The sequence below is a fragment of the Streptomyces sp. NPDC055749 genome (genome assembly GCF_053617235.1).
Genome location: NZ_JBSHFH010000020.1, coordinates 1 through 110,831, shown reverse-complemented (window position 1 = coordinate 110,831; position 110,831 = coordinate 1). Strand labels below are relative to the sequence as shown.

106 protein-coding genes and 17 pseudogenes (1 of these 123 running past the window's edge) are annotated in these 110,831 nt (G+C 68.8%); 72 read left to right on the top strand and 51 right to left on the bottom strand.

The window, feature by feature from the left end; genetic code table 11:
* From ACWGO0_RS17715 to ACWGO0_RS17705, 3 genes are all read right to left on the bottom strand, one after another.
* Nucleotides 1–446, bottom strand: partial view of a glycosyl hydrolase gene (locus ACWGO0_RS17715; protein ID WP_453535064.1) — the beginning only. Its footprint begins 2,341 nt before the window's first position; 446 of the gene's 2,787 nt are visible here — the first part of the coding sequence; its start codon is at nt 444–446; its stop codon lies off the left edge, out of view.
* A gap of 223 nt (nt 447–669) precedes the next feature.
* A complete protein-coding gene (locus tag ACWGO0_RS17710) occupies nt 670–1,239 on the bottom strand; it encodes an HD domain-containing protein (protein WP_453535061.1) in 570 nt (189 codons plus the stop codon).
* Between the two features lie 101 nt (nt 1,240–1,340).
* Nucleotides 1,341–1,838 (bottom strand): hypothetical protein, encoded by a 498-nt coding sequence (locus tag ACWGO0_RS17705; protein WP_453535058.1) that lies wholly within the window; start codon nt 1,836–1,838, stop codon nt 1,341–1,343.
* Between the two features lie 85 nt (nt 1,839–1,923).
* Between ACWGO0_RS17705 and ACWGO0_RS17700 the strand changes: the two genes are divergently transcribed.
* From ACWGO0_RS17700 to ACWGO0_RS17690, 3 genes are all read left to right on the top strand, one after another.
* A complete protein-coding gene (locus ACWGO0_RS17700; RefSeq protein WP_453535055.1) occupies nt 1,924–2,265 on the top strand; it encodes a PadR family transcriptional regulator in 342 nt (113 codons plus the stop codon).
* Nucleotides 2,262–2,933 (top strand): permease prefix domain 1-containing protein, encoded by a 672-nt coding sequence (locus ACWGO0_RS17695; RefSeq protein WP_453535052.1) that lies wholly within the window; start codon nt 2,262–2,264, stop codon nt 2,931–2,933. The genes ACWGO0_RS17700 and ACWGO0_RS17695 overlap by 4 nt, the downstream gene beginning before the upstream one ends.
* Before the next feature lie 293 nt (nt 2,934–3,226).
* A complete protein-coding gene (locus ACWGO0_RS17690; RefSeq protein ID WP_453535049.1) occupies nt 3,227–4,417 on the top strand; it encodes a Cmx/CmrA family chloramphenicol efflux MFS transporter in 1,191 nt (396 codons plus the stop codon).
* A 3-nt stretch (nt 4,418–4,420) separates the two neighbouring features.
* Here ACWGO0_RS17690 and ACWGO0_RS17685 read toward each other — a convergent pair whose 3' ends face one another.
* Entirely contained in the window at nt 4,421–4,825 is a 405-nt protein-coding gene (locus ACWGO0_RS17685; protein WP_453535046.1) for a hypothetical protein, read from the bottom strand.
* Nucleotides 4,826–4,976: 151 nt separating this feature from the next.
* On the opposite strand from ACWGO0_RS17685, the gene sigJ reads away from it, so the two are divergent.
* The 9 genes and pseudogenes from sigJ (at nt 4,977) to ACWGO0_RS17640 (ending at nt 14,401) form a co-directional block, all read left to right on the top strand.
* On the top strand, nt 4,977–5,927 hold the full coding sequence (gene sigJ, locus ACWGO0_RS17680) for an RNA polymerase sigma factor SigJ (RefSeq protein ID WP_453535044.1): 951 nt from the start codon (nt 4,977–4,979) through the stop codon (nt 5,925–5,927).
* A 74-nt stretch (nt 5,928–6,001) separates the two neighbouring features.
* Nucleotides 6,002–6,562, top strand: a complete 561-nt coding sequence (locus ACWGO0_RS17675; protein WP_453535041.1) for a DinB family protein — start codon at nt 6,002–6,004, stop codon at nt 6,560–6,562.
* A 490-nt stretch (nt 6,563–7,052) separates the two neighbouring features.
* Nucleotides 7,053–7,904: pseudogene (locus tag ACWGO0_RS17670) on the top strand (chitosanase); the annotation flags it as partial.
* A complete protein-coding gene (locus tag ACWGO0_RS17665) occupies nt 7,902–9,182 on the top strand; it encodes a discoidin domain-containing protein (protein WP_453535125.1) in 1,281 nt (426 codons plus the stop codon). The pseudogene ACWGO0_RS17670 and the gene ACWGO0_RS17665, both read left to right, overlap by 3 nt.
* Before the next feature lie 126 nt (nt 9,183–9,308).
* On the top strand, nt 9,309–10,604 hold the full coding sequence (locus ACWGO0_RS17660) for an MFS transporter (RefSeq protein WP_453535038.1): 1,296 nt from the start codon (nt 9,309–9,311) through the stop codon (nt 10,602–10,604).
* Nucleotides 10,604–11,644 (top strand): TolB family protein, encoded by a 1,041-nt coding sequence (locus ACWGO0_RS17655; protein ID WP_453535035.1) that lies wholly within the window; start codon nt 10,604–10,606, stop codon nt 11,642–11,644. The genes ACWGO0_RS17660 and ACWGO0_RS17655 overlap by 1 nt, the downstream gene beginning before the upstream one ends.
* A 171-nt stretch (nt 11,645–11,815) precedes the next feature.
* Nucleotides 11,816–12,478 carry a DedA family protein gene (locus tag ACWGO0_RS17650; RefSeq protein ID WP_453535033.1) on the top strand — a complete coding sequence of 221 codons (663 nt, stop codon included), beginning with the start codon at nt 11,816–11,818 and terminating at the stop codon, nt 12,476–12,478.
* 19 nt (nt 12,479–12,497) lie between these two features.
* Nucleotides 12,498–13,673 (top strand): annotated as a pseudogene (locus ACWGO0_RS17645) (sensor histidine kinase); the annotation flags it as partial.
* 84 nt (nt 13,674–13,757) lie between these two features.
* Nucleotides 13,758–14,401: pseudogene (locus ACWGO0_RS17640) on the top strand (response regulator transcription factor).
* A 106-nt stretch (nt 14,402–14,507) separates the two neighbouring features.
* On the opposite strand, the gene ACWGO0_RS17635 reads toward ACWGO0_RS17640, so the two are convergent.
* Nucleotides 14,508–15,491, bottom strand: coding sequence for a helix-turn-helix transcriptional regulator (locus ACWGO0_RS17635; RefSeq protein ID WP_453535030.1), 984 nt, complete (start codon nt 15,489–15,491; stop codon nt 14,508–14,510).
* A 217-nt stretch (nt 15,492–15,708) separates the two neighbouring features.
* On the opposite strand from ACWGO0_RS17635, the gene ACWGO0_RS17630 reads away from it, so the two are divergent.
* Nucleotides 15,709–17,121: an aminopeptidase P family protein gene (locus tag ACWGO0_RS17630; RefSeq protein ID WP_453535027.1), complete on the top strand. Its 1,413-nt coding sequence runs from the start codon at nt 15,709–15,711 to the stop codon at nt 17,119–17,121.
* A gap of 309 nt (nt 17,122–17,430) precedes the next feature.
* A complete protein-coding gene (locus ACWGO0_RS17625) occupies nt 17,431–18,225 on the top strand; it encodes an SDR family NAD(P)-dependent oxidoreductase (RefSeq protein ID WP_453535024.1) in 795 nt (264 codons plus the stop codon).
* On the opposite strand, the gene ACWGO0_RS17620 is transcribed toward ACWGO0_RS17625, so the two are convergent.
* The 3 genes from ACWGO0_RS17620 to ACWGO0_RS17610 all read right to left on the bottom strand — a co-directional run bounded on the left by ACWGO0_RS17620 (nt 18,201) and on the right by ACWGO0_RS17610 (nt 20,870).
* A complete protein-coding gene (locus ACWGO0_RS17620) occupies nt 18,201–18,893 on the bottom strand; it encodes an HAD family hydrolase (RefSeq protein WP_453535021.1) in 693 nt (230 codons plus the stop codon). The genes ACWGO0_RS17625 and ACWGO0_RS17620 overlap by 25 nt on opposite strands.
* Nucleotides 18,894–18,938: 45 nt before the next feature.
* A complete protein-coding gene (locus ACWGO0_RS17615; RefSeq protein ID WP_453535018.1) occupies nt 18,939–19,967 on the bottom strand; it encodes an aminoglycoside phosphotransferase family protein in 1,029 nt (342 codons plus the stop codon).
* Between the two features lie 276 nt (nt 19,968–20,243).
* Entirely contained in the window at nt 20,244–20,870 is a 627-nt protein-coding gene (locus ACWGO0_RS17610) for a TetR/AcrR family transcriptional regulator (protein ID WP_453535015.1), read from the bottom strand.
* A gap of 91 nt (nt 20,871–20,961) precedes the next feature.
* On the opposite strand from ACWGO0_RS17610, the gene ACWGO0_RS17605 reads away from it, so the two are divergent.
* The 3 genes and pseudogenes from ACWGO0_RS17605 to ACWGO0_RS17595 form a co-directional block, all read left to right on the top strand.
* Nucleotides 20,962–21,375 (top strand): nuclear transport factor 2 family protein, encoded by a 414-nt coding sequence (locus tag ACWGO0_RS17605; protein WP_453535012.1) that lies wholly within the window; start codon nt 20,962–20,964, stop codon nt 21,373–21,375.
* The gene (locus ACWGO0_RS17600; protein WP_453535009.1) at nt 21,372–21,893 is read left to right on the top strand and encodes an anthrone oxygenase family protein; all 522 of its coding nucleotides are present in this window, start codon (nt 21,372–21,374) and stop codon (nt 21,891–21,893) included. Before ACWGO0_RS17605 ends, ACWGO0_RS17600 begins: the two co-directional genes overlap by 4 nt.
* Nucleotides 21,848–22,149 (top strand): annotated as a pseudogene (locus ACWGO0_RS17595) (ATP-binding cassette domain-containing protein); the annotation flags it as partial. The gene ACWGO0_RS17600 and the pseudogene ACWGO0_RS17595, both read left to right, overlap by 46 nt.
* 87 nt (nt 22,150–22,236) lie before the next feature.
* Here ACWGO0_RS17595 and ACWGO0_RS17590 read toward each other — a convergent pair.
* Nucleotides 22,237–22,929 carry an HAD family hydrolase gene (locus ACWGO0_RS17590; RefSeq protein ID WP_453535007.1) on the bottom strand — a complete coding sequence of 231 codons (693 nt, stop codon included), beginning with the start codon at nt 22,927–22,929 and terminating at the stop codon, nt 22,237–22,239.
* Between the two features lie 39 nt (nt 22,930–22,968).
* The gene (locus ACWGO0_RS17585) at nt 22,969–23,901 is read right to left on the bottom strand and encodes an AraC family transcriptional regulator (RefSeq protein ID WP_453535004.1); all 933 of its coding nucleotides are present in this window, start codon (nt 23,899–23,901) and stop codon (nt 22,969–22,971) included.
* Nucleotides 23,902–24,004: 103 nt separating this feature from the next.
* On the opposite strand from ACWGO0_RS17585, the gene ACWGO0_RS17580 reads away from it, so the two are divergent.
* Nucleotides 24,005–24,934, top strand: coding sequence for an NADP-dependent oxidoreductase (locus ACWGO0_RS17580; RefSeq protein WP_453535001.1), 930 nt, complete (start codon nt 24,005–24,007; stop codon nt 24,932–24,934).
* A 125-nt stretch (nt 24,935–25,059) separates the two neighbouring features.
* Here the strand turns inward: ACWGO0_RS17580 and ACWGO0_RS17575 are convergent, their stop codons facing one another.
* Nucleotides 25,060–25,848, bottom strand: a complete 789-nt coding sequence (locus ACWGO0_RS17575; protein ID WP_453534998.1) for an MBL fold metallo-hydrolase — start codon at nt 25,846–25,848, stop codon at nt 25,060–25,062.
* Between the two features lie 90 nt (nt 25,849–25,938).
* Between ACWGO0_RS17575 and ACWGO0_RS17570 the strand changes: the two genes are divergently transcribed.
* The gene (locus ACWGO0_RS17570) at nt 25,939–26,538 is read left to right on the top strand and encodes an ABATE domain-containing protein (protein WP_453534995.1); all 600 of its coding nucleotides are present in this window, start codon (nt 25,939–25,941) and stop codon (nt 26,536–26,538) included.
* A 176-nt stretch (nt 26,539–26,714) separates the two neighbouring features.
* On the top strand, nt 26,715–27,578 hold the full coding sequence (locus tag ACWGO0_RS17565; protein WP_453534992.1) for an alpha/beta hydrolase: 864 nt from the start codon (nt 26,715–26,717) through the stop codon (nt 27,576–27,578).
* 122 nt (nt 27,579–27,700) lie between these two features.
* On the opposite strand, the gene ACWGO0_RS17560 is transcribed toward ACWGO0_RS17565, so the two are convergent.
* Both ACWGO0_RS17560 and ACWGO0_RS17555 read right to left on the bottom strand, forming a co-directional pair.
* A complete protein-coding gene (locus ACWGO0_RS17560) occupies nt 27,701–28,627 on the bottom strand; it encodes a hypothetical protein (RefSeq protein WP_453534989.1) in 927 nt (308 codons plus the stop codon).
* A 31-nt stretch (nt 28,628–28,658) separates the two neighbouring features.
* Nucleotides 28,659–29,051, bottom strand: a complete 393-nt coding sequence (locus ACWGO0_RS17555) for a hypothetical protein (RefSeq protein ID WP_453534986.1) — start codon at nt 29,049–29,051, stop codon at nt 28,659–28,661.
* Nucleotides 29,052–29,131: 80 nt separating this feature from the next.
* Between ACWGO0_RS17555 and ACWGO0_RS17550 the strand changes: the two genes are divergently transcribed.
* Nucleotides 29,132–32,950 carry a CHAT domain-containing protein gene (locus ACWGO0_RS17550; RefSeq protein WP_453534984.1) on the top strand — a complete coding sequence of 1,273 codons (3,819 nt, stop codon included), beginning with the start codon at nt 29,132–29,134 and terminating at the stop codon, nt 32,948–32,950.
* Between the two features lie 68 nt (nt 32,951–33,018).
* Here the strand turns inward: ACWGO0_RS17550 and ACWGO0_RS17545 are convergent, their stop codons facing one another.
* Genes ACWGO0_RS17545 through ACWGO0_RS17535 form a run of 3 tightly spaced genes read right to left on the bottom strand, consistent with a single transcriptional unit; the run spans nt 33,019 to nt 36,867 of the window.
* Nucleotides 33,019–35,085, bottom strand: coding sequence for an iron ABC transporter permease (locus ACWGO0_RS17545; RefSeq protein ID WP_453534981.1), 2,067 nt, complete (start codon nt 35,083–35,085; stop codon nt 33,019–33,021).
* A gap of 4 nt (nt 35,086–35,089) precedes the next feature.
* Entirely contained in the window at nt 35,090–36,070 is a 981-nt protein-coding gene (locus ACWGO0_RS17540; protein ID WP_453534978.1) for an iron-siderophore ABC transporter substrate-binding protein, read from the bottom strand.
* On the bottom strand, nt 36,067–36,867 hold the full coding sequence (locus ACWGO0_RS17535) for an ABC transporter ATP-binding protein (protein ID WP_453535122.1): 801 nt from the start codon (nt 36,865–36,867) through the stop codon (nt 36,067–36,069). Before ACWGO0_RS17535 ends, ACWGO0_RS17540 begins: the two co-directional genes overlap by 4 nt.
* Nucleotides 36,868–37,081: 214 nt before the next feature.
* Between ACWGO0_RS17535 and ACWGO0_RS17530 the strand changes: the two are divergent.
* Nucleotides 37,082–37,705, top strand: a pseudogene (locus ACWGO0_RS17530) (hypothetical protein); the annotation flags it as partial.
* A gap of 32 nt (nt 37,706–37,737) precedes the next feature.
* On the opposite strand, the gene ACWGO0_RS17525 reads toward ACWGO0_RS17530, so the two are convergent.
* On the bottom strand, nt 37,738–38,178 hold the full coding sequence (locus ACWGO0_RS17525; protein ID WP_453534976.1) for a MarR family winged helix-turn-helix transcriptional regulator: 441 nt from the start codon (nt 38,176–38,178) through the stop codon (nt 37,738–37,740).
* Between the two features lie 89 nt (nt 38,179–38,267).
* On the opposite strand from ACWGO0_RS17525, the gene ACWGO0_RS17520 reads away from it, so the two are divergent.
* Nucleotides 38,268–38,681: a nuclear transport factor 2 family protein gene (locus tag ACWGO0_RS17520; RefSeq protein ID WP_453534973.1), complete on the top strand. Its 414-nt coding sequence runs from the start codon at nt 38,268–38,270 to the stop codon at nt 38,679–38,681.
* A 34-nt stretch (nt 38,682–38,715) separates the two neighbouring features.
* Here ACWGO0_RS17520 and ACWGO0_RS17515 read toward each other — a convergent pair whose 3' ends face one another.
* Nucleotides 38,716–39,780, bottom strand: coding sequence for a protein kinase family protein (locus ACWGO0_RS17515; RefSeq protein WP_453534970.1), 1,065 nt, complete (start codon nt 39,778–39,780; stop codon nt 38,716–38,718).
* A 99-nt stretch (nt 39,781–39,879) separates the two neighbouring features.
* On the opposite strand from ACWGO0_RS17515, the gene hemC reads away from it, so the two are divergent.
* From hemC to ACWGO0_RS17500, 3 genes are all read left to right on the top strand, one after another.
* The gene (hemC, locus tag ACWGO0_RS17510) at nt 39,880–40,812 is read left to right on the top strand and encodes a hydroxymethylbilane synthase (RefSeq protein WP_453534967.1); all 933 of its coding nucleotides are present in this window, start codon (nt 39,880–39,882) and stop codon (nt 40,810–40,812) included.
* Nucleotides 40,813–40,912: 100 nt separating this feature from the next.
* Nucleotides 40,913–41,068 (top strand): hypothetical protein, encoded by a 156-nt coding sequence (locus tag ACWGO0_RS17505; protein ID WP_453534965.1) that lies wholly within the window; start codon nt 40,913–40,915, stop codon nt 41,066–41,068.
* A gap of 227 nt (nt 41,069–41,295) precedes the next feature.
* Nucleotides 41,296–42,378 carry a zinc-binding dehydrogenase gene (locus ACWGO0_RS17500; RefSeq protein WP_453534962.1) on the top strand — a complete coding sequence of 361 codons (1,083 nt, stop codon included), beginning with the start codon at nt 41,296–41,298 and terminating at the stop codon, nt 42,376–42,378.
* Nucleotides 42,379–42,463: 85 nt separating this feature from the next.
* Here ACWGO0_RS17500 and ACWGO0_RS17495 read toward each other — a convergent pair whose 3' ends face one another.
* Nucleotides 42,464–43,192, bottom strand: a complete 729-nt coding sequence (locus ACWGO0_RS17495) for a GntR family transcriptional regulator (protein ID WP_453534959.1) — start codon at nt 43,190–43,192, stop codon at nt 42,464–42,466.
* A gap of 147 nt (nt 43,193–43,339) precedes the next feature.
* On the opposite strand from ACWGO0_RS17495, the gene ACWGO0_RS17490 reads away from it, so the two are divergent.
* The 5 genes from ACWGO0_RS17490 (at nt 43,340) to ACWGO0_RS17470 (ending at nt 48,356) form a co-directional block, all read left to right on the top strand.
* A complete protein-coding gene (locus ACWGO0_RS17490) occupies nt 43,340–45,397 on the top strand; it encodes an alkaline phosphatase D family protein (protein WP_453534956.1) in 2,058 nt (685 codons plus the stop codon).
* Nucleotides 45,398–45,578: 181 nt separating this feature from the next.
* On the top strand, nt 45,579–46,481 hold the full coding sequence (locus ACWGO0_RS17485; RefSeq protein WP_453534953.1) for a phosphate/phosphite/phosphonate ABC transporter substrate-binding protein: 903 nt from the start codon (nt 45,579–45,581) through the stop codon (nt 46,479–46,481).
* Complete coding sequence (locus ACWGO0_RS17480) at nt 46,481–47,200, top strand: phosphonate ABC transporter ATP-binding protein (RefSeq protein ID WP_453534950.1); 720 nt, start codon at nt 46,481–46,483, stop codon at nt 47,198–47,200. The genes ACWGO0_RS17485 and ACWGO0_RS17480 overlap by 1 nt, the downstream gene beginning before the upstream one ends.
* Nucleotides 47,197–48,030 (top strand): phosphonate ABC transporter, permease protein PhnE, encoded by an 834-nt coding sequence (phnE, locus tag ACWGO0_RS17475; protein ID WP_453534948.1) that lies wholly within the window; start codon nt 47,197–47,199, stop codon nt 48,028–48,030. Before ACWGO0_RS17480 ends, phnE begins: the two co-directional genes overlap by 4 nt.
* Nucleotides 48,031–48,185: 155 nt before the next feature.
* Nucleotides 48,186–48,356, top strand: coding sequence for a hypothetical protein (locus tag ACWGO0_RS17470; RefSeq protein ID WP_453534945.1), 171 nt, complete (start codon nt 48,186–48,188; stop codon nt 48,354–48,356).
* A gap of 132 nt (nt 48,357–48,488) precedes the next feature.
* On the opposite strand, the gene ACWGO0_RS17465 is transcribed toward ACWGO0_RS17470, so the two are convergent.
* Nucleotides 48,489–49,148: a lysophospholipid acyltransferase family protein gene (locus ACWGO0_RS17465; protein ID WP_453534942.1), complete on the bottom strand. Its 660-nt coding sequence runs from the start codon at nt 49,146–49,148 to the stop codon at nt 48,489–48,491.
* Between the two features lie 317 nt (nt 49,149–49,465).
* On the opposite strand from ACWGO0_RS17465, the gene ACWGO0_RS17460 reads away from it, so the two are divergent.
* The 3 genes from ACWGO0_RS17460 to ACWGO0_RS17450 all read left to right on the top strand — a co-directional run bounded on the left by ACWGO0_RS17460 (nt 49,466) and on the right by ACWGO0_RS17450 (nt 53,212).
* A complete protein-coding gene (locus ACWGO0_RS17460; RefSeq protein ID WP_453534939.1) occupies nt 49,466–50,347 on the top strand; it encodes a S1 family peptidase in 882 nt (293 codons plus the stop codon).
* 354 nt (nt 50,348–50,701) lie between these two features.
* Entirely contained in the window at nt 50,702–51,538 is an 837-nt protein-coding gene (locus tag ACWGO0_RS17455; protein WP_453534936.1) for an SDR family oxidoreductase, read from the top strand.
* A gap of 1,206 nt (nt 51,539–52,744) precedes the next feature.
* Nucleotides 52,745–53,212: a hypothetical protein gene (locus ACWGO0_RS17450; RefSeq protein ID WP_453534933.1), complete on the top strand. Its 468-nt coding sequence runs from the start codon at nt 52,745–52,747 to the stop codon at nt 53,210–53,212.
* Nucleotides 53,213–53,536: 324 nt separating this feature from the next.
* Here ACWGO0_RS17450 and ACWGO0_RS17445 read toward each other — a convergent pair whose 3' ends face one another.
* Complete coding sequence (locus ACWGO0_RS17445; protein WP_453534931.1) at nt 53,537–53,692, bottom strand: hypothetical protein; 156 nt, start codon at nt 53,690–53,692, stop codon at nt 53,537–53,539.
* A 210-nt stretch (nt 53,693–53,902) separates the two neighbouring features.
* Here ACWGO0_RS17445 and ACWGO0_RS17440 point away from each other — a divergent pair, with 210 nt between their 5' ends.
* On the top strand, nt 53,903–54,604 hold the full coding sequence (locus ACWGO0_RS17440) for a hypothetical protein (RefSeq protein ID WP_453534928.1): 702 nt from the start codon (nt 53,903–53,905) through the stop codon (nt 54,602–54,604).
* 287 nt (nt 54,605–54,891) lie between these two features.
* Here the strand turns inward: ACWGO0_RS17440 and ACWGO0_RS17435 are convergent, their stop codons facing one another.
* Together ACWGO0_RS17435 and ACWGO0_RS17430 are read right to left on the bottom strand one after the other, a co-directional pair.
* A complete protein-coding gene (locus tag ACWGO0_RS17435) occupies nt 54,892–55,116 on the bottom strand; it encodes a hypothetical protein (protein WP_267047436.1) in 225 nt (74 codons plus the stop codon).
* 221 nt (nt 55,117–55,337) lie between these two features.
* Nucleotides 55,338–55,784, bottom strand: a pseudogene (locus tag ACWGO0_RS17430) (S1 RNA-binding domain-containing protein); the annotation flags it as partial.
* A 488-nt stretch (nt 55,785–56,272) separates the two neighbouring features.
* Between ACWGO0_RS17430 and ACWGO0_RS17425 the strand changes: the two are divergent.
* The 5 genes and pseudogenes from ACWGO0_RS17425 to ACWGO0_RS17405 form a co-directional block, all read left to right on the top strand.
* Nucleotides 56,273–56,963: pseudogene (locus tag ACWGO0_RS17425) on the top strand (alpha/beta fold hydrolase).
* Nucleotides 56,960–57,151: a hypothetical protein gene (locus ACWGO0_RS17420; RefSeq protein ID WP_453534925.1), complete on the top strand. Its 192-nt coding sequence runs from the start codon at nt 56,960–56,962 to the stop codon at nt 57,149–57,151. Before ACWGO0_RS17425 ends, ACWGO0_RS17420 begins: the two are co-directional and overlap by 4 nt.
* Nucleotides 57,148–57,804: an alpha/beta fold hydrolase gene (locus ACWGO0_RS17415; RefSeq protein WP_453534922.1), complete on the top strand. Its 657-nt coding sequence runs from the start codon at nt 57,148–57,150 to the stop codon at nt 57,802–57,804. The genes ACWGO0_RS17420 and ACWGO0_RS17415 overlap by 4 nt, the downstream gene beginning before the upstream one ends.
* Before the next feature lie 77 nt (nt 57,805–57,881).
* A complete protein-coding gene (locus ACWGO0_RS17410) occupies nt 57,882–59,309 on the top strand; it encodes a carotenoid oxygenase family protein (RefSeq protein WP_453534919.1) in 1,428 nt (475 codons plus the stop codon).
* Between the two features lie 66 nt (nt 59,310–59,375).
* Nucleotides 59,376–59,885 (top strand): annotated as a pseudogene (locus ACWGO0_RS17405) (RNA polymerase sigma factor); the annotation flags it as partial.
* Here the strand turns inward: ACWGO0_RS17405 and ACWGO0_RS17400 are convergent.
* Nucleotides 59,858–60,139 carry a hypothetical protein gene (locus ACWGO0_RS17400; protein WP_453534916.1) on the bottom strand — a complete coding sequence of 94 codons (282 nt, stop codon included), beginning with the start codon at nt 60,137–60,139 and terminating at the stop codon, nt 59,858–59,860. The pseudogene ACWGO0_RS17405 and the gene ACWGO0_RS17400 sit on opposite strands and share 28 nt — an antisense overlap.
* Before the next feature lie 520 nt (nt 60,140–60,659).
* Nucleotides 60,660–61,700: a PP2C family protein-serine/threonine phosphatase gene (locus ACWGO0_RS17395; protein ID WP_453535119.1), complete on the bottom strand. Its 1,041-nt coding sequence runs from the start codon at nt 61,698–61,700 to the stop codon at nt 60,660–60,662.
* Nucleotides 61,701–62,129: 429 nt separating this feature from the next.
* Between ACWGO0_RS17395 and ACWGO0_RS17390 the strand changes: the two genes are divergently transcribed.
* From ACWGO0_RS17390 to ACWGO0_RS17380, 3 genes are all read left to right on the top strand, one after another.
* Nucleotides 62,130–63,965 carry a glycoside hydrolase family 15 protein gene (locus tag ACWGO0_RS17390; RefSeq protein WP_453534913.1) on the top strand — a complete coding sequence of 612 codons (1,836 nt, stop codon included), beginning with the start codon at nt 62,130–62,132 and terminating at the stop codon, nt 63,963–63,965.
* Between the two features lie 347 nt (nt 63,966–64,312).
* On the top strand, nt 64,313–64,768 hold the full coding sequence (locus ACWGO0_RS17385; RefSeq protein ID WP_453534910.1) for a group II truncated hemoglobin: 456 nt from the start codon (nt 64,313–64,315) through the stop codon (nt 64,766–64,768).
* Nucleotides 64,769–64,876: 108 nt separating this feature from the next.
* Nucleotides 64,877–65,395 (top strand): hypothetical protein, encoded by a 519-nt coding sequence (locus ACWGO0_RS17380; protein ID WP_453534907.1) that lies wholly within the window; start codon nt 64,877–64,879, stop codon nt 65,393–65,395.
* A 72-nt stretch (nt 65,396–65,467) separates the two neighbouring features.
* Here the strand turns inward: ACWGO0_RS17380 and ACWGO0_RS17375 are convergent, their stop codons facing one another.
* Nucleotides 65,468–65,998 carry a MarR family winged helix-turn-helix transcriptional regulator gene (locus ACWGO0_RS17375; RefSeq protein ID WP_453534904.1) on the bottom strand — a complete coding sequence of 177 codons (531 nt, stop codon included), beginning with the start codon at nt 65,996–65,998 and terminating at the stop codon, nt 65,468–65,470.
* Between the two features lie 112 nt (nt 65,999–66,110).
* Between ACWGO0_RS17375 and ACWGO0_RS17370 the strand changes: the two genes are divergently transcribed.
* The 7 genes and pseudogenes from ACWGO0_RS17370 to ACWGO0_RS17340 form a co-directional block, all read left to right on the top strand.
* Complete coding sequence (locus ACWGO0_RS17370) at nt 66,111–66,686, top strand: NADPH-dependent FMN reductase (protein ID WP_453534901.1); 576 nt, start codon at nt 66,111–66,113, stop codon at nt 66,684–66,686.
* Between the two features lie 227 nt (nt 66,687–66,913).
* Entirely contained in the window at nt 66,914–67,342 is a 429-nt protein-coding gene (locus tag ACWGO0_RS17365) for a nitroreductase family deazaflavin-dependent oxidoreductase (protein WP_453534898.1), read from the top strand.
* 1,481 nt (nt 67,343–68,823) lie between these two features.
* Complete coding sequence (locus tag ACWGO0_RS17360) at nt 68,824–69,129, top strand: DUF6247 family protein (RefSeq protein ID WP_453534895.1); 306 nt, start codon at nt 68,824–68,826, stop codon at nt 69,127–69,129.
* Entirely contained in the window at nt 69,126–69,386 is a 261-nt protein-coding gene (locus tag ACWGO0_RS17355; protein ID WP_453534892.1) for a hypothetical protein, read from the top strand. The genes ACWGO0_RS17360 and ACWGO0_RS17355 overlap by 4 nt, the downstream gene beginning before the upstream one ends.
* A 277-nt stretch (nt 69,387–69,663) precedes the next feature.
* Entirely contained in the window at nt 69,664–69,894 is a 231-nt protein-coding gene (locus tag ACWGO0_RS17350) for a hypothetical protein (protein ID WP_453534889.1), read from the top strand.
* A gap of 41 nt (nt 69,895–69,935) precedes the next feature.
* Nucleotides 69,936–70,157: a hypothetical protein gene (locus ACWGO0_RS17345; RefSeq protein WP_453534887.1), complete on the top strand. Its 222-nt coding sequence runs from the start codon at nt 69,936–69,938 to the stop codon at nt 70,155–70,157.
* A gap of 227 nt (nt 70,158–70,384) precedes the next feature.
* Nucleotides 70,385–70,660: pseudogene (locus ACWGO0_RS17340) on the top strand (transposase); the annotation flags it as partial.
* Between the two features lie 62 nt (nt 70,661–70,722).
* On the opposite strand, the gene ACWGO0_RS17335 reads toward ACWGO0_RS17340, so the two are convergent.
* Nucleotides 70,723–71,940, bottom strand: coding sequence for a CoA transferase (locus ACWGO0_RS17335; protein WP_453535116.1), 1,218 nt, complete (start codon nt 71,938–71,940; stop codon nt 70,723–70,725).
* A gap of 650 nt (nt 71,941–72,590) precedes the next feature.
* On the opposite strand from ACWGO0_RS17335, the gene ACWGO0_RS17330 reads away from it, so the two are divergent.
* A complete protein-coding gene (locus tag ACWGO0_RS17330; protein WP_453534884.1) occupies nt 72,591–72,992 on the top strand; it encodes a hypothetical protein in 402 nt (133 codons plus the stop codon).
* A gap of 280 nt (nt 72,993–73,272) precedes the next feature.
* Entirely contained in the window at nt 73,273–73,926 is a 654-nt protein-coding gene (locus tag ACWGO0_RS17325; protein ID WP_453534881.1) for a hypothetical protein, read from the top strand.
* A gap of 179 nt (nt 73,927–74,105) precedes the next feature.
* On the opposite strand, the pseudogene ACWGO0_RS17320 reads toward ACWGO0_RS17325, so the two are convergent.
* Nucleotides 74,106–74,378: pseudogene (locus ACWGO0_RS17320) on the bottom strand (MMPL family transporter); the annotation flags it as partial.
* Nucleotides 74,379–74,826: 448 nt separating this feature from the next.
* Complete coding sequence (locus ACWGO0_RS17315) at nt 74,827–75,255, bottom strand: ester cyclase (protein ID WP_453534878.1); 429 nt, start codon at nt 75,253–75,255, stop codon at nt 74,827–74,829.
* Nucleotides 75,256–75,456: 201 nt separating this feature from the next.
* On the opposite strand from ACWGO0_RS17315, the gene ACWGO0_RS17310 reads away from it, so the two are divergent.
* The 5 genes from ACWGO0_RS17310 (at nt 75,457) to ACWGO0_RS17290 (ending at nt 78,459) form a co-directional block, all read left to right on the top strand.
* Complete coding sequence (locus ACWGO0_RS17310; RefSeq protein ID WP_453534875.1) at nt 75,457–75,876, top strand: MerR family transcriptional regulator; 420 nt, start codon at nt 75,457–75,459, stop codon at nt 75,874–75,876.
* Nucleotides 75,877–75,938: 62 nt separating this feature from the next.
* Nucleotides 75,939–76,208 (top strand): hypothetical protein, encoded by a 270-nt coding sequence (locus ACWGO0_RS17305; protein WP_453534872.1) that lies wholly within the window; start codon nt 75,939–75,941, stop codon nt 76,206–76,208.
* Nucleotides 76,205–76,852 (top strand): hypothetical protein, encoded by a 648-nt coding sequence (locus tag ACWGO0_RS17300; protein WP_453534869.1) that lies wholly within the window; start codon nt 76,205–76,207, stop codon nt 76,850–76,852. The genes ACWGO0_RS17305 and ACWGO0_RS17300 overlap by 4 nt, the downstream gene beginning before the upstream one ends.
* A 42-nt stretch (nt 76,853–76,894) precedes the next feature.
* Nucleotides 76,895–77,428 (top strand): Imm21 family immunity protein, encoded by a 534-nt coding sequence (locus tag ACWGO0_RS17295; protein WP_453534866.1) that lies wholly within the window; start codon nt 76,895–76,897, stop codon nt 77,426–77,428.
* A 326-nt stretch (nt 77,429–77,754) separates the two neighbouring features.
* On the top strand, nt 77,755–78,459 hold the full coding sequence (locus ACWGO0_RS17290; protein ID WP_453534863.1) for a hypothetical protein: 705 nt from the start codon (nt 77,755–77,757) through the stop codon (nt 78,457–78,459).
* A 77-nt stretch (nt 78,460–78,536) separates the two neighbouring features.
* Here the strand turns inward: ACWGO0_RS17290 and istB are convergent.
* Nucleotides 78,537–79,336: pseudogene (gene istB, locus ACWGO0_RS17285) on the bottom strand (IS21-like element helper ATPase IstB).
* A gap of 595 nt (nt 79,337–79,931) precedes the next feature.
* On the opposite strand from istB, the gene ACWGO0_RS17280 reads away from it, so the two are divergent.
* Nucleotides 79,932–80,312, top strand: coding sequence for an FKBP-type peptidyl-prolyl cis-trans isomerase (locus tag ACWGO0_RS17280; RefSeq protein ID WP_453534860.1), 381 nt, complete (start codon nt 79,932–79,934; stop codon nt 80,310–80,312).
* Nucleotides 80,313–80,690: 378 nt separating this feature from the next.
* Here the strand turns inward: ACWGO0_RS17280 and ACWGO0_RS17275 are convergent, their stop codons facing one another.
* Nucleotides 80,691–81,305 (bottom strand): GNAT family N-acetyltransferase, encoded by a 615-nt coding sequence (locus ACWGO0_RS17275; RefSeq protein ID WP_453534857.1) that lies wholly within the window; start codon nt 81,303–81,305, stop codon nt 80,691–80,693.
* Between the two features lie 208 nt (nt 81,306–81,513).
* The gene (locus tag ACWGO0_RS17270; RefSeq protein WP_453534854.1) at nt 81,514–82,488 is read right to left on the bottom strand and encodes a DMT family transporter; all 975 of its coding nucleotides are present in this window, start codon (nt 82,486–82,488) and stop codon (nt 81,514–81,516) included.
* Nucleotides 82,489–82,634: 146 nt separating this feature from the next.
* On the opposite strand from ACWGO0_RS17270, the gene ACWGO0_RS17265 reads away from it, so the two are divergent.
* On the top strand, nt 82,635–83,426 hold the full coding sequence (locus ACWGO0_RS17265; RefSeq protein ID WP_453534851.1) for an AraC family transcriptional regulator: 792 nt from the start codon (nt 82,635–82,637) through the stop codon (nt 83,424–83,426).
* Here the strand turns inward: ACWGO0_RS17265 and ACWGO0_RS17260 are convergent.
* Both ACWGO0_RS17260 and ACWGO0_RS17255 read right to left on the bottom strand, forming a co-directional pair.
* Nucleotides 83,414–83,527, bottom strand: a pseudogene (locus ACWGO0_RS17260) (IS5/IS1182 family transposase); the annotation flags it as partial. The gene ACWGO0_RS17265 and the pseudogene ACWGO0_RS17260 overlap by 13 nt on opposite strands.
* Before the next feature lie 102 nt (nt 83,528–83,629).
* Nucleotides 83,630–83,806: pseudogene (locus ACWGO0_RS17255) on the bottom strand (IS5/IS1182 family transposase); the annotation flags it as partial.
* Nucleotides 83,807–84,730: 924 nt separating this feature from the next.
* Here ACWGO0_RS17255 and ACWGO0_RS17250 point away from each other — a divergent pair.
* Nucleotides 84,731–85,609 carry an NAD(P)H-binding protein gene (locus ACWGO0_RS17250; RefSeq protein WP_453534848.1) on the top strand — a complete coding sequence of 293 codons (879 nt, stop codon included), beginning with the start codon at nt 84,731–84,733 and terminating at the stop codon, nt 85,607–85,609.
* Between the two features lie 489 nt (nt 85,610–86,098).
* Here the strand turns inward: ACWGO0_RS17250 and ACWGO0_RS17245 are convergent, their stop codons facing one another.
* The 11 genes from ACWGO0_RS17245 to ACWGO0_RS17195 form a co-directional block, all read right to left on the bottom strand.
* Entirely contained in the window at nt 86,099–86,815 is a 717-nt protein-coding gene (locus ACWGO0_RS17245) for a class I SAM-dependent methyltransferase (protein WP_453534845.1), read from the bottom strand.
* A 571-nt stretch (nt 86,816–87,386) separates the two neighbouring features.
* Nucleotides 87,387–87,896: a VOC family protein gene (locus ACWGO0_RS17240; RefSeq protein ID WP_453534842.1), complete on the bottom strand. Its 510-nt coding sequence runs from the start codon at nt 87,894–87,896 to the stop codon at nt 87,387–87,389.
* Nucleotides 87,893–88,252 (bottom strand): PadR family transcriptional regulator, encoded by a 360-nt coding sequence (locus tag ACWGO0_RS17235; RefSeq protein WP_453534839.1) that lies wholly within the window; start codon nt 88,250–88,252, stop codon nt 87,893–87,895. Before ACWGO0_RS17235 ends, ACWGO0_RS17240 begins: the two co-directional genes overlap by 4 nt.
* 78 nt (nt 88,253–88,330) lie before the next feature.
* On the bottom strand, nt 88,331–88,702 hold the full coding sequence (locus tag ACWGO0_RS17230) for a VOC family protein (RefSeq protein ID WP_453534836.1): 372 nt from the start codon (nt 88,700–88,702) through the stop codon (nt 88,331–88,333).
* Nucleotides 88,703–88,879: 177 nt separating this feature from the next.
* Nucleotides 88,880–89,332, bottom strand: coding sequence for an SRPBCC family protein (locus ACWGO0_RS17225; RefSeq protein ID WP_453534833.1), 453 nt, complete (start codon nt 89,330–89,332; stop codon nt 88,880–88,882).
* Nucleotides 89,329–89,670 (bottom strand): ArsR/SmtB family transcription factor, encoded by a 342-nt coding sequence (locus tag ACWGO0_RS17220; protein WP_453534830.1) that lies wholly within the window; start codon nt 89,668–89,670, stop codon nt 89,329–89,331. The genes ACWGO0_RS17225 and ACWGO0_RS17220 overlap by 4 nt, the downstream gene beginning before the upstream one ends.
* A gap of 6 nt (nt 89,671–89,676) precedes the next feature.
* Nucleotides 89,677–90,057 (bottom strand): VOC family protein, encoded by a 381-nt coding sequence (locus tag ACWGO0_RS17215; RefSeq protein ID WP_453534827.1) that lies wholly within the window; start codon nt 90,055–90,057, stop codon nt 89,677–89,679.
* Between the two features lie 37 nt (nt 90,058–90,094).
* On the bottom strand, nt 90,095–90,937 hold the full coding sequence (locus ACWGO0_RS17210) for an IS5 family transposase (RefSeq protein WP_453534824.1): 843 nt from the start codon (nt 90,935–90,937) through the stop codon (nt 90,095–90,097).
* 33 nt (nt 90,938–90,970) lie between these two features.
* Nucleotides 90,971–91,384, bottom strand: coding sequence for a hypothetical protein (locus ACWGO0_RS17205; protein ID WP_453534822.1), 414 nt, complete (start codon nt 91,382–91,384; stop codon nt 90,971–90,973).
* Nucleotides 91,385–91,388: 4 nt separating this feature from the next.
* The gene (locus ACWGO0_RS17200) at nt 91,389–92,387 is read right to left on the bottom strand and encodes a DUF6192 family protein (protein WP_453534819.1); all 999 of its coding nucleotides are present in this window, start codon (nt 92,385–92,387) and stop codon (nt 91,389–91,391) included.
* Between the two features lie 1,238 nt (nt 92,388–93,625).
* A complete protein-coding gene (locus ACWGO0_RS17195) occupies nt 93,626–94,561 on the bottom strand; it encodes an SDR family NAD(P)-dependent oxidoreductase (protein ID WP_453534816.1) in 936 nt (311 codons plus the stop codon).
* Nucleotides 94,562–94,716: 155 nt separating this feature from the next.
* Between ACWGO0_RS17195 and ACWGO0_RS17190 the strand changes: the two genes are divergently transcribed.
* From ACWGO0_RS17190 to ACWGO0_RS17180, 3 genes and pseudogenes are all read left to right on the top strand, one after another.
* Nucleotides 94,717–95,910 carry a sensor histidine kinase gene (locus tag ACWGO0_RS17190; RefSeq protein ID WP_453534813.1) on the top strand — a complete coding sequence of 398 codons (1,194 nt, stop codon included), beginning with the start codon at nt 94,717–94,719 and terminating at the stop codon, nt 95,908–95,910.
* A complete protein-coding gene (locus ACWGO0_RS17185) occupies nt 95,907–96,560 on the top strand; it encodes a response regulator transcription factor (RefSeq protein ID WP_453534810.1) in 654 nt (217 codons plus the stop codon). The genes ACWGO0_RS17190 and ACWGO0_RS17185 overlap by 4 nt, the downstream gene beginning before the upstream one ends.
* Nucleotides 96,561–96,850: 290 nt before the next feature.
* Nucleotides 96,851–97,102: pseudogene (locus tag ACWGO0_RS17180) on the top strand (transposase); the annotation flags it as partial.
* Nucleotides 97,103–97,303: 201 nt separating this feature from the next.
* Here ACWGO0_RS17180 and ACWGO0_RS17175 read toward each other — a convergent pair.
* The 3 genes and pseudogenes from ACWGO0_RS17175 to ACWGO0_RS17165 all read right to left on the bottom strand — a co-directional run bounded on the left by ACWGO0_RS17175 (nt 97,304) and on the right by ACWGO0_RS17165 (nt 98,684).
* On the bottom strand, nt 97,304–97,717 hold the full coding sequence (locus tag ACWGO0_RS17175) for a hypothetical protein (RefSeq protein ID WP_453535131.1): 414 nt from the start codon (nt 97,715–97,717) through the stop codon (nt 97,304–97,306).
* A pseudogene (locus ACWGO0_RS17170) lies at nt 97,653–98,150 on the bottom strand (transposase); the annotation flags it as partial. The pseudogene ACWGO0_RS17170 and the gene ACWGO0_RS17175, both read right to left, overlap by 65 nt.
* Nucleotides 98,151–98,210: 60 nt before the next feature.
* Nucleotides 98,211–98,684, bottom strand: coding sequence for a MarR family winged helix-turn-helix transcriptional regulator (locus ACWGO0_RS17165; protein WP_453534807.1), 474 nt, complete (start codon nt 98,682–98,684; stop codon nt 98,211–98,213).
* A gap of 252 nt (nt 98,685–98,936) precedes the next feature.
* Between ACWGO0_RS17165 and ACWGO0_RS17160 the strand changes: the two genes are divergently transcribed.
* Together ACWGO0_RS17160 and ACWGO0_RS17155 are read left to right on the top strand one after the other, a co-directional pair.
* Nucleotides 98,937–99,710: a DODA-type extradiol aromatic ring-opening family dioxygenase gene (locus tag ACWGO0_RS17160; RefSeq protein WP_453535113.1), complete on the top strand. Its 774-nt coding sequence runs from the start codon at nt 98,937–98,939 to the stop codon at nt 99,708–99,710.
* An 80-nt stretch (nt 99,711–99,790) separates the two neighbouring features.
* On the top strand, nt 99,791–100,726 hold the full coding sequence (locus ACWGO0_RS17155; protein WP_453534804.1) for an NADP-dependent oxidoreductase: 936 nt from the start codon (nt 99,791–99,793) through the stop codon (nt 100,724–100,726).
* Nucleotides 100,727–100,810: 84 nt separating this feature from the next.
* Here the strand turns inward: ACWGO0_RS17155 and ACWGO0_RS17150 are convergent, their stop codons facing one another.
* Nucleotides 100,811–101,287 (bottom strand): TetR family transcriptional regulator, encoded by a 477-nt coding sequence (locus ACWGO0_RS17150; RefSeq protein WP_453534801.1) that lies wholly within the window; start codon nt 101,285–101,287, stop codon nt 100,811–100,813.
* Nucleotides 101,288–101,844: 557 nt separating this feature from the next.
* Between ACWGO0_RS17150 and ACWGO0_RS17145 the strand changes: the two genes are divergently transcribed.
* Together ACWGO0_RS17145 and ACWGO0_RS17140 are read left to right on the top strand one after the other, a co-directional pair.
* Nucleotides 101,845–102,615 carry an SDR family NAD(P)-dependent oxidoreductase gene (locus tag ACWGO0_RS17145; protein ID WP_453534799.1) on the top strand — a complete coding sequence of 257 codons (771 nt, stop codon included), beginning with the start codon at nt 101,845–101,847 and terminating at the stop codon, nt 102,613–102,615.
* 161 nt (nt 102,616–102,776) lie between these two features.
* The gene (locus ACWGO0_RS17140; RefSeq protein WP_453534796.1) at nt 102,777–103,211 is read left to right on the top strand and encodes a hypothetical protein; all 435 of its coding nucleotides are present in this window, start codon (nt 102,777–102,779) and stop codon (nt 103,209–103,211) included.
* A gap of 4 nt (nt 103,212–103,215) precedes the next feature.
* Here the strand turns inward: ACWGO0_RS17140 and ACWGO0_RS17135 are convergent.
* A pseudogene (locus ACWGO0_RS17135) lies at nt 103,216–104,170 on the bottom strand (IS5 family transposase).
* A gap of 849 nt (nt 104,171–105,019) precedes the next feature.
* On the opposite strand from ACWGO0_RS17135, the gene ACWGO0_RS17130 reads away from it, so the two are divergent.
* The gene (locus tag ACWGO0_RS17130; protein WP_453534793.1) at nt 105,020–105,601 is read left to right on the top strand and encodes a GNAT family N-acetyltransferase; all 582 of its coding nucleotides are present in this window, start codon (nt 105,020–105,022) and stop codon (nt 105,599–105,601) included.
* A 182-nt stretch (nt 105,602–105,783) separates the two neighbouring features.
* Nucleotides 105,784–106,281: pseudogene (locus tag ACWGO0_RS17125) on the top strand (Tn3 family transposase).
* A 41-nt stretch (nt 106,282–106,322) separates the two neighbouring features.
* Here the strand turns inward: ACWGO0_RS17125 and ACWGO0_RS17120 are convergent.
* On the bottom strand, nt 106,323–107,561 hold the full coding sequence (locus tag ACWGO0_RS17120; protein WP_453534790.1) for a serine hydrolase domain-containing protein: 1,239 nt from the start codon (nt 107,559–107,561) through the stop codon (nt 106,323–106,325).
* Between the two features lie 155 nt (nt 107,562–107,716).
* On the opposite strand from ACWGO0_RS17120, the gene ACWGO0_RS17115 reads away from it, so the two are divergent.
* From ACWGO0_RS17115 to ACWGO0_RS17105, 3 genes are all read left to right on the top strand, one after another.
* On the top strand, nt 107,717–108,886 hold the full coding sequence (locus tag ACWGO0_RS17115; protein WP_453534787.1) for a sensor histidine kinase: 1,170 nt from the start codon (nt 107,717–107,719) through the stop codon (nt 108,884–108,886).
* Entirely contained in the window at nt 108,877–109,542 is a 666-nt protein-coding gene (locus ACWGO0_RS17110; protein WP_453534785.1) for a response regulator transcription factor, read from the top strand. Before ACWGO0_RS17115 ends, ACWGO0_RS17110 begins: the two co-directional genes overlap by 10 nt.
* A gap of 282 nt (nt 109,543–109,824) precedes the next feature.
* Nucleotides 109,825–110,382, top strand: coding sequence for a recombinase family protein (locus ACWGO0_RS17105; protein ID WP_453534782.1), 558 nt, complete (start codon nt 109,825–109,827; stop codon nt 110,380–110,382).
* Nucleotides 110,383–110,831: the final 449 nt, after the last annotated feature.

Genomic DNA, 110,831 nt, shown 5'->3' with positions numbered 1-110,831 from the left:
TTGGTGTCGGGGGAGTTGAGGCCGTTGAGTCCGACGGTGAGGTCGGCCTTGTGGGCGTACTCGTACTGGCGGCCGTCCCCGACGACCGCGGGCGTGGTCGGGTAGCCGACCTCCAGCCCGCCGGAGGTGGCCTGGTAGGTGAGCGGGTGGCCGTACATGGGGGTGGAGTACGGGTTGTCGCCGTAGCGCTGGTAGGCGAGCGAGGTCCACCAGTCGTTGGTGGGAACCGGCTTGTCGCGGGCCGCCGCGGTGAGTTTGGGTGTGACGGGGGCGCCGGTGTTCGTGGTGGGTCCGGAGGTTCCGGCGGGGCGGGTGTCGGTGTAACTGCCCGCGCCGGCAGGGACGGTGGCGGCTGCCGCCGGGCTTGCGGCAGGGCCCAGACCCAGGGTGGCCAGGGCGATGGCCAGCACCGTCGCCGCGGCAGGTCTGGAGAAGGAGGCTTGCATGAGCAGCACCTCGAAGTCGTGGGAGGAGGACGGAGGGCACACGTGAGAGCGCTCTCAGATGTCAAGGAACGTAAAACTCCTGAAACGCAGTGTCAATAGATTGCGCATCAGGGGCAGTTGGCGATTACGAACCGTCGCGATGTGTTCGAGTCTTGACGGCGAGGGTGTCGCGGGGCACGATCGGGACGCATCTGCTGAGAGCGCTCTCAAGCGCACTGTCTGCTCAGGTTCTCGACTCGTAGCCGTCGTAGTCGTTCCAAGAGGGCGGCTGCGTCATCAGCTGTTCCCAAGTGGGCCAGGTTTCAAGGGTTTTCTGGCGGACGAGTTCGCCCGGCATGCTGAAGGGCGGGGCCTTGTGAGGTTTGTCGAGGGCTTGGCCGACGATCGTGTCGTACAGCACGGGCGCGGCGTGGAGGCGAGGCAGCACGGCGTGGATGCGCTCGACGTATCCGGCCGGGAGTGTATGCGGCCCTTCCGGGCCGAGGTCGTAACCGGCACCGGCCGTCACCAGCGCGATCTCCGGACGCTTACGGACGGCGATCGCGTAGTGCAGGTGAAGAGTGATCGCATCCCAGACGATGTCGATCTTCTCCGGCGACAGCCCCTGCTCGGTGAGGAAGCGTGCGGCCAGGTCGGCGCCGTCGATATCGAAGGGCTGATCACCGTTGCCGTCGGCGCTGAGCCCGGCGTCGTGCAGCAGGCACCCGAGGAACAGCAACTCGTCGTCGTAGTCACGGTCGGGTCGCAGGCCTTGCCGCTCGCCGATTAAGCGTCCGTAGAGGTAGCTGCGCATGCTGTGGTTGAAGATCGCGGGGCTCTCGATGCTCCTCACGTAACGCAAGGCTTTCCATGCCAGGTCGGTACGGGGGAAGGGGAGTTGCTCGTACACCGGTATCACGCGCCCGTGGTGGAGCCGGGGCGGACGATCATCAGGACGACGACGACCGCCCAGAGGACGTTGAAGATGCCGGTGAGCATGGTCAGGCGGCTCGCAGTGGTGCGCGCCGCTTCGGGCGCGGACGCTTCCCGCGCGGGCGCCTCGGCCAGGGCGAGCAGGCGCTTCTGGCCGGGAAGGATCGCCATCGCGAGGATGGCCGCAGCGATCGTGGTCAGGGCGAGCGAGGCGATCAGCCAGGCGTCGGTGAGGACGCCGAGCTGGGCGCCGGTGGCAATTCCGAAGACCGGCACGGCGAGGCCCGCGAGCGCGTAGGCGCGGCAGACGCGGTGCAGGAGTGCGGCGATCCCGGTGGATCGGCCCTCCTTCTCCCCGTCGAACTCCCCGTCGCCGAAGGCGTGCAGCGCATAGCGGGGGAACATCGAGGCGGCCACGGTGATCGACCCGACCGCCAGGATCGCCGCCAGGACGTGTACGGACAACAGCAGCTTGGTCACTGCGAGTGCCTCCAAGTCGGAGCACGGATATGTTGGCTGCCAATACATACACTGCCTACGGCAATTTTGGGTAGGCTGCCTACCTATGAAGGCGGACGCGGTGCGAGGGCACCTCGATGGACTGTTGCTGGCCGTGCTCGAACAGGGCCCGCTGCACGGGTACGCGATCATTGCCGCGGTTCAACAACGCAGCGGCGGCGTACTCGAACTGCGCACGGGCACGATCTACCCGGCGCTGAACCGGCTGGAGCGGATCGGGCTGCTCAGCAGCAGCTGGCAATCCGCGGGTGAACGGCGCCGGCGATGCTACGAACTCACCGAAGCAGGACGGAGCACACTGGCTAACGAGCGCACGGCGTGGAGCGAGTTCACCACCGCGATCGGCTCGGTCCTCAACCCCGCCACCCCGCCCGGCCTCGCCACATGAACGCCACCGGTCGGCACACCGACCCCATCCAGCAGCACGTGGCGGCCCTGACAGCCGCCCTCCACGGACCGGCCAAGGCCAAGGCCCGGATGATCGGGGAGATACACGACGGCCTGACGGACACGGCTGAGGCGCACACCGCCGAAGACGTGCCCTATGAGCGCGCCGCTCACCGGGCAGTGACGGAGTTCGGGACGATCGACGAACTCGTACCGAGCTGCCAACAGGAACTGACCATCGCCCAGGCCAGGCACACCGCCCGGGCCGTCGCGCTCACAGCCCCGTTCCTGATCGCCTGCTGGTACCTGGCCCGGACCGCCGGCCACGAACAGACATGGCAGTTGTCGCGCACGGCCCAACTGCTGGCCGTTCATCTGGCCGGTGTCGCGACCGTCGCCGCCCTGCTCGCCGCAGCGACGCTGGCCGCAACCGGCACGCTCGCCCGCCGGTTGCCGACACCGCACCGGCTGCCGATCCTGGTCGCCTGGGCCGGTACGACCGCCAGCACCGCCATGGCGGTCACGACCCTCGCGCTCGCCATCGCATCGGCCCTGGCCACGAACTGGCCACTGCTCGCCTTCGCCGGCACACTCGCAGCCGCCTCGCATGCCGCGGTGGCAGCCTCGGCCCGCGCCTGCCGACGCTGCGCACGTCTGTCCGTCGGGTAACCGGGCAATCGCGCGAGTGGTTCGGTCGCCTCACAGGCACACGCGCGTGAAACGGACGTGCGAGGACGGGCATTGGCGGCGTAACGTGGTGGCCATGTCGAGCCCCGAGGCATCCAAGGTGGGGGCTTTCGGTCACGCCGTCAGCCCCCTGAACCACTGAGGTCACAGAGCCCGCAGCTCTGTCGTTCCGCCGCGTTCTGCTGCGTTCCGCGGCCGGACGCGTGCGCCCTCGGGGTGCTGACCGCGGTGACGAGACGTCTGTTCTCGTACTTCTCTCACCTCGGAGCCACTCGATGCCTCTCCCGCTGTATCTGCTTGCCCTGGCGGTCTTCGCCATGGGCACCTCGGAATTCATGCTCGCCGGCCTCCTGCCGGACATCGCCTCCGACCTCGACGTAACCGTCGGGACAGCAGGCTCGCTCACCTCTGCCTTCGCGATCGGGATGGTCGTCGGAGCACCGCTCATGGCCGGGCTCGCCCGCAACTGGCCGGGACGGCTCAGCCTCCTCGGGTTCGTCCTCGTGTTCCTGACAGCCCACGTCGTAGGCGCGGCGACCTCAAGCTTCCAGGTCCTGATGGTGACCCGGGTGATTGCGGCGCTCGCGAACGCGGGGTTCCTCGCCGTAGCACTGACGACCGCCGCCAGGCTGGTCTCTCCCGACATGAAGGGACGTGCGCTCGCCGTGCTGCTGTCAGGTACGACGGTGGCCACGATCGCCGGGGTCCCGGGAGGATCGGCACTCGGCACGCTGCTCGGGTGGCGTGCCACGTTCTGGGCCGTCGCCGCTCTCTGTCTGCCCGCAGCCATCGGCATCCTCAAAGGAATTCCGGCCCGCCCCGCGCAGGAGGACCAGGGCGACGGTCCGGCCCTGCGAGCGGAGCTCGGGCAGCTCAGGAGCCCGCGACTGATCCTGGTCATGGTGCTCGGTGCGCTGGTGAACGCGGCGACGTTCGCGAGCTTCACCTTTCTCGCGCCTGTCGTGACCGACGCTGCCGGACTGGGCGAGCTGTGGATCTCCGTGGCCCTGGTGCTCTTCGGCGCCGGTTCCCTCGTCGGTGTCACCATCGCCGGACGGCTGTCCGACCAGCGCCCCTGCCTGGTCATCGCGGTGGGCGGTCCGCTGCTGCTCATCGGCTGGCCGGCCCTGGCTCTGCTGGCCGAAAGGCCGGCCGCGCTGCTCGTCCTCGTGTTCGTGCAGGGCACGCTGTCGTTCGCGCTGGGCAGCACGCTGATCACGCGGGTGCTCTACGAGTCCGCAGGAGCGCCCACGCTGGCCGGTTCGTACGCGATCGCGGCACTCAATGTCGGCGCCGCCGTCGGACCGCTCATCGCCGCGCCCACCCTCGGGACCACGGCAAGGGACCTCGGGCCGCTCTGGACGAGCGGGCTCCTCGTCGCGATCGCACTGCTCGTCGCGTACCCCCTCCGCACGATGATCGCGGGGGCCGGAGCGACGAAGTGCCCCGATGACGCACATGCGTAGCGGCTACGACCGGTTGGCGGAGCGCTCCGACACGCGGGTGGACAGTACCTGGCCCAGCGCCAGCACGCTCAGGCCGAACATCAGGACACCCAGGGGGACATGGAGCGACGGCATGTGCGCTATGCCAAGTACCACCTGCACCGAAGCGAGTACGAGGAAGACGGACGCGTACACGATGGGGCGAGGTGACCCGCCGCCCGGCCGCCACGCCAGGATCGCGGCGAGCACGTACAGCATCGACGCGCCGTACATCACGCGCGATCCGACGTCGTGCAGTACCTCGCCGTGGGACGAGGACAGAAGCATTCCTGCGGTGACGGCCTGGAAGAAGAGGGACAAGGTCTGCAGGGCGAGCGCGACCTGCACGAATGTCGGTCTGCCCGGTACTGCCGTCGTCTGTGTGGCCATGACGTGGTCCCCTCTGCTGCCTCGCGGCGGTGGATCGGTAGTGTCTCGGTAGTCCGACGACGCGGGCCCACGAAATGTGAGGCGAAGCGCCGACCTCATGGTCAGGTCCGGTGCGGATGCGGACGAGATGAACCAGGGAGCGGTCGCGAACATGAGTACCCCGTCCGATTCAGGGGGCCGGTCCGGGCCTGGCCCGAGCGTGGTAGCCGGCGAGCGGCGACAGCTGATCAATGTCGCCTACCGGCTGCTCGGTTCGCTGACCGAGGCCGAGGACGCCGTGCAGGAGACCTACGCCCGTTGGTACGCGCTGTCGCGGGAACGGCAGGAGGCCATCGAGTCGCCCGGCGCATGGCTGACGACCGTGACCGGCCGCATCTGCCTGGACGTGCTCGGCTCGGCGAGGGTCCGGCGCGAGCGTTACGTCGGCGAATGGATCCCCGAGCCGCTGCCCGACCGTACGGAGTGGCTGACCGGACGGGCAGGCGGCGGCGGGTCGGAACCTGCCGACCCCGCCGATCTGGTTACCCGGGACGAGTCGGTGACCATGGCCTTCCTCGTCGTACTGGAGTCGATGACGCCGGCCGAACGCGTGGCGTTCATCCTGCACGATGTCTTCCGGTACCCCTTCGCCGAGGTCGCCGCGATCGTCGGCCGGACGCCCGCGGCCTGCCGGCAGCTGGCGACCTCGGCCCGCCGACGTGTTCGCGCCGCGCAGGCTCCGGCGGTTCCGGCGGCCGGGCAGGCCGGTCTGGTGCGGCACTTCAAGGAGGCGTGGGAGGCCAAGGACATCGAGGCCCTCGTCGACCTCCTCGACCCCGAGGCCACGATGATGTCCGACGGCGGTGGCCTCGTCGGAACCGTCCTCCGCCCGGTCGAGGGCAGCGAGCGCATCGCCGAGTACCTGATCCACATCGCCGACATCGCCCCTGGGCTGACGCTCCTGGAGCGGACGGTCAACGGCCGGCCCGGCCTGGTCGCGCAGCACACCGGCGTCACCGTGACCGTGGCGGCGTTCAGCCTCACCGGCGGCTGTATCACCCGCATCTGGGCGGTCCGGAACCCGGAGAAGCTCCGTTCGTGGACCGAGAAAGGCCGGAGCTGACTCGGCGCCGCACCCAAGCATGCCAACCGTAAAAAAGTAGCGGGGCCAGGCCCTCGCGGACGACCATGGAACGCATGAGTGACGAACCTGCACGATGGAGCCGGGCAACCATCTACCCCGACATGTGGGCTGACCCGGACGACGACCCCCGTAACAACACGGGAGTCAGTCCGGACGGTGAGCTTGCCACGCTGCAGGACTTCCTGACGAGCTACCGCATGACCCTGCGGATGAAGTGCGAGGGCCTGGACGCGGAGCAGCTGGCCCGTCGGTCGGTTCCGCCGTCGACGATGTCGCTGCTCGGCCTGCTCCGGCACCTTGCCGAGGTGGAGCGGGACTGGCGCAACTGGATCACCGACGGTGATCCGCTGCCGAAGCTGTACGGCAAGCGCGATGCGGACTTCGACGGAGCCGTCGCCGAGCAGACCGTGGTCGAATCCGCGTACTCCGATCTGGAACGTGAGCAGGCGACGACCGATGCCGCGCTGGCCGAACACCCGGATCTGAGCGAGCGTGTGGGGAAGGACGGAATCGCGGTCCGGGAGCTGATGGTGCACAGGATCGAGGAGTACGCCCGCCACTGCGGGCAGGCCGACCTGTTGCGCGAATGCATCGACGGACGGGTGGGCCAGTAACAAGGCCCGGGGGCGCGTCAGCCGCCCGAACTACCTGAAGCGAGGGGGCCCAGGCCCCCTCGCGGCGTTCCCGGGGTATCCGACCTCATGGGGGATACCTGACCTCGCGGGGATCCGCGCTTGACGCGAACTCGCCATTTCTCGGCATCTCGCCACCGCCTGCACCGGCTGCACCGCCTCCTCGGACGCCGGACTCGTCGCCATGCGATCGCTCCCGTACGAGCAGAAATGCGCCGTGTGGTACTGCCGTGACCGGCCACTCCTCACCCGGTGCGAACCGGCCAACGCCCGTACCCCGGCTACGGATTGCTGGTGCCAGGGCCCTTGCGGGCAACGGAGCCGCACGCTCCAATGGACGCGCCCAATGGAAAGGAAACTTTCCTAACAGAGCTTTGGCTCCACTCCCTGGCTGAGCTGTGCCCGCGCCCCTCCATGCCCTCTGTGCGATCGGCGTCCGGCATGTCGCAAGAGATCGGAGAACCACATGCGTATGCGTATTCCCCGCCGCACTCCTGGGCGCGTTCCCCGTCAGGAACGGCCGTCCCGGCCCACGCACCGCCGTCGCCGCACCGGCGTGCGGATCGGCCTGGCGATGGCACTGGCCGCGATTCCCGCCGTGGTCGTCCTCGGTACCGGGCAGGCGGCCGAGGTATCGGGCCTCGACGATCCGGTGAAGAAGGAAATCGCCATGCAGATCGTCTCCACCGCCGAGAACTCGTCGCTCGAGTGGCGTGAACAGTTCGACTACATCGAGGACATCGATGACTTCCGCGGCTACACGGCCGGCATCATCGGCTTCTGCTCCGGCACGCACGACATGCTCGAACTCGTCGAGTTCTACACGGATCAGGTGCCCGACAACCCGCTGGCCGAGTACCTCCCCGCGCTCCGCGCGGTCGACGGGAGCGACTCGCACGAGGGCCTCGACCCCGGCTTCCCGGCCGCCTGGGAGGAAGCCGCGGCCACCGAGGAGTTCCGTGCGGCTCAGGAACACGAGCGCGACCGGGTCTACTTCGGCCCGTCGGTCGCACAGGCCAAGAGTGACGGACTGCGGGTGCTCGGCCAGTTCGCCTACTACGACGCCATCGTCATGCACGGTCGGTCCGGCTTCGAAAGCATCCGCGACGAGGCCATGAACGAGGCGGCTCCGCCTGCCGACGGTGGTGACGAGACCGAGTACCTCGACGCCTTCCTCGACGCCCGTGTCGTGGAGATGAAGAAGGAGGCGGCGCACGAGGACACCAGCCGCGTCGACACAGCCCAGCGGGTTTTCCTGAGAAACGGCAACCTCGACCTCAACACCCCCCTGGCCTGGGCCGTCTACGGTGAGGACTTCCGTATCGACAGCGACCCGAAGCCCGGCCCCGGACCGGGGCCGACGGACCCACCCGCCGGAGAGGCGCTGATCTCGCGGGGCAAGCCGGCCACCGCCTCCTCCTCCGAGGACTCTTCCCTGGCCCCGGGCAAGGGCGTCGACGGGGTCGCGTCCACCCGCTGGGCCAGTGCGGAAGGGGTTGACCCCCAGTGGCTCCGTATCGACCTCGGCGAAGGTGCTGCGGTCTCCAGGGTCGAGCTGAAGTGGGAGGCCGCCTACGCGCGGGCCTACCGGCTGGAAGTCTCGGCGAACGGCACCGACTGGACCCGCCTTGCCGTGGAGGCCGCGGGCAACGGCGGCACCGACACCTGGTCGGGTCTGACGGGCAAGGGCCGCTACCTGCGTATGTACGGCACCGCGCGCGGCACCGAATGGGGCTACTCGCTGTGGGAGATCGAGGTCTACGGCAGCGCCGGAGGCACCCCGCCCGCCAACGGCGCGTTCACCGTGGTCGGGGCCGGTGACATCGCCGACCAGTGCAACCGGAGCGACCCCGGGTGCCAGCACTTCAAGACCGCCGCCCGCGCGATGGCGATCGACCCGGCGTTCTACATCACCATGGGCGACAACCAGTACGACGACGCCCACATCGAGGACTTCCGCAACTACTACGACAAGTCATGGGGCCAGTTCAAGGACAAGACCCACCCCGTGCCCGGTAACCACGAGGCGTACGACGACTGGGACAACCAGGACGAGGCCGCCTACCGGGAGTACTTCGGTGACCGCGCCACCCCTCAGGGCAAGATGTGGTACAGCTACGACTACGGGAACTGGCACTTCATCGCCCTGAACTCCAACAGGTTCGACGAGCGGGAACAGCTCGACTGGCTGAAGGCCGATCTCGCGTCGAACAGCAAGAAGTGTGTGGCCGCGTACTTCCACCACCCGCTGTTCAGCTCCGGAAGCCACGGCAACGACCCCGTCGGCAAGCCGGTCTGGTCGATGCTGCGGCAAGCCGGCACCGAGCTGGTGCTGAGCGGTCACGACCACCACTACGAACGGTTCGCCCCGCAGAACCCGGACGGCGCGGCAGACCCCAACGGCATCGTCGAGGTCCTCGGCGGCATGGGCGGCAAGGACCTCTACGGCCAGGGCGACACCGTGCAGGCCAACAGCCAGAAGCGCATCTGGGACAAGTTCGGCGTGATGCAGCTCGACTTCACCGACACGAGCTTCACGTCGAAGTTCGTCGGTACCGACGGCACGGTCCTGGACACCGGCCCGACGTACAGCTGTCACTGACCCCTGCCTTCGACTCCCGCGTCCGTCCGCCGAGTTGCGTCGGCCGGCCGCTCGCCGGGCGAACGAAGCAGCCCGGAGCACCGGTTGAGCACCCGGAGCTCCGGGCACCGCGTACCAGGAGCGTGTATGTACCTCGCCGTCGGCAGAGGCCGTCCATCAGTCGGCCCCGACCCCAACCCGACCTCCCCACCTGCCGGCCGAAGACACCTCGCCGGTACGGTCGTCGCACTCGGCGCAGTCAGCCTCGTCACCGACATCTCGTCCGAGATGGTGACCGCCGTCCTGCCCCTCTATCTCGTCCTCGGTCTGGGGCTCAGCCCACTCCAGTTCGGCTTCCTCGACGGTCTGTACAACGGTGTCACCGCGTTCGTGAGGCTGGCCGGCGGGCACGCCGCCGACCGCTGGCAGCGGCACAGACTCGTCGCCGGATCCGGCTACGCGCTCTCCGCAGTCTGCAAACTCGGCCTGTTGCTGGCGGGCGGCTCCGCTCCCGCACTCTCCGCGGCCCTCGCGGCGGACCGGGTCGGCAAGGGCGTGCGAACCGCGCCGCGCGACGCTCTGATCTCGTTGAACTGCGACGAGAGGGACCTCGGCCGCGCCTTCGGCGTGCACCGGGCCATGGACACCACGGGCGCGATGCTCGGACCGCTCGTCGCCTTCGCCATCCTGTGGGCGACCGTCGACGCCTACGACGCCGTCTTCGTCGTCAGTTTCTGCTTCGGGCTGCTGGGCGTACTGATCCTGTTCGCGTTCGTCCCCGGCCGCACCGCCCCGCCGGTACGAGACCCCGGTACGGCCGCGACCACGCTCAGGGACACCCTGCGCCTGTTCCGCGTCCCCGCCTTCCGCCGGATCCTCATCGCGGCCACGCTCCTCGGCATGGCAGGCGTGGGCGACGGATTCCTCTATCTGGTCCTGCAGAAGCGTCTCGGGCTCGCCGTGGAGTACTTTCCCCTGCTGCCGCTCGGCAGTGCCGCCGTCTACCTCCTGCTCGCCGTGCCGTGCGGCCGGGCCGCCGACCGATCGGGCCGCCGTGTCCCGTACCTGCTGGGGCATGTCGCGCTGCTCGGCGTGTACGTGGCGCTGTTCTCACCGGTGGCGGGGTGGCCGCTGACCGTGCTGGTGCTCGTACTGCACGGCGCGTTCTACGCGGCGACGGACGGAGTCTTGATGGCCCTCGGCGGACCGGTCGTGCCCGCGGACCGGCGCGCGGGCGGCATGGCACTCCTGCAGACCGGCCAGGGAGTGGGACGCCTGCTGGCGTCCGTGCTGTTCGGAGCCGCGTGGACGGTATGGGGCATGGCCACCGCCCTCGTCCTGGCCGCCACGGCCCTGGGCGCCGTCCTGCTCGCCGCCTGCGTGCTGCTGCCTGCCGCACCCGCGCCCACCGACCCGACACCCACCACCGTCCCGGAGCCCTGATGACTCTCTGCCCGCTCTCCTTGCGTGCCCGGATCGCCGCGCTCACGGCGGCGACCGCCGTACTGGCGGCCGTCGCCGTCGGCTACACGGTCGAGGCCGCCGACGGCCAGGACCGGACATCGGCGTCTTCCGGCGCTCCGGGCGTCACACTCGACAACTCGCCGGGTGTGTACCACCGTTCGCGGAGCGGAAGCGTGCTCTCGACGCCGCACCGCACCTCTGCCACAGGGCCGGCCAAGCGTGTGAGGAGCAGGGACACCGGTCTGTCCTGCCACCGCTTCCACGCGAGCGGGCGCACGGCCGTCTGTCTCGCGACGGCCCCGGGCATCCCGCGGAAGACGAAGGTGACCGTCCTCGACCGCGACCTGGACAGCCGCCGTACCGTCGTGGTCGGCGGCATCCCCAACCGGGCGCGGGTATCCCCCTCGGGCCGGATGGTCGCGTGGACGCTGTTCGTCAGCGGCGACTCGTACGCCTCTTCGTCGTTCTCGACGAGGAGCGGCATCCTCGACACGCGGACCGGCTATCTGATCAAGAACGTGGAGACCCTTCAGCTGTACCTCGACGGCCGGCGCTACCACGCACCGGACGTGAACTACTGGGGCATCACCTTCGCGGACGACGACAACCGCTTCTACGCGACGGTGTCCACCAAGGGGAAGACCTACCTCGTCGAGGGCGACATGAAGGCGTGGAAGGCCCGTACGCTCCGGCAGAACGTCGAATGCCCCTCCTTGTCGCCCGACGGCACCCGGATCGCCTTCAAGAAGCGTGTCCGCGAGGGCATCAGGGACCCGTGGCGGCTCCACGTCCTGGACCTGAGGACGATGCGGGAGACACCGCTGGCCGAGACCCGCAGCGTCGACGACCAGGCGGCGTGGCTGGACGAGTCGACACTCGCGTACGCCCTCCCCGGCCGGGCCAAGGGCGTATCGGACGTCTGGACCGTCCCCGCAGACGGCTCACACACCGAACCCGGCCTGCTCCTCAGCGATGCCTCGTCGCCCTCCATGGTCCCCGGATCCGCCGGCAAGGGGTAGACGGGCCGCCTCGATGCGGGGGACTGTGCGGTTTTCCGCAGGGTGAGTACTGCGCAAAGCACCTCCAGGCCGGACGGCCATCCTCATACCGCCTGTGGTCTGCGGTTTCTAGCGTGAAGGGGCAACGGGGCGCCGGCCCCGGGCAACCGACCCGCCCGCTTGGAGACTCACATGCACCTCACACCCTTGGCACTGCCCCAGGAACCCGCGGACGGCATCGCGGGCTGGGCCGCCGATCTCGTCGACACCATGGGCGGCCCGGGCGCCGGCCTGGCCATCGCGCTGGAGAACCTCTTCCCGCCCCTGCCCAGCGAGGTGATCCTGCCGCTGACCGGGTTCGCCGCCGCGCAGGGAGTGCTCACCTTGGCCTCGGCGCTGTTCTGGACCACGCTCGGCTCGGTCGTGGGAGCCGTGGCCCTCTACTGGATCGGCATGCTCTTCGGCCGTGAACGCATGCACGCGATCTGGGCGAAGCTGCCGCTGGTGAAGACCTCCGACCTGGAGCGTACGGAGGAGTGGTTCGCGAAGCACGGCACCAAGGCGGTCTTCCTCGGCCGCATGGTGCCCATCTTCCGCAGCCTCATCTCCGTTCCCGCGGGGGTGGAGCGCATGCCCCTGCCCGTCTTTGTCATGCTGACCACGCTCGGCAGCCTGATCTGGAACTCCGTTCTGGTGCTGGCCGGTTACTGGCTGGGCGGCCGGTGGGACGAGGTGGAGACCTACGTCGGGATCCTGTCCAAGGCAGTCCTGGCCCTGGCCGTCATCGCCTTTGCGGCATACCTGGCCGTACGGCTGCGCGGCCGGAACCGTGCCCAGCACCGCCGCACTTCATGACCCGCCCACGCACCAGCCCATGCACCCGCCCACGCACCCACGCACGGCAGACCCACCTCCCGCACGGCCTGAGCGATCTTGCTCCGGCTGTGCGGCGGCACTAGGGTCGGTCCCCGTGCAGGAAGACTTCGAAGCGGACCGTGCAGCGGCGGTACGGACACCTTCCTGGCCGCGCAGAAGCCTCGGTGTGCTCCTCGGCTGCGCAACGGCTCTGCTCGGCTTCCTCTACTTCCTCCTGGTCGGTACCGCGCTCGGCCCTTTCCTGCTGTGGCCACTCACACGGGCCGACGCCCTCGGCGTCCTCATGGCCGGAGCGCGTCGGCTGACAGCCCTCGAACGGATCCGCAGGTCCGTCTTTTTCGGCGACCGCTTCCCCGAGCGCTATACGTCCTCCGGTCCCAGGATCCTGCGCTATCTGGCGGTCCGCAGCTACACGGGGCTGCTGTGTGGCGTCGTGATCGGCCTGCTGGGTTTCGGCATGGTTCTGGCGGGGCTGCTGCTGAGGGGGATGGTCCAGGGAACACTGCGCTGGGACGAGCTGCTGATGCAGCTCCTCCTCGGCAGCGTGCTGCTCTTCCTCGACCTTCAAGGGCTCCACTCGCTCTCCGCCCTCGACGCACGGATCGCCCGCGAGTGTTTCGGCCCCTCCGAGCAGGAACTGCTCCAGCGGCGCATCGACGAACTGGCCACCAGCCGGGCTGCGGTCGTTCAGGCAGTGGACGCCGAACGCAGGCGCGTGGAGCGGGATCTGCACGACGGAGTCCAGCAACGCCTGGTGGCCCTCGCCATGTTGCTCGGCCGAGCCCGCAGGCAAAGCGACCCCGAGCGGGCGGACGCCCTGCTGCTCCAGGCGCACCAGGAGTCGCAGGACGTCCTCACAGAGCTGCGCGAAGTGGCCTGGCAGGTCTATCCCTCGGCACTGGACAGCCTGGGGCTCGAAGAGGCGCTGGGCGGAGTGTCCGAGCGGTGCGCCATCCCCATCCGTACGGAATTCGAGGTGGGCGGAACACTGCCGCAGCCCGTGGAGACCGCCGCGTACTTCGTGGTGTCGGAGTCCGTGACCAACGCTGCCAAGCACTCCGGCGCCACGGCCCTTTCCGTACGGGTTGCGCTCCGCGGCAGGGCGCTGGCGGTGCGGATCCAGGACAACGGCAAGGGTGGCGCGAATCCCACGGGCAGCGGGTTGAGCGGACTGCGCAGCCGGGTGGAGGCGCTCGACGGCGCTCTGCACATCGACAGCCCCCCGGGGGGGACCGACCACCATAACCGCGGAGCTTCCATGCGCGTGATGATCGCCGAGGACTCGACCCTGTTGCGGGAGGGCCTGGTCCGGCTGCTTGTCGAAGAGGGGCACGAGGTCCCGGCCGCGTTCGGCGACGCGGACGCTCTGCTGAAGGAGATGGAGTCGCGGCGACCGGACATCGTCGTCCTGGACATCCGGATGCCTCCCACGCACACCAACGAGGGACTGCGTGCGGCGCTGGAGATACGGGAGCGCTGGCCGGAGATCGGCGTCTTGGTGCTGTCCCAGCACATCGAGCGCAACTACAGGCCCAACTGCTGGCCGCAGGCGCGGAACGGGTGGGATATCTCCTCAAGGACCGCGTCGCGCAGGTTGAGGAGTTCCTGGACGCGTTGGAACGCGTCCAGGCGGGTGGGGCCGCCCTCGACCCCGAGGTGGTGCGGCAACTGGTCATCCGTACCACGCACGCGGATCCGCTGGCCCGCCTCACCCCTCGCGAACGCACCGTCCTGGAGACCTTGGCGCAGGGGCACACCAACACGGCCATCGCGCAGAAACTGCATATCTCGCAGAGCGCGGTGGAGAAGAACCTCAACAGCATCTTCGACAAGCTGGAGCTGTCACACACCACCGGCTACAACCGGCGGATCCTGGCAGTCCTGAGATATCTGGAGTCCTAGGGTCTGTCGACGCTCATCGCTCACGGCGAACCGGATCGGCTGTCCCCAGGCCGACGAGCCCCTCCACATCTCCCTCCCTCTGCGGCTGTCCGAGACGGAGCGCCGGTCACAGCCATCCGTTGCGCTGCGCCTGCAAGGCCATCTGGAACCGGTTCGCGGCGCCCAGCCTGGCCATCAGGATCTGCAGGTGGCGGAACAGTGTACGGCGGCTGATTCCCATCTCACGGGCGATGACCTCGTCGCTCGCTCCGCCCGCGAGGAGCCACAGGAGGCGGCGGTCGGCGGGTGGCAGGCCGCCCGGGGCGGTGGTGCGGCCGTGGAGCGGCAGCGCGTTCTGCCAGGACTGTTCGAACAGGGCCATGAGCGCGGAGAGCAGGCCGCACGGCTGCACCACCAGCATGGTGTTGTGCACGTCGGCCTCTTTGATCGACAACGACACGAGCGCGTACGCCTCGTCGATGATCACGAGTTTGACCGGCACCGACGGCAGCACCCTGGCCTGCTCGCCCGCCTTGACGCACGGCTCGATGACGTCCTTCAGACGGCCCGGCTGCTCCAGCGACTCCCGCGAGTACACGACACGCTGCGTCACACCGCGGGCAAGCGTGGCCAGCGCGTCGTCCGTGGCCCCGGGGAGGGGGAAGTACGGCGGTGACTCCAACTGCCGAATCTGATCGCGGGCGCTCGCCCACGCGTGCCGGACCCTGGGGCCGATGGCCTCGCCGGTGACGACCTCGACGAGATTGTCGTTGTACGAGGCGAGCCGCTGACGCCGGAACGACTCGAAGGCGCCGCCGACGGCGATACGCGACTCCTCGACCTCGGCCGCCCGGTGCCGGGCGAGGATCTCCAGGCCCGCGGTGGGCGGCACCGGGGCCACCACCTCTCCACCCACCTCGGCGGCACTCGCCAGGCCCGCGTCCACCAGCGCGCCGTACGCCGTGGCGAGCTCCGCATCGTCCAGACCGGCAGCCGTGCCGATCGTACTCAGCGGCGCAGGGGCCAGCTCCAGCAGTGCCAGATAGACCTGGCCCGCCGCATGATCGATCCCCAGGAGCCGGAGGGCATCGACGAGTTTCGCGTTCGTCATACGCCCTATTATCGGCGGCTTCCACCGACGGCGGTGTCCGATCAGTGCCAGTGGCACTGACGGGCACCAAGCGCACACGGGGAGGGATACCGTCCAGGAGCCGCCGGCTATCGGCGGCGGCGAGGGCGCCCGGGCCGTACCGGGAGGAAGCTCGGCCCGTTCGAGTGCTTCCCCAGCCCCTCGCCGGTGAGGAACCCACCAGAGGAAGGTGTACGTCGTGGCGAAAGGCCGCAAGAACGGTCTCTACTCAGGGATCTCCGAGGAACTGTCCGCACTGATGCGGACGGGCTGGGCGGACACCGAGCAGCACGACCTGCGGCTCGGCGAGCAGGCTCCGTACGCGGCCCACCGCCGCGCCGCGCTCTCCGCGCTCTTCCCCGGCGAACGCCTCGTGATCCCCTCCGGAAATCTCAAGGTCCGCTCGAACGACGACACGTACTCCTTCCGCCCCTACACGGGCTACGTGCACATGACCGGAGACCAGGCCCGGGACGGCGCCCTCGTCCTCGAACCCCGTGCGGACGGCGGCCACGACGCCTACTGCTACCAGCTGCCGCGGGACAGCAGGGACAACGACGAGTTCTGGACCGGTCCCACGGCGGAGCTGTGGATGGGCAGGCGCCGCTCCCTCGCCGAGTCGGAGCTCGTGCTCGGCCTGCCCTGCCGCGACGTCCGCACGGCGGCCGGCGACCTGGCAGCCGCCTCCGCCGCGCCGACCCGGATCGTCCGTGGTGTCGACCCGTCCCTGGAGGCGGCCGTCACCACCGACGAGGAGCGCGACGCCGATCTGGAAGGGGCGCTCAGCGATCTCCGCCTCGTCAAGGACGACTGGGAACTGACCGAACTCCGCAAGGCCGTGGACTCCACCGTGCGCGGATTCACCGACGTGATCGCTGAGCTCTCCAGGGCGGTCGCCTCGTCCGAGCGATGGATCGAGGGCACGTTCTTCCGCCGCGCCCGCCTCGAGGGCAACTCCGTCGGCTACGGCTCGATCTGCGCCGCGGGCGAGCACGCCACGATCATGCACTGGACGGACAACGACGGTCCGGTGCGCCCCGGCGACCTGCTCCTGCTCGACGCCGGCGTGGAGACGCACACCCTCTACACCGCCGACGTCACGCGCACGCTCCCCATCAGCGGGACCTTCACGCCCCTGCAGCGCAAGGTCTACGACGCGGTGTACGAGGCCCAGGAGGCCGGCATGGCCACCGTCAAGCCGGGCGCCGCGTACCGCGACTTCCACGAGGCGGCCCAGCGCCACCTGGCCACCCGGCTGGTCGAGTGGGGCTTCATCGAGGGCCCGGCCGACCGCGCGTACGAACTCGGCCTCCAGCGCCGCTTCACCATGGCCGGCACCGGTCACATGCTCGGTCTGGACGTCCACGACTGCGCACAGGCACGGAACGAGGCGTACGTCGACGGCGTACTGGAGCCCGGCATGGCACTCACCGTCGAGCCCGGCCTGTACTTCCAGCCGGACGATCTCACCGTGCCCGAGGAGTGGCGCGGCATCGGCGTCCGGATCGAGGACGACCTGATCGTCACCGAGGACGGTCACGAGAACCTGTCATCGGGCCTGCCTCGATCGGCGGACGACGTCGAGGCGTGGATGGCCCGGTTCGCGGGTTGAGTGCGTAGAAGCGGGGAGCTTGGTGTCGGACCCCTGACAGAAGGGGTCCGACACCGGCATCCGCCTACGGTCCACCGGATGCCCCTTCCCTGGAGCGCACTTCGATGACATCGCCGGCCTGGGACGCCATGGAGCAGATGCGATCAGCGCCGCGCCAGCACCCCCGGCCTCCGACGGGATCGGCGCGGCAGTTGCCAGGATGGCGACTCCAGGCTGCGTTGCCGCCTCCGGCGCAGCGCCGGAGGGTCGCGCAGCGCCGAGTGACGCGCGTCTTCTCGCAGTCGCGCTTCATCAGGAAGGACCGTCACGGTGTTGATCGACCTCGCCGGGAGAACCGCCCTGGTAACCGGATCGACCCAGGGCATCGGGGCAGCCATCGCGACAGGACTCGCCCGGGCCGGAGCGCGCGTCGCCATCAACGGCCGTACGGAGAGCTCTGTCGGCGAGGCTGTGGAGCGGCTGAGCCATGAGCTCCCCAGGGCCGTGTTCCTCGCGGCTCCGGGCGATATTTCCACGGACGAGGGCGTCGAGCGGGTCGTCCAAGACGTGCCGCAAGTGGACATTCTCATCAACAACCTGGGCATCTTCGGAGCCGAGGACGCTCTCGATATCAGCGATGACGAGTGGCGACGGTACTTCGAGGTGAACGTCCTGTCTGCGGTCCGGATGATCCGCAGCTACCTGCCGGGCATGAAGGAACGTGCCTGGGGGCGGGTCCAGAACATCGCGAGCGACTCCGCCGTCGTCATCCCCGCCGAAATGATCCACTACGGGATGTCGAAGACGGCGCTGCTCGCGGTGTCGCGCGGCTTCGCCAAGGAAGCGGCGGGAACGGGAGTCACGGTCAATTCGGTGATCGCGGGCCCGACGCGTACCGGAGGCATCGAAGACTTCGTCTACGAGTTGGTGGACCGGGAGGTGCCCTGGGAAGAGGCGCAGCGCACATTCATGCGCGAGCACCGTCCTCAATCCCTCATTCAACGGCTGATCGAGCCCGAGGAGATCGCCAACCTGGTTGTGTACCTCAGTTCGTCCTTCGCCTCCGCCACGACAGGCGGCGCGGTCAGGGTGGACGGTGGCTACGTGGACTCGATCCTCCCGTAATTGCCCAGACCTCCGGCTGTGACCAAGCGGCTCAATGCGGGGATTACGCCTCGGAGGTCGCCGCCGTCCACCGTCACGGTCGCTGCCGCCCGTGCTCTTGCCGAGGCATTGAACGCCACACTCAGCGCAACGGAAGCGAACAGGGACAGGTCGGAGCGACTGTCTCCGATCGCCCCGCACGACCGCGTAGCCAACTTCAGCTCCCGGGCTTGCGCGAGTGCGAAATCTCGCTTGTCGTACTCGTCGAAGTGGCAGGCGACGCGGCCCGTGAACCGGCTGCCGGTGGTCTCCAGCCGAGGCCCGCTGAACGCGTGGAACCCGAAGCGGTCGGTCAGGTAGCTGCCGACCGGCGACCAGGCGAGAGTTGCCAGCACGGGTACCAGTCCGCTCCGCCGGCACCAGCCCACGGTCTCCGTGATGCCCGAGACCAAGGGAAGACCTTCGAGCCAGCCGGAGACTTGTTCCTCGGACACACCCGCCCAGCCCTTGGCATCCAGCTCGGAGACTTGCCGATTGTCCAGGTCACCGGAGGCATAGGCGTCCTCGGCCTTGGCCAACTCGTCGCGATGGCCGAGGAAGCCGGCCAGAAAGACCGACGAACTCGTGCCTGGGACGAGGGTGCCATCGACATCGAAGAACACGGCGCCCACATGATCGGATGAGAACATCGGCCAAGGATGTCACCGCCACGCGAGACACCGGACCGAGGCTGCCTAGGGCCGCTTCGTCGGTACGGGTTGCAGTGTCGGCCAGCGAGTGAGCATGCGTCGGCGCATGCCGGCGGTGAGGCTGCTCACGCCGCCGAGAGAGGCATGGCCGGCCGTCATCCGGCTGACGACCCCGAGCCGGTGGACGAGCCGCTGCCGGGCCGTCACGGTGCCCCACTTCCAGTCCCGGTGCGGAATCCGGGCCAGGTGATCAGTGCCCTCGCGGCGTGCACGCTCAACCAGTGCGTCGCCGCGGATCAGCCAGCCGACGCACGCGTCGGTGAGGTCGTCCTGGGGTTCGGCGCCGGTCGCCGTCCGCCAGGCCGTGCGGTAGGCGCTCTCCGCGCGTTCCAACAGCGGCTCCGACGCCGAAGTGACACACCAGCAGGTCGGGAAGCCGATGGGCAGGTAGGCGAGCTCCATCATGCCGCTGCCCAGGGAGGCCTGTTCGAAGTCGATGAATCTGATCCCCGCGGCGGTGTGGAGATCGTTACCAGGGCACGGATCCCCGTGAAGCAGGGCGTGCCCCGATGCCTGGCCGAGCCGGTCCACGAGGTCATCGAGTTCGCCGGACACACCAGACGTGACAGGAACCTCCAGAGCCCCGGCCAGCCGCAGGAAAGATGCGGTATCGGCCTGGTTCGGGCCCTGCCAGCGGGGGAGTACCCCAACGTCCTCCGGACGGGCGGTGGCATGCAGCCGTGCCAGCGCGGCTGCGTAGTCGACGATCCAGTCACCGGCCGGGCGACGGTGATCCAGATGCTCCAGGACGAGGACCCGCTCGCCGGGATCGGTTGCCAGCAACGTCGGCACCACGGGAGATTCAGCTCGGGCGGCGAGCCGCAGGGCGGTCACCTCGCGAAGGTATCGATCTTCGGCATCAGGACCGTCGACGAACTGCTTCACCACCGCCGTTGCCTTCGCCAACTCGACACGCCACACACGCGAGCGAGGGCTGCTGCCCAGTCTGCGAGAACGCCTCGGCGATCCCAGCTCGGCCCGTAGCTCATCCCCGAACGGCAGTCGCAACCACATGTGCTCATCTTTTCACGCGTCCGGGGAGCCTGGAGTTACGGGCTCCGAAGTCACAGCGGTGCGGTGATGCGGTACGGCGGGTTCTACGGGCCGGGCGTCACGGACGACCAACTCGTGCTCGTACGCAAGAGGCAGTTCCCGCTCGTCGGACACGGCACCGGCTACGCCTCGTGGGCGGCGAGCGAGTGGCTGCCCCACACCTGGCCGCGTGCGCGAAGCCGCCGACGCGGGTCCCAGTGTGCTTCCGCAGTCGTCAAAAGGGTCCGCGCGAACCGCCTAGGGCACCGAGTTCCGGAACGTGACCCCCAGGAGGGCGAGTGTGGTGGTCCGTAGCCACGTTGCCGCCTCTTCCACGGACATGCGGTGCGCCCCGACTTCGTCGCCCGCTGCGTGGCCGAGAGCGGTGACTGCGGCCACCAGCCAGGTGGCCGGTGGCGCGGGGTCGAACTCACCCGACGCCTGGCCCCGCTCGATCAGCCGGGTGAGCCGGGCTGCGACGGGCTCATGCCGAGCATGGTCGGCGGCGGTGGCGCCGGCGCGGGTGCTGCCGAGCTGGAGGAGCACCGGGTTACGTTCGAACAGCTGCCAGCCGATGTCCTGGAGCTGCAACAGCTGGTCCAGCGCGGGACCGCCGTTCGCTTCCGCCTCGTCCATCGCGGACATGGCCTGGACCGTGATCCGGTCGGCGACAGCGTCCAGCAGCGTGTCGCGGGTGCCGAAGTGCGCGTACACGGTTTGGCGGGTCACGCCGGCCGCGGCGGCGATGGCGGCCATCCCGGCATCAGGCCGCTCGGCCAGCAGCCTGACGGCGGCGTCCAGTACCGCGACCCTGCTGCGCTCGGCGTCGGCGCGACGGCGAGGCGCCGTCCGTGACGCGCCGCCCGGCGTCTCGAATGCAGTCAACTCTTACACCCTTGTCAGAAATAGATCGCTAGCTATATCTTACAGGCACGTAAGAGATTGCTGCGGGATGCAGCCCGCACATGGCAGGAGCATGGTGAACCCTCTCCACACGAAACCGCCCGAGCAGTTCATCGGCGACTTCTTCACGACCTTCACCGAAGCCGTGGTCCATGGCTCGGAAGACGCCGCTGACCTGATGTCCAGGTACTACACCCGCGATGTCGTTCAAGTCGCCGACGGAATACGACTCGACTGGGACCGCCTCGTCGCTCACCTCCGCCCGGTACGCAAGAACCTGCGCGAGTTCCGGTTCGAGGTGCACGAGGCGTTCGAGGACGGCGGGCGGATCGCGACCCGCTTCACGATCCACGCCCGGATGCGCAAGGGCGGACCGTTGTCCACGCGAGTCCACATGTTCGCGGAGTTCACCCCCGACGGTCTGCTGCGACGAGCCGAGCAGCTCACGCGGTCCCTCGCCCCCGCCGAACCGGAGGCGGGGAGGTGATCCGTACGCGCATCCGGCTCGTCCTGGGCCTTGCCCTGCTGTCCACCGGCACCCTCGCCGGCGCGTTCGGCTACGGGGCGGCCAACCTCGTCCCCACGTTCAACGCCGTACCGCTCGACATGAGGTTGTCCTTCCACGCCCAGTTGATGCAGATGAACGGCATCACCATGCAGGGAGCCATGGGCCTGTCGGCCCTCAGTGCCCTCGCGCTTGCAGTCATGACACGTGGAGTCCCACGCCGGCTGGCCGGAGGAGCCGCGCTCCTCGCCGTGGCGTCCTTCCTGATCACCCGCCTCGGCAACGTCCCCATCAACGGCCGTATCAAACAGTGGGCGGCCACCTCGGCACCCGCCGATCACGCCGAGATCCTGGCTCGCTGGGAGGCATTCAACTACGCACGCACGGGCGCCGCGTTCGCTGCCTTCGCGCTGCTGATATTTCTCTGCCTGCGCCGAAGCCACTCGGCGCAGGATCCGATGGTGAGCGCCAGCGCGTCTCGATCGCGCGAGCGCTGCTGAAGAACACGCCCATCGTGCTTCTGGACGAGGTGGCCTCCGCACTGGACCCGGTGAAACGAGGCGGCCGTCCACGAGGGGATCGAGCGGCTGATGACGGGCCGGACGGTAGTGATGGTCGCGCACCGGATCGCGGACCGTACGACGCGCCGATCGCGTCGTCTTTCTGCACGGTGGCCGGATCGTCGAGGAAGGCAGCCACGACGAGGTGCTGTGCCGCGGCGGTCGCTACGCCGATTTCTGGAACCTGTCCCTGACCAGGGAAGTGGTGAGTGAGTGGGCCAGTGCGTCGTCCGGCACTGGAGGCATGGCCGGAGCGGACGCGGATGGAGCCGGGGGCCACCGATCAGCCGAGCAGATCCAGGATGGGTGCGAGACCGGCCGGGCGCTGGTCCACCGGCAGGTGGTCGACGAAGTGCACGGGGCAACCCAGCGCTTCCGCACCGCCGTCCGCGACGCGGTCGTCACCGACCATGAGCACGTCGGAGGGTGTCAGGCCGAGCCGGTCGCAGGCGGCGTGGAAGATCGCAGGATCGGGCTTCTGCGCGCCCAGCTCGAAGGAGAGCAGGCAGGCGTCGACCAGTTCGTCCAGCCCATGTGCCCGCAGGACCGGCCGGAGGTCCCAGCCGATATTGCTGACCACGGCCACCCGGATCCCGCGTCGTCGCAGTTCCCGCAACGTTGATTCGGTGTCGGGGTAGGGCCGCCAGGCGGCGGGCCTCATGTGGCGGTCGTACAGTGCCTGCGCCAGCTCCGCACGCGGCAGCCCGGCCTCCAAGGCCAACCCGGTGAAGGCCGCGCGATGCTGATGAGCACTCAGATCCCGTTCGTGCCAGAGCCCTTCGAGGTGTGCGGGAACGCGCAGGGGTGCAGATCCGCCGGGCTGCGCTCCGTACTCCGTCAGTTGCCGTACCCAATCGGTGAACTCCTCGCCTGACGCAGGGACGGAAGCCTCCGTCAGGACAGCGCTGAGCCACTCCTTCGTCGACTCGATACGCAGCAGCGTGCCGGAGAAGTCGAACATCACCCCTTTGACCATGCCCGTGATCGTAGGCCGCCGGCACCGGCAGCGCCGGGTTCAGCTCCTGCGTCTGTACGTGCCAGGTGCTGTCCCGTGCGTGCGCTTGAACGCGGTGGCGAAGGCGAACTCGGAGGCGTAGCCCACCTGGGCCGCGATGGATCTCAGTGGTGCGTCCGAGGTCCGCAGGGCACGTGCTGCCGTGGTCATCCGCCACCAGGTCAGGTAGCCGAGGGGTGGCTGTCCGGTCAGGGAGGCGAATCGTCTGGCGAACGTTGCCCGGGAGAGCCCCGCCTCCGCAGCGAGTTTCGCCACGGTCCACGGCGCCGCGGGTTCCCGGTGGATGGCGTGGAGGGCGGCGGTGACCGGCGGGTCGTTGAGTGCCGAGGCCCAGCCGGCCGGGCTGTCCTGGGCCGGCTGTTCGTCGAACCACGTGCGCAGGATGTACAGCAGCAGCGTGTCCAGGAGGGCAGGCACCACCGCGTCAGACCCCAGGCGCGGGTTCTCCACCTCGGCAGCCAGCAGCGCCACGGCCGAGCGCAACTTCGTTCGGCGGCCCGCGTGTTCCGGCAGGTGGATCAGGTCCGGCAGTGTGCGCAACAGCGGATGCGTACGGGACGGGTCGAGCTCGTACGCCCCGCAGAGCACCACGGTGACCGGGCCACCGTCTCCGCTCCGGTCGACACTGTCCGACGCGCAGGAATCGGACAGCCGGGGATCGGTGGGACCGCAGGCGGGTGCCGTCGCCGTTTCGGGGCTGTCGGCCAGAGCGAGCCCCGTGCCGTGAGGCAGGAACACGATGTCGCCCTCGCCCAACGGGACCGGCTCCGTGTCTGCGGGCAGCAGCCAGCAGGAGCCCCGCAGGATCACCTGGAAGCCGGCCGACCCCGGGACGGGGGCGAACTCCTGCCCCCACGGGGCATGCCACCGGACGTGCGCCGACCGGGGCCGGCCGGTCCTAGTCACCGCGATCACGTCACTCAGTACATCCATGAGGGGAGAGTATCCGCGTGAGGCGTCAGCCGTGAGACGTACGCGTATGAAATCGGCAGTTTGGAGCATGGATCGTCTCCATGGCCGGTCGTAGGTTCGGTGCATGACGATGAAGACCGCACGAATCCATGAATACGGCGATGCCTCCGTGATCCGCTACGAAAGCGTTCCGCGGCCGAACCCCGCGCCTGGTGAGGTGCTTGTCCGTGTCGCCGCCACCTCGTTCAATCCCACCGAGGCCGCGCTGCGTGCCGGGCTGCTGCAGACATTCCTCCCCGTGGACCTGCCCTACACGTTCGGATGGGATGTCGCCGGTACGGTCGCCGAGGTCGGCGCGGGCGTGGAGGAGTATGCCGTCGGCGACCGTGTCATCGGGTGGCTCGACAGCGCGGGTGCGGCTGCGGAGTACGTACGGGCGCCCGTCGCCGCGCTGGTCGCGGCGCCGGAATCCGTACCTCTCGCGCACTCGGCGGCCCTTCCCCTTGCCGGTCTGACGGCGTGGCAGGCGGTGTTCGAGCACGGGAAGGCAGCCGCAGGGCAGCGGATTCTGATCAACGGTGCGGGCGGGGGTATCGGCGGCTTCGTGACGCAACTCGCCAAGTACGCCGGGGCCGAGGTGATCGCCACGGCCAGTGCTCGAAGCGCCGAGACCGTCCGGCGGCAAGGGGCGGACTTTGTGATCGACTACACGGCCACGCCGGTCGGTGACGTGCTCGACAGCCCGGTGGACACGTTGCTGAATCTGGTCCCGCTGAGCCCACCGGCCGTCGCGGCTCTCCCGTCGCTGGTGCGGCCGGGCGGGCGGATCGTCTCGATCGCGACCCCGCTCCGGTCTCCTGTCGACGCCGGGGTGACTGCGATGCACATGGTCGTCCGGAACGATGTGGCGCAATTGACGGCTCTTGTGGAACTCGTCGACGCTGGTTTGGTCACCATCGACGTCAGCGAGTCGCACCCGCTGGCCGCCCTCTCGGATGTCCACCGCCTCAGTGAAGCCGGCCGGACCCGGGGCAAGGTCGTCATCATTCCTTGAGGGATGTGACGGGACGGGATGGGGCAGGGCAGGACGGGACAGGGGCGGTCGGGTGATGCCAAGGGCACTCAACAGCCTGCTCCCGCGCCCGAATCGGTGGTCCGTGGTGCCCCCGTCCTGACGGCTCAGGCGCGCTGTCCCCAGTCCAGGCGATCGGCCAGGCCCGCAGCGGTGAAGGCGGCTGTCAGCTCGTCGCGGCCCTCGGTGAAGTGGGCCCAGCTGTCGTAGTGGACGGGTACCACACGGCGCGCGTCGAGGAGTTGGGCTGCCTGGGCGGCCTGAACGCTGTCCAGGACGATCAGCGCGCCGTCGAAGAGTATGGGGAAGCGGGGGGCTCCGGCGAAGAGGAGGGCGGTGTCGATGGTGGCGAAGCGTTCGGCGATCTCCTTGACCGCGTCGAGCGAGGCGTTGTCGCCGCTGATGTAGACGGTGGGCAGGCCGTCCCCGGTCAGGACGAATCCGACGACCTGGCCGGAGATCGGCTCGATCTCCTCGTGGGTGCCGGGGCCGTGGATCGCGGGTACGCCGGTGACGGTGACCGTGCCGCCGTCGGGGCGGTTCAGGTCGACGGACTCCCAGTCGGCCAGCCCCGTGGCCTTGTCCCCGAGGCGCTGAGCGGCGCTGGGGGTGGTGAGGGTCAGCGGGATGTCGGCGAGCAGGGCGCGGCCGGAGTGGTCGAGGTTGTCGGCGTGCTCGTCGTGCGAGAGCAGGACTGCGTCGATGGGGCCGAGGTCGGCCGGGCCGGTGGCCGAGGGGTGGGTCTTGGTCAGGGTCGGGCCGGCCGAGGGGTAGTCGCCGGGGCCGTCGAAGGTGGGGTCGGTCAGGAAGCGCAGGCCGCCGTACTCGAAGAGAGCGGTCGGGCCGCCGAAAACGTGGATCGGGAACTGGTCGGCCGTTACGGGGAGCGAAGACACGGAGAAGCACCTCACGGATAGCTTGCGGATGAACCGTGAGGTGACTGTAGCCATTTCTCACGGTTGCAGGCAAGCCGTACCATGAGGACTATGAAGGAGTCCGTGACGGAAGAACCCGCAGTGCCGCCCGTGCAGGGCGAGGACGAGCACCCCTCCCTTGCTCTCGCCAACAGCTCCGTATCGCTGCCCGGCGGGCATACGGTGGATCTCCTCGGCACCCCTGCGCAGGCGAACCAATGGCTGACGCGACGTGGCCTCGCCCCGGTCGACGCCGGCATGCAGGAAATGTGTGCGTCGCAGCTGCGCTCGCTGCGCGAACAGATCAGGTCGCTGCTCGCGTCCCGCGCCGCAGGGCTTCCCGCCCTCCCGGCTGCCGTCGCCGCCGTCAATGACGCGATGACCCGGGTTTCCACGGCTCCGCTCCTGCAGTGGGACCCGGTGAACGGCCCCTACCGCGCGACCCCTCACCCCACCACCGCGATCGTCGACCATGCCCTCGCGACGCTCGCCGCCGACGCCGCCGACCTCCTCACGGGCGCTGACGCGGAGCGCCTCACCGCCTGCGGTTCGGCCCCCTGCAACCGCTACCTGCTTCGCCACGGCCGTCGGCACTGGTGCTCGATCCGCTGCGGAGACCGCGCCCGGGCCGCCCGCGCCTACGCCCGGCGCACGCAATCCGGGACGGAATGACGACTCGGCCCGGGGCAACCAAGGGCGTGGCATCCGGTATTGTGATCATCATGTATTCCGTCATCCATAACTGGCAGGCCATCCGCACCCGGTCGACGCACTGACCGTGGTGTCAGCCGTTGCCGGCACCTGGTCCTACGTCCACCGTTCGCTTCTGGATGACGAGGATCTTCACCATGCGCGCAATCTCGCGCCCCACTTTCGTATTCGTTCACGGCGGTTCCAGCAACGCCCGGGCCTGGGGCCCGTTGCAGAACGAGCTGGCTCTGCTCGGGTACGGCTCGCACGCCGTTGACCTGCCCGGCCACGGCGACCGTGCCGCAGCCCCAGCCGCCTACTACAGGCAGCCCCAGGACCTCGCGGCGCTGGCCGCCGCCCCCTCTCCGCTGCGCGATGTCACATTGCAGGACAACGTGCGCCATGTGGTCGACACCCTGCGCCGGCTCGCCGGACGGGGTCCGGTCGTCCTGGTCGGCAACAGCCTCGGCGGGCTGACGATCAGTGCCGTCGCCAACGCCGCACCGGAACTGCTCGACCGCGTGGTCTACCTCTCCGCGCTCTGCCTCAGCGACCCGGCCATGCTCACCGAGCCGTGGGACGTGGTCGACGACAACCTGCTGGACGCCGCGGCGGCGCGGATCACCGTGCCGGACGTGCCCGATCCCGGTGTCGCCCGGCTGAACTGGCGCAGTGCCCACGCCGATCCGGCGCTGTTCGCGCAGTTGAAGGCCGCCATCATGGCCGACTCCACCGACCACCAGTTCCGGCTGCTGCTGGACTCCATGGACCCGGACGAGAACTACTCGGTGCTGGAACCGGGAGCGTTGGTCCGGGCCGACGGTTGGGGACGTGTCCCGCACACCTACGTCCGTCTCTCGGATGACCGCGGCCTCACCCCGGCCGTGCAGGACTACATGATCCGCAAAGCGGACGTGCTGACCCCGCACAATCCCTTCGACGTGCACACCCTGGCCGCCTCACACGTCGGCTACTTCAGTCGGCCGCAGCTCTTCGCGGAGCTGTTGACCGACATCGTCTAAGGCATACCCGGCGCCCCGGGCGTCCCCCCAGCCGGCTTCGGCGACGGGGCCGCCCGGGGAGTTGCCGACTATTGCGTTGCCCGGTGGGCGCCGTCGCGATGACCGGGATCCTTCGCCGTTCTTCAGTCGGTCTTCCTGAACACCTCGGACATCCCGTCTCCCGTGTCACGGGACAGCAGTCCCGCCGTGTCCGGTGCGATCAGGCCGACGCGCGTGGCCAGTTCCCGGCCGTGTACGTCCACGGCCGCCTCGATGAGGCCCGCGAGCGCGCCGAGCGCGCTGCGGGCACGTGAACGGGACACCACCGCGCAGCCGATGGCGACCAGCGCGGCCGGCCACCACCAGCAGGCGAGCAGGGCGTAGCCCACCGCCCAGGCGGCGAGGCGGGCCGCGGCGGTGAAGGAGTCACGGGCCGACTGGATCTGACCTATGGCGGGTTCGGGGAGGATCAGCCACAGGCGCGGCCACAGGGCGGCGAGGTCCACGCCGTAGGCGGCGTCGACGCGGTCCGCCGTCGCCTGCATGCGGTCGCCGTACCAGGTGGGGCGGGTCGGCCTGCCCAGCGCGATGCGGTCGCGAGCCTCGGTCAGGGCTTGGATCCGTTCCCATGTGCCTCGCGGAATCGTCACCGCGCCGTTCACTGCCACGCCGGTCGGGCCGGCGTGCGCGATCGTGTCCTCGACCCTCGCATCTCTTTCCTTCCATCGGCGCTCACGCCGTGCGGTGAGGGCACGCGAGAGCGGGTCCCGGCCGAACCGTAGCCAGTGCTGCTCGATCGCACTGCCGAGGAACTGCGCGGTGAGCGACGCCGCTGCCGCGGTGAGCAGCACGAGCGCCACCAGGAGCGCGGCCGTGCCGGTCCTGTCCACGGCGGGGCGCGCGGCCAGATCGTCCAGGGTGGTGCGCAGCCGGTCGACGTCGTGCCAGTGGCGGTGCCCGAGCGTGGTGCCGACGGCCGCCACGGCGAGGAACAGGGCGCCGGGCAGCACCAGCAGATTCAGCCAGCGCTCGGTCAGCTTGCCGCCCAGGGTGGCGAGAAGTGGGTTCATGGGGTCGCGCTGCCGGGGGTGGTCGGGGTGGTCACTGCTCGGGGTCCAGTCGGACCTTGTGCATGCGCGCGTCGTTGATGGCGCAGTGCGCGGGGGGCAGTCGGAAGCGGACCACTTCGAGCCGGCTGCAGCGTGCCGGTCCCGGGCATCCGGCCACCTTGGTGTGGGCCGCGAGGCCGGGTGCCGTCGCGCCTCGCCCGTACCCTGCCAGCCCGCGAGCTTCTCCGGCCAGGCGCAATGCGTGGTCGAGTTCGTCGTAGCAGGCCGCGAGTTCATCGGCGCCCGCCCCCGACCGCAGCAGGTCCCTGGTGCGCTCGGCCGCCTCCTGGACCCCGGGCAGGCGCATGTCCCTGGGCAAGCTGAACAGCTCGCACAACGCGGCCGTCTTGCGGGTGAGTTCGGGGATGCCGGGCGATACGGTCATGCTCCAATTGTGCCGTACAACGACCACAGTTGAGGGTGAGTCGGCCCGCAACTGCCGCCGACAGCAGGGGGAGCGACGAGGTGAAGGACGAACGGGACCGGTTCGTAAAGGCGATACGGGCACGCGTCGCACGAGCGATGACCGCGGAGGGGAGTGTGCCCGCGGATGTGGTGTTCGCCCCCGACGCGGATGCCGAACTCCGGACACTTCTGCGGGCCGCCGATACCAGGACCGACATGGAGGCCCGCCATGTCGCCGGCTGGCTCTGCCTCGCCCGCGCGGCGGCCTCCACCGGCTGGCAGAGCACCATCCACGGAAGCATGGCCGGCACTCTGCTCTTCCCGGTGTGGGTGGCCGATCCCGGCCTCGTACCCACGCAGTTGGCGGACGGCTATGCGGCGACCGACCCGTCCATCCACCCCGACCCGGCGGACGCCGACCATGCCGCCGAGTGGCAGGCCGAGTGTGTCGCGGCCATGATCGCGGCCGAGGGGGAGCAGCACAGCCCGCCCCCGGACACCTCCGAAGACGACCTCCGCCTCTACGAGCTGGCCGTACGGCTGGAAACCATGGCTCCCACACGTGAGGCGCAGCTCGTCCTGGCGATCGCGATGGGCAGCCTCGCCGTCCTCGCGACGCCGGAGCACGACCCCGCCTACGCGACCCGGATCGCCGGTCTGCAACACGCGCTGTCCCTTTCGAGCGGGGAGGGATCCGGCGCCGACGGGGACACCGATGCGGCGATCCTTCTCACGCACCGCACCCTCAAGCGCATACCGGCCGGCTCGCCCGACCGGCTACTCACCCTCAGCAACCTGAGCATCCAGTTCCTGGACCGCTACTGGTTGTCGTACGACCCGGACTACCTGTACGAAGCGGTCGGCTTCGCACGTGACGTACTGGCCCAACTGCCCGCACACAGCCCGCACCTCGCCCAATGCCTCAGCACCCTGGGCAGCGCGCTGATGGCTCTCCGGCAGCGGGAGGGAGGCACCCGCGAGGAGTACGACGAGGTCGTGGAGCTGTTCCGCCGGGCCGCGCCCGACGATCCGGAGGGTCCCTCGGCGGCAGGGCGCAACCTGGGCCTCGCGCTCGTCCTGCGGTGCCAGCGCACCGGCCGGACGCAGGATCTGCAGGAGGCGGTCGACGTACTGACCCGGGCACTGAGCGTGTCCCAGGACCGGGAGCAGACCCTCCTCGTACGCAGCGCCCTGGGCAACGCGCTGCGCGCTCGCTTCACACTGGGCGGCGACCGGACCGATCTGGATGCGGCGATCACGCATCTGTCCGCCGTGGTCACCGGGACCGGGGAGATGACGAGGCGCACGGCGCCACGGCTGCTCGCCCCCGCGATGGCCCTGCACACCCGGTACTTCCTGGATCCGCAGCGATACAGCACGGACCTGGCCGAAGCCTTGCGGTTCCTGCGGACGGCCGTGGCGCTCCTGCCGCGGAACCATCCGGAGCTGCCCGTCGCGCTCAGCGATCTGGGCATGGTGCTGAGCAGGAGCTACCAGAGTTTCGGAAAGGCGGAGGACATCAACGAGGCGGTCCAGGCATGCCGGGAGGCGGTGGCGCTGACCCCCGAGGGGCACGAGATTCTGGGCGTGCGGCTGCTCAACCTCGGCATGGTTCTGGGCCTGCGCCACCAGCTCATCGGGGACGGTGAGGATCTGCGGCAGGCCCAGGAATCCCGACGGAAGGCAGCGGAGCTGCCCGGCCTCGGCCCGGCGCACCGCGCGACGCTGCTCGGCTCCACGGCGATCAGCCTGATGACCGGTTTCAGGCGTGCCGCCGACCCGGCCGCCCAGCTCGACGAAGCGATCAGGCTCTTCCGGGAGGCACTCGCCCTCACCCCGGCGGGCGACCCCCTGCTGCCCCGCCGGCGCCACAACCTGGCCATGGCCCTGATGACCCGTTGCCAGGTGGCGAACCGGCCCAGTGACGCACGGGAGGCCCGCGATCTGGCCGACGCGGTGATCGCGGCGCTGCCCGCGGACTCGCCCGACCTGCCCGGTGCCCTTGAGGTGGCCGCCGGTGCCCGGATGTCGAGCCTGCGCGCCATGGTCTCCTCCGCAGTCAGGGACGAGGCGGTGGCGCTGTACCGCCGTGCCGTCGACATCACCCCTCCCGGCCACGCGAGGCGCACGCTGCGCCTGATGAACCTCGCCAGCGTCCTGTGGGCAAGGGCCATCGGTCGCGGCCGTCGCACCGATGCCGCCGGCGCGGCGGAGGCGGCCGACGTGTTCCGGGCTGCGGCACTGGAGCAGCAGTGTCCGCCCTCCGAGCGCCTGTACGCCGCCAGGTCCTGGGGCGATGTCTGGGCCGGACTCGGCGTCTGGGACCGTGCTCTGGACGGTTATGTGACGGCGGTCGACCTGCTGCACCTCGTCGCCCCCCGCCATATCGTCCGCGACGACCAGGAGTTCCTGCTGAGCCGGACCGTCGGACTGGGCGCCGCCGCGGCCGCCTGCGCGGTGCGCTGCGGCCGGTCCGAGCTGGCCGTGGGCCTCCTCGAACAGGCCAGGGGCGTACTGCTGTCCCACGCCTTCGACGCCGACAGCGATCTGACCCGGCTCCGGGAGACCTCCCCGCACCTCGCCGACCGCTTCGAGGAACTCCGCGACGCCCTCGACACGGCGACCGACAGCGGGGCCGGGCCGAGCGAGGAGCCACGCGGCGAAGGCACCTCGGGCATGTCCGACACCCACGCCGACCGCCGCCAGCAACTGGCCACCGAATGGCGGGACCTCACGAGGCGGATCCGCGCCGAGCACCCCGAGCTCGGCCTGCTGCGTCCGGTACGGGAGTGGGAGGGGAGCGAACTGCGCGCGACGGCCACGGCGGGACCGGTGGTCCTCGTCAACGTCTCCCCGTACGGCAGCGACGCACTGGTCGTCACCGGGCGCTCCATCGACGCCGTACCGCTGCCGGGGCTCGATCCACGGACAACGGCGGCGCGCCGGCAGACCTTCGAGGACGCGTTGGTTTGCATCGAGGCGCCCAGCACCTCCCGCAAACAGTCGCAGCGCGCCCAGCAGGTCGTCCGGGACACGCTCGCCTGGCTGTGGGAGGCGGTCACCGGACCCGTCCTCGACCACCTGGGCGTCCAGCCCGCACCCGCCGGACCTCTGCCCCGCGTGTGGCTGTCGCCCGGCGGCGCACTGGGCACACTGCCGCTGCACGCGGCGGCCCCCGCCGACGGCGCGCCCGGCGCGCTCGACCGGGTGGTCTCCTCGTACACACCCACGCTGCGCGCCCTGCACCACGCCCGGCAGCGCGTCGCCCGCCCAGCGGGCACCGGAACGCTCGTCGTCAGCGTCGCGCAGGCCGCCGGACAGGCCCCGTTGCCCGGCGCCCGCCGCGAGGCGGAGCACCTCGCCCGGCTGCTGCCCGGCGCCGCGGAGCTGGCGGACACCGCCGCCACGCACGCCGCGGTCGTCTCCGCCCTGCCCCGCCACGCCTACGTGCACTTCGCCTGCCACGCACTCGGCGACCTCGAACGCCCGTCAGGCAGCCGGCTCGTCCTGCACGATCACGACGAACGCCCGCTGACAGTCCGCGACCTCGCCCGGCTCAGGCTGCCGTCGGCCCGGCTCGCGTACCTCTCCGCCTGCGACACCCTGAAGACCAGCCCCGAACTCGCCGACGAGGCCGTCCACATCGTCAGCGCACTCCAGATCGCGGGCTTCCCCCATGTCGTCGGCTCGCTGTGGCACGTCGACGACACGATCGGAGCGCGGGTCGCCCAGGGCGTGTACGAGACCCTGAGCGCGGGCGACGGAGCGCTGGACGTGGACCGGGCGGCCGAGGCCCTGCACTCCACCGTGCGCGCGCTGCGCGACACGTACCCCAAGACCCCGAGCCTGTGGGCCTGTCAGGTGCACGCGGGTCCCTAGTGCGCCAGGAAGCCGGAGAGCCCGCTCGGGCTCCCGGCTTCCTCGGCGTCAGGGACGGCGTACACGCCCTACCGGCGGCCTCGCATCAGCAGATGGAGGAAGTACGGCGTACCGATCACCGCGGTCATCAGCCCGGCGCCCAGCTGGGACGGCGCGATCACCGTTCGGCCCAACAGGTCCGCGGTGCAGACGAGTACGGCGCCCAGGAGCACCGCGACGGGCACCACCCGGGCGTGCCGGCGGCCCACCAGGGCCCGCGCCGCGTGCGGTGCCACGAGCCCCACGAAGCCGATCGTGCCCGCGGCTGCCACCGCGGTGGCGCTGAGCAGGACGCTCAGCACGAGGAAGCCCAGGCGTCCCCGCACCAGGTCGAGGCCCAGGAGCCTCGGGGTGTCCTCGTCGAGCGATACGAGGTCGAGCTCGGTACGACGCAGCACCGCGACGAACACGCCCGCGGTGAGCACGGCCGCGAGCGGCACCACGTCCGGCAGGGCCCTCCCGTAGGTGGAGCCCGACAGCCAGGTCAGCGCCTTCGTCGCGTTGAACGGGTCCGTGAGGACGATCAGCAGGCTGATCAGCGCGGCGGTCCCGGTGGCGACGCCGAACCCGACGAGAACGAGCCGGTTCTGCTGGAACCCCCCTCTCGCGGCGAGTCCGAACACGACGAGGGAACTGATCGCGGCGCCCGCGAACGCGGCACCGGCCACACCCCACGACCCGGCCGCAGGCACCGTCGTCACGAGGAGTACGGCGCCGAGCGCGGCCCCGCCGGAGACGCCCAGGATGCCGGGCTCCGCCAGCGGGTTGCGGGTCACGGCCTGGACGAGCGTCCCGGCCAGCGCGAGAGCGCCGCCCGCGAGGAGCGCCGCGAGGACCCGGGGCACCCGGGTGTCGAGGATGAAGCCGACCGTCCGTCCCGCCCTGCCCTGGGCCCAGTTCATCACGTCGCCCAGCAGCAGTTTGCTGTCGCCCAGCAGCACGGCGGCGATGGTGACGCCGACGAGCACGGCCACCAGGACCGCTGTGGTGGTGAGGAAGACGGTCCTGCTCCTGATGCGCAGCCGGTCGGCCGCGGGTGCCTCCGAGCCGTCCCGGACCCGCGTGGCCATGACGATCAGGAACACCGCGCCGACGAGGCTGGTGGCGACGCCCGTCGGCACGGCGACAGCGACGTCCGGCGGCACGATGGCGCGCAGGAGCACGTCCGAGCCGAGCACCAGCCCGGCGCCGATCAGGCCCGCGACCGGAAGGCTCGCACGCGCCCGGTTGAAGGCGCGTACCCGGTGGGCGAGGGCGCGCACGAGGGCGGGGGCGCACAGGCCGACGAAGCCGATCGGTCCGGCGAGTGTGACGGCCGCCGCGGAGAGCAGCGCCGCCAGCACCACCCCTGTGATCCTGGTGGAACGGACCGGGACGCCGAGGCCGCGGGCGGCGTCCTCGCCGAGCGCCAGGGCGTCCATCCGGCGGGCCAGGAGGAGCAGCCCGACGAGAGCGGCGACGCCGATCGGCGCCATCTGCAGCACACCGTCGAACCCGTTCTGGGAGATGCTGCCCTGGTTCCACCGGTAGAGGCCCTCCGTCTGCTCGGGGAACAGCAGAAGAAGTCCCTCGGTGACGGCGGTGAGTCCGAGGGTGAGGGCGCTGCCGGCGAGGACGAGCCGGACGGTCGCCGTGCCCAGGCCCGACAGGCCGAGTACGACGGCCGCCGCCGCGAGGCCGCCGGCGAAGGCGATGCCGGAGGAGGCGAGCAGCGGGAGCGAGACGCCGGTGACGGTGGCCAGCCCGAGGGCCAGGTAGGAACCGGCGTTCACCGCGAGGGTGTCGGGGGAGGCCAGTACGTTGCGGCTGACCGCCTGCAGGGCGGCGCCCGCCATCGCGAGCACGGCCCCGACGAGCAGCCCCGCGGCCATCCTCGGCAGCCGGGAGGCGATGATGACGGACGCGTCGTCGGGGTCGGCCCGGCCGGTGAGCGCCTTCCACACCTCGGGCGCGCCGACAGCGGCGGTGCCCTGGGTGATGTCGACGAGCGCGAGGCCCGCGACGAGGAGGACAAGAGCGGCCGTCACCGCGGCCGCGCCCGTCCGGGACGTGGCCGCCGATGGACGGGTGGCGGTAGTTGTTGCGGTGACGGCCATGGTGTTACTTCGTCAGCGCCTCGACGACGGAGTCGATGTACGCGCTCATCGACCCGGGTCCGCCGAACATCCAGATGCCGTCGGGCAGCCGGTGGACGTTGCCCTTCTTCACGAACGGCAGCGACTTCCACACGGAGTCCTTCGCCAGGGCGCCTGCGAACGGCGTGCTGTTCTTGTCGCCGTCGCTGCCGATGTAGGCGAACTCCACATCGCCGAGCTTGGTGAGTCCCTCGACGTCGGTGGAGGCGAGCCCGTAGCTCTCGTCGCCCTTGACCGTCCAGGCGTTCTTCAGACCGATCTTCTCGTTGACCGCCCCGATGAGCGAACCGCTGGTGTACGGCCGGATCGAGACCTGGTTGGAGACGACATAGCCGTCGGCGAAGGCGTACTTCGTACCGGCGAGACCGGCGTCGGCGAGGGCCTTCCTGCCCTCGGCGACCTTCGCCTCGAACTGCTCCTTGAGCTTCTCGCCCTGCTCCGTGGTGCCGGTGGCCTTCCCTATGAGGTCGAGGGTCTCGTTCATGTGCCCGATCGGGTCGGCGGCGTCGGCCGCCCGTACCTCCAGGACCGGGGCGACCTTGCGCAGCTGCTTCACGGCGGCCGGCGGCAGATCGGTGGTGGCGACGATCAGGTCCGGCGACAGGGCGGCGATGGTGTCCATGCTCGGCTCGCCGCGCGTGCCGATGTCCTTGGGCTCGTTCTTGAGCGGGACCGCGGTGTCCCAGGTCTGGTACCCCTTGACGTCGGATACGCCGACCGGGTCGACGCCCAGGGAGATCAGGCTCTCGACGACGTTCCACTCGGTTCCGACGACCTTCTTGGCGGGCCCGTCGAGCTGCACCTTCGCGCCGGATGCGTCGGTGAGCGTGATGCGCTCGGCCGTCTTCTTCTTCGCGTCGTCGGCGACGGGCTCGGTCGTCCCGCAGGCGGTCAGGGTGAGCGCCGCCGCGGTGGCGGCTGCGGCGGTGAGGATGAGGCGTCTCATGAGGTGGTCTTGAGCCTTTCGCTGCGCGTGTGGTGCCGGCCGATCGCGCGGGTGCGCAGCCGGCCTGTGAGGGGGTCGGTGTCGACTTCGATGCGAATGCCGTACGTGTCGGTCAGCCGCTCAGGTGTCAGTACGTCCTCGGGGAGGCCGTCGGCGGTGATCCGTCCCGCGTTGAGCAGCACGATCCGGTTGGCGACGGCCGCGGCCTGGTCGAGGTCGTGCAGGACGGCACCGACGGCGATCCCGTGGTCGTCCGCGAGGTCGCGTACGAGGTCGAGGAGTTCGACCTGGTACCGCAGGTCGAGGTAGGTGGTCGGCTCGTCGAGGAGCAGTACGCCGGTCTCCTGGGCGAGGCAGCCGGCGAGCCACACCCGCTGAAGCTGCCCTCCGGAGAGGTGCTCGGCACCGCGGTCGGCGAGTTCCTCGACGCCTGTCATGGCGAGCGCACGGTCCACGGCGGCCCGGCCCCCCGGGTCCGTCCTGCCCCAGCGGCCCCGGTACGGGTAGCGGCCGAACTCGACGACGTCCCGCACGGTCAGCCCGCTGGGCGTGGGGCGCCCCTGTGTCAGCAGGGCCACGTGCCGTGAGAACTCACGTGGGGTCAGCGCGAGGCCGTCGGTGTCGCCGTCGATGACGAGCGTGGCGCACCTGGGACGCTGCAGACGGGCCACGGTGCGTAGCAGCGTCGACTTCCCGCTGCCGTTCGGCCCCACCAGGACGGTCACTTCGCCGGCCCGCAGCGTCAACGACGCTTCGTGTACGACGTCGACGCCGTCGTACGCCACGGTGACACCCATGGCCGACAGTTCATGACCGCGGGGACGTCTGTCCGCGGAGATCTCTTCACCAACATTCACACCGTAAGGTTAGCCTAACCTTACGGCGGACTGAAGGGGTGCCCAGCTAATCGAGCACAAGGCGATTTTTCGCCACACTCGATCCCCCCGTGCTGCTTGGGCTGGGCACGCGGTTGTGAAAACCTGCCTGGGGTGTGAGTGATGGGGGGCACAAGTGAGTAAGCGGCATGCGCGGAAGATGCTGCGGCAGATGGCGAGCGGGGAGCCCGTTCACGTCACCAGTGCGATGGCGTCCATGAAGAAGCTCGCCCGACTCGCCTTCGTCGCCCAGCAGTTCGGGTACGAGTACGCGGACGTCCGGCAGGGCGGCGGGCCGCAGGGTCACGGGCTCGTGATGCTGATCGTGCCTGATCCCGGGCCGCAGGCCCAGGCGCGCGCCACGCAGAACCGGGCACGGTATCCGAACGCGAGTGACGGGGTCTCGCTGCCGCCCCTCGTGTCCGACGACGTCGAGCTTCTCAGGGCTCGTATCAACTTCGACCTCGCCACCAAGAACACCGAGAAGCAGCTGATAGGGCTCACGGGCTTCGGCCTCACCGCGTTCGCCGTGGGCCTCGGCTTCAAGCTCGGTGCGGACCTCGCCGCCGTCGTCATCGCCGGCATCGCATGGGCCGTTCTCATGGCCCTCGTTCCCGTCGGGGTCGTCGTCAACCGACGCTACGGAGCCAGGTGCGCCGCCCGGCTGCTCGCCGCCGGGTTCACACCGGTGACCGACCGGAGTGGGCGGCTGCGGTATGTGCCGCCGGGTGGTCAGCTCCCCGGGCACGGCAATCCGTTCGCCCGGGGGTTGTAGCGCATCCGGCCCGGAGCCTAGGTCCCTTGGTGGTGAGTGAGCAGTCGAGTGAGCAGGCGGGTCAAGGTCTGCCTCTCCTCGGCCGAAAGCGGTTCCAGCAGGTCGTCCTGCACGCTGTCGAGCGCTCGGTCCATGCGTCGCAGTTGCCGATGGCCCGCCGTGGTGAGGGTCACCCTGTTACGCCTTCGGTCATCCGGGTCCGGCGTCCGCTCGACGCACCCCTGCTCGGCCAGTTCGTTGATCGCCGCCACGACGTCGCTGCGGTCCATGCTGCACCGTCGGCCGAGCTCGGCCTGGCTGGCCATCCCGAACTCCTCCAGCGCGGCCAGGATCCGGTAGTGGTATCCGCGCGCACCCACCTCGGCGAAGCCGTCGGACGCCAACCGGTGGGCGTGCACCGCCACTTGGGTCAGCAGCCAGCTCGGCTTCGCGGTCAGGTGTGCGGGGGTCTCTTTCACGCCAGTCACGATACATCGTTGGCGCGGCCAATGAATCTCTGTATGGTTGGCGACGCCAATGTTGGACTCACCAACGAAATGGAAATATCATGCCCACGAGCACCCTGATCGCCGACCGTATCGAGATCGCCGACCTGTTCGCCCGCTTCGCGCTTCTGCTGGACGAGAAGCGGTGGGGGGACGCAGGCACCGTCTTCACCGACGATGTGGTGGGGCACTCGCCGCGCTCGGGCGAGATCCACGGCCTCGACAAGCTCGTCGGCTTCATGCGACAGGCCGAGGTCGAGGGGGAGTACACCCAGCACGTGACCACTGACCTGCTGGTGGACGTCAACGGCGACCAGGCGGCCGCCTCGGGGAACTCGCTCGTGTACTTCTACCGCGACGGCCAGGCGCCCCACCTGACAAGCGGCCTGCGCCTGGCCTGCACCGCAGTGCGGACACCGGCGGGCTGGCGACTCCGCGAGACGCGGACCACGGTGGCCTGGATGGACAAGAGGTGACGGCCGAAGCCCACTTTCAAACAGGCCTTCCAGCTCAGTTGCGGCGTTGCGCGAGTATCCGGCGGATCGTCCCGAGTGGGTACGGGGTACTCCGGTTCTCGTCCTGCAGCTTGCCGTAGAAGTCCGTCACGACTGCCGCGAGCGGTGCGTGACGGGTGAGGATCGCCATGGCCTCCGGAGGCCCCGCCGGAGGGCGCTTCCCCTCGGCGCATGCGCGTATCAGCGCCTCGCGCTCCGCCCGCTCGTACCCGTACAGGCCGGTGATCAGCCAGTTCACCAAGTAGCTGAGCGTGTAAGCGCGGTCGTAGGTGCTGTGTCTCTCGAAGAAGTCGGCCTCGGAGGGCGACAGGTCGAAACTCGATGAAAGGGCCAGACCGTAGTCGGTGAAGTAGAGGCGCCGGCCGTCGGTCAGGATGTTCTGGAAATGGGCATCGAAGTGGAGGAGACCTCGTTCATTCATGAAGGAGGTACCGGCCTCCAGTTCCTTCTCCACCAGAGAACAGGCCCGGCCGGCAATGTCGTCACTGGCTCGCACCTGCTGGGTGAGCCACTCGTGCAGCGTCTGAGGGATGTACTCCAGGAACAGCACGAGGCTCGCCGAAGACCGCTGAAGCGCCTCGATACGACGACGCACCTCGGGAGCGCCTTCCCAGTAGGCGACGGCCCGTTCCACATCGGCCAGCTCCTCCGGAAGGGCCGGGGCCGTGTCCGGCAGGACGCGCCAGTGGTACATCAGGGGGAACCCCTGGTACTGCCCTGCGAGCACCCAGTTCGTGGTCATGGTGTGAGCGGCAAGCTCCCGCCATGCCCCGAAACCAGGTCCGCCGATGCCGTACTGACAGAAGGTGGGCAGCTCGAACAGGTTCGCCGTGGACCGGACGTGATCCGGCAGTTGCTCCACTCCCGTGAGCGGCACTCGCTTCACGAAGACCGGCGTGCCGGCGACCTCCAGCAGCGCCGACCGGCCACCGATGCCCGAGCCGAGTGGTGCGGCGGTGTCCACGAGCTCACTCAGCCTTTGATCCTTCTGCAGGGCCAGTGATGTGGAAACGGCGCTGTACGTCGCCGGACGCGGCTTCGGTGACGTATCAGGTGACATGTCAAAGGTCTGTGTCATCGCCTGCATGCGCATACCGCACCGTACGCGAAGACCAACGGCAATCTCGGAAGCCGTATCTGACGGTCTATCGTGGGCGACATGGCCGCTGATCTCATTCGCATCGTGTCCCGCGACTCGCCCATGGCGCTCGCCCAGGTGGAGCGCGTCCGCTCCGAACTGGCAGCGCTCTACCCCGACACCCGCACCGAGGTTGTCGCCGTGAAGACGACCGGTGACAAGTGGATGGGCGACCTCGCCCTCGTGGAGGGCAAGGGCGCGTTCACCAAGGAGGTCGACCAGGCGCTGCTCGCCGGGGACGCCGACCTCGCGGTGCACTGCGTGAAGGACGTCCCCGCCGACCGTCCCCTGCCCGCCGGCACCGTGTTCGCCGCCTTCCTCAAGCGCGACGACATCCGTGACGCCCTCATCCACCCGGGCGGCCTGCACCTCGACCAGCTCCCGGCCGGGACCCGAATCGGCACCTCGTCCGTACGCCGCATCGCCCAGCTCGCCGCCTCGCACCCGCACCTGGAGTGCGTACCGATGCGCGGCAATGCCAACCGCCGACTGGAAAAGCTCGCCGCGGGTGAGGCCGACGCGCTGCTCCTGGCCGTCTCCGGGCTGGAACGCATCGGCCGTACCGACGTGATCACCGAGATCCTGTCACCCGAGGTCATGTGCCCGCCGATCGGTGCCGGGGTCCTGGCCCTCCAGTGCCGCGAGGACGACACCGACCTGATCGACCTGGTGAGCGCGCTCGGCGACCCCGACACCCACCGTGAGACGACGGCCGAGCGCATGTTCCTCCACGTCCTGCAAGGGCACTGCAACAGCCCCATCGCCGGGTACGCCCAGGTCGAAGGAAACGGCGAACTCTCGGTGCGCGCAAAGGTGTTCACGCCCGACGGCAAGACGGTCCTCAACGCGCACGAGTGGGCCGGACGCCTCGACCCCGCAACTCTCGGGACCTCCGTCGCCGTGGCCCTGCTGCGCCAGGGCGCGCGCGAGCTGATCGACGGCATCGCCCACTGAGCCGTGTGCGTGTCCGCACAGCAGTGTGGACGCGCGCACGGGCGGGGGAACGGAGCGCTGTTCCGGTACGGAGCGTGAGGTGGGCGCCTAGCCTGCCCGCATGAACGATGACCGAGACGTCTCAGCCGACGTAGCCGCGATCGCCGCAACGGCGGGGGGCTACTACTACGCCCCCGACATCACCGCCGACGAGAACGACCTCATCGGTGGCGGAGCCCCGCCAGTCCCGTCCGGGCCCGAGGCGGAGGCGCGCTGACGACAGTGGAGCCAGGCCCTTCCCGTACATCGTGCGGGAGGGGCCTCATTGCCCGTTCGCCTTGCTGATGGCTCTTGGCACGGTGGTGTCACGGCACGGCGAACACAGGTGGCTCGTCCGCCTGTAGTTCACCGATGCCCGTGGTTCACCGAATGTTCTCCCTGGACCGCGAAACTTATCTATACAAGTCTTGTCGATGCGCGGCGTGACGTGACAGCTTGGCTGCCGTGACACATACCTCCTCTCTCGAAGACGCCATCGACGTCCGCTACGCCCGCTGGGACGGCATCGGCCGGCCGTTCTCCCTCGTGTCCACCCTCACGCCACGCACGCCCGGTCCGGGCGAGATCCTGGTGGGGATCGACCTGGCGACGGTCTGCGGCAGTGATCTGCACACCGTCGGTGGACGGCGGCCCTCTCCGGCGCCCTCCGTGCTGGGCCACGAACAGGTGGGGACCGTCGTCGCCGTGGGCAGCGGCGAGCCGCACTGTCACGACGGCACGCCAGTGGTGCCCGGCATGCGCGTGGTGTGGTCCGTCACCGCCTCGTGCGGTGACTGCGACCGCTGCCGGCGGGGCATGACGCAGAAGTGCCGGCGGCTGCGCAAGTACGGGCACGAGCAACTGGACGAGAGCGCTCCGCTGACCGGCGGGTTCTCCACGCACTGCCTGCTGTTGCCCGGCACGGCCGTCGTCGCCGTCCCGGACGGGCTGCCGGACCCGGTGGCGTGCCCTGCCTCGTGCGCCACCGCCACCGTGGCGGCGGTGCTCGCGGCGGCCGGACCGCTGAGCGGCCGGTCCGTGCTGGTCACCGGAGCGGGGATGCTCGGTGTCACCGCCGTTGCCATGGCCGCCCGGTCCGGAGCGCATGTGGTGGCGGTGGACCCGGCCCCCGAACGCCGGGCGCAGGCCGTGCGCTTCGGTGCGGCGGAGGTCCGCGATGCCGGCGCGGCGTGCGGTGACATCGATGTGGCGCTTGAACTGTCGGGCCGGATCGAGGGGGTGGAGTCCTGTCTCGCATCGCTGGCCGTCGGCGGCCGTGCGGTGCTCGCCGGTTCCGTGTCGCCCGGAGAGCCCGTCGCGGTGGACCCCGAATGGCTGGTGCGCGGCCTGCGTACCGTGGTGGGCGTGCACAACTACGCCCCGAAGGACCTCCAGGCGGCGGTGGATTTCCTGGCCGTTCACCACGACACGTACCCGTTCGCCGAACTCGTCGAGGGGCGCTACCCGCTGGACCGTATCGACGAGGCGGTGGCGGCTGCGCGGGTGGCGGTCGCGCCGAGGGTGGCAGTCGTACCTCAGGCGCGGTGAGGTGTCACGGTATGCGGTGAGGTGTCACACCGTGGCGGTGAAGGTCACAGTGCGGTGGTGAGGTATCTCCGCGTGCTGTGACACCTCACAGCATCGCGGTGCGGGAGCTGCGGGTATTCGTCACGGTCACCGTGGCGATGTCGGAGCGGTAGCGGTCGTCGGACCACTCGATGGGCGTGCCGTGGGAGTCGGTGGTCACGCGCCGCTCCCGCAGTAGAGGGAAGCCTTCGGGCACGTCGAGCAGCTGTGAATCGGTCGCGTCGGCGGGGACCGCGTCGAAGGTGTGCCGGGCCGAGTGCAGGTCCACCCCCTGCTCGGTGAGCAGCGCGTAGATCGATCCTGCGTTCAGGTCGGCATCGATCAGAGGCCGCCCGATCTGCTCGACGTAGGTCATGCGCTCCAGCATCGCCGGGCGCCCGTCGAGCAGCCGCAGCCGCACCAGTTGTACCGCGAGGTCGTCCGGGCCGATCTCGAGCGCCGCGGCGATCTCGGGTCCGGGCCGGCGCAGCGCGATCTCCTGGAGTTTCTGTCCCGGTACGTATCCGGTCATCTCCGCGCGTCGTGTGAACGACAGGAACGACTCGAACGGCTGGGCCGCGACGGCGTCGAGCACCGTGGCCCGTTTGCCCTGCCCGCCGCCGATCAGGCCCTCGTCCCGCAGCGTCGCGAGTGCCTGCCGGACGGGTCCGCGCGATGCGGAGAACTCCTCGCACAACTGAGCCTCGGACGGCAGAGGTCCGCCGACGCGGATGGCACCGCCGCGGATGCGACGGCGCAGCTCGGCCGCGATGGACCTGTGTAGAGGAGTGGCCATGCGACGGACCCTACATGGCCCCGGCAACGACATGGCCGCCCCCATGAGGGAGGTGAACAGTCGGCAACTTGTAATGACAAGGTCTTGCGTTGAGTGCACAGGACTGCCAGCTTTCCCTCGTACCTGTTCCGAAGTGGAGGACGAGAGATGGCTGAAGTAGGTATTGACAGAAGGCTGTTGCTGGCCGGTGGCGTCGCGGCTGCCCTGGCCGTGACGGTTCCCGCGACCGCCTCGGCGGCCGACGGCACCCCGCTGCGCGCCGCTGTGCTCGAGTACACCGACCAGTGGACAAAGGCCACGGGCCTGGCCGAACTCCTGCGGCGGGCCGGTGTCACCGTCGTACCGCTGGACCTCACCCGGGCGGCGACTCAGCAGCCCGAGCCGGTGGACCTCATCGCATTCGGCAGCTTCACCAACAACGACCCGCGATACGCCGCGTACGCCTCCGCCCACGGCGCATCGCTGCGGGAGTTCGTCTCGGCGGGCGGAGTGGTGCTCGACCTGGCGCAGTCCGACCAACTGGGCGCCGCTGTCCCGTATCTGCCCGAGAGCCTGGCTGCTCTTCGGACGGACGCCGACTACGACACCGTCCACCCGGTCGACGCCGGGCATCCGCTGGTGGCGGGCCTGCGTACCACCGGCGGCCTGCTGTTCACCGGGCGGAGCCCGGGCATCCGCGTCAGCTGGGAGACCGTCGGCGAATGGCGGTCGATGCGCGTGCTCATGGCCTGCGCATCGAGCGGCTTCCCCCCGGCCCTTCTGGAGGGCGGGCACGGCGCCGGCCGGTTCCTGGTCTCCAGCCTCACCGTCGACAAGTGTTTCGACAGCACCGGCACGGCCGTCCAGCCGGCTGCCGCGGTGGACGACAGCGCCGCGTTCTTCGTCGCCGTCGCCCAGTACGTACGCCTCGTCCGGAGCGGCAAGGCGCCGGCGGCGACACCTACCCCGATGCCGCCCGACCTGCCGGCGGGCCCGCTCGTCGGCCATGTGGAGACCACCACCGCCCGGATCTGGGCGCGGCCGGGGCTCGACCCCGCCCTCCACCCCCACTGGCTGTGCACCTTCCGCGCCGGTTACCGGCCGCGGACGGTCACCACGGAGCTGTCCACGGCCAACGACCGCACCCTCCTCGTCGATCTGCACGGGCTGCGCCCGGACACCACCTACGAGTTCTCCCTCGAACCGTCACCCGCCGCGGCCGGGTTCGTACCGCTGACGGGCTCGTTCACGACCGCACCCGCCCCGGGCCGGCCGGCGGTCGTCACGATGGGCATGGGCTCCTGCGCCCCCTCGACCCCCGAGCGCGTATGGACCAAGGTCATGGACGAGGGCTGCGACAGCTTTGTCATGCTCGGCGACACGCCGTACGTGGACACCTCCGACCTGGCCGTGGCCAGGCGCAAGCACCGTGCCTTCCTGCAGCAGCCGGAGATCTCGCAGATGATCCGGTCCATGCCCGTCTGGGCCACCTGGGACGACCACGACTTCGGCGGCAACGACAAGCACGGCGACTACACAGGCAAGGCGAACAACCGCACCGCGTTTGTCGACCACCGCGCCAACGCCACTTTCGGCCACGGCGCGGACGGTCTGCCGCTCACCACCCGCGGCGACGGGCAGGGCATCTACACGTCCTTCCGGCGGGGCCCCATCGAGGTCTTCGTCCTTGATCCGCGCTGGTTCAGCCGTACGGAACCGAGCTGGGCCGACCCGTCCAAGCCGACCTGCCTGGGCAAGGTGCAGTGGGACTGGCTGCGCGAGCGCCTCAGCAGCAGCACCGCCCCGTTCAAGGCCCTGGCCACCGGAATGATCTGGGACGACAAGCAGAACAGCGAGTCCGACGACTGGGGCTTCTACGCTCACGAACGCGACGCGATCTTCGACTTCATCGCCGCGGAGCGCATCCCCGGCTGCTTCCTCATAGGCGGGGACATCCACGTCTCCCGCGCCCTGAACTACGGCCCGCGCGTCGGCTACGACCTGTGGCAGTTCATCGTCAGCCCACTGCACGGCAGTACGATCCCCGGTCTCAATGTGCCGAGCCCCCACCTCGTGCACAGTGCCGTCGAACCCCACGTGTTCCTGAAGCTGGTCGCCGACACCACCGTACGCAACCCCACCCTCACCGCGACCTGGATCAACCGTGACGGCCGCCGCCTGTTCGAAGTGCGCCGCACGGCCGCGGACATGGGCCACAGCGCCTGACGGAAGACCTCTGTCCGACCGTGAGATGAACAACGAGCGACTTGTACATACAAGACCTTGACCCGGGTCGGCAACGGCTGAAAACGTGCTGTTGTCGGCCCGGCGAGAGGTAACTCGCCCATCCCCCCGCGCCGCACTCCCGTACTGGGCCTTTCTGCTCACTCATTCCCCGGAGTCCACCGTGCCCGTCCGCCGTCTGCCCCTCGCCGCAGCCCTTATCGCCGCCCTCACCCTGACCGCCTGTGGTGGCGGCTCGGACCAGCCGGAGTCCGCCACCTGTCCCGGCGGCAAGATCCGCTTCGGCGTCGAGCCGTTCGAGGACCCGGCCAAGCTCACACCGGCCGCCAAGGTCCTCGCCGACGCCCTGGGCGAAAGCCTGGACTGCCCGGTCGAGCTGACCGTCACCGAGGACTACTCGGCCGAGGTGCTCGCCATGGAGAACGGCAAGCTCGACATCGGCATCTTCGGCCCCCTGGGCTATGTGTTCGCCAGCCAGCGCGCCGACGCCGAGGCCCTCGCCTCCTTCGGCGACGCGAACGGCAAGCTGTCCAGCTACACCGCCGGTATATGGGTGCCGAAGAATTCCGACGTCACCTCGATCGAGGAGCTTCGCGGCAACACCCTCGCCCTGGGCTCGGTCGGCTCCACCTCCGGCGACGCCCTGCCCCGCAAGGCCCTCCTCGACGCCGGTCTGAAGAAGGACGACGTCAAGGTCACCTACGCCGGTGGCCACCCCGAAGCGCTGCTCGCCCTGAAGAACGGCACGGTCGACGCAGCCGAGATCAATTCCCAGCAGCTCGGCAGTGCCACCGAGTCGGGCACCTTCGACCAGTCTGAGTTCCGGAAGATCTGGACCTCGGAGCCGATCCCCAACGACCCGATCACCGTCCGCGGCGACCACGACGAGGCGTTCAAGAAGGCCGTGCGCGACGCGCTGCTCGATCTGCCGGCCGACAAGGTCGGAGAGATCGGCGCCCTCCTCGACGCCAACCCTCCGGCGCCGCTCGTCGCCGTCGACAAGTCGACGTACAAGCCGCTGTTCGATCTCGCCGAGACGCTCAACCTCACCGAGAAGGACGTCTGATGCTCGCTCTGTCCGGCATCATCGTGCGGTACGCCGAACGGCAGGTGCTCCACGGCGTGGACGTCACCGTCGCGCGAGGCGAACTGCTCGCCGTGCTGGGGGCCAACGGCTCCGGGAAGTCGACGCTTCTGCGCGCCGCCGCCGGACTGGAGCCCATGGTGGCCGGCGAGGTGACCATCGACGGGAAGAGCTGCGACCCGCTCGACATCGCCATGGTCTTCCAGCACATTCACCTCGTCTCCCGGCGCACCGTCCTGGACAACGTGTGCGCCGGCGCGCTCGGCCGGCTGCGGCTGCGCCACTCCCTGGTCCCCGCGCTCTTTCCCAAGGATCTGCGCGAAGACGCCATGGCCTGCCTCGACCGGGTCGGCCTGGCCGACCGTGCACACGACCGCGCCGGGCGTCTGTCGGGCGGACAGCAGCAGCGGGTCGCCGTGGCCCGGGCCCTGTGCCAGCGCCCCCGTGTGCTGTTCGCCGACGAACCGGTGTCCGCCCTGGACCCCGCTGCTTCCGAGCAGGTGCTCGGTCTCCTTGCCGAGCTCGCCCACGAGGAACGACTCGCCGTCCTCGCGGTCCTGCATCAGCCCTCCCTAGCCGCCCGGCACGCCGACCGGGTGGTGGGTCTCCGGGACGGCCGCGTGGCGCTGGACGGACCGCCCCAGGACAACGTCGACATCCTGTACCAGCCCACGACTACGACTGTGAAGGCCGTTTCATGACCATCCTCAATGAGGCGCGGAGGAACGAGGTGCGGAGGCTCGAGGTCCCGGCCAAGCCCCGCCGCCCCCGGGCCAGGGCGCTGGGAGCGCTGGTCACCGCCGTCGTGGTCGCCGCCCATGTGATCGGGTGGAACACCACCGATATGTCCTTCGGCGCGCTGGCCGAGGGCTGGCGCGGCATGGCCGACTTCCTGAGTGAGGCGTTCCCGCCCGACCTGAGCTGGGAAGTCCTCGAACCCAGCCTCAACGGAGCCCTGGTCACCCTCTGGATCGGACTGCTCGGCACCACACTGTCGGTGCCCTTCTCGCTCGTACTCGCCCTGCTCGCGGCGCGGGGGACCGCCCCCTCGGCGGGGGTCTACCAGGCGGCGCGTTCCCTTCTGTCGTTCCTGCGTGCCGTACCCGACGTGGTGTTCGCCCTGATCTTCGTCACCGCGGTGGGACTCGGCCCCTTCCCGGGTGTGCTCGCTCTGCTGCTCCACAACGTCGGTGTCATGGGCAAGCTGTGGGCGGAGGCATTGGAGGATGCCGACCCCGGGCCGGTGCGGGTCCTGCGCTCGGCGGGCGCGGGCCGGATCCAGATCGCCGCCCACGCGCTGCTGCCGACCGTGACACCGCAGCTGACCGGACTGCTGCTGTACCGGCTCGACGTGAACGTACGGTCGTCGCTGGTGCTCGGCCTCGTCGGTGCGGGTGGCATCGGGTTCCTGATCAACCAGTCGATCAAGCTGTTCCAGTTCGACGAGATGCTGACGCACATCCTGGTGGTGCTGGTCCTGATCGTCGGCGTCGACCGGCTGTCGGCGGCGGTGCGTCGCCGACTGGCCTGACCCGCCGATGGCCGCTTCGGCGAGTGACGGCGGCAGCCCGGACATCGGATGCCCGGGCTGCTGTCACTCCTCGGAGACCGGGCCCTGGGCTGGTAGCGCACCCCCGCAACCGAGTCCCGCCTCGACGGCGACGTGGACCTGGAGCGCCTGCGTGCGTGGTCGGCACCCCGGAACACATCACCGACACGGTCGCCTACGCGGCATCTCCTGCCGCCGCACTGCTGACCGAGTCCGAACTGGTCCTGGACGGGGGAGCGTCGGTGGTGAGCCCCGCGAGCCTGTTGCGGGACTCGCACCAGGAGCGGATGGGGCTGCCACCGTCGTAGGCGTACGGGCGGCGGGCCGCGCAGGATTTCGGTGGCGTGGGCGAACGGCCGGTACGCGGCCAGGTCGGATGCGGCAGCGCCGGCCTGCGCGGTGTGGGTTGATCGTGTGCGGGGAATCGCCCGCACGGTCGGTCAGGCTGCGAGTGCTGCTGGCTCGCCGAGTTGCAGCGCGGCGGTACGCCAGGCTTCGGTGACGGCGCGGTGGGCAACCGCGCTCGCAGCGTCGATCCCGGTGGGGAGTGTCATCGGGGCGCCGATGTGGACATGCAGGCGAGGGCGCCGGAGGGGCGCCGTGAGTAGCCCTGCCAACTGCTTGGTGCGGCTGCCCGAGGTGATCCTGCGGGCACCGGCCTGACCGATCGGAATGAAGCGGGCTCCGGAAGCGGCGGCGAGACGGGCGGGGCCGCTACGGAACGCTTCGGGGGCCGCTTCGGCGGCGTCCGTGCGGCTCGGGAGGCGGCCCTCGCCGTAGATGAGAACGTGGCGGCCGGCGCCGAGCGCAGCCGCCGCCTGGTCCAGGGCGTCGGCGGCGCGGGCCGTGCGGCGGTGGACGGGTACATGCCCATCACGGTCCAGGAGGAAGCGCAGGACGGGGATGCGCCACAGGCCGGCGGTGGCAAGGATGACAGGTTCGATACCGAGGCGGCGGAGGGCCGCGAGCACGATGCCCGGGTCGGCCAGGGATGTGTGGTTGGCGACGAGGATGCAGGGGCTCTGGAGGGTCGTGAGCTCGGCTGACGTCGTCATGCGGCCGAGGGAGGGGACGACGGTGGCGGCGATACGGCTGAGCACGGGGCTCCTCGGGGCTCGGGCGACGCGGTTGATCCATCGTCGCTTCGCGACCTCCCAGGGAGCCTGAGTTCTCGTACTCATCACTTCTGAGCCGCAGGCATCAGTCCGTCCAGGTTTCGAAACCGGTGACGGAGGAGCGGCCGTGTTCGAGGTCTGGGCCATGGGGGCGGACCGCGGATCGGAGACCGTTCGTCGCTTCGCCTCCCGCGCCGTCTTGTGCGCCCCCGGTCGCGTACCCATACTCACTGCCAGCGCTTGTCAGGAACACGCCAGGGTCCACCACCCATCGGACCCCGATGCTCCCAGAAGGAGATCACGTGAGGATCCTGCACTTCAGTTCCCGCACCGCCATCGCGAGACGCGCCGGGCTGGCCGCCGTTGCCGCCGGTCTGCTGGCGGCAACCGCACTCGCTCTGCCGACCGCAGAGGCAGCTGCCTCGCGGACCCTGGGCGCCACCGAGCTCGCCAGGGTCGACCAGGCCGTCCTCAAGGCCGATGTCGGTGGCACCGCATGGCACGTGGACAAGGCCACCGGGACGGTCGTCGTGACAGCCGACAGCACCGTGTCCGAGGCCGGCCTCGCGAAGATCAGGAAGGCGGCGGGCGCCGACGCGGGCGCGCTGCGGATCGAGCGCACCGCAGGGAAGTTCACCCCGCTCCTGGGCCCGGGCGACGCCATCTACGGAAGCGGATACCGCTGTTCGCTCGGCTTCAACGTCGTCAGCGGCAGCACGTACTACTTCCTCACCGCCGGCCACTGCGGCAACGTAGCCAAGACGTGGTACACCAACTCCGCCCAGAGCACGCTGATCGGCCCCACCACCGGCTCCAGCTTCCCCGGCAACGACTACGCACTGGTCCGCTACGACAACGCCTCGCTCAGCCACCCCGGCGGCTACACCGCGGCCGACGCCTACGTGGGTGAACCGGTCAAGCGCAGTGGCTCCACCACCGGCACCAAGAGCGGAACGGTCACCGCGCTCAACGCCACCGTCCACTACAGCGGCGGCGGCACGGTCCGCGGAATGATCCAGACCAACGTCTGCGCCGAGCCGGGTGACTCCGGCGGTGCGCTGTACGACGGCACCAAGGCTCTCGGCATCACCTCCGGCGGCAGCGGCAACTGCACCGTCGGCGGTACGACGTTCTATCAGCCCGTACCCGAAGCGCTCGCCAAGTACAGGGTCTCCATGTACTGACGCAGACGGGCGCCGGCCGGGGCGCGAATCCCCGGCCGGCACACGCCGCATCCTGAGGCGACAGACACATGTTCTCAGCGCTGCCGAGACGTCGCGACGTAGCGTCCGAAAGTTTGCATTAGCGCCTACGAGGGCCTTGAGGTCGACTTAGGCACTCCACCGCACGTGCTACAACGGGCCGCTTTCGGCGACGAGTTCAGCAATCCCCTCATGCCTCAGGCCCGTGGTTCGCGGGCTTCGGATGATCGCTGCGCGTGCGCGGTTCCTCACGCCACAGACCGTGACAACGACGAAGGTCCCGAAGCGTCGACGAAGCACCGCCAACCATGCACGAGCTCGTTAGGGTGTGGTGTCGTGACGGTTCTGATCGTTGGTGGTTCCGGGTTCTTGGGTTCCGAGCTTGTCCGGCAATCGGCACAAACCGGGTACACGGCTGCGGCCTACGCGACCAGACCCGGGAGCGCTGGAGCGGTCGCCTGGCACGCCCTTGATCTGCGGGACCCCGGAAGGGTGGACGCGGTCGTAGCGGAGATCGGACCTCGTGTCATCGTCAACGCATCGAGCGGCGGGACAGACTGGGCGGTCGCGGCCGGGGGCCCTGTCCGTCTGGCGATGGCGGCAGCGAAGGCCGGCAGCCGTCTGATCCATGTCTCGAGCGACGCCGTGTTCTCCGGCGCCCGTGTCCACTACGACGAGTCCTGCCTGCCCGATCCCCTCACCCCGTACGGGGCGGCGAAGGCCACGGCGGAGACAGGGGTCCTTCTCGTACATCCCGGCGCCGTGGTTGCGCGCACCTCGCTGATCATCGGCGACGAGGGGCAGTTCGAACACGAACGCGCTGTGCATGAGCTTGCCTCCAGGACCCGCGCCGGCGCCCTGTTCACAGACGATATCCGTTGCCCGGTGCATGTGGCCGACTTGGCCGCAGCTCTGATGGAACTTGCGTCGGGAGATGGGAGCGGCATCCACCATCTCGGCGGAAGCGAGGCCCTGAGCCGTCATGAACTCGGCATCCTCATCGCCAGGCGCGACGGACTAGACGACTCGCGGCTGCCCACCGGTCTGCGGGCGGACAGTGCCCTCCCCGGGGCCCTCGACGTACGCCTCGACAGCCGCGCGACCCAGCGGAAACTGCGCACCACGCTGCGCGGCGCCACACCAGTTCCTCACCTCGGCGGCCTGAACGCCTGAAGCTCTGCGGCTCACATTTGCAGGTCAGGCGCTGCTGAGCGCTGATCGTGTGCTCTGGCGTGACCGGCGAGGCGCACACGATCACGCTGAGGGAGAAGTGAACGCCAGCTGAGTTGGGGACCTGCGTGAATGCTGTGGTGTTGGCGCGCTCGACCGCGACCCACGACCAGCGACACTTCGGCCTGGTTGTTGGGGAGTTGGGAGGTGCCGGAGTGAGGTTGCTGCCCCGGAACTCCATGGTGGCTTGCTTCTGGCCGACACCGAAGCGGTGCAAGCGGTCGTTGACGCGATAGAAGAACCGCCCCTGGTTGTGGGCCGCTCTTTTGGCGGCTCAGTCATCACCGGCCTAACAGGGGCTGCTCATGTGGTTTCTGGCAGCCTTCGTGCCAGATGACGGCGAGAGTGCGGCCCGTCTCGGCGGTGCCACCAAGCTCCTCGCTTCCAGGGACCGACCACGGACCGACTCACCAGCTGGACGGAGGTGCGCAAGCACCTACCCTGACCCATCGTCCGACAGTGGTGGGGGAGGTGATCACCAAGCTTAGAGATCCAACGGACCAGACGGCTGACCTGAGCGTCTGGCCGGGATGTCTCAGGAAATGACTGTGTCGCCCTGCAACACGCGCCACCCGCTGGTCGACGCTGTCCGACAGGCATGGTCATTCCCATGGACCTGACCAGCCCCTCCATCCCCGTGCAGTGAGACACCCACTGCCCGATCCACACCACAAGACAGGTCTGCCACGCCCGCACGGTGAGTATGCGATATGGCGCCTGCAGAGGGTGGTTCGGCACCGCCCGCTCAATGAGGGACATGCAGCGAGGCGAGGCCGGAGGCCCGTGCCCGTACGACGCCGGTCCCGGAGGTCCTGCTTCTCGGGGCAGGGGAGCACCTTCGCCAGCCCGACATCGAACGGCACGTCCTTGGGAGGGCTCGCGGCCATGAGGGGTGGGTGGGAAGGCCCCCGGCACCCAGCTCGGGAGTGGACTTGATCCCTGCTCCACCCCCCACCGCGTGCGCTGAAACCGGATTCGCGGTGAGCGTCGAGGGTGGCCAGTGAGCGTTTCAGCTGCGCGCTCTGTACTCAGTGGCCGGCTAGCGCCGCCTTGATTAGAGCCGTCGACGAGATTGCTGCGTCTCTCACCTCATCTCCCTTGAATGCTGCGATGGGGCTGGTGTCAGAGGTGCCGGGTAGCTTGCCGGGCATGAGTATGTGGATCTACTTTCAGGGGCTCGAATCTCCCGAGCTACCCCCGGACTCTGCCGGCTTTGATGCTCTATTTGATGTGGAGTTCGACGAACTGCGCCGGCGGGTCCGGGCAGGAGAGGCAGTATGGCTCGAGAGTGGCTTCTTCCAGCTGAACGAGCTCTACTGGCCCCGCTCGGAGCCGGGTGGCGACCGGGAGCTCCCCGTCTTCGGTGGCCGGCACATACCTGACCCGTGCGGCGGCCCTGGCCATGCAACGCTCGACCCGCCCGACGTGGTGCGCGCGGCGGCACACCTGGAGGGGGTGTCGTTCTCGGACCAGTGGCAGGAGTGGCGGCAACTGCCCTCGTCCGATCCGGATGAGGAACTGCGGGAGCGCCTGGCTGAGTACCACGAGGACCTCCGGGCCTTCTACGGGAGGTCGGCAGAGCGTGGTTGGGCAGTGGCCAAGCACTTCTCTTTCTGACCCGCCCAGGATTCCCTGATGTGGCTTATCGCGTTGCCTTGCCAGTCGTGGTCCAGCCTGATGACCTGCCCGGCGTGTCCGCCGGGCGGCCGGGTATCAGGTCGACCGCGATCCGGTCGTCGCCGCCGTTGTCTCCGAACGCGAACCAGCCGGGTGAGCCGACCATGCCCTGCATGGCGGGCGTCGGGCGGGGTGACGGCCGCCTCCATCGCCGCGAACTCCCAGCGTCAGTGACGGGACGCCACGTCGGCGATGCACAGGTCGTCCAGGCAAAGAGTGCGCAGCCGACCGCTGTGGCTTCGCGTGGCGCCTATAGCCGTCGTCTCAGTCCTCCCACCGTGCCCGGGTCACCCGGTACATCGCCTCGAGCTCTTCGGGCTGTGTGATGCCGAGGCGCGACTCCGAGGCGGCGATCTCATTCCCCGTCGCGCCGATTGCATTGGGCATCCGCTCGCCGAGCGTCGGCTCCAGCAACTCCATATCTGCCGAAGAGGCCGGCACTGCCCCCGGGACGGATCGGGCAGGCGGTGCCAGGTTTCGGGAGGGCAGGGGGCTCCGGAAGCTCAGCGGTGAGCGTGTCCGGCGGATCATGTGTGCTTCGGCGTGCGCAGGGGGAGGCAGGCCGACCTCCTCTCGACGGTGATTGGCTATCAGCTGACGCGGGCAAGCCCCACAGGCTTCAATGGCGCGATGGCCACGCCAATACCCCCGCCCCCGCCCATTGTCCTGGAGACGATCGCGGGTAGCGCTGCTCTGGACGACGTCCTGGCGCGTCTGCGCGCGCGGCGGCCGGTGTTCCACTCCGAGGCCGATCTCCAGCACAGCTTCGCCCTCGCGGTGGGCGAGGTCGCGCGGGAGGTCAGGTGCCGTCTGGAGGTTCCGGTGCGCGGGAGCGCCGCGTCCGAGTATCTGGACCTGCTGTGCCTGGGGCCGGCGGGCCGTACGGCCGTCGAGTTCAAGTACGTGACCCGGCAGTGGTCGGGCACCGCAGGGACGCCTCCCGAGGAGTACGCCTTGCGTGGGCACAACGCGCCGGACGTTGCGCGTAGGGACTTCCTGCGAGACGTAGGAAGGCTGGAACGCTTCTGCGACCGTGAGGACCAGAACGGGCTGGCCCTGCTCATCACGAACGAGGCGTCGCTGTGGCACCCCAGGCAACGCAGGATGCCCACCAAGGACGAGGAGTTCCGCATCCACCACGGCCGCGAGCTCAGCGGCACCTTGCTGTGGGCCGGCGGTTCCTTCCCGGACAACACCCGAGTGCTGCAGGGTGCCTACACGCTCGCCTGGCGCCCATACTCGCAACTGGTGCACCCAGAAGACGAGTTCCGCTGCCTTGCGGTGTTCGTCACTCCGAACCCGGTGCAGCCACAGCCGCGGCACGAGGTGTAGCCGGCAGACTGCCCGCGCGCCGACCGGCCCTGCGCCTGACGGCCCCTGCGGTGCCACACACTGCCCAACCCTGGACTCGGTGTGTCTCTCCCGGCATTTGCCCGGGCCGTGGACCGGGCTCGATGTCCGTAACGACGACGGCGATCTGCTCATCGAGCTCGCAGTCTTCTGGCCAGTCAGCCGCAGGCCGGTCGTGGACCTCTCTGAAAGGGGCTCTGCGCGGAGTTTCGTGAAGGGCCAGGTCGTCGGAGTGGTGGCGGGGATCCAGCGGCCCCCTTCGTAGGTCGCTACCCAGCAGCCACAACCATGCCGGCCGTGACCTGAGGACGGTTGGGGAGCAGCGACGCGAGGTTGTCCCTTACGAAGTCCGCCGCCCGCTCGATCGACTCTTCGGCCCCGGACTGGTCTTCAAAGACGCTGGTAGAGACCATCACTCCGTCCCCGGCGTCCACCCAGTAGTAGGCCACGAAGCCGGGTACTCGGCGGAGGAGAGGCACGAATCCCTCATCCACTCGGCGTCCCGCCTCGGCAGAGTCAGTCACTCCTTCGTAACGCCGAATTACTGCGTACACAGCTGATCTCCTCACGGATCCCAAGGTCACCCTGCGCGAAGCGACCTACCCCCATCGAGCGTCTTTCGCTCGGGGGACGCCCGGAAGTGACCCGTATAGGCGCACCGGTGATCCAAACCGGGGGTCTGCTGTGGCCAAGGGCTGGGCGAACCGGGACATCACGGAAGTCCGGTCAGTGCCCTGAAAGGGACCAGCCCGACGGCTCCGTCCCCAAGGCTGACGAACGCACCGAAGGGGAGCACCTTCTCAACCGTCCCACGCAGTACCTGGCCCACCCTGGTGCGGTCGGCGAAGGCCCGGAGAGGGTCGGGCTGCAGTGCGCGCAAGGACAGCCTGGCCTCCGCGTTGTAGGTGTCGAACTGGAGGAACTCGCACGAGACACGCTGTCCGACCTGGACGACATCGCTGGGAGAGTCGATGCGCAGCCAGGACAGTTCGGGGACGGTGATGAACCCGACGCCGGGAAACGTGGGATGGCCGGGGCTGTCGTCCAGGGCCACGAAGACCCCAAACCGTTCGATCGCCGCGACGGTGCCGGTCAGGATCTTGCCGCGCGGCAGTGACTCCAGGAACGTCCAGAGTTCCGGGCTCTCAGACTGCCAATCCATGTCGGCCACCCTGGCACACGGCGCCGTGCGGCGACTATGCCCCGATATGTGGCAATCAGGTCATTTGAACTGACACCCTCGACCACGGCTGCGTCAGCCGTCGACATCCTCCAAGGCGGGAACGACGGATCCGTCGGGGAGTGCTCCTCCCCACTCGAGATGATGCGGCGTGTCCAGCGTGAGTTCCATGGGCTTCCGGGCGCGGGCGTAGGGCTCCGTCGGACGGCGACTTCCCTTCGCCGCGCGGCAGAGTTCCCGGTCCACACGGAGATCGTAATCTGACGAGCGTCACGCTCCACGGTTCGAACTTTGATGCCCGCCGTGCATTTAGTTGGCGTTGGCGTTGGCGTTGGTGGTTCGGCGGCGGGGAACCCTCCGCAGCACCTCGATTCCTTAGATGGGGCGTCACCTGCGCACGGCCACCCACAACCCCCGGGCGCGTGGCCCGAGGACTCACCGGAAGAAGGAGCAGGCACGTCGTGAGCAACATCCCGGAAGCAAGGAACGTCGTTCTCGTCCACGGCGGATTCGTCGACGGATCGGGCTGGAAGAGGGTCTACGACCTGTTGCGCGCGGACGGCTACAACGTGAGCATCGTCCAGAACCCCACGCTCTCGCTCGAAGGCGACGTGGCAGCGGTCAACCTGATCCTCGACGCGTAGGACGGTCCGACCGTACTGGTCGGCACTCCTACGGCGGCGCGGTCATCTCCGAGGCGGGCAACCACGAGCAGGTGAGCGCGCTCGTCTACGTCGCGGCGTTCATGCCCGACAAGGGCGAGTCAGTGAACACACTCATCGCCGACCCGCCCCCGGCGCTCCCGTTCCGCCGATCCTGCCCCCGACCGGTGGGTTCCTCTTCCTCGACCGGGAGAAGTTCGCGGCGTCCTTCGCCGGGGACCTGCCCGCCGACGAGGCACGGTTCCTGGCGGACTCCCAGGTCCCCTGGGGCCTGGACGCGCTGGGCGGGGCCGTCAACCACCCCGCCTGGCGCACCAGGCCGAGCTTCTACCTGGTCGCCACCGACGACCGCATGATCCCGCCCCCGGCCCAGCGCGCCATGGCCGAGCGGGCCGGCGCGACGGTGAACGAGACCGGCGGCAGCCACGCCGTCTACGTGTCCAAGCCCGGCGAGGTCGCAGCCCTCATCACGAAGGCGGCCACGGGAGCCACCGCATGAGAAACCTCCGCAGCCGCCTGCGCGGCCTTGTCGCCGTAGCCGCCGCGACCACCGCCGCAGCCACCCTCCTCGTATCCGCAGCCGCGGCAGAAACCGGCCAGCAGGGCGAGGCCGCGCAGTCCGGCCCCAAGCCCACGGTCGTCCTGGCCACGGCGGGTTCGCCGACGCGTCCAACTGGAACGGGGTGATCGCCGAACTGCAGAAGGACGGCTATCCCGTCGTGGCACCGGCCAACCCGCTGCGCGGTCTGTCCACGGACGCTGCCTATATCGCGAGCTTCCTCAAGTCGGTCGAGGGCCCGATTGTGCTCGTCGGTCACTCCTACGGCGGTGCCGTCATCACCAACGCCGCGGCAGACAGCCCGAATGTCAAGGCGCTCGTGTACGTCGCCGCCTTCGTCCCGGACAAGGGTGAGGTCCTTGCGGAACTGATCCAGAAGTACCCGGGCAGCGAGATCGGGGCCGCCCTCGCCCCCGTGCCCTACAGCGACGGGGACGGGACCACGGGCGAGGACCTCTACCTGCGGCCCGACAGGTTCCACGACGTCTTCGCAGCCGACGTGCCGCGCAGGATCACGCGCGTGATGGCCGCCGGTCAACGGCCGTTCAGCACAAAGGCCTTCACCGACACGACTATGGCGGCCGCCTGGCGGACCGTCCCGTCCTGGGGTGTCGTCGCCACCGGGGACAAGGCCATTCCGCCCGCTCTTCAGCGCTTCGAGTACCGGCGCGCCCACTCCCGTATCGCCGAGGTACGAGGGGCCTCGCACGCAGTGATGGTCAGCCGCCCGGGTGCCGTTACGGACCTCATCGAGGACGCGGCCCGCACCACCGCGAAGTAAGGGTCCGCAGCCCCAACGCCCCGTGCGGATTCGGCAGCTTCCGCGGGATCCGCACGGGGCCCGACAAGGAGAGCGGAATGACCGACGAGACAGCTCTTCCCCTGTACCTCCGCGGCCGCTTCGCCCCGGTAGTCGACGAGCACGGCACGGCCGACCTCACCGTACGGGGATCCATACCGCCAGATCTGGACGGCCGATATCTGCGCAACGGCCCCAACCCGCTGCCCGGCCAGGACAAGGGGTACTGGTTCACCGGTCCCGGCATGCTCCACGGCATCCGCCTGCGCCACAGACGCGCCGAATGGTACCGAAACCGGTGGATCCGCACCCGAGAGCTGGCTGGGCATCCCTTCGTCCGCGCGGACTTCACCCTCGACCTGGCCGCGACGCCCGCCAATACCCATGTGATCAGGCACGCCGACAAGGTGCTGGCCCCGTGCGAGGTGGGCCTGCCCTACTGGGTCTCCGAGTCGCTGGAGACCATCGGACCGTACGACTTCGGGGGACGGCTGAACACCGCGATGACCGCTCATCCGAAGGAGGATCCGGTCACGGGAGAACTGCACCTGTTCGAGACCGGGTTCGCCCCGCCCTACCTCACGTACCACCAAGTGACCGCGCAGGGACGGCTGCTCGACAGCCGCCCGATCGAGGTGCCGGGCCCGACGATGATGCACGACTTCGCCATCACCGAGCACCACGTCGTGTTCATGGACCTGCCTGTCGTCTTCGACCCGGCCCTGGCCGGGCGGGGCGCAATGCCGTACCGATGGGACCAGGAGTACGGCGCACGGCTCGGGATCATGTCCCGTACACCCGGCAGTACCGCGGTGCGGTGGTACGACGTCGAACCCTGTTACGTGTTCCACGTCGGCAACGCCTACGAGGACGCACAGGGACGTGTCGTGCTGGACGCGGTGCGCTACGACCACCGTGGCTTTCGGCGCACGTGGTCGGACATCGGCGGATCCGCGGGACCGAGCGGGCCGGCCGGCGCGGCGGACCTCCAGGCCGCCGCGCTGCTGCACCGCTGGACCCTGGACCCGACCACCGGCCGGGTCATCGAGTCCCGACTCGACGACCGTGCGGCCGAGTTCCCCACCCACAACCAGATCCTCACCGGACGCCCGAACCGATACCTGTACACCGTCTCCGACGACGGCATCGCCAAGCACGACCTCGCGCGCCACACTCGTCACGTCCATGAGATGCCAGGGAGCCGCTACGCAGGCGAGGCGGTCTTCGTACCCGCTTTGGACGCCACCGATGAGGACGAGGGCTGGCTCCTGTCCCTCGTCTCGAGCGACGACGGTCAGACCGGCGAACTGCTCGTCCTCGATGCCACGGACCTCGTGGTCCAAGCGGGGTGGTGGAACTGCCCCGCCCCGTCCCGGCCGGCTTCCACGGAAGTTGGCTGCCCGAGTCCGCCCACTGGCCCTGAGACACCACTTCACCCGGCGTATTTTCTCCGGCAGGGGCACCCGTGCCCGATGCGGAAGCTCTAATCTGCCCGTGCACCGCCGAGCGGGAGAAGCGGCACTTCATCTCCTGCGCCGAACAAGGTTCGCGACATGTCGCCACGGAGGTGTTCAGACATGGTGCCCTTCAACTCACCCACGGACGACGAACTCACCCGCAGGGCCCAGGCCGGCGAGACCGGAGCCCTCGGCCTGCTGCTGGCCCGCCATCAGGCGCCGATGCGCGCGGTGGCACTGAGCCTGCTCGGCCACGGCCCCGACGCGGAGGACGCCGTCCAGGACGCCGCGCTGACAGCACTGCGGCGTATCGGCGACGTGCGGGACCCGGCTGCAGTGGGGGCGTGGCTGCGGGCGGTCGTGCGCAACCACGCCCGTATGCGCCTGCGGGCCACACGGGAGACGCCCGGCCTGGACGGGCTCGACCACCTGAATCCGCGCAACCAGGAGTTGTCGCAACCGGAGCAGCTCATCGAGCAGCACGCGATGCGTGACTGGATCTGGGGCGCACTGGAAGCGCTGCCGCCGCAACTCCGACTGGTGCTCATGCTGCGGCAGTTCACCGGGATCACCTCCTATCAGGAGATCGCCGACGCGTGCGAGGTACCGGTCGGGACCGTGCGCAGTCGGCTCCACCAGGCCAGGGGAAAGATGGCCCAGGAACTGCTGTCGACCGCCACACAGGCGCACGACGACGCCTCCGTGCTCACCGAGGGGAGCAGGCAGGAGGCCGTGGCGACGTTGGACGCGTGGGAGACGGGAGGTCTGCCCCGGGAGATCTCCGAGTTGTGGCCGGCGGAATCCGAAATGGTCGGGCGACTCGGCCGGCCGGGGGAGCGCATCCACCCCGTCCCGGTCATGCGCCACTACCTGGAGGACGGGGTACGCCAGCACCTGCGCCATGTGGTGGCCGGCCGGGACATCGGCATCTGGGAAATGGACGTCACCCACGACGGCGCCGTCCACGTCTGCCCACCGTCCCTCGCCTGGCTCATGTTCCGCCGCAACGGACGCGTCCAAAGGCTCCGGGTCGTCTTCCCGCGGCCGTCGCGGTCTGAGGCACTTCCCGCAGGCGGAACTACAGCTGGACGTGTCGCCTCGTACGCCGGGCGGACCTGTCCTTGCCGGGTCCGCGATGCGCGGCGGAGCCACGGGCATGTCACCTTCGGCGGTCGCGCTGCGCCAGCGAGCGTCACGAGCACGGTTCTGCACCCGCAAGGAAGCGGCGAGCACGGTTGTGCACCCGCAGGGAAGCCGCGAGTACGGTTGCGTACCCGCAGGGAAACCGCGAGCCATGCGGTCACCGTCCGCCCTGCTGCGTCCCGGGAGATGAGGGTCGCTTCCGCAGCTGCTCCACATCATGTCGACGTTGGTGGGCGCTCAATTCGACGTGGGTGGGCGCTCAATCGCGATCATGGCGGCGTCGTCGCCCAACCGCCCGCCGACGTGGTCGAGCAGATCATGCCGGAGGCGATTCAGGAATGTGTGGGGGTTGCTCTCGGTCCAGCCCACGATGCGCTCGTTGAGCGGATAGAAGGCACCCGTGGCGTCGCGGGCTTCAACAACTCCGTCCGTGTAGAGGAACAGGAGGTCGCCTGCCTCGAACGCGAAGGTGTCGATGTGGTAGCGAGGGTGCGTCAGTTCGCCGAGGCCCAGCGGAGGAGCGGGCTGGGAGGCCTCGATCGTCAAGGTGCGGCCGTTTCGGAGCACGACCGGGGGCGGGTGTCCGCAGCTGATCATGTGGACCCTGTTTTCCCGGTCGGGGATGTCCAGAATGGCGGCGGTGATGAAGGTCTCTCCTGCCTGATCCGTCTCTGCGGGTTCGGACAGGCCCCAGCACACGCTGCCGTCGAGGTAGGTAACCAGCTCGGCCAGAGTCGCCTGGCGGTGGGCGGCAGCCCGGAACGCGCCGAGCAGCAGGGCGGCGTCGCCGACGGCGGTCATGCCTTTGCCCCGGACGTCGCCGATGATCAGCCGGGTGCCGGAGCTGGCACGTACGGCCGCATACAGGTCACCGCCGATCTGCGCCTCGGCCTCGGCAGCAAGATAGAGCGAGGCGACGTGCAGCGGCCCGATCCGCTTGGGCAGCGGCCGTATGACGACGCGCTGGGCGGTCTCGGCCACGTACCTCACTTGTGTCAGTTCCTTCGCACGGCGCTCCCGCAGTACGCAGAAGATCACGAGGCTCGTTCCGACCAGGATCAGGGCGGCGATCTGGGCCTGGTGGTTCGCTGAGAAGAGGGTGTCGCGATCGCGCAGAACCGCGATGACCGCCTGAGCCACCACCGCGAGGGCGGCAACCAGCCCCGTCCCCCACGGGCCGGCGAACGATGCGGTGATCGCCGGTGCTGCGACCAACAGGGGGCCCAGGTGGATATCGGGCGGAGCAAGAACGTCGACCACCACAACCGCCACGATCATCACGATCGGGACGGCAGCCAGCCCACGACCACGTCGCGCCGACCATCGAGGACCGACGAAGCGATGCAACACTCTTCCTCTCTACACCTGTCCTGTCCGACGCGCACCAGCAGGCCGTCACAGGCCGTGGTGCCCCCGACACCGCGGCGCACATGTTGTTGTTCGGGGTCGAGGACACGGAGGTTGTTGGACGCGGCGAGCACAGCGAGCACTCTGTCAGAGGGCGCTCGACCGGCGACCGATGTATGGAATCGGCCGTGTCGTGGCTGAGGACAGGACTCGGCGACCGGCTCGCTCGCTTCAGGCAGCCCGCCGGTACTTCTCGGGGTGGACGCACGGCTCCGTAGGACCCCCGCATCGAGCAGCGGTCTAGCATGAAGAGCAAGGCTTCGTCGCCAGCCCCGGGCCCGCAGGGACAGGGAGGCCGGTATGGCGTTCGACACGACTGGTTTCGAGCACGCGGACGGCTGCCGTTACATCCCGATCTCCGAGCACGGCCTGATCGGCGACCTTCGTACGACCGCCCTGGTCGGCACGGACGGCACCATCGACTGGTACTGCTGCCCGCGCTTCGACGCGCCGAGCGTCTTCGGTTCCATCCTCGACGCCGACCGGGGCGGGTCGTTCGAGTTGGCCGCCGAGGTCCCGAACCGCACCCGGCAGTTCTACTTCCCCGACACGAACGTGCTGATCACGCGGTTCTTCGCCGCGGACGGGGTGGCGGAGATCCAGGATTTCATGCCCGTGGTCGACGAGTCGCGCGAAGCGGCCAGGCACCGGCTGATCCGGCGGGTGATCTGCGTCCGCGGAACCCTCCCGCTCAGGGCGCGGATCGCCCCCCGTTTCGGCTACGGCGCCGAAGCGCACACCACGCACATCGAGGGCCACGCTGCGGTGTTCCGCTCCCCGTCACTGACGCTCGCGCTGACCGCCACCGCACCCCTGGAGAGCGACGGCCTGGACGTGTGGTCGCACTTCAAGCTCCTCGAGGGCGAGTCCCACGTGTTCGCCCTCGACCAGATCGGCGACGACATCCCGGTCCGGTCGTGCCCGCGCGCCGAGGCGCAGGAGCAGGCCGAGGCGACCGTCCGGTTCTGGCGCCGCTGGCTGGCCGGCTCGCGCTACCACGGGCGGTGGCGGGAGATGGTGAACCGCTCCGCGCTGGTGCTGAAGCTGCTCACGTACGCGCCGACCGGTGCGATCGTCGCCGCACCGACCACCAGTCTGCCCGAGCAGATCGGCGGCGAGCGCAACTGGGACTACCGCTATGTCTGGGTCCGCGACGCCGCCTTCTGCGTCTACGCGATGCTGCGCCTGGGGTTCACCTCGGAGGCCGAGGCGTTCATGGGGTTCCTCTCCGAGCGGGGCATCCTGCGGGGCACGGCGGAGAGCGGTCCGTTGCAGATCATGTACGGCATCGACGGGCGCACCGAGCTGCCCGAGTACGAGCTTCCCCACCTGGAGGGATACCTCGGCTCCGCACCGGTCCGGGTGGGCAACGCCGCCACCGGCCAGCTCCAGCTGGACATCTACGGTGCGCTGATCGACTCGATCTACCTCTACGACAAGTGGGGGCAGCCGATCAGCAGTGACCGCTGGGACGAGGTCGGCGCCGTGGTGGACTGGCTGTGCGAGCACTGGGACCAGCCCGACGAGGGGGTGTGGGAGACCAGGGCCGGCCGGCGGAACTACGTGTACTCGCGGCTGATGTGCTGGGTGGCGCTGGAGCGCGCGATACGTATGGCGAACCACCGCGGTCTGCCGACGGACCTGCCCCGCTGGCGGGAGTCCCGGGACGCGATCTACCGGCAGATCATGCGGCGCGGCTGGTCGGCCGAGCGAGGGGCGTTCGTCCAGGGGCTTGACGACCACGTGCTGGACGCCTCGCTGCTGATGATGCCGATGGCCAAGTTCATCTCGCCCACCGACCCCAAGTGGCTCTCCACCCTGGACGCGCTCACCACGGACCTGGTCTCCGACTCGCTGGTATACCGCTACGACCCGACCGCCAGCCCGGACGGCCTGCGCGGCCCCGAGGGCACCTTCTCGATCTGTTCCTTCTGGTACGTGGAGGCGCTGGCCCGCGCAGGCCGGCTGGAGGAGGCCCGGCTCGCCTTCGAGAAGATGCTCACCTACGCCAACCACCTCGGTCTGTTCGCGGAGGAGATCGGCCCGACCGGCGAGCAGCTGGGCAACTTCCCCCAGGCCTTCACCCACCTCTCGCTGATCAGCGCCGCCTTCAACCTCGACCGCGCGCTGGGCTGACGCGGCATCACCGCAGGGAGGGAGGCGGGAAGACCAGTCCGGCCGCCGTCAAGGACGACCTCGGCCACCTCGGCTTCCGGTTCTGCCACCTCGGCTTCCGGTTCGGCTCCGCCGGTCAGCTGCCGGTCAGCTGCCGGTCAGCCGCTGGTCAGCCGCACGTCAGCCGCTCGTCGCGACCGGAATGGACGTCGCCCGCTTCCAGGGCGGCCAACGTAGAGCTCTGCCCGGGAAGTTCACCCGGGTCGTGCTCGCAATCGAGTCGCTCTGCGGTTGAATGCAAGGAGCCTCGTGGAAGTGAAGCATCACGAGCAGACCACCGTGCCATCCATTCACCCGGAAGAGGCGGAATGACCGACAGCACGAAACCCCTGGTCGAGGCCATCGGCGGTCTCGATACGCTCCGCCGCCTGAGCAACACCTTCTATGACGGTGTCCTGGCGGATCCGTTGCTCGCGCCCGTCTTCGCCAATTTCAGCCGCACGCATACCGAGCACGTCGCCATCTGGCTCGCCGAGGTCTTCGGCGGCCCGACCCGGTTCACCGACGAACTCGGCGGCCACCAGGCTCTGTTGCGCGCCCACCTCGGCCTGTCGATCACCGAGGAGCAGCGCCTGCGCTGGATGGAGCTGATGACAGCTGCCGTCGAGAAGGAACTCCCGGACGACGAACTGCTGCGGCGCCGCGTCATCGAATACTTCGACTGGGGCACCAAGATCGCGTGCGAGGTGTCGGCTGATCCGGTCGGCACCGACGTCGGTGACCCCGGCCCCACACCCCAGTGGGGCTGGAACGGACTGGCCTGAACCCTGGGGGACCTCTTCAAGTCCTACCTCAGCGGGCGCACCGTCCCCCCAGAGGGGGAGGCAGCCCGCCGTAGCGGACGATGTGCAGCTGCCGCGCCCGAAGCCAGCATGTACGTCATGACGACAGTCAACGCTCCGCTCCCCGCCTTCGCGCCCGCCCCCGCGCCTGGCTGGGCTCGCCGCGCCGCCCACGCCATAGCCCTCTGCGCACTCCCGTCCGGTCTGTGGCGTATCGCCATGGCCTCCGGTGTCTACGTGGGCTACAGCGACCAGGTGCTGCGCGACGTCTTCGACATCCCGGGATGGGGCATCGCGTACGTCGTCGGCCTCTCCGTCCTAGCCGAGGCAGCCGCTCTGCTTCCGCTGCTGCTCGTCAGCGACCGGTGGAAGCCACTGCGCCCCCGGGCCCTCGCCACGCTGGCCTGGACCGCCTCGGGCGTCCTGGTCCTGGTGGCGCTGTGGCAACTCGTGGTCGCTTTCACCGTCGAAAGCCAGACGTACATGTCGAGCGATACGGCACTGACCGTCTGGTGGCTCGCTTTCGCCCCGCTGTTCGCCACGCCTGCCCTGATGACCGCCGTGACCTGGTCGTATGCAAAACGGCACCGGGCAAAAGGACAGGCATAGCCCGCACCACATGATCAGACAGGACCCCAGCCCGGCGTCAGACGCCCCTCCGCAGGCTTCGGCCACCACCCTTCAGGACGCGGGTTCGTCGATGTCGTCGCACGGGGCGGGGGCGGAGTCGCAGGGGGCAGTGGCCAAGTCCATGCCCCGGACGTCGCAAGCGATCCGGCTGAGCAGGGTCCGGAACGCTTGGCGTTCACTCTCATCGAGCGAATCGAGGAGCCGGTCTTCGGCTTCCCGTACCTGCCGCTGCAGGTCCTGGAGGGTGTTGACGCCCCGGGCGGTGGCGACGATCTTGCGCTGGCGCCGGTCGGCCGGGGTGAGCCGGCGCTCTACCAGGCCGGCCGTGACGAGGTCGTCGATCAGGTAGGTCATCACCGTGCGGTCGATCCCCAGGTACGTGGCCAGGGCGAGCTGATTCTGCTGGTCGCCTCGGACGACGACGGCGAGAGTCTGGTAGCCGCGAGCACCCTGCGGGACGTCATCGAGGGCCGACGCGACGACGGTCCGGTACGCGCGCACCAGGACGAGGAGGGAGAGACCGAAGTCCCCCGCGAAGTCGACACCGTCGGCGACCGGCGAGGTCGGTCTATCGGTGCTCATAACAGGAATTGTACCCGCCCATTTGTTGTTGAAGAGATCATCTGCACAGCATGCGATCTATAGGACAACGCACTTCGACGACGAAGCGCCGCAGAGTCAGAAGGCGAACGTCATGCTCAAGATTGGCATCATCCTCGGCAGTACCCGCCCCAACCGCAACGGTGAACAGGTGGCGAAGTGGGTGATCGACACAGCCTCGCGCCGCGACGACGCCGCGTTCGAACTCATCGACCTGCGCGACCACCCCCTGCCGCACTTCGACGAGCCACTGCCGCCGATGCTCGGCCAGTACCAGCACGAGCACACCAGGCGATGGGCAGCCAAGATCGCGCCGTTCGACGGGTTCGTCATCGTGACACCCGAGTACAACCACGGCATCCCCGGCGTGCTCAAGAACGCCATGGACTTCCTCTACGCCGAGTGGAACGACAAGGCGGTCGGCTTCGTGTCATACGGCGGGGTTGGCGGGGTGCGGGCCGTCGAGCACCTACGCGCGGTGGCCGCCGAGCTCCAGATGGCCGACGTTCGTCAGCACGTCGCACTGTCGATGATCACCGAATTCGAGAACTTCAGCGTCTTCAAGCCCGGCGACTACAACCTGCAGGCCCTGGACACGATGCTCGACCAAGTCATCGTCTGGAGCGCCGCGCTCGCACCGCTGCGCGTGGCCTCGGCCGTCGCGGCCTGAGCCGCCCGCCGGGATCTGTTCGCCCATTCTGCGGCGTACGAGAAATCCCGCCACGTCCCATTGAGGTCTCATGACCAGAGACATCCCATGCCGCCGAGAAGGCACGCACGTCCGCCGTCACCAGAGGGTCGAGCATGCGGGCGCCCCGGCCGTGCGAATCACCCTGATCCACTGATGCCTCCTCATCTGCCTGATGGAAGCGATCACTTGAACGACAGGAGTCCGACATGAGCGAATCGCTCGACCGGAACGCGAAGACCATCGCGGAGTTCCGAGCGAACGAGGGCAGGGTCGGCGGGGTCTTCGAGGGCGCTCCGCTGGTCCTCGTCCATCACCGCGGCCGCAAGAGCGGGCAGGAGTACGTCAGCCCGATGATGTATCTCCCTCACGACACCGCGCCGGACATCGTCTACGTCTTCGCAACCAAGGGCGGAGCACCCGCCAACCCGGACTGGTACCGCAACCTGACCGCCGCCGGTGAAGGCATCATCGAACGCGGCACCGCGACCTACCAGGTGACCGTCCGCGAACTGATCGGCGCCGAACGCGACCGCATCTACGCAGAGCAAGCGCGGCGTTACCCCGGCTTTGCGGAGTACGCACGCCAGACTGCCGGAATCCGCATCATTCCCGTGCTCGAACTCCGGGGGGCGTAGCTCACACGCTGTCAGCTTCAGTGAGTCGAAGGAGAGAGAACCCCCAGTGAGGCAGTCATCCGCACTGGGGCGTTGGCGGGCCTGTTTCCGGCGACATTCCCGTACGGACAGGGCAGGGACCTCGCCGGGGTCATCGAAGAGGTCACGCCGGGGTTGCTGGATTCTCGCCCGGCGACGAGGCCATCGGATTCACCCAGGAGCGGGCCTCTCAGGCGGAGTTGGTCCTGTTCGAGGCCGGTGACCTCACGCGCAAGCCGGAGTAGGTCTCACGGGAGGTGGCCGGCAGCTTGTACGTCGTCGGCGTAGCCGCATGGGAGGGGGTACACGCCGTCCGGCCGAAGGAGGGCGAGACCATCGTCATCTCCGGAGCCGCTGGGGGGAGTCGGCTCGCTCGTCCTCGAGCTCGCGCGCCGTACCGGGGGCCAAGGTCATCGGCTCGGCGAGCGAGAGCAAGGACGAGTGGCTGAAGAGCCACGACGCGATTCCGGTCGCGTACGGCGAGGCGTCGCGGACTGCATCAGGGCCGCCGCGCCCAGCGGCGTGGATGCCTTCATCGACACCTTCGGCGACGGTACGTCGAGGTGGCTCTCGCCCTCGGCGTCGCGACCGATCGGGATTGGGATCGGATTGACACCATCGCCGATTTCGAGGCCGCCGAGAAGCACGGGGTGAAGACTGACGGGGGTTCGCGCCCGGGCAGAGCGCCAAGGTGCTTGCCGAGCTGATCGTCGACGGCCGCCTCGAGGTGCCGATCGCGAACGCCTACCTATTGGCGCAAGTCCGCGAGTTCTACATCGAGTTCGAAACATCGCCACGCCCACGGCAAGATCGTCCTGGGGCTCTAGCGAATCCGGTGAGAGTCCTCCATGTGTCCTGGTCAACGGCCTAGTGGTGGGGGAGTTGAAAGTGAGTTCGGTGTCCCCACCATGGCGCTCTACCGCCACGTCCTGAGCATCGACGAGCGCGTACGGCTGATTGTCAGAGACGGTGTTCAACGGAGAGCAACTGGGGGAGGTCGTCCGGCTGGCGTGCGCTACTCGATATGGAGGCAGGCTGGCTGTGGGGCCGTTGGCAGGGCCATCCCTGGCTGGTACGAGCCATGGCTGCCCTCACCCGGCCGATGACCTCGCCCCGGACGATGCGCGGGGACGTGGCGGTAGAGCGCCTGCCCGACGAGGCAGTCGTGTCCGTGCCGTCGGCCTCGCCACAGCGACCGCGACGAAGGCGCTCGCCACGCTGAACCAGGGGGTCTGGAGCGGTCCGTGCCCGGCTTCGGTACCGTGGTCGCCAAGGACAGGAGGAGAACGGCCCTCGGCCCCCCGGATGATGCGATCCCGGGTGAGTCTGCCGGGTGGAAGCGATGCGGGCACGGGCGCGAACTCTCCCTGCGCACCCGGTAGAAGGGGATCCGCCCATGCTCGCGTCCACGGCCACCTGGCGCGCGTACCGTGGTGGTACGACCCTCCGGGAGGACCCAGCCGATGACTGCGCAGCCCGACCACGCCCCCCTCACCTCGTATGCCCCCGCCCCGGGAGCCCCGGCCGAACTCCTCGATCAGCTGCGCGCCGACCGGCGCGCGGACCGGTGGGTGCCGGCCTTCGAGCAGGAGTGGACGACGGCGCTGGAGGAGTCGCGCCGGACGTTCTCCCTCGCCGGGCTCTACGAGGTCGTCCAGGTCTGGCAGGCCCGCCTCGCCTCCGCCCCGGCAGTCGACGCGTTCCTCGCCTCCGACAAGGACGACTCCGCGTTCGTCGACCTGGAGGAGATCCGGAGCAGGCGCCGGTGACCGGTCAGCCGTACGCGGTCCGGCTGTCGCCTCCGGCCACGAAGGTGCTCGACGCACTGCCCGAGCAAGCGCAGCAGATGGTCTGGGACGTCCTGGACGCCGCGGCCGGGAACCCGTGGGGCTTCCCGCAGTGGGACGCCGGCGACCCGGAGGGCGAGGACGTACGCATCGCGTCCGTCGGCCAGTTGTCCGTCGTCTTCTTCGCCAACCGCCCCCTGCACCACCTCTCCATCCTGGACATCGTCTGGCTCGGGTAGCCACTGTGACAACGCTCCGACCCTGGCATTCGAACGACACTGTTGGCGAATGCGGCCTGCTCAGGTCTAATTAATGGGCCAGAGGGCTGCCAGGTGTGACGTGCAAGTGCGGGCACGTGGGGTGTCGGTCCACCAGGCGTTGAGCCGGTGAAAGTCCAGCGCGGTGGCCGTGAGCTGGTGCTGACGGCCGCGTCAGAGCGCAGCGACATCCACGTCGCAGCGGTGTTGCCGTGCTTGACCTCCGATCGTTCACCGCGCTCCCCGAGGGAGGCCGACCGTGCTTGCGGCGCTGCTGAGTGTCCTGGGAGCACTGCTCCTGCCCATCGCCGTCCTCATGCTGATCGTGGGCAGACGGTGGCTCTACGGCCCCGATGCGCTGGAGCTGCCCTGGCGCCTCCTCTACGTGTCGGTCCTCGCCGTGCTCTTCCTGGTGATCGGCCTGGCGCTGTGGACCGATTCCGGCTGCGGCGCCGAATGCCAGCCAGTGGTGACGCCCGTATTCCCCTGACCGGGACCTGCGATTGAGACGAACGCGCGCTCTGCGCAGCTGTGGGCCCAGGCCGTCCCGTCCTGTGCGGATTCCTCTTCACCGGACAGGACCGCATACGGCTCTACCTCGCCACCGAACAGACCAACGACCTGATCGCGGCCGACGTGCAGCTCACCGGCGCGCTGGCCGCTCTGCCCTCACCCATCGGCGAGAAGGAACGCTGGGTGGATAGACGCCTTGACCCTCACTGCGTCCACACGGTCGACCCGACCGCGTGGTAGTACCGGCCTGGGCGGTCACCGACGCCGCGACGAGGGGACCGACCGCAACCGCAACGACCCCCGCCGAAAGGAAGATCTCGCCGAACGGGAAGCCGTACGTGACCGCTGGCAGGGCATCAGGCAGCACCAACCACCGAAGTAGCCGGGATGCGACGGGCCGCTAGGTCACGCCGCGTTCCCGCAGCTCTGTGCCTGGCCCGTCCAGATGCCGCGATGCCCGGCCGCCTGCCAGGCATGTTCGTGCCTTCGCCCAGATGCTCACTCAGCTCCAGGGTGGTCGACTCCGCGAATGGATGGCGGCGGTCCGAACCGACGACCTGCCCAGCATGCACACCTTCGTCAACGGCCTCGAACGTGATCTCGACGCCGTCATCGCGGGTCTCACCCTGCCCTGGAACTCGGGGATCGTTGAAGGCCATGTCAACCGGATCAAAATGATCAAGCGTCAGATGTACGGCCGAGCTGGCTTCTCACTCCTCCGGAAACGGGTCCTCCTGGCGTGAAGGGGGTCCAGCCAAGGTGAGACCAAAAGCCACAACGGCTCGGCCGTGCCTCTTGCTCCCGTTCAGGCCCAGTTCGGCAGATCGGTACCCCACTGGGTCGGGGCACGGTTCCAGTTCGCGGGTGCGCCGTCGTAGTGGACCGGGGCCAGAGCATGACGCAGCAGACCGTAGGGCGATTCGGTCTCGGTGAGCCAGGATCTGGGGTCGTAGAGGTCGGCTTCGCCCTGCCCGGAGGTGGGGTGGATATCGTGCAGCAGCCAGGAGGCCGTTCCTGCCAGGGAGAGGCGAAGATGCCGCCCGCCGCCAGTGGTCTGGCGGTCGCTTAGTGCACGTAGGACGGCGGCGGCGAGCAGGTACCCGGTTCCGTGGTCCAGCGCCTGTGCGGGCAGCACACCGGGGCGGCCGTCGGCCGTGGCCTCGATTGCGGCGATACCGGTACCGGCTTGGACCAGGCTGTCGAAGCCGCGGCGCTCGGCCCAGGTGCCGGACCACCCCCAGGCACACAGTTGGGCCACGATGAGACCGGGGTACCGGTCCATGAGCACGTCTGGGGTCAGTCCGTGCCGGTCCAGGGCGCCGGGGCGGTAGCCGGTCACCACGACGTCCGCCTGGCTGAGAAGGTCCTCGAAGGCGTGCCGGTCACCGGGGCTGCTGAGGTCCAGCAACGTGGAGCGTTTACCCATGCCGGTGTCGGTGTGAGTATCTGGGTCCTCGGGGAGTTGGGGGGCGTCCACGCGCAGCACGTCGGCGCCCAGCAGCGCCAGTGTGCGTGTGGCGACGGGGCCGGCGAGGACGCGGGTTAGGTCCAGGACCCGCACGTCCTGGGCCGGTACGGATGCGGGCGCCAGCAGTCGAGGGCTGCTCTGACCCACGTGCCGCGTCTCGACCAGGGCGGGTCCGGCCGCAGCGGGCGCGGAAGCCACGGCCACAGCAAGGCCGCCCGCCGCGTAGACGGTCTCCTGGACCTCCCCGGCCGGTCGCGATGCCAGCTCCTTCGAGAGCACACCCACCAGCACCTGGTCCGCTTCTGTGTCCGCGATATCCAGGGCGCTGAGCAGCCGGGCTCGGTGGTGCGGGTAGTTGGCGTGGGTGCGAACCCAGCCGTCGGCCGCCTGCCAGAACCCGGACAGCGGGGCGAAAGACGTCGGGGCCCGGCCGGCGATTCGCAGGTGGCGTTCGCTGACGAACGCGGTGGCCACCGCCGCCTCGTTCACCCGCACTGCGGGCACCGGCACGCGGTTGCGCAGCGCCAGCAGTTCCGCCGCTGCCAGCGAGGCCACTCCGACGCTGGCCCGCGCCAGTTCCCTCACCGGCAGACGCGACGGCAGGACAGCACCCGCCCCCTCGAAGGACACGCTCTGAACCAGTTGGCTCCGGCCCCCCAGGGCCGCCCAGGCGTGTGCGGTGGCCGCATCCTCGGTATACGTCATCCGCTCATTGTGCGACACCACCAGGATGACGCTGCTGGCGGGCATCTTGGCTGGCCCCCTGAAGGAACACGCTACGTAATCGACCACAGAAATTGATCCAGAACCCTCAATCATCGACATAGCCACTCTGCGGAGCCTCGGCGGCGCCGGTGTTCCGGACATCGGCGTACGTCCGGGCCCTGACCCCGGCAGCGCCAGGCTCCCGCCGCACAGGGGCAAGGCCGAACACGTCGCCCAGCGCCCCTCCAGCCGTCGACAGGGTTCACGGCAACGGGCCGTGTCGTCGGTACCAGCGGCAGCGCGGAATCCAGCACACTGAAGAACCATCGCGCACCAGCTGCGGATGGCCCGCAGTCCGAACGGCCGCACTCCTGCGGAGAATCCGGTCAAATTCCGTCTCCGCCGTGCGGCGGAGACGGACCCTGCCTGCGAACGATGCCTGGGACACGGGCGTTGACGACGATCAGTGAGTATCCAAACGCCCCACGATCGGAGCCGGCATGTTGAACAGGACCCTGCGCGCCACCGCCCTCCTCGCCCTTGTGGCCGCCGTCACCGCGCCCGTCACCGTCGCCGCGCCCGCCTCGCCCTCGCCGGAGACGGTCGCGCTCTCCTCGCTCAAGGGCGACGCGCATACGGACCATCCCGTCGCGAACCAGGAGCTGCGGGTGTTCGTCAACTCCCGTTCCACGTGCACCGTGGGCAGCATCCCGCAGCACTCCTGGGGCACCTTCCGCATCTCGCACGCGCAGGACGGCAAGCTCTACTGGGGCGAATTCAAGGTCGACTGCCTCACGGCTGGCGGCCCCACCGCCACTGTCACCGGCCGCCTGGTCCGCACCAGCGGCGACCACCCCTGGCTCGCCATGCTGGACCCGCACACCCACATGGCGCGAGTGTGATCTGACCGCGCATCGCAAGCGGGCCGCACGGAAGTCTCCGCGCGGCCCGATCAAGCATCTGGGCAGCAACCTGTACGAAGGAGAGGAGAGCTGGGGAGTCTCCGTCGAGGAGCTCAACAGGGGAAGTAGTCGAGGCGGTGAAGCAGTTCCTGCCCAAGAGGTCGGCGGAAGCGAAGAGTTGGTCGTCCGGTTTCTGTTCGCTGCGGTTTGACCGCCCCTTACGATCCTTCCCGTGCATGCCAGATCCCGAGCTGCCGAAGACCGCCCGTAGGCTTCCTCCATGCAGGCAACTTTGATGATCTACGACGGCACAGCCGCGCCGGATGCAGACGTACCACGTACCGGGGGCGTGCCGCTGGCGCCCGAGGGGTTCATCTGGCCGGTGTGCGGCGACTTCTGCGGAGGGCCGATGCAGTTCTTCGCGCATCTGCCGGTCGAGTACGGCGTCCTGTCGGTGTTCGTGTGCCAGAACGATCCGGGCGCCTGCGAGATGTGGGACGCGAGCTCCGGTGCGAATCGGGTCTTTCTTTTCCCGTCCGCAGGACTGGTACCGGTGGCCGTTCCGGAGAAGGGCGTGACACTGCTGCCCGCAGTCTCGGCGATCACAACCCGGGTCGTGACGCTCGAGCCCGAGGAGGAGGACGACGGCGACGATCTCCCGCCCGACGCATACGACCTCGCCCGTTCAGGGTGGGAGAGGGAGCCCGGCGAGAGGTTCGGGAAGCAGCGCGAGGTGCTCGGATCGCTCGGCGGCAGTCCCTCCTACCTGGAGGACGACCGGTTGCCCGGGTGCCCCTCCTGCTCCGGCACGACGGAATTCGCGGCACACCTGGAAGAGGGGATCGACCGGCAGACCGCGATGAACCTCGGAGGTCAGTTGGGCTACGTCTTCGTTTGCCGCCCCTGCTCCGAGGGCGCCTTCCTCACGGACTGACAACCTTGCTGTCCAGCACGCCCTGGATGCTCATGCCGTGCTGATGGCCTCGCCCGCAGGGCTTGGACCGGCCCGCCCGCCTGATGGGCGGTGTTTGGATGGAACTCTGGCCCGGACCGCGACCCGAAGGCGGTGCCGAAGCTGTTCGAGGACTGGAGACCGAGACCGTGCACCGTGCCGGATATCTTCGTGCCTTTCGGGCCACGGATGACGACGCGTGCCTGCGCGCCCTCCGCGCTCGCTGCGGGGAATCGCTCGTCGAGCAGGTCGAAAGCCTTCTGGGACTCGGTTCCGGGCATCGAGAACGAGTCGGCGGGCGGCGCGGGTGCGGTTGATGCTGCGACACCGGCGCCCATCAGCACAGCTACCCAGAGCAGGACGATGAGTCGGCGGCACCGGAACGCGCGCCGCCCGAGCCGGTAGAGGTGTAGCCACGTGGAACCTCGATTCAAGAGGAGATTTGGGCAGGACGAAGCCCCGGCCGGAGCCCGTCACTCAGTGAGGGCAGCGGACCGCACCGGGGCTTGAGTCACGGGTACGTATGGTGACCAATCTCAGCGCCGATCACGGTTGCGTTGGTTCCCGGGGCACTGCAAGGCATGGGCGATAAGGCGACCTTGCAGAGCAGAGCCGCTGCGACTGCCCGAACTCCTTACGACGCGTCGTCAATCCGGTGCCTGAGGTGGTGGTCCGGGTGGTGGCCTGGACGGTCCCGCACTGTTCGGGCACGAAGTTCTCACGAAGGCTGCTCGACACTCCAAGCACGGCCTCGATCAATCCGTCGGTCACGCCGACCCGGTGGAGCTGGGTGCGCATGGCGTCGTCGGTGATCCTTTCGGCGTTGATCTGCCGGCCTGTGGCGGAGGCAAGAACTTCGGCAGCCTGTCGGCACCGGATGGATCAGTGGTCGGCCGTGGTGGGCGCGATCTGCTGCATGAGGCTGAGCAGGTCAGGCGCGACCCACTCCTCCGCGATCTGGTCTCCTTCGAAGCGGTAGACCTCGACGCTGCGGTACGCGACCGTCCGGCCCGTCGCCTCGAACTCCTGGAAGGCGCCCAGGTGGGTTCCCCGGAAGTTGACCAGCACAGTGACCTTGTCGCCGGCACCGAAGATGTCCTGGACGTCGATCTTCAGGTCGGGGAAGGCGTCCAGCATGATCTTGCTGCCCATGCGCCAGACCTCCCGGCCGTGCAGGGGCTCGGCCACGCCGGGGACGTTCGCAATGAAGTTCTCCGTCAGCAGCTCCTGCGCCGTGTCGAGGTCGCCGTTCTCCACGCACTGGTACGCCCTGCGCATGAGAGCCACGTTCTTGTCGATGGTGGTGGTCATCTCGGTGTCCTTCCGAAGGTGGAGGCCCGGAAACGGTGATTGCTCGGGCCGATGTCCTCCACTGAAGACCATGACGTCGCGGCAAGGTCAAAACGGTCTGTCCGAAGCTGCCCGCGACCGGCGTGACGCGCGCCGTGGGCAGCCGACCGCGCAGAATCCTGTCCTTGACCTTGCAGCGACGTCATGGTTTCCACTGGGCTCATGCGAATCGGCGAAGTCGCCGCCCTGGTCGGGGTCACTCCGCGGGCCGTGCGGCACTACCACCAGCTCGGGCTTCTGCCCGAACCTCTACGGCGCAGCAACGGGTGCCGCGCCTATGGCACGCGGGAAGCTGTCCTGCTCGCCCGGATCCGGCGGCTGACCGCGCACGGACTTGGACTCGACGACTTACGGGACGCCCTCGTGGACACCGAGGGCCATGACGTGAGTGAGGTCTTGAGGGAGCTGGACGCCGCCCTGGCGCGGCAGGAGGTGGTGACGCGGCAGCGCCGGACGACGCTGGCCCCGCTGCTGGTCCAGGCCCAGGGGCCGGGTCCCTGTCTCCTGAGGGACCGGTGTCGCCCGAGCTCGCCGGTCTGCTGGCCGCTCTCGGGGACCTCGACGGCTCACCGATGGCCGTGAAGGACCGCGATCACCGGGCCTTCCTCGACGCCGCGACGCCTCGTGAAAGGCGAGGTGCACTGATGGCGACGCTGCACGGCATGCGGCAGCACGCCGCACAGGTCTACGGCCTGCTCGACGGCCTCGCCGGCCAGCATCCGAACGCCCCGCAGGTCCCCCGTACCGCCGCGGCACTGGAGGCCCTCCTGCCCGACGGCCTGGCAACGCACGTTCCCGGCACAAGCACCCACGGCCTGGCCGACGCCCTTTACGAGGACCCCGACCCGGCCCAGGCCGCGGCCGTGCGCCGCGCCCTCGAATTCTTCAAGCAACGACAGGAAGACCCGGCATGACCACCACACCCCCCACCGCACCGAAGTCCGCCCCCTCACCCGCCCTGCGGTTCCTCGCCCACGAGGGCCGGATCATGGAAAGCCTCATCCGGTGGATCACCCGCCGCCCGCACGGCACCAACGGGGCCGACGCGGTCTTCACTCACGGCCGGGACCAGGCCGCCATGATGTACGGCCTCACCTTCGCCTGCGTGATCGAGACCGTAGCCCTGACCTACCTCCTCGCCAGTTGGCCCGTCATCCACACCATCATGCTGGTCGTGGACGTCTACACCGTCCTGTTCGTCCTCGGCCTGCACGCCGCCTCCCGCACCCGACCACACACCCTCGCCGACCGCACCCTGCGCATCCGGCAGGCCGCCAACGTCGACATCCGCCTCCCTCTCGACCAGATCGCCTCCATCCACCGCGAGACCCGCTACACCCACGAGAAGAAGGACGGCGAACTGAACCTCCCCATCGGCTCCCAGACCTCCATCACCCTCCACCTCACCGAACCCGTCGACGCACCGACATTCCTCGGCGCAGCCCGCCTCGTCACCCTGATCAGGCTGCACGCAGACGACCCGAAGGCACTCCACGACGCCCTCACCCATGCACGAACCACACCCGACCCCACCCCGGAAACAGCCCCACAGCTCTGATACGGAACCGCGCCAATTAGCGCCGTCCCCATACCAGATGCAGTGACACTCCGGACTGAATTGGAAGATCACCAGGTTCGCGGAAGACCCGGACGATGGACAAGTCGTCGGTTCCTTCCTTCTCGACCAGACCGCGAGGCGCCGGGCGCCGGGCGCTGGCCGCCAAGGGCGCGCAACCGGACCGGCTGGGCGGTCCAGCTCGGGACCGCGGTAACCCCGAGGACGTACCCGTTGTGGTGGTCGACGACGACGCCGAGCAGCTGGGCGGCCGCTATCGGCGAGGAGGGCGCGAGGGTGCTTGTCCTCGCAGACGAACCCGCCACCACCTGCTACTTGCCGGAACACCAAGCCTTCGTTCGCTGGCTCGGAGCCGACTCCGAGGTCGGCCTGATCGCCGCGGTCAATGCTGTACTCAACGACCCCACCGCTCAGTGGGAGACGTGCGGTGCCTGGGAAACGGACGGCTCGGCGGTGCTCATGGAGTCTGTCACCGATGGAGCCGAGCTGGAGGTCGAGTACACCAACGGTGCAGGACTGCCGGAACCGGCCACTGTCCCGATATGGCTGCGTCATTGACAACTGACTCCAGGGGTCGCTCAGTTTGACTCCTCTCGGAGGCCTCGGGGACAAGATCCGAATGTGAGAAGTGACTCCACTTTGGACGCGTGAGAGACCCATGCGGTCCCGACATCACCCAATCAAGTTCAGGTGTCGCAGGAAGCGCTTTTCTGTACACAGTGGCGTCTTTCGGCCAGGCCAGTGAATGGTCATCACCGGCGATCACGGACTTTAGGCGTCAAGTCTTCGTGAATACACAAGGCTTGATTGGGAGCCAGATCCTCCGTTTGATCATGAGTACGCATGCTCATGACCATGCCGCTGAGCAGTCATAAGTTGCTCGCATGCCTCGAATCGCATACACCGCAGCCGCCTTCGCGCTGGGCGTGCTCGCCCTCACCGCCTGCTCCAGCAGCCCCGCCGAAACCAAGATCGCCGCGGAGAATGTCGCCTCCGCCCCCGAGGGTGGCGACTCGGACAAGCCGGCGCTTGAATTCATGGAGCTGTCCCTCAAGATCACTGAGGGCTGCCCTCCACTGGACGAGACGAAGACCAGCGATCCTCTCGGGTCCAGTGGCGTCCCGGATGGCCTCAAAGCCTCCTCTGGTATGCCGACCGGCAGCCCCGACGACCGCGTGCCCCTGCCCTCCGACCGCGTCGACTCGCCGACCGCCGACGACCCCGTTCCCTCCATGCCTGACGGTGAACTCCTCGAGCCGGTCACCCTCACCGCGCCCGAGATCTGCTTTGCCGACAAGTTCGCCGCCCACGTCACCGCCGCCCTCAAGGGTGTCGGTGGGAACGCCGCGGAGTTGCGGGCCGCTCTCAAGGGCGCCGGGTACTTCGATGAGCTGATCGTGGACATGAAGCCCGAGGGCGGGTCCCCCCGCGTCCGGATCGACCTGCGTGAGCAGGACACCCGTGTCGCGCTCCAGGTCGTACATATCGGCGCCAGCGGCACCGTCGTGGAGAAGTTCGGCGCACAGAAGGACGCGCCCCTCAAGGACGTCCGCTACATCCCGGAACTGGCCGGCGCACTCGGGCAGTGACACGGTGCCAGCCCGTGGTGACTGGACTAGTTACATGATCCGCCGGACTGGGTCTAGCCTTGTGACCGGGCCAGACGTCAGGTCGTGGCCGCGGCGGCCGATTCGGCGCGGGACTTGGTGATGCCGAGGCGGTAGGAGTCGGTACCGGTCTCGATGATGTTGCCACCGAAGGTGAGGCGGTCCACGATCGCCGCACAAAGTCTGGGGTCGGTGAAGGTTTTCGTCCAGCCTCCAAAGGATTCGTTGGAGGCTATCGCCACAGAGCTCTTCTCCTCACGCTCGGTCAATACCTGGAAGAGGATTTCGGCTCCGCACCGGTCAAGTTCCATATAGCCGAGCTTATCGATACAGAGAAGGTCGACGCGGCCGTAGCGGGCGATGGTCTTGGCGAGGAGTTTCTCATCAGCGGCTTCGACGAGTTCGTTGACGAGTTTCGTCGCGAGGACGTATTTGACCCGGTAGCCGTGCATCGCGGCCTCGGTGCCGAGCGCGATCAGTAAGTGTGATTTCCCGGTCCCCGAGTCGCCGATCAGGAACAGCGGCACGCTCTTCCTGACCAGTCGCAGGAGGCCAGAGTGTGGATCGCGGCCGGGTCGATGGCCGGATTCGCGTCGAAATCAAACGACCTCAGCGACTTATCCCGCGGGAACCCGGCAGCCTTGATACGTAGCTCGGAGCGGCGCCGGGCCCGGTCGTCGCATTCCGACATCAGCAGCTCGGCCAGAAACCCGCGGTAGGTCACCTGGTCCTGTACGGAGGCCGAAGCGAGCTCTGGGTACTGGGCCCGGATGGTGGGCAGTCGGAGCATCCGGCAGGCCTGGTCCACGGCCGTGTCCGCGGCTTCCTCGGTAAGTCCCCGGTTGCCCTTTACGGTCATGATTCCCCCTGTTGGGCGGAAGGACCGGCGTGCCGGCGGCGCAGCCGCAGCAGTTCGTCGTATGCGGCCACTGACGGCAGCGGCCGGGGGGCGGGCGGCAGTGCGGCCAGCCGGCGCGCGGTCAGCGACGTCACCGTCGCCCCGCCCGCCACCGGACGCCAAGTCCGCTCCTGGGGCGGGGTGGGCGCGGCCCGTGTCGGTGTCGGTTGCTGTTCCCGTCGATCGACGATGTGGCGGTGCTGTCGGTCGACGTGAACGACGAGGCGGTACGCGTAGAGGCCCGAAGCACGGTGGCGAGTCCACAACCGTTGTCAGCGCAGGCTGAAGGACCTTCAGCGCCGTGGGCTACCTGTCACCAGGCGGACGCCCAGGGGCAATACCCGGGGATGCGGGGAGCAGGGCCTCGCCGCCATCGAGTACGGGCGCAGCGTACCGATGACGTAGCACGCCCAGTCACGCTGAGCATCGTGCTCCGTGGGGCTTGATGCACTCCAGGAGATCAGCGTTCATGGCAGCATGGTGATCTACTGGATAGAGTGGCGAGGCGTCTGGCTGGTCTGTATGAGGCTCCCAGCGGTGAGCGAATGAGGCTGCAATGAGTGAACTGACGAAGCCCGAGATCGACCTTCCGGAGGGTGACGCTCCCACCGAGCTGACAATCCGCGACCTCGTCGTCGGGGACGGGCTCGAGGCGAAGCCGGGCAGGGTTGTACAGGTTCACTACGTCGGGGTCACCTTCGAGTCCGGAAAGGAATTCGACACCTCCTGGGACCGGGGCCGGACGTTCAAGTTCGCCGTGGGCGGTGGCAAAGTCATCAAGGGCTGGGACCGCGGGGTCAGAGGGATGAAAGTCGGCGGCCGGCGCGAGATCATCGTCCCCCCGCACCTCGGCTACGGCAACCAGTCACCCTCGCCGTTGATCCCGGCGGGCTCGACACTCGTCTTCGTGGTGGACCTGCTCTCCGTCGCAGCCTGAGGCATTCTGCTACCCGGCCTCTCCGCCCGGAACCAAGGCTGGGCAACACCTGCCGGCCGACCGCGCCACCACACCCGTGCACCCGTGCACTCTTCACCCGCAGCCACAGACAGAGCCACGCGCTGGCTGCGACACGCATCGGCCCCCGTGATCCACAAACGGCAGACACTCCGGTAGCGGGCCTGAACTCAACCCGTACCGTTGGCCGACGGCCGGTGTGCTGGCGGCCATGAACCCCGCGAACCGAATCATCCGCGCGGCGACCTCACGTTGCCACCTGTCGTGGTCGCCGGGTCCCGCCCCTTGGTTGCGCAGGTTGTCGTCTATTGACGACCTCGGGAGTCACCTCACGGCTGCGGTCTGGTTTTTGATCTTCGATCAGGTCTCGGACGAGCCCGGACCTCGCATGGCGCCGGTCAGCGGGGCCAGTGCGCACCACCCCATCGTCTCGTACAGGGCTCGGCCTTCCGGCGTCGCGCCCAGCACACCTGCCGTGGCGCCCTGCCCTGCTGCCGTGGTGGTGAGCCTGTGCATCACCAGGCGTCCCAGGCCGCGACGCTGGTGGGCGGGGTCGGTCTCCACCTGGTCGACGACAGCGCTGAGGCCGGTGACGGCGATCTGGCCGCGCGCGGCGAAAGCGCCGTCGGTGGTGCGCACCAGGGCGCGTGTGACGCCGGCACACGTCCAGGTATTCAGCTGGTAGCCGTCAGGTGTTTCGGTCGGGGCTCGGGTGTGGGCGATGGGTAGCGAGGCGGACATCAGGTACCCGGTTCCGCCGGCGAGGTGCCAGCCAGGGGCAAGCCAGGGTTCAAGTGTTTCCGGTGGGACGAGTGCCTTCAACCAGATGCCGGGCGCGGTGGCGTGTTCGGTGATCTTGTGGACGGTCGCTTCGTCTGCGGAGTGAAGGACGTGGCGCATGACGTGTCCGGGGAGGCCGACGTCGATGGTGAAACCCCAGGTACGGGGCATGGGTTCGGCTGCGCCGCGTGACACGGTCCAACCATGGACCCATGCTCGTGCGGCCTCGGCCGTGTTGGCGAAAGGCAAGGTTCCCCCCGAGTAGGTAATAGGCAAACTCTCAGGGTGATTATTACATCAAGAGGTTGAGGCGGATCGCGGCCTGGTCTTCGCTCCTGACGCCACGTTCGCCGCCCCCCCCTGTGGAACAACTGGCGGCGACCAGCGCGATACAGCAGGGGCTTCATGTCGTACTCCGGTGGCGGGGAGTCTCGGTGCCGATGGGTGGCTGTTCGGCAGGGGTGGTCCTTCGCGTCGGAAGTTTGCCCTCGGTGGCGGCGAGGCCGGCTCCGCCGAGCAGGACCACTGAGCCCGTTGCCTGCAGCCAGCCGAAGGTCTCGCCCAGGAGCAACGTGGAGCACAGGGTGTTGACCACGGGGACGGTGAACATCATCAGGGAGGCTCTGGCCGGTCCCACCGCGCCGACCCCGCGGTAATAGAGGAGGTTGGCGACGGCTGCGGCTCCGACGGCGAGGTACACGGTGTTCAGCCAGACTCCGGCCGGCAACGCGCTCCATGGGACCTGCGCCAGATCGGGAGCGGCGAGTGCGGCCAGCAGCAACGCGCCCGCGCAGGTGCCGTAGGTCGTGGCCCGCAGCGGATCGACGGCGGAGAGGACCCGGGGGCCCAGAAGCGTGTAGCCGGCCCAGCAGATGGCGCTGAGCAGGAACAGCGCATCGCCCCACAGTCTGGACGAGCCGCCCTGCGTGCTGCCTCCGACGCCGATGAAGAAGATGACGGCCCCGATCAGGCCGAGGAGGAGGCCAGTGGCCCGGGCGGCGCCGGCTCGCTCCTTGCCGGTGAGCACCAGGGCGGCGCTGGTCAGTACGGGGCTCATGACGGGGATGAGGATGCCGGCGTCGAGAGAGGGAGCCAGTGACAGGCCCCAGAAGAAGAAGCCGTTGTAGGCGAAGACGCCGAGCACGCCGACCGCTGCGGCGCGCCACCCGTTGCGGGCCGAGACCCGCGTACTGCGGTTGCCGAACAGCCAGATGGCGATGAGCAGTGCCAGGGCGCCGCCGCCGAAGCGCAGGACCGCTCCCACTGCGGGCGGCACATGGCCGACGACTGATTTGGAGCTGGAGAAGGCACTGCCCCAAAGCATCATGGTCAGCAGAAGTTGCAGGTAGGGGTTGCTCGTCGCCGCCTTTGCTCGCATGTCGTTGATTCAACCGGTGGGATTCCGGGCTGGCTTGAACGCTGGTGCGGCACGATGGGGTCATGGGGGCGAAGAGCGGAACCGGGTGCGGGCCGGCGAGCGGGTGGGCCCGTTACTGGCGCGACGGCTCCCGTCCGCTGGAAGCGATGCATGCGCATTTTTTCGAGCACGTCTACGCGCCGCACAGTCACGACACGTACTCCTTCGGCATCACGGATGTGGGGGCGCAGGCGTTCCGCTGCCGTGGAGCGGACCACACCAGTGGGGCGGGCATGGTCATGGCCTTCAACCCCGACGAGGTGCACGACGGCCGTGCGGCGGCCGAGCTGGGTTATCAGTACCGCATCGTGCACATCGGGCCTTCTGTGGTGCGCGAGGTGCTCGCCGACGCCACCGACCGGCACACCGGTGCCATGCCGCTGTTCATGCAGCCCGTCCTGATCGATCCGGTCCTGACCGGCACGCTGTCCAGGCTGCACGCCGCGTTGGCCGAGGGCACGGACGCTCTGGTCCGCGAGGAGCTCCTGACCGCGGCCGTCCTGGCCATGGCGGAACGCGGCGCAACGCGCGCTCCGCGGGTGCGGACCTTGGCGGGCCAGGCACGGTTGCGGGCCGCATGCCGCGCCCGTGCCCTCCTCGACGAGGCGTTTCTCGAACCGCTCGCGGCGAACGACCTGTCCGCGGTTGCGGGATGCAGTCGGTTCGCGCTGTACCGCGCCTTCCACGAGGAGTACGGCATGGCGCCCAGCGCCTATCAGCGCCTGCTCCGCCTGCGCCACGCCCGCGGCCTTCTTGCCGACGGTCTGGCACCGGCGGACGCTGCCACGTCCGCCGGCTTCTCGGACCAGGCGCACTTCAACCGCTGGTTCAAGCGCGCCTACGGCATCACTCCGGGCATTTTCAGGATCTCGACGTCGACACAGAGGCGAGTGCCGTGATCGGCGACCTGGTCCAGGAGGGCGACGCCCGTGGCGTTTTCGTGCGTGTTCGCGGCGAGGATCGTCTCGGCGATGACCAGGCCCAATACGCCAACGGCGAGTCGGTGGGACGTCAGGGGTGCCGAAGGGCGCGTGCTCAGCGAACTTCTGGGCCCCTACCCGGGCGCTACGGACTTCTGAGCGGGCCCTCCTTCAGTACGGAGTCAGAGGTGGATAGCGGCGACGGTCACCGTGCCGTGGAAGACGTAGGCCCCCTTCTCCTCGTAACGGGTCGCGATGGCGCAGAAGATCTTGAGCCAGTTAATCGTGCGTTCCACTTCGATGCGGCTGCGGGAGATCATTTTGTCGAAGGCGACCGGTCGGCCACCCTTACGACCTCGTGCGTGGTGAGCGTGAGGACGTGCGGGCCTGCACGGTTGTTTTGTGGATCATGTTCGTGTGGCGGACGGAGTGAGGGCTTTCGAGGTCGGTGTTGTCTGCTGGTCGGTGAGGAGTCCGGCAACGGCGTGGATGGTGTCGGGCAGGTTTTCGCGTCGGCCGTGGTGTCTGGCCAGAGAGCGCCAGTTCTTGAGGTGCGCGATGCCGTGCTCGACGGGGGGATCCGGGCTTGTGAGTGGCGAAGCGGGCTTTTCGTGGTGGGTCACGAGCCATTGCAGGTGCTCGAGGTGCTCGAGCTGCGCTGTCGACGGAGTGCCGGGCCCAGTTTCCGTCGGTCAGGGCCGCCGCGAAGGCAAGGGCCGGTGAGTTGTCGTAGGCGCTGATGGGGTAGCGGGCGGCGACGACGGAGGCTTGCTCCTTGCCGAACTCCTGCTCCAGGTGGGCGTGGTAGTCGGCCTGGTCGATCTGCGCGTCCGGGTCGCCGGTGGCGGCCTTCTTGGGCAGCTCAAGGCAGTCAAACTGCATCTGGCCGTCGAGCAGCGCCAAAAGCCCATGTCGATCGGGGTGACCGCTGGGCAGCGCGGGGACTCGCGGCAGTTCCCGCGGCGGCCGACCGTCGCGTTTCGACCCCTTCGACTACCGGGAGCGTCATGCGGTCGAGTGCGGGATCAACCGCCTCAAGGGGCCTCGCGTCGTCGCCACGAGATACGACAAGCTCGCGGTCCGCTACGAGGCGACCGTGCTCATCGCGGCTATCAACGAGTGGCTGTGACGCTCGGGCCGTCACACCGGGGATCCGCGTTCCACCACCGCGGGCAGATCGCTGGTTGAAGCAGGACCCGAAGGTCACTCCGGCCGGCGCTTGACCTAAACCTTGGTTGATGTATGAGAGTCGTGTCATCGAACGGCGAGACGAGGAGATTCCGATGACACAGCCCAGGATCTTGGTGACCGGCGCGACTGGAAAGGTCGGCGGCGCGGTGGTGTCCCAACTGCACGCGGCGGGCGTGCCCGTGCGGGCGCTGGTGCGAGGGGAGGCGGACTTCCCGGAGGGTGTGCAGGCAGTGCGCGGCGATCTCGGTGATCCCGCTTCGCTGGGCACGGCTCTGGAGGGCGTCGATTCGGTCTTCCTGGTGTGGCCGTTCCTGAGCGCTGAGGGCGCGTCGGACGTGATCGATGCGATCGGGAAGCACGCTCGACGGGTGGTGTACCTGTCATCTGCCGGGGTTGGGAGCGAGGAGGAGAAGCCCGGCGAGGCGATCACCATGTTCCACACGGAGCTGGAGCGGCTGATCGAGGCATCGGGCCTGGAGTGGACGGCGCTGCGGCCCACCGGGTTCGCGAGCAACACCCTGGGCTGGGCGGAGGAGGTCCGCACCACGGGTGCCGTACGGGCGCCGCTGGCAAGGCTGGCCCGCCCGCTGATCCACGAGGCGGACATGGCTGCGGTCGCTGTTCAGGCGCTGACGACCGACGCCCTGCTGGGCTCCCGCCCCCTGATCACCGGCCCCGAACTGATCACCCAGGAACAGCAGGTGGCCCTGATCAGCGAGGCGATCGGGCGACCGGTGCGGTTCGAGGAGATCGCGCTGGACGAGGCCGCCGAGCAGATGAAGGCCGCAGGCTACCCGGCAGAGCTGGTGGAGGCCGTGTTGCCGGCCCAGGCGGAGATGATCGACAACCCGGAGCCGGTCAACGATGAGGTGGAGCGCATCACGGGAACCCCTGCCCGATCCTTCCAGGAGTGGGCGGTGGACCACTCGGCGGACTTCCGCAGAGAGGGACGTCAATACACGTTGACGTAGACGATCGAAGCACCGGATCTCGGCTCCGTCGCCCACACGCTTTACGCCGAGGTCGAGCCTCCCTGCTCTGGGAAGCTCCGAGCGGTTGAACCGTGCAGGTCGGGCGGCCATCTCATGGCCAGCGTGTGCCGTCACTCAGAAGATCCGCACCCATCCCAGAAAGTCGTCAGATCGCGCAGGAGGCGATTGCCCGCGCGCTGGGCGTCGGCCACGCCGAGCCATTCGGAACGTCCGAGGGAGTGACGCGTTCGGAGTGGTCGCAGGGCTTGCTGAGGGCCGCACGGGACCGACTGTACGAGGCGGCGAGTCTGCCCTGTTGTCGCTCCGACTGAAGGTGATTATGCGGGGGCCATCAGGGCGTCATCCGACACAACCGGGTGTGGGCACCTCTCTTGCTGGCCTCGGACCTACCGGCCTCTGTCGTGAGCGAACGGTGCACCGTTCCGAGGGCTGCGTCTATATGGAAAGGCGTGAGAGCCGCCCGATTCGTCACGTCAAACGTCCGGAAGCCATGTCGCGCGGAGTCCTTCGCGCCCGGATGAGCTGGACAACGACAGGGTTGTCGTCGTCCGGCGGGCGCAGGAGATCGATGGAGGCCACGGTGAAGTCGTGGTCCACGAGGAGCCGGGTCCAGCACTCTGGTGTGAGGACCCACATTCGCACTGGAATGGGCTCCTGGTCTTTGAGGCGGACCATCGCAGACCGTGACTTCACCCTGTCGAACGGCCCTCCGGTATCGGGGCTTGTGTGGAGGGCGCAGAACACGAGCCTGGCGCTGTCTACGAGTGCGTCCCGCAGTGCGGGCAGGATCAGTTGGGGGTTGGTGCAGGCGAGGGTGTTGATGGCGTACGCGACGTCGTAGCCGTTCTCCTGCCGGAGGTGGTCGACGACGTCGCTGTGCACGAACCGGACCCGAGGCTCGTCGCCGAAGTGACTGATGGCGCGTTGGTGCTGGGTGGGGGACAGTTCTACGGCGTCTACGAATGCTCCGTGGGCGCGGGCGAGATGAACGGCGTGGTGACCGGGCCCGGATCCGATGTCGAGTACCCGTTGCCCTTCAAGCGGCCCAAGGACCTCGTCGCCGGGGCCGACACCTTCCCAGAAACACCATCGGAGCTGCTCGGGGACGGGCGGCATGTAGCCCCGCGAAATCTGCATCCGTCCGTACTGGGACCAGGTCTCCTTGACTGCTTCCTGTTCACTCAAGTTCATTCTCCAGCTTGGGTATTGGGCATCGTTAGCCGAGAAACGCCTCGCGCCCCGCACGCGCCTGGATGAACTGCCCTTAGAGAGTGAAGTCCATCCGGTTCCAGTGGAACAGGATGTGTCGGGCCAGGATGCTGGGTTCGCCGCAGCCCTCCACGAGTTGTCCGAGACCTGAGTGAGTGTTTGGGAACTGTTGCCGCCGGCTGAGCCGTGTGGGTGGTGAGGTCTGGGCGTGCTGAAGCGGGCCCTGTCCCGCCGGGTTGGCGGGTCTGGGCCCGAGAGTGAGAGTCAGGACGCTAGGTCAGGCCGGTGCCACATCTGGTCGAGAACGCTTTCGAGGCTCCGCATCACATGTGACCTCCAGCCGCCGCCCATAATGGTTCGTGGCGCAAGACGACCCCGACGCGATGACTTCGAACCCGGACCCGGCGGCGACCTCCCCCATCTCGTGGACCGGGGTGCTCGATGCGAGCACGCCCGACATCCGGCAGTTTGCACGCGAGGTACAGGACACGGTACGGGCGGCGTTGAGGGTGGACGAGCCGGGGCGTGTCACCAGCCGCGAAGGACTCTACTGATTCCCTGGTACTGCCGCGTCGCCTGGGCTGTCTGGGTTTCCGTGGGTGTGTGACCACTCGTCGTAGCGCTGACGCATGTCTGTTGAGGAGAGGTCCTGGCGGCGGGTGCTGAGCGCCCACCGGTGGCCGGCCGGGTCCTGGAACTGTGCGTAGCGGTCGCCCCAGAAGGCATCGCTGGGTGCCATCAGCGTGGCTGCTCCGGCGGCCAGGGCTGCGGCGTAGGTGGAGTCGGTGTCGGGGACGAACACCTGGAGCAGGACGGTGGTGGGCGCGTCGGCTGCCGGTGCCCGGACGCCCATGTCGGGGAATTCCTCCATGAGGAGCATGCGGCCGCCGGCGAGGAGGAGTTCGCAGTGCCAGGTGCGTCCGTCTGGCCCGGTGCTGCGGGTGAGTTCGTCGGCGCCGAAGACGTCCCGGTAGAAGGTGATCGCCGCGGTCGCGTCGGCGACGACGAGGTGGGGGGTGACCCCTTGGAACTCTTCGGGGACCGGGTCGGCGGTCATGGAACCTCCTGGTTCGGTGAATCGGTGGGGTGGGCGAGGCCGCGGCCTGCGGCCGCGTTGACCAGGATGGACAGCCTGGCCGCCTCTCGCTGGGCGGCCAGACGGCCGGCGGAGGTGAGCCGGTAGCTACGGCGGCGCTCGTCGCCGCCGGCGGCCGGATCGTCGTGAAGCTCTTCGATCAGCCCGTCGACTCGCATGCGCTGGAGCGAGCGGTAGAGCGTGCCTGCACCGAGCCGGACCACGCCCTGCGTCAGTTCCTCGACCTCGTGAATGAGGGCGTAGCCGTGCCGTGGGCCCTCAGCCAGGGCGACGGCCAGGGCGAAGACCGCCGGTGTCAGTACTGGTGATGTCCCCATCATTCCTCCCCCTATTCACAGGGGCGGCTACCCGAAGCGCTGCTGTGTGTTGCCGCCTGCGCACCGCGTCCTGGCGCGTCACTTCACCTGAGAGATCATGATCTTGTAGCCGTCGGGGGCGCTGACGAGCATGTAGGAGCCACAGGGTTCGATGACCGGGTCGCTGACCTCGGCGCCCTTGGCCTGCAGCTCGGCGTGCGTTGTCGTGATGTCGTCGCAGCACAGGTTGAACGCGGGGCCGGTCTTGGGGTCGGGAACCATGTCGAAGTCCGCCCCCTTGCTGAGCACGATGTGGGTGCGCTCGCCCGGCAGGGACATCTCAAGCCACCGCTTGCCGGGTGCCATTTCTGCGTCCGTGTGCGTGGTGAAGCCGAGTGTGTCGACGAAGAACCGCTGGGCCTCGTCCTGGTCGGTGACGACGAGACTGGCGAAGGCGACGTGCGTGATCATGAGTGGTTTCTCCTTCACTGCATGAGTAGATTCACCATGACTATAACCACAGTGGTTATAGTCGGCAAACTGACTGAGCGGTGTGGCTGGTGAGGGGGAATGCTGAAGTGGGCCCTGCCCGGCCGAGGTTGGCGGGGCAGGGCCCGAGAGTGACGGGTCGAGACGCTGGGGTCGGAGTCACATCTGGTTGAGGACGCTTTCGAGGCTGCGCATCACATGTGACCTCCAGCCGCCGCCCATGATGGTGCGGGCGCGCTGCTGGGCGGGGTTATCCGGGTCGAAGCCCTCGTGAGTGAGGAACAGGCGGGTGCCGGTGCCTTCTGGCGCCAGTGTCCAGGTGATCGTCCAGTCCGCGCCGCTCTCGGCTGTCGGGTCGGCCTCCTGCCAGCCGATGCGGAGCATCTTCGTGGTCTCGAAGCCCAGCACTTCGGCTTGGACCGTGCCGGAGAACCCTGTGACGGGAACCGGGGCGACCTGCATGGTGTAGCGGTGACCGACCTGGAGCTGGAAGTCGCCGGGCATCATCCACTTGGCGATCAGTTCGGGTTCGGTCAGCGCCCGCCAGACCTTGGCGGGAGGGTGCGGCAGGAACTGATCAACGTGGATCGTGGTGAGGTCGTCATCGGTCATGACTCATCGTCGTCCATCTCATCGAGGACGTTGCCGAGCGCCGCGAGCTTGTCGCGCCAGAACCGCTCGAACGGATGGAGCCACTCCTGGACCTCGTGCAAGGGGACCGCCTCTAGCCGGTAAAGCCGTTGCCGGCCCGCCCGTTGCTCGCTGACCAGCCCCGCATCCCGCAGCACCTTCAGGTGCTCGGAGAAGCTCGGGCGGGCCATGTCGAAGTGACCTGCGAGGTCGGTGACGGGCTGCGGTCCCTGCTCACGCAGGAGTCGCAGCACTTCCCGGCGCACCGGGCTGGCCAGTGCCCCGAATATCTGGTCGCCGGGTGCCTGGACGGTGCGCATCGCGGGTCAGGCGCCAGTGGGCAGGGGGGAGGAGAGGGTGAAGCTGTTGCCGTCCGGGTCGGTGATGTCGGCCTGGTGGCGGCCCCAGGGCATCTTGTTCGGGCCGCTCACGGAGACCCCGGCCTTGGTCAGGGCGGCGCAGTCTGCCTCGATGTCGGAGGTTTCGAGCATGATGCCCTTCGCGCTGCCGAGGGCGAAGCCGCCCTTGCCGGCCTGGACGAGGGTGAAGCTGGTCTGCGCGCCCTTGGGGCCGACCTGGATCCAGCGCTGCGGGCCTGCCTGCTGGTCGATGAGCAGCTCGAAGCCGAGGGTGTTGACGTAGAAGTCCTTGGCCTTCTCCTGGTCGGAGACGGGAACGGTGACGAATGTGGCGTGCGTGATGTTCATGCCCAAACTATACGTAGGAAAATTCCTACCCGTCAATTCAGGGCTTCTGCGTCCAGTCGGCGCGAGGGCCTTTACGGGTCAGGCGCCTGGTCATGAGGGTGATGAGCGCCCAGGTCAGGTGTGCTTCGGAGTGTTGCGGCAGGCGCTCGTAGTCACGAACGTTGCGGCGGGCCTTCATGATCCAGCCGAGGGTTCGTTCGACTTTCCAGCGTCGGGGCAGGATGACGAATCCCTTCGCGCCGCGGGGGCGGGAGACGGTCTTGAGGGTCATGCGGAGGAAGTCGTCGGACCAGTTCACGAGCTGGCCGGCGTAGGCGGAGTCGGCCCAGACCTGGGTGATCTGCGGTTGCATGACGCGCAGGCGCCAGAGGAGTTCTCGGGCGGCGTCGCGGTCGGTCATGTCGGCGGGCGTCACCGTGATCATCACGGGGAGGCCGAGGGTGTCGACTGCGATGTGTCTTTTGCGTCCGTTGATTTTCTTCGCTGCGTCGAAGCCGCGGGTGGCCTTGGAGACGGTGTCGGCGCCTTTGACGGACTGGGAGTCGACGATCAATGTGACGGGCCAGGGGCATCGCCCCTGGCCAGTGCGGATCTGTCGGCGGAGCTGGTCACGGATGAAGCCGACGACTCCGGCCCGGTTCCAGCGCCAGAAGTGGTAGTAGACGGTCTGCCAGGGCGGGTAGTCGGCGGGCAGGGCCCGCCACTTGACGCCGTTGTCGACGACGTAGCGGATCGCGTCGACGATCTCGCGGCGGTGCCACTTCTCCGGCCGGCCGCCGGTCTTGAGCTGGCAGGCCGGGACCGGCAGAAGCGGTTCGATCAGCGCCCACTCGGCAGGGGTGGTGTCGGAGGGGTAGCGGCGACGGCGGGGCGGCGGCATGGCGGGTCCCGGGCTGGGGCGGGAGGTTCGGGGCTATTTGGCGAGCTGGGCCAGTGTTGCTCTGACGCCCGTGAGCTGTGCGGCTGCGACCTGGGCCCATTCGTCGTCGGGGTAGCGGACCAGTTGCGGGTCGAGGGTCCCCGTGATCATCCGGGTGAGCCGGCCGAGGATCTGCCGGAACTGCCGCTTCTCGTACTCGATCCAGTCCGCGGGTTCCTCGGAGAAGAGGTAGCCGTCGCGGTGGCGCCAGATGATCGGGGTGAGGTGTTCGGCGGCGCCGACGTCCCGCAGGTGCCGGACTCCGCGGGCGACCTGCCAGGGGGTGAGGCGGGTGGCTGCGACCAGCTGCCGTGTCTGCAGGCCCGAGGGCCTGGCTTCCATGAGGGCGACGCGGACCAGGTCGCCGTAGTGCTCGCTCAGCGGTCGTGCATGCCGGCGGCGGCTCACGGGTCTACTCGCCCTTGAGGAGCTGGGCGAGTTGCTCGTCCAAGGTGAACTGGCCGGTGTCGATCGCGGCCTCCAGCCAGTCGGCCGCGGCCCTGACCTTGGAAATCCCGCGGCGGACGGTCTCGCGTTCGTCCTCGCTGAATTCCTGGTCACGCATCCGCGGGACCAGCCGGCCGAGGGTGGCGACGTAGCTGTGACAGGACCCGACCAGGTCCAGGTACTCGATGGTGTGCTCGATCTGGCGGACCGCCGGGGTGCGTTCGCGGACGCGTTCGCGGACCTCGTTGGAGTTGTCGAACTGGGCTCGGTTGACCAGGAAGCGGGCGGTGTCGTCCCGCATCGTCTCCCGGGCGACCGCGGGCCTGCGCAGGAGCTCGGTGGTCACCGACTTGGCGACCTCGTCGTCCCGGGTCAGTTCCTGGACGACTCGGACCCGGTCGGCCGGCGCGACCTCGGCCGCGGCCGCCGGCCTGCGCAGCAGTTCGGCCGCGACTTTGGCCGCAACCTCGTCGTCCCGGGTCAGGTCGGTGACCGCCTGGACCTTCTCTTCCACGCTGACCGGGCGATCGACGCGCTGCCCCACCAGGCGTTTCGCCCCGTCGATGGTCCACCACCGCTGCCCGGACCGGTTGAACGGCGGGTCCTCGATCTGGGCCCACCGCTCGCCCTCCTCGCTGATCGAGGCCAGGACCCGGTGAACGCTGAACGCGACGCCGTCCTTGCGCTTGCCCTTTGGCCAGCGGGAGGCGACCCAACGCCAGTCCTTCACCGTCGAGGCCGCCACCCCGATGTCGTCCGCGAACATTGCCAGGGACTCCTCGACGGTGAACAGGTCGTCGGTCCCGTTCGGCATCGACCCTCCCATTGGCCTCATTGGCTCGATCTCCAACGCCTTGTCGCCCAGGCCGAACTGGGCCCGGGCGACCTGCGCGACCAGCTCGCGGGCCTCGGCAACGATCTGCTCGTAACGCGACCGGGTAAGGTTCCCAACTCGTTCTGCCATGCGTTTCCACCGCCCTCACCCCGGGCCGTACCGGGCCACCAGACGGTGGCCAACAGGGGACTCCAGCCCAGGTCAGAACCAGAATGAAGCGTCCATGGCTGATGGCGGCAGGCGCAGGCCGGGGGCGCGCGATGCGCCCGGAACCCAGGCTCCACCACCTCTGCGGAACACCAGATCCAGCCGCGCCAAACGGGACATGGGAGGCGTTCGGCTATGACGTCACCGTGACGTCATCCGGTGACGCTTTCTCCGCCAAGCCCTCGTGCGGCACCGCGGCGAACAGAACACCGCCGACCGCCGGCGCTCGACCCCCACCGTCCATCCCCGGCCGCAGACCGGACAGACAACCTCGTCCCCACGCTGCATCGCAGCCACCCGCCGCCGGGCGTGCTCCAGCATCCTCCACCGCCTGGACCTGCACCTACCCGAACAGAACACCGCTGCCGCCGACTTCGTCGTCGGCAGCGGAACACCACACTCCCGGCAGTACCGCCGGGCCATTCCACCGGACGCCACGAGCCCCATGGTCCAGCCGTACAGACCTCCTGACCAGAGATCTCAAACACTCACTGAAGCCGGGCGTGCGCCTCATGGCAGTTGCCGGTGGTCGAGCATGCGGTGCGCGAGGGCGAGACGTCAGCGATCTGTGCCACCTCGTCCTGCGCCAGCTCGCTGTGGCCTGTGCTTATCAGCCCTTGGACTCGTTGTAGGCGGGTGTGGAGGGCGTAGGGGTGACCGTGCCCGAGGATCCTGCTGCGTTCAGCTACCAGCTGCGCGAACACGGCGGTTGCTTCATGCGCCCGGCTTCTGAAACCCGCCGCATCCTCACCGGCCCGCCCTCGCTGAGTGAAACTGCTCCGTGCGGCTGAGCCGGCGGGGCTACGCGTTCAGCCGTCTCCAGCCAGTCGGTGCACCAGAGTCTCAACATGATCGGGGTCCCGGCCGCTGCTGCCTGTGCGCGCAGCGGCGACCGGGTGGCCCAACGGATCTTGATCCGCGTACGAGAGCGCACCCGGGTTCGTAGACCGACGTGAGCCGCGTCGCCTTCTCTGTCGAGTTCAGCGTGTCGAGCTGAGATTGGCGTCAGGAATCCGTGCCGCCGTCGCGACGCGGAGAAAGCTGCGAGGTGTGAAGCGAGTCCCGTCGAGTGGCCCGGTCGCGTTGTCCGAGCGGTTCTTCGCCCGGATGAGCTGGTGCCGGCGGGTCGGCGGATCGCTGCAAAGGTCGACGGTCCAACCTCAGCTACTGCTCGGCTGGATCATTTTCCGGCCCGTGGTGCTTCCGCCGTCCACGGTGACCGAGGCACCCGTCATGTACGGGAAGTCGTCGGACGCGAGCCCGAGCACTGCGCGTGCGATCTCCTCGGCGTCGGCCATACGTTCGAGACCATCGACGTTGAGCGGCCCCCATGCCTGCTTGTACTTGGCCCATTGCGCGTCCGGGATTCCCGGCGGGCGGACGAAGGGGGTGTCGGTGGTGCCGGGCAGCAGGGCGTTGAGCCTGATTCCCTTGGGTCCGTACGCGAGCGCTGCGGACTTCACTATGCCCTGCACCGCCCGCTTGCTTGCGGTGTAGGCGGCGCTGTTCGGCCGCGCCTGTTCGGCCGCTGACGACGAGGTACAGATGATGACGCCGCGCTGCACCCTGAGCATGTGCGGGATCTCGTACTTGATCGCGAGGAACACGCCTCGGGCGTTGGTGGCCTGGACGTCATCCCACTCCTCGACGCTCATCTCATGGGGTACTTTGCCGCCGCCGATGCCGGCGTTGTTGAAGGCCACGTCGATGCCGCCGTAACGGCTCGCGACCCGGTCCACGAAGCTCTGTACCTGGGCGGCTATCCGGACATCGGCCTGGATGTACGTGGCTTCGCCGCCCGCGTCCCGTATCTCCCGTTCCACCTGGCGCCCCAAGTCGGCTCGCCTGCCACAGAATCCGACATGAGCGCCTTCCCCGGCGAACGCCTTCGCCGCCGCCCTGCCGATACCCGATGTAGCACCCGTGATAAGCACAGACTTTCCCTGGAAGCGGCCGGCCTTGCGGGACCTGGACTGGGCGCCGACCGCATGGGCGGAGGTGCCGAAGGCCGCGCTCGCCAGGCCCAGAGCGGCAGCACCACCGAGGAGGGACCGCCGTCCCATGGCCGCGGAATTCGCACTCGTGTTGGTACTCATGTCGGTGTTCGTATTCGTATCCATGACGAGCACACTGGCAGCCCGTCCCGGGCACACGACTCCATCCTCGGGCCGGACCTCGCGGCCTGTGGGAGGAGTTGCCCTCCTCCTATGGCAGGACCCCAGGAGCACGGCGTCCGCCTATCGTGGACCGCGTGAACCGATCTTGGATTGAGCTTGCGTTCGACAGGAGATTCGCCTTCATACGGGTCCTTGCGCTCGCCGGCTTACTGATCGGCGATTTCCTGCTGCTGCAGCGGCCGTCCGAAGCACAAGACTGGGGCCTTGCCGCAACCGGGCTCGTGCTGTGCCTGGCCGCGGGTAGGTGGGCGTTCGGCGCGCTCCTGGCGCAGGCGGTCCTGCTCGTTGTCGCACACGCGCTGGGCGCGAGCACCGTTTCTTCGTTGAAGGTGCTGGCCGCAGTCACTCTCTTCGAGCTGGCGGTTCGGCAGCCGGGGCGCCGCCTGGCCGCCGGGACGACGGCACTGGCGCTTGCCGTCGCCGTGAACCGTCTTGAGGACCTGCCCGGCGAACTTCTCCCGGTGCTCTACAAGATGGGCATCGTCGCAGGCCTGCCACTGCTCCTGGGCGCGTACGTACGCGTAACCCGCGACGCCGCAGTGCACGCCCGTCAGCACGCAGAACAGCACGAACTCCGCGCCGAACAACAGTTGCTGGCCGCCCGCGCAGCGGAGCGCACCACCATCGCGCGCGAGTTGCATGACCTCGTGGCCCACCACGTCTCCTCCATGGTGCTGCGCGTTGGTGTCGCCCGGCATGTCGTCGCCGCCACCAGTACCACCGACCCGCGGATCACCGACGTCCTCGACGACCTGCACTCCAGTGCCGGCGCGGCGCTGACCGATCTGCGGCGCCTGGTGGCTGTGCTGCGGGCCCGAGACCGTACCGGTCCCGACACCGGATCCCTGGTCTCGCCCGGTGCGCTGCCGGCGGCATTGGAGTCGGTGGTGGAACACAGCCGTCAGACCGGCCTGGCCGTAACCGCTTCCGTGGATCCTCGTGTCGCTCGGCTCGACGCGGTACGTGGCCTCGCGGTCCTTCGCCTGGCCCAGGAGGGCTTGGCCAACGCGGCCAAGCACGGCGGGCCCGGCGCACACGCCGAGCTGGCCGTGCGGGTGGCCTATGACGCCGTACACGTGACGATCCACGACGACGGGGCCGGAAGAGCCCGGCCACCGTCCCCGGGCCCTTCCGGACACGGCTTGATCGGCATGCGCGAACGCGTGGACCTGCTCGGCGGCCGGCTGGATGCGGGCCCCGAGGCTGTGGGCTGGCGGCTTACGGCCGAACTGCCCGCTTTCACGCCGGACATGGAGCCCCAGCTGTGATCCGCATCCTCGTCGTCGATGACCAGCAGCTCGTCCGCATGGGGCTGCGCATGCTCTTCGAGCAGGCTCAGGACATCGAGATCCAGGGAGAGGCGGACAACGGAGCGGAGGCGGTACGACTGGCTGAACGACTCACTCCCGACGTCGTCCTCATGGACCTGAGAATGCCCGGCGTGGACGGCATCACGGCCACCCGCCGCATCTTGGCGGCGCGCCCTGCCACTCGGGTCATCGCCCTTACCACGTTCGACGACGACGACCATCTGTATCCGGTGCTCGCGGCCGGAGCCTGCGGTTTCCTCGTCAAGGACACCCCACCGACCGAACTCCTGGACGCCGTACGCCGGGCCGCCAGCGGAGAAGCCTCCTTCAGCCGGGACATCCTTGACCGCCTCGTCGCCCAGGCTCTCCACGCCCGTTCCTCCTCCGACACCGCTGCGGACCTTCCTGAACCGGCCATCACCCCGCGCGAGCGGGAGGTACTCGGCCTGCTCGGCGTGGGCCTGTCCAACAAGGAGATCGCCGACCGGCTGCACCTCGGGGTCACCACGGTGAAGACGCACGTGACGAGCCTGATGGCGAAGACGGGCCGACAGAACCGCATCCGTCTCGCCGTTCTCGCTGTCCTCACTGGGATCACTCCGCACTGACCCGCCCCTGCTCCGAGAGAGCCCCTGCGCGCCGAAACTTGCGCAGCACTGCCCAGGCGAATCACTCAGAACCGGAGCTCTGCGTACGGTGGCGGCATGGCCAGGAGGAGGGCGCTGCGGCTGCGGGTGGTGGCGTCAGTAGGGTGGTTGTCCTTTGTCATCCGATCGAGGCGCGCCGAGGCAAACGACGACCGGCACAGGTACAGAATCAGCAATTCCCGTACGGCCACCTCTCTCCCAAGCCTTCACAGGCACACGCCCTGCATCGACAACACGGCTCATCGGCACCCGAAAGATGCGCCAGCCGGGTCATCGCGCGCTACGGTCCGGATGCCGTGCCCCAGCCGAGCCGAGCCGAGCCGAGCCGAGCGTCCGAGTTCCGGCGGCTGGCCGAGCTGGAACAGCGGCACCCACTGATCCGGCTGAGCGCGAAGCGCAACCGGGACGTTGCCGACCGGCCGGATGGCGCCTACGGGAAGCTGCGGCCGACGCGGCCGGGCGAGTACCTGCTGATGGACTCGACCCGGCTGGACGTTTTCGCGCCCTTTCGTTCTGTCTTGGGGTCTATTGAAATGCGTGTACCGCGGACGGGCGGCGAAGTGAATGCGTAGCCGCCCGTCCGCGGTAGCCGCTGATTTCCCGAACATGCCGAAAATGTCGACGCGGACCGTGACCCCACCATTCATGGCAGTGAAGGCGGTCTTGCCGACTTAGTGGATACCTGGGGAGGCGGCCAAGGCTACCTACACCGCCCAACCCGAGCCCGGCGCCGCCGTACCGGCAACGCCGGAGAGGACCTCGTCGCTGTCCCGGCCGTACGCCTTCGCGTTGTACAGGGTGCTGGCACGTGCGAAGACGAGCGAGAGCACGCCCAGCCCGGCCGCGAGCGGCTGGAGCCCCGGAATGAAGGCCGAGACGCACGCGGCTGTGCCGAGCGGGACGGCAACCGTCGACATGGCCTGCGCCGCCCCTGGTGCGCCCTGGTCGACTGCGTCCGGGACGTAGGCAGCATTGACCATGTCATTGGCCGCGGTGATCGCCGGGTTGATGCCGTTCGCCGTGTTGTAGCGGGCCTGCTCCGCTGCATCGGCGGGGGAGTTCCGCGACCTTGTGGCGGCGGTGGGGCATGACGAGCCCGGTTCCCGGATAGCCGCCATCGGCGATCGTCATCGTCCTCCTGGCAGCGGCTTTGGCGCCGGATTGCTCCCAATGTCCAGCAGTTGTGCCGGTTGCCCGGCAGAGGCCGGCCGACTGCGACGACCCGGCGGAAATCGGCGTCGATGACCACCTGGTGGTTGGTGGAGTACCTGTGGTCCTTGGACTGCTCGGCGATCGTGTGGTCGCGGGTGGGTGCCAGGGTGCCGTCCACGATGAGGGCGGCGTCTCTCGCGAAGCGGCGCCGAGGCTGGAGCGCCAGGAGCGGACCGAGGTGGTCGATGATGCGGTCGTCGGCGGGGCTTGGAGATGCCGAACAGCGGGGCGAGTTGGCGCATCGTCAAATTTGTGCGTCAGAACGCCGTGACCGGCAGTGTCCTGTCTGCCGGCGGGCAGGCTCCACGGCCTGCCCCGGCGGGTGGCGTCTCCCTCACGATGCAGCGCACCGCATCACGGCGTCGCAGAGCTGACGGAAGGCCCGGCCGAGGGCGGCGCTCAGCCTCGTTCGATTTCCTGGCGCACGGTAGTGGCGATGCGAGTGAGTGCGGCCTCGAGGTGGCGGCGCTGAGCGGTGCTGAGCGGATCGAACACGAGCCGCTTCACCTGCGCGACGTGTTCCGGTGCGCTCTCGACGAGCTTCTGCCGGCCTGCGTCGGCCAGGGCTGCGAGGGTGTACCGACCATCGCTGGGGTCGGGCCGGCGGGCGACCCAGGCGCGGGCTTCGAAGCGATCCATCACCTTCGACAGTCGCGGCTGGGTGCTGTCGCAGACCCGGGCCAGGTCGCTGAGTCGCATCGTGGCCTGGTCGGCCATGGACAGCTGGGCCAGGACCCCGTACTCGAAGTTGGAGATGCCTGCGTCCCGCTGCAGTTGGCGGTCGAGAGCTGCCGGGAGGGCAATGACGACCGTGAGGAGTGCCTGCCACAGGTCCTGCTGGTCGTCGTCGAGCCAGGGCGACTGAGTATCCATGAGCCCCATCATACTTGCCCGAGCAAGTCGTATCACTTGCCTGGGCAACTCTTGATGGGCTACTTTATTACTTGCCTCGGCAAGTGAAAACACTTGCCCTGGCAAGTGAAGGAGTTGATTTCGATAACCGCCAGGAGCAGCCTGACTTTCCCCTTCCCGTCGAGCACACCAGCCGCGGCATACGACGACCTCCTTGCCCGGGTCCTGCCACGAGCGCACGAGCAGCGGGTGTGGAACCCCTCCGACGGGCCCCTGTCCAGCCTCTTCGTCAGCCACGGAGCCCCGTTCACCCTCGACGATCCGCAGTGGCTCAGCGACCTCTTCGACTGGGCCCAGTCGATGCCCAAACCTCGGGCCATCGTCGTCGTATCGGCCCACTGGGAACGGGCACCGGTCGCGATATCCGGGGCCGCAGTGAGCACCCCGCTGTACTACGACTTCAGCGGTTTCCATCCCCGCTACAAGCTCCTTCCCTACGCGACCCCGGACGCCACCGACCTGGCTCGGCGACTCACGGGCCTGCTGGGCCGGACGCCCGTGCACGAGTTTGCCGACCGCGGTCTCGACCACGGCGCCTTTATCCCGCTCATGGCCATGTATCCCGCGGCCGACGTCCCGGTCGTGCAGCTGTCGATGCCCAGCCTCGACCCCGGCGCTCTGCTCGAACTCGGGGCCCGCCTGCGGCCCCTGCGTGAAGAAGGCATCCTCGTTGTCGGCTCGGGCTTCATGACGCACAGCTTCGCTGTCTTCCGCCGGCCGGAGCTCGCCGCCGACACGACGGCCTTCGACGAGTGGGCCGTTGACGCCCTCGCCCAGGGCGACGCCGACGCCCTCGCCCAGGGCGACGCCGACGCCCTCATCGACTACCGCAACAAGGCACCCGGCGCCGCGGTCGCCCATCCGACGGCCGACCACTTCGTCCCGCTGCTGCTCACCGTCGGCGCCGCCGATGACCCCGCCAGTGCCGTGAGCGCCATCGACCGCATGGTGATGGGCAACTCCACCCGGTCGGTGCAGCTGACCTGAGCACCTCGCCGCGCTTCACGTGCCCGCCTGATCGCCTCATCCCTTGGCGACGACATCGATACACCCTGGAGGAATGCGCCATGAAGGCAATACGTTTCCACGAGTTCGGCAGCAGCGAGGTCCTGCGCTACGAGGACGTCGACCGTCCGGTCCCCGCCACTGGGCAGGTGCTGGTGCGGGTGGCGGCCACGTCGTTCAACCCGGTCGACGACCACATCCGCGCCGGTGCGCTGGCCGAGATGATCCCGATCACTCTCCCGTACGTGCCGGGGATCGACCTGGCGGGCACCGTCGCTGAACTCGGCGCGGACGTGACGGGCCTGGAGGTCGGCGACCGGGTCGTGGCGATGCTGCCCCTCGACTCCGCCGGCGGCGCCGCCGAGTATGCGCTCGCCCCGGCCGAGTCCCTGGCCCCGGCGCCCCGGACGATCGAGCTGGTCGACGCCGCGGCGCTGCCGCTGACCGGCCTGGCGGCCTGGCAGACGGCGCTCGAGCTCGCCGAGCTGAAGCCCGGTCAGACCGTCCTGGTCAATGGGGCGGGGGGTGCGGTGGGCAGCCTCGTGGTGCAGCTCGCCGTCGACGCGGGGGCACACGTGACCGCGGTGGACGCGCCGCAGCACGCCGACCGCCTTCGGGGCTACGGCGCGGACCGGGTCGTCGACCCCCTCGACCTCGCCGCGGGCCCGGCTGCTGTGGGCGGTCCCTTTCAGGCCGTGGTGAACCATGTGCGCGTCTCCCCGGAGGAGCTCGCGCAGCTGACGAATTACGTCGCCGACGGCGGGGTCGCCGCCAGCTCAGCCGGCCCGATTCCCGAGGACCCCGCTCGGGGGGTGCGCAGCGCGAGCCTGTGGGTCCGCAGCGATGGAGCTCAGTTGGCCCAGCTGGTCGCCAAGGTGGATGCCGGCAAGCTCCGGGTCCACGTCGCCGCCCACCGCCCGGTGGCCGAGCTGGCCGCCGTGCATGAGGACGCCGGCGCCGGGCGCCTGTCCGGCAAGACGGTCGTGCTCGTTCCCTGACCGCACCCGACCGGGCCGCCCGCTGTTCGCTCTCCCGCCGGTGGGCGGCCCGGAAGTTCGACGGCGGGCCGCACCCGCGACCCGTCAACACCGACGAGGCCATGCGGCAGGCCCTGCACTTGAGGCCCGGCGCTGCCGCTCACGCAGGTTGCCTGGGGACGCCGAAGGGTCCCCGGGCAACATCGTCTTCACTCGGGCGCCGGCCAGACCCGGAGCCCGAGTGCCACGCCAGGGCTGGAGGTCCGAGTGGCCGGCGGGGGTGCGCTCCAGACGGGCCCAGGTGGCCAGGCGTACGAGCTGCGGATGGGCGAGATAGGCGTCGTAGAGGCGGACGGCGTAGCCGGGCAGGTCATCAGCGGTCAGCGGCGCGGCGTCGAGGATGCCTTCGACCTGGTCGGCGAGAACGGCGTCGAACGGACTCTCCTTACTGCCGAAGTAGGCGTGCATCTGTGCCTTGCTCACCTTCCCGTCGACCGAGATGCGGTCGACGCGCGCGCCGGCGATGCCGTGAGCGGCGAATTCGACGGCGGCGGCATTGAGGAGGCGTCGCCCGCGCGGCACCCCCGCTCCGACACGCGCCTGCGGTCCGGGGCCAGGCCAGGTCTGCCCCCGGGCCGGTCAGGAGACGACCATGCAGACCGAGATCCGTCAGGCTCTGGCCCTGGCCCGCTCCTCCAGCGGACGCGAACGGACCGTCGACATCACCACGACCGGTCGCAGATCGGGCAAGCCCCGCAGGATCGAGATCTGGTTCTACCGCGTCGGGGAGACGAACTACCTGAGCGGTTTGCCCGGCAAGCGAATCCGGTGCGCAAACCTGCGAGCCCATCCTGCCTGCACTCTTCACTCTTCACCCGAAGAACGGCATTCACGCCACCCTGCCCGCCACCGCCCGCTTCATCACCGATCCCGCCGAACGCCGCCGCATCCTCGGCGAGATCGTCGACGACCGCAACCAATCCCATAATCCCGCCCGCATCGCCCAGCCCACTCACCTGGAGGACTGGGAGAACGGCAGCCCGCTGTTCGAGATCGACTTCGACGACCAGTGCGCCCCGAACGCCTGAACCACCGCACCGGCACCACACCAATGTCCCTCCCACCAGCTGGAGTACAGCGTGAACGCCTCCACCGTCCGCCTGTCCGACACCGTCGCCCTGGTCACCGGAGCCAGTAGCGGCATCGGCGAAGCCACTGCACGTGCCCTGGCCGCCCAGGGCGCCACCGTGGCTCTCGTAGCCCGTCGGGCGGACCGTCTGGACACCCTGGCCGCCGGCATCAGCGAAGCCGGCGGCACAGCCCACGCCTTCCCGGCCGACATCACCGCCGACGGCGAGGCCGCCGCCCTCGTCGACCGCGTCACCGCACAGCTGGGGCAGTTGGACACTCTCGCCAACGCCGCCGGCATCATGCTGGTCGGCCCGGCGTTGGAGGCCCCCGCCGAGGAGTGGCAGCGCAACGTCGACCTGAACGTCTCCGCCCTGCTGCGCCTGACCCACGCCGCCCTGCCCCACCTGACCGCCGCCGCGCAGGACTCCGCGCGCGGCGTGGCCGACCTGGTCAACATCAGTTCCGTTGCCGGCCGTCAGGCCATCGGCGGCGCCGCCGTCTACGCCGCCACCAAGTTCGCGGTCACTGCCTTCAGCGAAGCCCTCCGCCAAGAACTCACCCAACAGCACGTGCGGGTCAGCGTCCTCGAGCCCGGCGCCGTCGCCACCGAACTCACCCACCACATCCGCGACGGCATTCGCGAGCACAACCAGAACTGGTACGCCTCTATGGAGACCCTCCAGCCCGAGGACATCGCTGACGCCATCACCTACATAGTCACCCGCCCCCGCCACGTCGCCCTCAACGAACTCCTCATCCGCCCCACCGAACAGGCCTGACCCCTTGGTGCCCCGGCTCGCCAAGTCGGCGGGGGCACCAAGGCCACCGGGGACGGCGCAATCGGGATTGCCTGTCTGCCAGCCCTCCACTCGCAGAGGCACGTCGATCAAAGGACTTGTCGGGCCGATCACGGATGTGGGCTGTCGGGCATGATGGAGGGGTGAGCATCATCGTGAAGTTCTTCGTCGCGCCGGACGACGCGTCAGCGTGCCTCGTCCTCCAGACCGGGCCGGGACGGGCATTCGAAACGCTCTCCTTCGGCAACTTCGATCCTGAAGAGGCCGTGGTCGAGTGGGAATGCCTTCTGGCCGGCGGCAGTTTCGAGAAACTCGTCGACGCCGGTGAACCTCGCATTGTCGCTGGCCAGGACAGCGACGGATGCGTCATCTTCGCGATCTCGCCTCGCCTGTCCACTGCGCTCACGGACGCCACGCACTCCAGGTTGAGCGACGTCGCCGCCTCGTGGACTCAGCTGCGCGCGGAGGACGGCGAGGTCATCGACACTGAGATCGCAGCCGCGATCGTGGGTGATCTGGCTGCTCTCGTCAGCAGCGCCCGGCGCCAGAACCAGAGCGTCTACTGCTGGGTCGCGTAGGAGCTCATGCTCGGAGCGCTCGGAGCCAGATGACGACGGCCGCGGCGGTGGCAGCGCCGAGGAAGACGTAACCGCGCGTGTCGTAGCGAGTGGCGACGACCCGGGACTGCTTCGGGAGGTTGATCGGGAGGTTGATCGCCCGCTCAACGGTGTTGCGCTTCTTGGTGCGGACCTCATCAAAGCCGGGTGGCCGTCCACCGCGTGCGCCCTTGCGCAGGCGGGCCGCCTGGCTAGCGGTCTTCTCTGAGATGGTGTGGCGGATTCCCCGCCGTCGCAGGTACGCGCGGATGGGGCCGTTGCTGCAAGCCCTGTCGGCCGCAAGCTTGTCGGGCTTCTTGCGCGGCCTGCCCAGGCCAGATCTGGGCACCCGGATCTTCTCCAGAACCGGTTTGAACTGGGTGCAGTCTGCCCTCTGACCGGGAGAGACGATCAGGGATAGAGGGCGGCAGTGGCCGTCCGTGCTCAGGTGGAGCTTGGTGGTGAACCCGCCGTGCGAGCGGCCCAGGCCCTCTCGCCTCCAGCACCACCTCCATCAGGCGGGCGACGAGACCCTGCCACGGCGTCTTGTCCTGGTGTTCCATCCCTGCGGCCCCCTTTGATCCCGGGGTCGGAGGCGGGTCGGTGCGGGCACCAGCGGCATGCTGATGCGCACGGACGATGGTGGAGTCGACGAGATGTCCCAGTCGATCTCGCCTGCGGCGTCGGCCGCGGCTTGGACCTGCTGGAGCAGACGTTCCCTGGTGCCGTCGGCCGACCACAGGCGGTGGCGTTGTTAGACGGTCTTCCACGGTCCGAATCATTCGGGCAGGTCACGCCACTGCACCCCGGTCCGCACCCGGTGCAGAATGCCGTCGATCACCTGCCGGTGATCCCGCGACGTGCCACAACGCCCGTTACTGACTGGCAGGAACGGCCGCAGCCCGTTCCCACTCGGCATCATTCAGATCACCCCGCCACATGCCCACAGGAAGGACTCAGGCACGAAGTGGTCACATGATCGGCCGGACAAGTCCTAACGCAGGCTGCAGGACGGGCAGAGCCCAACCCAGCACTGGCACTGGCGCCTCTTGCGAAAATGCTGGTCACAGCCACTCATTGATGGCTGCGACGCGGACGGTGGTTTCGCAGTGGACGGCCAGTTTGTCGTCTCTCGTGGCCACGCCACGGTGTCTCTTGAGACGGTTGATGCCGCATTCGACCGCATGGCGCTCGCGGTAGTCGGTCCTGTCGAATTTCGCGACCGACCGCCGCGGGAGCCGAGCTACTTCGGCTACGGGTTTGATCTTTCTTCTCCGGAGCCGTGCAGCGAATCCCGCGTCTGCGCAGGCGGGCACGGTTCTTCCGGGAGCCGTAGGCCTTTTCGGCGCAGACTTTGTCCGGGCGCGTGGGTGGGCGGCCGAGGGCGAGGCGGGGTACCCGGATGGTCTCCAGGACCGGTTCGAACGGGGGTGAGTACCCACGCTGCCCGGCAGTGATCACGATGGACGTGGGCTTCTTGCCCTGTTCGACCGCAAAGCGGACCTTGGTGGTGAGTCAGGTTCTTTGCGTCTGCATAGGTCTGCAGTTCAGTAAAGATGCGCTTCCAGGTTCCGTCGCGTTGACCAGCTGCCGCCGGGTCCATATCGGCGGCCGACGGGGCTTGCTGCCCTTGAGCATGAGCGTTGCCAGTCGGACCCACTGTTCGTCGGTCAGATCTCCACGCCCACGATCCGTGATCGTTTCGCAGTCGAGATCCACTTAGGCGTCGAGCCCGAGGCACGTCACAAATCGATGGCCGAGCGTGTGAGTGAGCGTCAGAATAACCGCCCATGGAACCCATCTCGCTGACGACGCGGCGACTGCTTCTACGCCCGCATGATCCCAGCGACGAGGACGCGGTCTTCGCAGCTTGCCAAGATCCCGACATTCAGCGGTGGACGGACTTTCCCGAGCCATACGAACGGCAGCACGCCGCTTTCTACTTACGCGAACTGGTGCCGCGTGGCTGGCACGACGAAACGATGTACCACTTCGCGGTTGAGGACCGGGAAAGCGGAGTGCTGGTGGCATCCGTCAATGTGCACCGTCACGCTGACACATGGGGAATCGGGTACTGGACCGTGGCGGAGCACCGAGGCCGAGGCTATGCGACGGAGGCCGTACTCGCCCTGGCCAACTGGTCTTTCAACGAACGAGGAGTCCAGCGCCTGGAGTGGAGGGCGGAGGCGGGGAACATGGCCTCCTGGGCCGTGGCAGAGAAGGCTGGCTTCGTCAGGGAAGGCACCCTACGCGCGGCGCAGACCAACAGGGACAGCCTCAGGGACACCTGGGTCGGCGCTCTCCTGCCCGCCGACCTCGGGCTGCCCTTCGCCTTCCCCTATTGCCCCGCAGAGAGCGACCTTCCCGGGTGAGGGGCGCACCGAGACGAAGCCCGCAAAACGAGAGCCGCCAAGGCCCAGGGCCGAGCCACGTGGCTCTGGACGGCAGGGCCAAGCGCCCTGATGCGTCCCGGAGCGCGGCACAGCAGGGCCCCGGTCCAGCACTTTTGCAACAGCGCTCCACCTGCAACGCATCCCACCCCACGTACGCGGCGATGCTGGAGGTCGGCCGGGAGCAGAAGACCATCTTCGTGGCCTGTTACCGGCTGCAGGACCTCCAGCGGGAGATCGAGGAGGGCCTGAACGTCATGGAGTCCTCCAACGATGCCAACTCCGTGATCGCGTATGGAAAGAGTGGGGGAGAACGCCTCGAACCGGCGCGATGAGCAGGAGAGGAGACGTTCGTTCTACGCCTGCGGATTCTGCAATCGGCTCTGGTGTACGTGAACACCCTGATGCTCCAGGACATCCTCGGCGAACCGGAATGGTCCGACCTCCCAACCCCCGCCGATCAGCGCGGACTGACCCCGCTGTTCCGGTCCCATGTCCGTCCGTACGGAGAGGTGAACCTCGACATGGAAGCCCGCCTCAACCTGCTGCGGCGACCGTGCCTGCACCCCGTACCGCTGAAGCCGGGAGCCGAGCTGAGAGCCGCACGGGCTCTTGAACAACCGCCTTTGCTAGCCGGTACCCCTGCAGGGAGCAGCTTGTGACCGCCCGGAGCCGGCACGAACGCCCCGGGCGGTCACGTTCCCTATCTGTTGTTGGACGTGTCGCACAGCGCGCGGTCGACGAGGTCGCTGGCCGCCTTCTGTTGCCGGAGCGTTTCATCGAAGTCGCCGAAGCTGGTGGTCATGGAGACGGTGACGGTGCGGCTGCCGTCGTCGGTGGCGCCGTTCAGGGTGATGTAGCCGGCTTCACCCCCTTGATGGCTCCAGTAGCTGCCGCCGCAGGTCAGGGGGCGGTTGACCAAGCCGAGGCCGTAGCGTCCTTCGGGCCAGAATGCCTCGAACTGCTTGGCGACCGGGACCGTGTCCTTCATCTCGGCCATGCGCGCCTCGGACAGCAGCTTGCCGCCCAGCAGTCCCTGGAAGAAACGGTTGACGTCCGCGGTGGTGGAGACATAGCCGCCGAGGTCGGGGACGATCTGTTCGGTGACATCGGTCCGTTCGCCGGACTCGAAGACCTGGTAGCCCCTGGCGTGCGGGCGACGAAGGGTGGACGTGGTGCCCGACAGATAGGTGTGGTTCATGCCGAGCGGTTTCAGGATCCTCCTCGCGACCTCCTCCTGCCACGGGCGGCTGCTGGCCTCTTCGACGATCATGCCGAGGACGACGTAGCCGGTGTTGGAGTAGCCCCAGCCGGTGCCGGGCTGGAAGTCCGGGTGGTGCTTCATCGACCGGGCGACGATCTGTTCGGGTGTGTAGGTGTCGTAGCGGTGCAGGTAGTACTCATGCGGGGTGTCGAAGCCGGGAAGGTCGTCGTGGAGGCCGCTGGTGCTCTGCAGGAGCTGGCGAACAGTGATCTTCCGCCCATCATTGCCGTTGCCGTCGATCACTCCGGGCAGCCAGCGGTCCACCGTGTCGTCCAGTGACAGCCGGCCCTCGCCGACCAACTGCAGAATCACCGTGGCCATCAGTGTCTTGCCGGTGCTGGCCATCCGGAAGTAGCCGTCGCGGGGCACCGGGCGGTTCGTGCCCGCCACGGCGACGCCGGTCGCGGAGACCAGATCCCGGCCGGAGGCGGTGGTCACCCGCGCCTGGACGCCGGTGATATCCAGCGCCTGGAGGGCAGAGGTGTCCCGGCGCAGGTCGTCCTGCTGGTAGACGGGCGCGGACGTCGCGGCCACGCCGTCCGAAGGCTGGGCCGCTGTGGCCACGCCCGCTGTGGCGAGTGCGGCCACAGCGACGGCCAGCCACCCTCGGCCGATCCGGTGGTGACGCTGCTGGGACGGGCGGTGCTTCGGCGCGGAGGCCGGGGTTGTGGATCTCATGAATCCCACGCTAGGCAAGCGTGGAGTTCCAAGTCGCTACCGTAGGCGCCCGGTTGAAAGGTGCAGCTGGCTGTAGCGCCACAGGGACGCCCGGCACGTACCGTGGCGCGTCGGAGGGCCGCTCCCGGTCCCGTACGACAGACGAAGGCGAGCCAGTGCACGGTGTGAAGGGCAAGGCCCGCGCACGGTTGGTCCAGGCATTGATCCAGGCCACGCGCAGCGGACGCTACCTGCTCGGCACCCTGATGACCGCGACGGTGACGCTTGTGGCGGCGCCACTGCTGTGCGTACCGGCGCTGGCAACTCCCTGGGCGGAGCGCCACCGCCGCCGCGCCGGGGCGCTGCTGGGCCTGCCGGTGCAGCCGCGCCCGCGCGCTCTGCGACGCGACCTTGGGTGGCTGGTGACACAGGTGGCCGCCGGCCTGCCCGCGGGCCTACTCGCCCTGCTGTGCCTGGGCAACCTGCTCCTCATCATTGGCATCACCGTGGCGTGGTGGGCCTTTCCCTCATCGGATCCGCCACAGCTGCCACTGCTCGATGTCCGTATCGACAGCTGGGCCACCGCGCTGACGATCAGTCCGGCGCAATTCCTCCTCCTTGCGGCGCTGGCGATCATCGCCCTGCCACCACTCGCCCGGGCACACGCGCGGTGCTGCCTGGCAGTCCTGGCACCGACTCCAGCGGAACAACTGGCCACACGCGTCACCGAACTGACCCGGACGCGCACAGACGTCCTGCAGGCACACGGCGCGGAACTCCGCCGGATCGAACGCGACCTGCACGACGGCACCCAGGCGCGGCTGGTGGCCATCGCCATGCGGCTTGCCGTAGCCGGGGAGAGCTATTCCCAGGATCCCGACGCGGCCGCTGCGCTCGTACGGCAGGCCCAAGCCGAGACCGAGGACGCCATGACCGAGCTGCGCTCCGTCATCCGCACCATCTACCCACCGGTCCTGGCCGACCAGGGTCTCGGCGGCGCGCTCCACACCCTGGCCACCAGGGCCGGCGTGCCGACCCGCATCGACATCGGCGAGCTCGGGGACGTCCCTGCCGCGGTCGAAGCGGTCGCCTACTTCGCCGTAACCGAGGCGCTGGCGAACATCGCCCGGCACAGCCGAGCCACCAAGACCGCCGTCCACGTCACTCGCAACGGCGCGATGCTGTCCGCAGAGATCACCGACGACGGGATCGGCGGGGCGGACGCAACTCGGGGCAGCGGCCTGGACGGAATTCGCCGCCGCGCCGCCGCCCTGGACGGCACCATGAAGATCAGCAGCCCGCCGGACGGGCCGACCACCATCACCGTGGAGCTGCCGTGCGTGTAGTCATCGTCGAGGACAACGTCCTGCTGTCCTCAGGACTCGAACTCCTGCTGGGCTCGCAGGGCTTCGAGGTTGCCGCGATCGCGGTTGACGCCCCCGGCTTCTTGGCCGCCGTCGAGACCCACCGCCCGGACGTCACCATCGTCGACGTGCGGCTGCCCCCGACCTTCCGCGACGAGGGTATCCGCGCCGCCCTCCGGGCCCGCCGTGACCACCCCGGACTTCCCGTCCTGGTCCTGTCCCAGTACGTCGAGCAGGAATACGCCGGCCGCCTCCTCTCCGACACCCGCGGCGGCATTGGCTATCTACTAAAAGACCGCGTGAGTCGTATCGGGGAGTTCACCGACGCCTTGCGCCGCGTGGCCGCCGGCGGCACCGCCATGGACCCCGAGGTCATCGCCCAGCTCCTTGCCGTCCGCGGCAATCCCGTCGACACCCTCACACCCCGCGAACGCGAGGTCCTGGCTCTGATGGCCGAAGGGCACGACAACGCCACCATCGCGCAGCGGCTTTTCATCACCGACAACGCCGTCCACAAACACATCGGCAGCGTCTTCCTCAAACTCGGCCTGTCGGCCAAGGACAGCGGCCACCGCCGGGTCCGCGCCGTCCTGGCCTACCTCCGCCGCCAACGCGGCACCGAACCCAGCCACTGTTGAGTAATCAACCGGTTGATGACCAAGATCGATTGGCGGGGGTTCGCGCCCGGATCGACACCGGATCGTGCCCATGAAGCCGTGTCAGAAAGTTGATGTGCTCAAGAACTTGAGGAGCGACATTCTCTGTACGAACTGGCGGGTGCAGCCTTCCCAGGGCGACGACATCGCCGGTCTCCTCAACCCCGTTCCGGCCGTACGGACCGGTGGCCTTGTGGGATACGCGCACGGGCCCACCAAGGGACAGTTGCTCGACCGGCAAGTCCACGCGTTCACCGAAGCAGGGTGCATCCGATCTTCGCCGACAAGAAGTCCGGCAAGAACGCCGGGCGCGAGGACCTGTGGCAGGCCCTGAATTTCCTCCGCGATGGCGATTCCCTCGTCGTCCCGTCGCTGGACCGGTTCGGCCCGTTCTCTCCAAGACCTCATCGCCATCGTGTCCGGCCTGCGCAAGCGTGGAGTCGGTTTCACCTCGCTGCACACTCAGGTGGGCAACCGACTGCGGCCAGGACCGGTACCCGGCTGCGGCCACCACCCCATCACCCCGGCGAAGACAGAACGCGGGAGAAGAGATGTCCTCCAGACCGCTCTCGCCGGCCTCCTCCTCCCCGGACAGGGCCAGCAGCCCGACCAGGCCGTCAGCGATCGGCAATTGCTCGACCCCGGTACCTTCATGCGCAGGAAGAAAGCCGTCCCGGCCGAGATAGAAGAGCGAAGCCGGCCCGAGAACATCGAGAACGGGCAGCACCGCACGCAGACGAGCGATGTCGACGATCTCTTCGTGGGTCATGTTCCGCGCGGCGTCGTCCATCATCCCGGCGGCCTGCACGCTCGGCGCGGTGACGAGGGCGGCGTCACCGATCCGCACGATCCCGGTCCACGATGGCGGACACAACAGTGACCCGGGCGCGACCACAACCTTTGCCCCTCCTGAAGGAGGGAACTCGACCGGTGTGCCCGCCAGCTCCGCCCAAAGCTCCCGGGCGTGCATGAGCAAGAGATCGTCAGCCATGGGCGCATCCTGTCGTCTGCGCAGCCGGGGCGCGACCAGATTCCTCCCGGACAGCCGTGCCGCAAAACTCAGACCAGCCATGATCCATTGAGAATCCGCCACGTCGCATGAGATGCCATGAGAATCGGCACGCTTGCATGAGACGGGGCAACGTCAGCCACCCCGACCACCAACTGCATCGCTCAGTCCCGCCAAGTGGAGCGCTCATCCGCCACCTATAGCGCTAAGTCACACACACTGTGACTGAGCGCTGTGGTTGGCCCGTCGGGCCAACCACAGC

Coding starts and splice junctions, on each gene's coding strand:
- ACWGO0_RS17615 (WP_453535018.1), bottom strand. CDS start 19,967: ATGTGGTTGCGACTGCCGTTCGGGGATGAGCTACGGGCCGAGCTGGGA.
- ACWGO0_RS17310 (WP_453534875.1), top strand. CDS start 75,457: ATGCGAATCGGCGAAGTCGCCGCCCTGGTCGGGGTCACTCCGCGGGCC.
- ACWGO0_RS17225 (WP_453534833.1), bottom strand. CDS start 89,332: ATGACCGATGACGACCTCACCACGATCCACGTTGATCAGTTCCTGCCG.
- ACWGO0_RS17635 (WP_453535030.1), bottom strand. CDS start 15,491: ATGACGAACGCGAAACTCGTCGATGCCCTCCGGCTCCTGGGGATCGAT.
- ACWGO0_RS17650 (WP_453535033.1), top strand. CDS start 11,816: ATGCACCTCACACCCTTGGCACTGCCCCAGGAACCCGCGGACGGCATC.
- ACWGO0_RS17370 (WP_453534901.1), top strand. CDS start 66,111: ATGCTCAAGATTGGCATCATCCTCGGCAGTACCCGCCCCAACCGCAAC.
- ACWGO0_RS17230 (WP_453534836.1), bottom strand. CDS start 88,702: ATGATCACGCACGTCGCCTTCGCCAGTCTCGTCGTCACCGACCAGGAC.
- ACWGO0_RS17535 (WP_453535122.1), bottom strand. CDS start 36,867: ATGGGTGTCACCGTGGCGTACGACGGCGTCGACGTCGTACACGAAGCG.
- ACWGO0_RS17235 (WP_453534839.1), bottom strand. CDS start 88,252: ATGGGGACATCACCAGTACTGACACCGGCGGTCTTCGCCCTGGCCGTC.
- ACWGO0_RS17250 (WP_453534848.1), top strand. CDS start 84,731: ATGACACAGCCCAGGATCTTGGTGACCGGCGCGACTGGAAAGGTCGGC.
- ACWGO0_RS17450 (WP_453534933.1), top strand. CDS start 52,745: ATGAGTATGTGGATCTACTTTCAGGGGCTCGAATCTCCCGAGCTACCC.
- ACWGO0_RS17305 (WP_453534872.1), top strand. CDS start 75,939: ATGGCGACGCTGCACGGCATGCGGCAGCACGCCGCACAGGTCTACGGC.
- ACWGO0_RS17380 (WP_453534907.1), top strand. CDS start 64,877: ATGTACGTCATGACGACAGTCAACGCTCCGCTCCCCGCCTTCGCGCCC.
- ACWGO0_RS17490 (WP_453534956.1), top strand. CDS start 43,340: ATGGCTGAAGTAGGTATTGACAGAAGGCTGTTGCTGGCCGGTGGCGTC.
- ACWGO0_RS17570 (WP_453534995.1), top strand. CDS start 25,939: ATGAAGGAGTCCGTGACGGAAGAACCCGCAGTGCCGCCCGTGCAGGGC.
- ACWGO0_RS17300 (WP_453534869.1), top strand. CDS start 76,205: ATGACCACCACACCCCCCACCGCACCGAAGTCCGCCCCCTCACCCGCC.
- hemC (WP_453534967.1), top strand. CDS start 39,880: ATGGCCGCTGATCTCATTCGCATCGTGTCCCGCGACTCGCCCATGGCG.
- ACWGO0_RS17580 (WP_453535001.1), top strand. CDS start 24,005: ATGACGATGAAGACCGCACGAATCCATGAATACGGCGATGCCTCCGTG.
- ACWGO0_RS17385 (WP_453534910.1), top strand. CDS start 64,313: ATGACCGACAGCACGAAACCCCTGGTCGAGGCCATCGGCGGTCTCGAT.
- ACWGO0_RS17655 (WP_453535035.1), top strand. CDS start 10,604: ATGACTCTCTGCCCGCTCTCCTTGCGTGCCCGGATCGCCGCGCTCACG.
- ACWGO0_RS17695 (WP_453535052.1), top strand. CDS start 2,262: ATGAACGCCACCGGTCGGCACACCGACCCCATCCAGCAGCACGTGGCG.
- ACWGO0_RS17175 (WP_453535131.1), bottom strand. CDS start 97,717: ATGGCGGCTATCCGGGAACCGGGCTCGTCATGCCCCACCGCCGCCACA.
- ACWGO0_RS17215 (WP_453534827.1), bottom strand. CDS start 90,057: ATGAACATCACGCACGCCACATTCGTCACCGTTCCCGTCTCCGACCAG.
- ACWGO0_RS17520 (WP_453534973.1), top strand. CDS start 38,268: ATGCCCACGAGCACCCTGATCGCCGACCGTATCGAGATCGCCGACCTG.
- ACWGO0_RS17545 (WP_453534981.1), bottom strand. CDS start 35,085: ATGGCCGTCACCGCAACAACTACCGCCACCCGTCCATCGGCGGCCACG.
- ACWGO0_RS17495 (WP_453534959.1), bottom strand. CDS start 43,192: ATGGCCACTCCTCTACACAGGTCCATCGCGGCCGAGCTGCGCCGTCGC.
- ACWGO0_RS17675 (WP_453535041.1), top strand. CDS start 6,002: ATGAGTGACGAACCTGCACGATGGAGCCGGGCAACCATCTACCCCGAC.
- ACWGO0_RS17660 (WP_453535038.1), top strand. CDS start 9,309: ATGTACCTCGCCGTCGGCAGAGGCCGTCCATCAGTCGGCCCCGACCCC.
- sigJ (WP_453535044.1), top strand. CDS start 4,977: ATGAGTACCCCGTCCGATTCAGGGGGCCGGTCCGGGCCTGGCCCGAGC.
- ACWGO0_RS17240 (WP_453534842.1), bottom strand. CDS start 87,896: ATGACCGCCGACCCGGTCCCCGAAGAGTTCCAAGGGGTCACCCCCCAC.
- ACWGO0_RS17290 (WP_453534863.1), top strand. CDS start 77,755: ATGCCTCGAATCGCATACACCGCAGCCGCCTTCGCGCTGGGCGTGCTC.
- ACWGO0_RS17210 (WP_453534824.1), bottom strand. CDS start 90,937: ATGCCGCCGCCCCGCCGTCGCCGCTACCCCTCCGACACCACCCCTGCC.
- ACWGO0_RS17360 (WP_453534895.1), top strand. CDS start 68,824: ATGACTGCGCAGCCCGACCACGCCCCCCTCACCTCGTATGCCCCCGCC.
- ACWGO0_RS17540 (WP_453534978.1), bottom strand. CDS start 36,070: ATGAGACGCCTCATCCTCACCGCCGCAGCCGCCACCGCGGCGGCGCTC.
- ACWGO0_RS17585 (WP_453535004.1), bottom strand. CDS start 23,901: ATGGATGTACTGAGTGACGTGATCGCGGTGACTAGGACCGGCCGGCCC.
- ACWGO0_RS17325 (WP_453534881.1), top strand. CDS start 73,273: ATGCAGGCAACTTTGATGATCTACGACGGCACAGCCGCGCCGGATGCA.
- ACWGO0_RS17270 (WP_453534854.1), bottom strand. CDS start 82,488: ATGCGAGCAAAGGCGGCGACGAGCAACCCCTACCTGCAACTTCTGCTG.
- ACWGO0_RS17515 (WP_453534970.1), bottom strand. CDS start 39,780: ATGTCACCTGATACGTCACCGAAGCCGCGTCCGGCGACGTACAGCGCC.
- ACWGO0_RS17365 (WP_453534898.1), top strand. CDS start 66,914: ATGAGCGAATCGCTCGACCGGAACGCGAAGACCATCGCGGAGTTCCGA.
- ACWGO0_RS17165 (WP_453534807.1), bottom strand. CDS start 98,684: ATGGATACTCAGTCGCCCTGGCTCGACGACGACCAGCAGGACCTGTGG.
- ACWGO0_RS17560 (WP_453534989.1), bottom strand. CDS start 28,627: ATGAACCCACTTCTCGCCACCCTGGGCGGCAAGCTGACCGAGCGCTGG.
- ACWGO0_RS17400 (WP_453534916.1), bottom strand. CDS start 60,139: ATGACCGGGACGGGGTGGATGCGCTCCCCCGGCCGGCCGAGTCGCCCG.
- phnE (WP_453534948.1), top strand. CDS start 47,197: ATGACCATCCTCAATGAGGCGCGGAGGAACGAGGTGCGGAGGCTCGAG.
- ACWGO0_RS17220 (WP_453534830.1), bottom strand. CDS start 89,670: ATGCGCACCGTCCAGGCACCCGGCGACCAGATATTCGGGGCACTGGCC.
- ACWGO0_RS17505 (WP_453534965.1), top strand. CDS start 40,913: ATGAACGATGACCGAGACGTCTCAGCCGACGTAGCCGCGATCGCCGCA.
- ACWGO0_RS17265 (WP_453534851.1), top strand. CDS start 82,635: ATGCATGCGCATTTTTTCGAGCACGTCTACGCGCCGCACAGTCACGAC.
- ACWGO0_RS17130 (WP_453534793.1), top strand. CDS start 105,020: ATGGAACCCATCTCGCTGACGACGCGGCGACTGCTTCTACGCCCGCAT.
- ACWGO0_RS17590 (WP_453535007.1), bottom strand. CDS start 22,929: ATGGTCAAAGGGGTGATGTTCGACTTCTCCGGCACGCTGCTGCGTATC.
- ACWGO0_RS17605 (WP_453535012.1), top strand. CDS start 20,962: ATGGTGAACCCTCTCCACACGAAACCGCCCGAGCAGTTCATCGGCGAC.
- ACWGO0_RS17375 (WP_453534904.1), bottom strand. CDS start 65,998: ATGAGCACCGATAGACCGACCTCGCCGGTCGCCGACGGTGTCGACTTC.
- ACWGO0_RS17685 (WP_453535046.1), bottom strand. CDS start 4,825: ATGGCCACACAGACGACGGCAGTACCGGGCAGACCGACATTCGTGCAG.
- ACWGO0_RS17410 (WP_453534919.1), top strand. CDS start 57,882: ATGACCGACGAGACAGCTCTTCCCCTGTACCTCCGCGGCCGCTTCGCC.
- ACWGO0_RS17555 (WP_453534986.1), bottom strand. CDS start 29,051: ATGACCGTATCGCCCGGCATCCCCGAACTCACCCGCAAGACGGCCGCG.
- ACWGO0_RS17445 (WP_453534931.1), bottom strand. CDS start 53,692: ATGGAGTTGCTGGAGCCGACGCTCGGCGAGCGGATGCCCAATGCAATC.
- ACWGO0_RS17315 (WP_453534878.1), bottom strand. CDS start 75,255: ATGACCACCACCATCGACAAGAACGTGGCTCTCATGCGCAGGGCGTAC.
- ACWGO0_RS17620 (WP_453535021.1), bottom strand. CDS start 18,893: ATGTTCTCATCCGATCATGTGGGCGCCGTGTTCTTCGATGTCGATGGC.
- ACWGO0_RS17155 (WP_453534804.1), top strand. CDS start 99,791: ATGAAGGCAATACGTTTCCACGAGTTCGGCAGCAGCGAGGTCCTGCGC.
- ACWGO0_RS17565 (WP_453534992.1), top strand. CDS start 26,715: ATGCGCGCAATCTCGCGCCCCACTTTCGTATTCGTTCACGGCGGTTCC.
- ACWGO0_RS17120 (WP_453534790.1), bottom strand. CDS start 107,561: ATGAGATCCACAACCCCGGCCTCCGCGCCGAAGCACCGCCCGTCCCAG.
- ACWGO0_RS17710 (WP_453535061.1), bottom strand. CDS start 1,239: ATGCGCAGCTACCTCTACGGACGCTTAATCGGCGAGCGGCAAGGCCTG.
- ACWGO0_RS17395 (WP_453535119.1), bottom strand. CDS start 61,700: ATGATCGTGGCGGTTGTGGTGGTCGACGTTCTTGCTCCGCCCGATATC.
- ACWGO0_RS17195 (WP_453534816.1), bottom strand. CDS start 94,561: ATGAGTACCAACACGAGTGCGAATTCCGCGGCCATGGGACGGCGGTCC.
- ACWGO0_RS17690 (WP_453535049.1), top strand. CDS start 3,227: ATGCCTCTCCCGCTGTATCTGCTTGCCCTGGCGGTCTTCGCCATGGGC.
- ACWGO0_RS17420 (WP_453534925.1), top strand. CDS start 56,960: ATGAGAAACCTCCGCAGCCGCCTGCGCGGCCTTGTCGCCGTAGCCGCC.
- ACWGO0_RS17700 (WP_453535055.1), top strand. CDS start 1,924: ATGAAGGCGGACGCGGTGCGAGGGCACCTCGATGGACTGTTGCTGGCC.
- ACWGO0_RS17330 (WP_453534884.1), top strand. CDS start 72,591: ATGTTGAACAGGACCCTGCGCGCCACCGCCCTCCTCGCCCTTGTGGCC.
- ACWGO0_RS17440 (WP_453534928.1), top strand. CDS start 53,903: ATGGCCACGCCAATACCCCCGCCCCCGCCCATTGTCCTGGAGACGATC.
- ACWGO0_RS17480 (WP_453534950.1), top strand. CDS start 46,481: ATGCTCGCTCTGTCCGGCATCATCGTGCGGTACGCCGAACGGCAGGTG.
- ACWGO0_RS17280 (WP_453534860.1), top strand. CDS start 79,932: ATGAGTGAACTGACGAAGCCCGAGATCGACCTTCCGGAGGGTGACGCT.
- ACWGO0_RS17390 (WP_453534913.1), top strand. CDS start 62,130: ATGGCGTTCGACACGACTGGTTTCGAGCACGCGGACGGCTGCCGTTAC.
- ACWGO0_RS17200 (WP_453534819.1), bottom strand. CDS start 92,387: ATGGCAGAACGAGTTGGGAACCTTACCCGGTCGCGTTACGAGCAGATC.